The 104,106-nt window shown below is 72.8% G+C and carries 93 protein-coding genes, 1 tRNA gene and 1 pseudogene; 63 read left to right on the top strand and 32 right to left on the bottom strand.

Features of this window, described 5'->3' with window-relative positions; all coding sequences use genetic code 11:
- Positions 1-95: 95 nt before the first annotated feature.
- On the bottom strand, positions 96-752 hold the full coding sequence (gene snpA, locus ABT106_RS03270; RefSeq protein WP_351271495.1) for a snapalysin: 657 nt from the start codon (positions 750-752) through the stop codon (positions 96-98).
- 214 nt (positions 753-966) lie between these two features.
- On the opposite strand from snpA, the gene ABT106_RS03265 reads away from it, so the two are divergent.
- The 3 genes from ABT106_RS03265 (at position 967) to ABT106_RS03255 (ending at position 4,263) form a co-directional block, all read left to right on the top strand.
- Positions 967-1,902 carry a LysR family transcriptional regulator gene (locus ABT106_RS03265; protein ID WP_351271492.1) on the top strand — a complete coding sequence of 312 codons (936 nt, stop codon included), beginning with the start codon at positions 967-969 and terminating at the stop codon, positions 1,900-1,902.
- A 470-nt stretch (positions 1,903-2,372) separates the two neighbouring features.
- Positions 2,373-3,314, top strand: coding sequence for a DUF4097 family beta strand repeat-containing protein (locus tag ABT106_RS03260; protein ID WP_351271489.1), 942 nt, complete (start codon positions 2,373-2,375; stop codon positions 3,312-3,314).
- A gap of 1 nt (position 3,315) precedes the next feature.
- Positions 3,316-4,263, top strand: coding sequence for a PadR family transcriptional regulator (locus tag ABT106_RS03255; RefSeq protein ID WP_351271487.1), 948 nt, complete (start codon positions 3,316-3,318; stop codon positions 4,261-4,263).
- 58 nt (positions 4,264-4,321) lie between these two features.
- Here ABT106_RS03255 and ABT106_RS03250 read toward each other — a convergent pair whose 3' ends face one another.
- The 4 genes from ABT106_RS03250 to ABT106_RS03235 form a co-directional block, all read right to left on the bottom strand.
- Positions 4,322-4,840: a Clp protease N-terminal domain-containing protein gene (locus ABT106_RS03250; RefSeq protein ID WP_351271484.1), complete on the bottom strand. Its 519-nt coding sequence runs from the start codon at positions 4,838-4,840 to the stop codon at positions 4,322-4,324.
- On the bottom strand, positions 4,840-5,049 hold the full coding sequence (locus tag ABT106_RS03245) for a helix-turn-helix domain-containing protein (protein WP_267843016.1): 210 nt from the start codon (positions 5,047-5,049) through the stop codon (positions 4,840-4,842). The genes ABT106_RS03250 and ABT106_RS03245 overlap by 1 nt, the downstream gene beginning before the upstream one ends.
- Positions 5,050-5,165: 116 nt before the next feature.
- Positions 5,166-6,128, bottom strand: a complete 963-nt coding sequence (locus tag ABT106_RS03240) for a zinc-binding dehydrogenase (RefSeq protein ID WP_351271481.1) — start codon at positions 6,126-6,128, stop codon at positions 5,166-5,168.
- Between the two features lie 164 nt (positions 6,129-6,292).
- Positions 6,293-7,495, bottom strand: a complete 1,203-nt coding sequence (locus tag ABT106_RS03235) for an NAD(P)-dependent malic enzyme (RefSeq protein WP_351271479.1) — start codon at positions 7,493-7,495, stop codon at positions 6,293-6,295.
- Between the two features lie 523 nt (positions 7,496-8,018).
- On the opposite strand from ABT106_RS03235, the gene ABT106_RS03230 reads away from it, so the two are divergent.
- The 3 genes from ABT106_RS03230 to ABT106_RS03220 are packed head-to-tail and all read left to right on the top strand — an operon-like array spanning position 8,019 to position 10,723.
- Positions 8,019-8,978: an ABC transporter substrate-binding protein gene (locus ABT106_RS03230; RefSeq protein WP_351271476.1), complete on the top strand. Its 960-nt coding sequence runs from the start codon at positions 8,019-8,021 to the stop codon at positions 8,976-8,978.
- Between the two features lie 39 nt (positions 8,979-9,017).
- Positions 9,018-9,959: an amino acid ABC transporter permease gene (locus tag ABT106_RS03225; protein WP_502979183.1), complete on the top strand. Its 942-nt coding sequence runs from the start codon at positions 9,018-9,020 to the stop codon at positions 9,957-9,959.
- Positions 9,959-10,723 carry an amino acid ABC transporter ATP-binding protein gene (locus ABT106_RS03220; protein ID WP_269289373.1) on the top strand — a complete coding sequence of 255 codons (765 nt, stop codon included), beginning with the start codon at positions 9,959-9,961 and terminating at the stop codon, positions 10,721-10,723. Before ABT106_RS03225 ends, ABT106_RS03220 begins: the two co-directional genes overlap by 1 nt.
- Positions 10,724-10,812: 89 nt before the next feature.
- Here ABT106_RS03220 and ABT106_RS03215 read toward each other — a convergent pair whose 3' ends face one another.
- A complete protein-coding gene (locus ABT106_RS03215; RefSeq protein WP_351271473.1) occupies positions 10,813-11,580 on the bottom strand; it encodes a methyltransferase domain-containing protein in 768 nt (255 codons plus the stop codon).
- A gap of 81 nt (positions 11,581-11,661) precedes the next feature.
- On the opposite strand from ABT106_RS03215, the gene ABT106_RS03210 reads away from it, so the two are divergent.
- Positions 11,662-12,291 (top strand): CGNR zinc finger domain-containing protein, encoded by a 630-nt coding sequence (locus ABT106_RS03210; RefSeq protein ID WP_351271471.1) that lies wholly within the window; start codon positions 11,662-11,664, stop codon positions 12,289-12,291.
- Here the strand turns inward: ABT106_RS03210 and sodX are convergent.
- A complete protein-coding gene (sodX, locus tag ABT106_RS03205; protein WP_351271468.1) occupies positions 12,195-12,620 on the bottom strand; it encodes a nickel-type superoxide dismutase maturation protease in 426 nt (141 codons plus the stop codon). The genes ABT106_RS03210 and sodX overlap by 97 nt on opposite strands.
- Before the next feature lie 171 nt (positions 12,621-12,791).
- On the opposite strand from sodX, the gene sodN reads away from it, so the two are divergent.
- Positions 12,792-13,187, top strand: coding sequence for a superoxide dismutase, Ni (gene sodN / locus ABT106_RS03200; RefSeq protein WP_351271465.1), 396 nt, complete (start codon positions 12,792-12,794; stop codon positions 13,185-13,187).
- Positions 13,188-13,304: 117 nt separating this feature from the next.
- On the opposite strand, the gene ABT106_RS03195 is transcribed toward sodN, so the two are convergent.
- The gene (locus ABT106_RS03195) at positions 13,305-13,493 is read right to left on the bottom strand and encodes a DUF6104 family protein (RefSeq protein WP_267717887.1); all 189 of its coding nucleotides are present in this window, start codon (positions 13,491-13,493) and stop codon (positions 13,305-13,307) included.
- 129 nt (positions 13,494-13,622) lie between these two features.
- On the opposite strand from ABT106_RS03195, the gene ABT106_RS03190 reads away from it, so the two are divergent.
- From ABT106_RS03190 to fxsT, 7 genes are all read left to right on the top strand, one after another.
- The gene (locus ABT106_RS03190; protein ID WP_351271462.1) at positions 13,623-15,707 is read left to right on the top strand and encodes a VMAP-C domain-containing protein; all 2,085 of its coding nucleotides are present in this window, start codon (positions 13,623-13,625) and stop codon (positions 15,705-15,707) included.
- A 22-nt stretch (positions 15,708-15,729) separates the two neighbouring features.
- Entirely contained in the window at positions 15,730-16,848 is a 1,119-nt protein-coding gene (locus ABT106_RS03185; RefSeq protein ID WP_351271460.1) for an AAA family ATPase, read from the top strand.
- 6 nt (positions 16,849-16,854) lie between these two features.
- On the top strand, positions 16,855-20,454 hold the full coding sequence (locus tag ABT106_RS03180) for an SAV_2336 N-terminal domain-related protein (RefSeq protein ID WP_351271457.1): 3,600 nt from the start codon (positions 16,855-16,857) through the stop codon (positions 20,452-20,454).
- Positions 20,455-20,715: 261 nt separating this feature from the next.
- Positions 20,716-20,910, top strand: coding sequence for an FxSxx-COOH cyclophane-containing RiPP peptide (gene fxsA / locus ABT106_RS03175; RefSeq protein ID WP_351271454.1), 195 nt, complete (start codon positions 20,716-20,718; stop codon positions 20,908-20,910).
- Between the two features lie 159 nt (positions 20,911-21,069).
- The gene (locus ABT106_RS03170) at positions 21,070-22,380 is read left to right on the top strand and encodes an FxsB family cyclophane-forming radical SAM/SPASM peptide maturase (protein WP_351271451.1); all 1,311 of its coding nucleotides are present in this window, start codon (positions 21,070-21,072) and stop codon (positions 22,378-22,380) included.
- Positions 22,377-23,687 carry an HEXXH motif domain-containing protein gene (locus tag ABT106_RS03165; RefSeq protein ID WP_351271448.1) on the top strand — a complete coding sequence of 437 codons (1,311 nt, stop codon included), beginning with the start codon at positions 22,377-22,379 and terminating at the stop codon, positions 23,685-23,687. The genes ABT106_RS03170 and ABT106_RS03165 overlap by 4 nt, the downstream gene beginning before the upstream one ends.
- Positions 23,688-23,751: 64 nt before the next feature.
- The gene (gene fxsT, locus ABT106_RS03160) at positions 23,752-26,853 is read left to right on the top strand and encodes an FxSxx-COOH system tetratricopeptide repeat protein (RefSeq protein ID WP_351271445.1); all 3,102 of its coding nucleotides are present in this window, start codon (positions 23,752-23,754) and stop codon (positions 26,851-26,853) included.
- 150 nt (positions 26,854-27,003) lie between these two features.
- On the opposite strand, the gene ABT106_RS03155 is transcribed toward fxsT, so the two are convergent.
- The 4 genes from ABT106_RS03155 to ABT106_RS03140 all read right to left on the bottom strand — a co-directional run bounded on the left by ABT106_RS03155 (position 27,004) and on the right by ABT106_RS03140 (position 33,808).
- A complete protein-coding gene (locus tag ABT106_RS03155; RefSeq protein ID WP_351271442.1) occupies positions 27,004-30,894 on the bottom strand; it encodes a multifunctional oxoglutarate decarboxylase/oxoglutarate dehydrogenase thiamine pyrophosphate-binding subunit/dihydrolipoyllysine-residue succinyltransferase subunit in 3,891 nt (1,296 codons plus the stop codon).
- 259 nt (positions 30,895-31,153) lie between these two features.
- The gene (locus ABT106_RS03150) at positions 31,154-32,275 is read right to left on the bottom strand and encodes a HAMP domain-containing sensor histidine kinase (protein WP_502979182.1); all 1,122 of its coding nucleotides are present in this window, start codon (positions 32,273-32,275) and stop codon (positions 31,154-31,156) included.
- Positions 32,272-33,012: a response regulator transcription factor gene (locus ABT106_RS03145; protein WP_351271439.1), complete on the bottom strand. Its 741-nt coding sequence runs from the start codon at positions 33,010-33,012 to the stop codon at positions 32,272-32,274. The genes ABT106_RS03150 and ABT106_RS03145 overlap by 4 nt, the downstream gene beginning before the upstream one ends.
- Positions 33,013-33,232: 220 nt before the next feature.
- Complete coding sequence (locus ABT106_RS03140) at positions 33,233-33,808, bottom strand: hypothetical protein (RefSeq protein ID WP_351271436.1); 576 nt, start codon at positions 33,806-33,808, stop codon at positions 33,233-33,235.
- Between the two features lie 37 nt (positions 33,809-33,845).
- Between ABT106_RS03140 and ABT106_RS03135 the strand changes: the two genes are divergently transcribed.
- Together ABT106_RS03135 and ABT106_RS03130 are read left to right on the top strand one after the other, a co-directional pair.
- On the top strand, positions 33,846-35,249 hold the full coding sequence (locus ABT106_RS03135) for a glycosyltransferase family protein (RefSeq protein WP_351271433.1): 1,404 nt from the start codon (positions 33,846-33,848) through the stop codon (positions 35,247-35,249).
- 105 nt (positions 35,250-35,354) lie between these two features.
- On the top strand, positions 35,355-36,110 hold the full coding sequence (locus tag ABT106_RS03130) for a DUF4097 family beta strand repeat-containing protein (RefSeq protein ID WP_351271430.1): 756 nt from the start codon (positions 35,355-35,357) through the stop codon (positions 36,108-36,110).
- An 18-nt stretch (positions 36,111-36,128) separates the two neighbouring features.
- Here ABT106_RS03130 and ABT106_RS03125 read toward each other — a convergent pair whose 3' ends face one another.
- Positions 36,129-36,935 carry an SGNH/GDSL hydrolase family protein gene (locus ABT106_RS03125; protein ID WP_351271427.1) on the bottom strand — a complete coding sequence of 269 codons (807 nt, stop codon included), beginning with the start codon at positions 36,933-36,935 and terminating at the stop codon, positions 36,129-36,131.
- The gene (locus tag ABT106_RS03120) at positions 36,922-37,491 is read right to left on the bottom strand and encodes a PadR family transcriptional regulator (RefSeq protein WP_351271425.1); all 570 of its coding nucleotides are present in this window, start codon (positions 37,489-37,491) and stop codon (positions 36,922-36,924) included. The genes ABT106_RS03125 and ABT106_RS03120 overlap by 14 nt, the downstream gene beginning before the upstream one ends.
- An 86-nt stretch (positions 37,492-37,577) precedes the next feature.
- Between ABT106_RS03120 and ABT106_RS03115 the strand changes: the two genes are divergently transcribed.
- The 3 genes from ABT106_RS03115 to ABT106_RS03105 all read left to right on the top strand — a co-directional run bounded on the left by ABT106_RS03115 (position 37,578) and on the right by ABT106_RS03105 (position 41,132).
- Positions 37,578-38,006 (top strand): nuclear transport factor 2 family protein, encoded by a 429-nt coding sequence (locus ABT106_RS03115; RefSeq protein WP_351271422.1) that lies wholly within the window; start codon positions 37,578-37,580, stop codon positions 38,004-38,006.
- Between the two features lie 146 nt (positions 38,007-38,152).
- Positions 38,153-40,558: an endopeptidase La gene (gene lon, locus ABT106_RS03110; RefSeq protein WP_351271419.1), complete on the top strand. Its 2,406-nt coding sequence runs from the start codon at positions 38,153-38,155 to the stop codon at positions 40,556-40,558.
- A gap of 133 nt (positions 40,559-40,691) precedes the next feature.
- Positions 40,692-41,132, top strand: coding sequence for a MarR family winged helix-turn-helix transcriptional regulator (locus tag ABT106_RS03105; RefSeq protein WP_351271416.1), 441 nt, complete (start codon positions 40,692-40,694; stop codon positions 41,130-41,132).
- Positions 41,133-41,210: 78 nt separating this feature from the next.
- Here the strand turns inward: ABT106_RS03105 and ABT106_RS03100 are convergent, their stop codons facing one another.
- Positions 41,211-41,984, bottom strand: a complete 774-nt coding sequence (locus ABT106_RS03100) for a hypothetical protein (protein WP_351271413.1) — start codon at positions 41,982-41,984, stop codon at positions 41,211-41,213.
- A gap of 471 nt (positions 41,985-42,455) precedes the next feature.
- Between ABT106_RS03100 and ABT106_RS03095 the strand changes: the two genes are divergently transcribed.
- Genes ABT106_RS03095 through ABT106_RS03075 form a run of 5 tightly spaced genes read left to right on the top strand, consistent with a single transcriptional unit; the run spans position 42,456 to position 48,416 of the window.
- Complete coding sequence (locus ABT106_RS03095; RefSeq protein ID WP_351271410.1) at positions 42,456-45,521, top strand: sensor histidine kinase; 3,066 nt, start codon at positions 42,456-42,458, stop codon at positions 45,519-45,521.
- Complete coding sequence (locus tag ABT106_RS03090) at positions 45,518-45,991, top strand: roadblock/LC7 domain-containing protein (RefSeq protein WP_351271407.1); 474 nt, start codon at positions 45,518-45,520, stop codon at positions 45,989-45,991. The genes ABT106_RS03095 and ABT106_RS03090 overlap by 4 nt, the downstream gene beginning before the upstream one ends.
- Positions 45,992-46,047: 56 nt before the next feature.
- On the top strand, positions 46,048-46,452 hold the full coding sequence (locus ABT106_RS03085; protein ID WP_351271510.1) for a DUF742 domain-containing protein: 405 nt from the start codon (positions 46,048-46,050) through the stop codon (positions 46,450-46,452).
- Positions 46,433-47,053 (top strand): GTP-binding protein, encoded by a 621-nt coding sequence (locus tag ABT106_RS03080; RefSeq protein WP_351271404.1) that lies wholly within the window; start codon positions 46,433-46,435, stop codon positions 47,051-47,053. The genes ABT106_RS03085 and ABT106_RS03080 overlap by 20 nt, the downstream gene beginning before the upstream one ends.
- A gap of 28 nt (positions 47,054-47,081) precedes the next feature.
- Positions 47,082-48,416 (top strand): styrene monooxygenase/indole monooxygenase family protein, encoded by a 1,335-nt coding sequence (locus ABT106_RS03075; protein ID WP_351271401.1) that lies wholly within the window; start codon positions 47,082-47,084, stop codon positions 48,414-48,416.
- 170 nt (positions 48,417-48,586) lie between these two features.
- On the opposite strand, the pseudogene ABT106_RS32105 reads toward ABT106_RS03075, so the two are convergent.
- Positions 48,587-49,189 (bottom strand): annotated as a pseudogene (locus ABT106_RS32105) (C40 family peptidase); the annotation flags it as partial.
- 687 nt (positions 49,190-49,876) lie between these two features.
- Here ABT106_RS32105 and ABT106_RS03065 point away from each other — a divergent pair.
- Both ABT106_RS03065 and ABT106_RS03060 read left to right on the top strand, forming a co-directional pair.
- The gene (locus tag ABT106_RS03065) at positions 49,877-51,241 is read left to right on the top strand and encodes an FtsW/RodA/SpoVE family cell cycle protein (protein ID WP_351271398.1); all 1,365 of its coding nucleotides are present in this window, start codon (positions 49,877-49,879) and stop codon (positions 51,239-51,241) included.
- Positions 51,238-52,728: a penicillin-binding transpeptidase domain-containing protein gene (locus ABT106_RS03060; RefSeq protein WP_351271396.1), complete on the top strand. Its 1,491-nt coding sequence runs from the start codon at positions 51,238-51,240 to the stop codon at positions 52,726-52,728. The genes ABT106_RS03065 and ABT106_RS03060 overlap by 4 nt, the downstream gene beginning before the upstream one ends.
- A 91-nt stretch (positions 52,729-52,819) precedes the next feature.
- On the opposite strand, the gene ABT106_RS03055 is transcribed toward ABT106_RS03060, so the two are convergent.
- A complete protein-coding gene (locus tag ABT106_RS03055) occupies positions 52,820-53,926 on the bottom strand; it encodes a ferritin-like domain-containing protein (protein ID WP_351271393.1) in 1,107 nt (368 codons plus the stop codon).
- A gap of 169 nt (positions 53,927-54,095) precedes the next feature.
- Between ABT106_RS03055 and ABT106_RS03050 the strand changes: the two genes are divergently transcribed.
- Genes ABT106_RS03050 through ABT106_RS03040 form a run of 3 tightly spaced genes read left to right on the top strand, consistent with a single transcriptional unit; the run spans position 54,096 to position 56,045 of the window.
- Positions 54,096-55,025: an AurF N-oxygenase family protein gene (locus tag ABT106_RS03050; protein ID WP_351271390.1), complete on the top strand. Its 930-nt coding sequence runs from the start codon at positions 54,096-54,098 to the stop codon at positions 55,023-55,025.
- 29 nt (positions 55,026-55,054) lie between these two features.
- Complete coding sequence (locus tag ABT106_RS03045; protein WP_351271388.1) at positions 55,055-55,768, top strand: TetR/AcrR family transcriptional regulator; 714 nt, start codon at positions 55,055-55,057, stop codon at positions 55,766-55,768.
- Positions 55,769-55,778: 10 nt separating this feature from the next.
- On the top strand, positions 55,779-56,045 hold the full coding sequence (locus ABT106_RS03040; RefSeq protein ID WP_351271386.1) for a DUF8847 domain-containing protein: 267 nt from the start codon (positions 55,779-55,781) through the stop codon (positions 56,043-56,045).
- Positions 56,046-56,208: 163 nt separating this feature from the next.
- Here ABT106_RS03040 and ABT106_RS03035 read toward each other — a convergent pair whose 3' ends face one another.
- The 3 genes from ABT106_RS03035 to ABT106_RS03025 form a co-directional block, all read right to left on the bottom strand.
- Entirely contained in the window at positions 56,209-57,441 is a 1,233-nt protein-coding gene (locus ABT106_RS03035) for an ATP-binding protein (protein WP_351271383.1), read from the bottom strand.
- Positions 57,438-58,250 (bottom strand): hypothetical protein, encoded by an 813-nt coding sequence (locus tag ABT106_RS03030; protein WP_351271380.1) that lies wholly within the window; start codon positions 58,248-58,250, stop codon positions 57,438-57,440. Before ABT106_RS03030 ends, ABT106_RS03035 begins: the two co-directional genes overlap by 4 nt.
- A 165-nt stretch (positions 58,251-58,415) precedes the next feature.
- Positions 58,416-59,096: a hypothetical protein gene (locus ABT106_RS03025; protein WP_351271377.1), complete on the bottom strand. Its 681-nt coding sequence runs from the start codon at positions 59,094-59,096 to the stop codon at positions 58,416-58,418.
- 186 nt (positions 59,097-59,282) lie between these two features.
- Here ABT106_RS03025 and ABT106_RS03020 point away from each other — a divergent pair, with 186 nt between their 5' ends.
- Positions 59,283-60,242 carry a nuclease-related domain-containing protein gene (locus ABT106_RS03020; RefSeq protein ID WP_351271374.1) on the top strand — a complete coding sequence of 320 codons (960 nt, stop codon included), beginning with the start codon at positions 59,283-59,285 and terminating at the stop codon, positions 60,240-60,242.
- A 111-nt stretch (positions 60,243-60,353) separates the two neighbouring features.
- On the opposite strand, the gene ku is transcribed toward ABT106_RS03020, so the two are convergent.
- A complete protein-coding gene (gene ku, locus ABT106_RS03015) occupies positions 60,354-61,520 on the bottom strand; it encodes a non-homologous end joining protein Ku (protein ID WP_351271371.1) in 1,167 nt (388 codons plus the stop codon).
- A 31-nt stretch (positions 61,521-61,551) separates the two neighbouring features.
- Here ku and ligD point away from each other — a divergent pair, with 31 nt between their 5' ends.
- Positions 61,552-62,466 carry a non-homologous end-joining DNA ligase gene (gene ligD / locus ABT106_RS03010; protein WP_351271368.1) on the top strand — a complete coding sequence of 305 codons (915 nt, stop codon included), beginning with the start codon at positions 61,552-61,554 and terminating at the stop codon, positions 62,464-62,466.
- Complete coding sequence (locus ABT106_RS03005) at positions 62,466-63,356, top strand: ATP-dependent DNA ligase (RefSeq protein ID WP_351271507.1); 891 nt, start codon at positions 62,466-62,468, stop codon at positions 63,354-63,356. The genes ligD and ABT106_RS03005 overlap by 1 nt, the downstream gene beginning before the upstream one ends.
- A 55-nt stretch (positions 63,357-63,411) precedes the next feature.
- Here ABT106_RS03005 and ABT106_RS03000 read toward each other — a convergent pair whose 3' ends face one another.
- A complete protein-coding gene (locus ABT106_RS03000) occupies positions 63,412-63,807 on the bottom strand; it encodes a DUF6479 family protein (RefSeq protein WP_351271365.1) in 396 nt (131 codons plus the stop codon).
- 124 nt (positions 63,808-63,931) lie between these two features.
- Between ABT106_RS03000 and ABT106_RS02995 the strand changes: the two genes are divergently transcribed.
- Positions 63,932-64,258 carry a plasmid stabilization protein gene (locus ABT106_RS02995; RefSeq protein WP_351271362.1) on the top strand — a complete coding sequence of 109 codons (327 nt, stop codon included), beginning with the start codon at positions 63,932-63,934 and terminating at the stop codon, positions 64,256-64,258.
- A 35-nt stretch (positions 64,259-64,293) separates the two neighbouring features.
- On the opposite strand, the gene ABT106_RS02990 is transcribed toward ABT106_RS02995, so the two are convergent.
- From ABT106_RS02990 to ABT106_RS02965, 6 genes are all read right to left on the bottom strand, one after another.
- The gene (locus ABT106_RS02990) at positions 64,294-65,277 is read right to left on the bottom strand and encodes an XdhC family protein (protein ID WP_351271360.1); all 984 of its coding nucleotides are present in this window, start codon (positions 65,275-65,277) and stop codon (positions 64,294-64,296) included.
- A 191-nt stretch (positions 65,278-65,468) separates the two neighbouring features.
- The gene (locus tag ABT106_RS02985; RefSeq protein ID WP_351271357.1) at positions 65,469-66,338 is read right to left on the bottom strand and encodes a macro domain-containing protein; all 870 of its coding nucleotides are present in this window, start codon (positions 66,336-66,338) and stop codon (positions 65,469-65,471) included.
- Positions 66,339-66,355: 17 nt separating this feature from the next.
- Positions 66,356-67,252 carry a toll/interleukin-1 receptor domain-containing protein gene (locus ABT106_RS02980; RefSeq protein ID WP_351271354.1) on the bottom strand — a complete coding sequence of 299 codons (897 nt, stop codon included), beginning with the start codon at positions 67,250-67,252 and terminating at the stop codon, positions 66,356-66,358.
- A gap of 128 nt (positions 67,253-67,380) precedes the next feature.
- Entirely contained in the window at positions 67,381-67,833 is a 453-nt protein-coding gene (locus ABT106_RS02975; RefSeq protein ID WP_351271351.1) for a cytidine/deoxycytidylate deaminase family protein, read from the bottom strand.
- On the bottom strand, positions 67,830-68,513 hold the full coding sequence (locus tag ABT106_RS02970; protein ID WP_351271348.1) for a RibD family protein: 684 nt from the start codon (positions 68,511-68,513) through the stop codon (positions 67,830-67,832). Before ABT106_RS02970 ends, ABT106_RS02975 begins: the two co-directional genes overlap by 4 nt.
- A 169-nt stretch (positions 68,514-68,682) precedes the next feature.
- Positions 68,683-68,754: transfer RNA gene (locus ABT106_RS02965), tRNA-Arg, on the bottom strand.
- A 106-nt stretch (positions 68,755-68,860) separates the two neighbouring features.
- Here ABT106_RS02965 and ABT106_RS02960 point away from each other — a divergent pair.
- From ABT106_RS02960 to ABT106_RS02840, 25 genes are all read left to right on the top strand, one after another.
- Positions 68,861-69,334, top strand: a complete 474-nt coding sequence (locus tag ABT106_RS02960; RefSeq protein ID WP_502979180.1) for a response regulator — start codon at positions 68,861-68,863, stop codon at positions 69,332-69,334.
- Positions 69,335-69,427: 93 nt separating this feature from the next.
- Complete coding sequence (gene nrtL / locus ABT106_RS02955) at positions 69,428-70,372, top strand: ArgS-related anticodon-binding protein NrtL (RefSeq protein WP_351271346.1); 945 nt, start codon at positions 69,428-69,430, stop codon at positions 70,370-70,372.
- Positions 70,373-70,391: 19 nt separating this feature from the next.
- Positions 70,392-71,783 carry a diaminopimelate decarboxylase gene (gene lysA / locus ABT106_RS02950; protein WP_351271343.1) on the top strand — a complete coding sequence of 464 codons (1,392 nt, stop codon included), beginning with the start codon at positions 70,392-70,394 and terminating at the stop codon, positions 71,781-71,783.
- Positions 71,784-71,907: 124 nt separating this feature from the next.
- Positions 71,908-73,212, top strand: a complete 1,305-nt coding sequence (locus ABT106_RS02945) for a homoserine dehydrogenase (protein WP_351271340.1) — start codon at positions 71,908-71,910, stop codon at positions 73,210-73,212.
- A 6-nt stretch (positions 73,213-73,218) separates the two neighbouring features.
- The gene (gene thrC / locus ABT106_RS02940; protein WP_351271337.1) at positions 73,219-74,289 is read left to right on the top strand and encodes a threonine synthase; all 1,071 of its coding nucleotides are present in this window, start codon (positions 73,219-73,221) and stop codon (positions 74,287-74,289) included.
- A gap of 286 nt (positions 74,290-74,575) precedes the next feature.
- Entirely contained in the window at positions 74,576-75,502 is a 927-nt protein-coding gene (gene thrB / locus ABT106_RS02935) for a homoserine kinase (RefSeq protein ID WP_351271334.1), read from the top strand.
- Positions 75,503-75,935: 433 nt separating this feature from the next.
- On the top strand, positions 75,936-78,056 hold the full coding sequence (gene rho / locus ABT106_RS02930; protein WP_351271331.1) for a transcription termination factor Rho: 2,121 nt from the start codon (positions 75,936-75,938) through the stop codon (positions 78,054-78,056).
- A 338-nt stretch (positions 78,057-78,394) separates the two neighbouring features.
- On the top strand, positions 78,395-79,492 hold the full coding sequence (locus ABT106_RS02925) for an LCP family protein (protein ID WP_351271328.1): 1,098 nt from the start codon (positions 78,395-78,397) through the stop codon (positions 79,490-79,492).
- Positions 79,493-79,718: 226 nt separating this feature from the next.
- Positions 79,719-79,940 (top strand): 50S ribosomal protein L31, encoded by a 222-nt coding sequence (gene rpmE, locus ABT106_RS02920; protein ID WP_351271325.1) that lies wholly within the window; start codon positions 79,719-79,721, stop codon positions 79,938-79,940.
- Between the two features lie 132 nt (positions 79,941-80,072).
- Positions 80,073-81,152: a peptide chain release factor 1 gene (gene prfA / locus ABT106_RS02915; RefSeq protein WP_351271322.1), complete on the top strand. Its 1,080-nt coding sequence runs from the start codon at positions 80,073-80,075 to the stop codon at positions 81,150-81,152.
- A gap of 74 nt (positions 81,153-81,226) precedes the next feature.
- Complete coding sequence (gene prmC / locus ABT106_RS02910) at positions 81,227-82,072, top strand: peptide chain release factor N(5)-glutamine methyltransferase (RefSeq protein WP_351271319.1); 846 nt, start codon at positions 81,227-81,229, stop codon at positions 82,070-82,072.
- A gap of 61 nt (positions 82,073-82,133) precedes the next feature.
- Positions 82,134-82,781: an L-threonylcarbamoyladenylate synthase gene (locus ABT106_RS02905; protein WP_351271317.1), complete on the top strand. Its 648-nt coding sequence runs from the start codon at positions 82,134-82,136 to the stop codon at positions 82,779-82,781.
- On the top strand, positions 82,778-83,461 hold the full coding sequence (locus ABT106_RS02900; protein WP_502979179.1) for an arsenate reductase/protein-tyrosine-phosphatase family protein: 684 nt from the start codon (positions 82,778-82,780) through the stop codon (positions 83,459-83,461). Before ABT106_RS02905 ends, ABT106_RS02900 begins: the two co-directional genes overlap by 4 nt.
- A gap of 135 nt (positions 83,462-83,596) precedes the next feature.
- Positions 83,597-84,829: a serine hydroxymethyltransferase gene (gene glyA, locus ABT106_RS02895; protein ID WP_351271311.1), complete on the top strand. Its 1,233-nt coding sequence runs from the start codon at positions 83,597-83,599 to the stop codon at positions 84,827-84,829.
- A 104-nt stretch (positions 84,830-84,933) separates the two neighbouring features.
- Positions 84,934-86,280, top strand: a complete 1,347-nt coding sequence (locus ABT106_RS02890) for an MraY family glycosyltransferase (protein WP_351271501.1) — start codon at positions 84,934-84,936, stop codon at positions 86,278-86,280.
- A gap of 275 nt (positions 86,281-86,555) precedes the next feature.
- Entirely contained in the window at positions 86,556-86,993 is a 438-nt protein-coding gene (locus ABT106_RS02885; protein WP_351271308.1) for a Cg1360 family ATP-synthase-associated protein, read from the top strand.
- 241 nt (positions 86,994-87,234) lie between these two features.
- The gene (atpB, locus tag ABT106_RS02880; protein ID WP_351271498.1) at positions 87,235-88,041 is read left to right on the top strand and encodes a F0F1 ATP synthase subunit A; all 807 of its coding nucleotides are present in this window, start codon (positions 87,235-87,237) and stop codon (positions 88,039-88,041) included.
- Between the two features lie 77 nt (positions 88,042-88,118).
- Positions 88,119-88,343: an ATP synthase F0 subunit C gene (gene atpE, locus ABT106_RS02875; RefSeq protein ID WP_030545783.1), complete on the top strand. Its 225-nt coding sequence runs from the start codon at positions 88,119-88,121 to the stop codon at positions 88,341-88,343.
- 42 nt (positions 88,344-88,385) lie between these two features.
- The gene (locus ABT106_RS02870) at positions 88,386-88,937 is read left to right on the top strand and encodes a F0F1 ATP synthase subunit B (protein WP_351271304.1); all 552 of its coding nucleotides are present in this window, start codon (positions 88,386-88,388) and stop codon (positions 88,935-88,937) included.
- Positions 88,934-89,749 carry a F0F1 ATP synthase subunit delta gene (locus ABT106_RS02865; protein ID WP_351271301.1) on the top strand — a complete coding sequence of 272 codons (816 nt, stop codon included), beginning with the start codon at positions 88,934-88,936 and terminating at the stop codon, positions 89,747-89,749. Before ABT106_RS02870 ends, ABT106_RS02865 begins: the two co-directional genes overlap by 4 nt.
- Before the next feature lie 129 nt (positions 89,750-89,878).
- The gene (atpA, locus tag ABT106_RS02860) at positions 89,879-91,474 is read left to right on the top strand and encodes a F0F1 ATP synthase subunit alpha (RefSeq protein WP_351271298.1); all 1,596 of its coding nucleotides are present in this window, start codon (positions 89,879-89,881) and stop codon (positions 91,472-91,474) included.
- Between the two features lie 20 nt (positions 91,475-91,494).
- Entirely contained in the window at positions 91,495-92,412 is a 918-nt protein-coding gene (locus ABT106_RS02855; RefSeq protein ID WP_351271295.1) for a F0F1 ATP synthase subunit gamma, read from the top strand.
- Positions 92,412-93,854 (top strand): F0F1 ATP synthase subunit beta, encoded by a 1,443-nt coding sequence (gene atpD, locus ABT106_RS02850; protein ID WP_267717818.1) that lies wholly within the window; start codon positions 92,412-92,414, stop codon positions 93,852-93,854. Before ABT106_RS02855 ends, atpD begins: the two co-directional genes overlap by 1 nt.
- A gap of 140 nt (positions 93,855-93,994) precedes the next feature.
- Positions 93,995-94,366, top strand: a complete 372-nt coding sequence (locus ABT106_RS02845; RefSeq protein WP_351271292.1) for a F0F1 ATP synthase subunit epsilon — start codon at positions 93,995-93,997, stop codon at positions 94,364-94,366.
- A 164-nt stretch (positions 94,367-94,530) separates the two neighbouring features.
- On the top strand, positions 94,531-94,977 hold the full coding sequence (locus ABT106_RS02840; RefSeq protein WP_267717815.1) for a DUF2550 domain-containing protein: 447 nt from the start codon (positions 94,531-94,533) through the stop codon (positions 94,975-94,977).
- Between the two features lie 154 nt (positions 94,978-95,131).
- Here ABT106_RS02840 and ABT106_RS02835 read toward each other — a convergent pair whose 3' ends face one another.
- The 3 genes from ABT106_RS02835 to ABT106_RS02825 all read right to left on the bottom strand — a co-directional run bounded on the left by ABT106_RS02835 (position 95,132) and on the right by ABT106_RS02825 (position 98,984).
- Positions 95,132-97,036 carry a glycosyl hydrolase family 18 protein gene (locus ABT106_RS02835; RefSeq protein ID WP_502979178.1) on the bottom strand — a complete coding sequence of 635 codons (1,905 nt, stop codon included), beginning with the start codon at positions 97,034-97,036 and terminating at the stop codon, positions 95,132-95,134.
- Positions 97,037-97,149: 113 nt separating this feature from the next.
- Positions 97,150-97,803: a response regulator gene (locus ABT106_RS02830; RefSeq protein ID WP_351271285.1), complete on the bottom strand. Its 654-nt coding sequence runs from the start codon at positions 97,801-97,803 to the stop codon at positions 97,150-97,152.
- Positions 97,800-98,984, bottom strand: coding sequence for a sensor histidine kinase (locus ABT106_RS02825; protein ID WP_351271282.1), 1,185 nt, complete (start codon positions 98,982-98,984; stop codon positions 97,800-97,802). The genes ABT106_RS02830 and ABT106_RS02825 overlap by 4 nt, the downstream gene beginning before the upstream one ends.
- 170 nt (positions 98,985-99,154) lie before the next feature.
- On the opposite strand from ABT106_RS02825, the gene ABT106_RS02820 reads away from it, so the two are divergent.
- The gene (locus ABT106_RS02820) at positions 99,155-99,727 is read left to right on the top strand and encodes a hypothetical protein (protein WP_351271279.1); all 573 of its coding nucleotides are present in this window, start codon (positions 99,155-99,157) and stop codon (positions 99,725-99,727) included.
- Between the two features lie 49 nt (positions 99,728-99,776).
- Here the strand turns inward: ABT106_RS02820 and ABT106_RS02815 are convergent, their stop codons facing one another.
- Entirely contained in the window at positions 99,777-100,349 is a 573-nt protein-coding gene (locus tag ABT106_RS02815; protein ID WP_351271276.1) for a cob(I)yrinic acid a,c-diamide adenosyltransferase, read from the bottom strand.
- 247 nt (positions 100,350-100,596) lie between these two features.
- On the opposite strand from ABT106_RS02815, the gene ABT106_RS02810 reads away from it, so the two are divergent.
- From ABT106_RS02810 to ABT106_RS02800, 3 genes are all read left to right on the top strand, one after another.
- On the top strand, positions 100,597-101,445 hold the full coding sequence (locus ABT106_RS02810) for a 3-hydroxyacyl-CoA dehydrogenase family protein (RefSeq protein WP_351271273.1): 849 nt from the start codon (positions 100,597-100,599) through the stop codon (positions 101,443-101,445).
- A 173-nt stretch (positions 101,446-101,618) separates the two neighbouring features.
- A complete protein-coding gene (locus ABT106_RS02805) occupies positions 101,619-101,942 on the top strand; it encodes an STAS domain-containing protein (protein ID WP_267717808.1) in 324 nt (107 codons plus the stop codon).
- Between the two features lie 207 nt (positions 101,943-102,149).
- Positions 102,150-104,066, top strand: a complete 1,917-nt coding sequence (locus ABT106_RS02800; RefSeq protein WP_351271269.1) for an ATP-binding protein — start codon at positions 102,150-102,152, stop codon at positions 104,064-104,066.
- Positions 104,067-104,106: the final 40 nt, after the last annotated feature.

Genomic DNA, 104,106 nt, shown 5'->3' with positions numbered 1-104,106 from the left:
ATCGTTGACGAGGCCAACTGGCTGTTGGAGATGGGCGCCCCGTTCCGGGCCGGCCGGGAGACCGGCCGGCCGGGCCTACGGGGACCGGCCGCGTCCTAGCCCTTCGCGTCCAGACCCGAGGCGACCAGGCCGTTCGCCCACAGCTGGTTCACGCGGGCGCGCTCGGTGGCGTTCGGGGTGGCGTTCTGACACGACGTGCCCGGGCCGCCGCCCGACATCAGTTCGCTGCACGGGCCCGAGTAGCGGTCCGGCAGGCCGAGCACGTGCCCGGTCTCGTGCGAGGTCACGCGGGTGGAGTTGTACTGCTGGTTCTGCCGGTAGTCCAGGAAGATGTAGCCCCGGCCGTGGCCGTCCGTGCTCGCGTACGAGCCGCGGGAGTCGTTGCCCTCGCGGTAGGAGAAGTTTCCGCCGGAGGACACCTCCTGGAGCTTCACGTTCGTCACCGAGCTGTTCCAGATCCGGGTGGAACTGGCTATCTGCGTACGGAAGCTGGGCGCGCTGCGGGTGTTGTAGGTGACGGTCACGGCGAGGGCGCCCGGGTTCGCGGCGCGCTGTTCGGTGACCGAGCGCTGCACGGCCTCGAAGAACGCCTTGGTGGCGGCCTGGTTCTCCTGGGAACGCTCGTACGCGGCGAAGGTGGCGGAACTGCCGACGGGGGCGGGTGCGGCGGCCGCGGGGACGACGCCGCCGAGGGCGACGGCGAGGCCGAGGCCGATGCCGGCGGACAGCATGGCCTTACGGGAGTGGCGCATGTGGGGGAGCTCCTACTCGTCCGGTGGTGCGGTGGGGGGTGGGTCGTTCGGTACCGGAGTCTGGAGGAGCGGAAGGGGCCGGGGGATGATGTCACTCCCCGATAGCCCGGCCCTATCGGGGAGTTTTCGGTTGCCCAACAGGAGTGAGAATGGCGGGATTCGGGGGGCTATCGGCGGCTGGTGCGGTCCACCCGGCCCGGCCTACTCTCGGGGCATGGAGCTTGAGGTCAGGCACCTGCGCGCCCTGTGCGCCATCGCCGACGCCGGAAGCCTGCACAAGGCGGCCCGGCAGCTCGGCGTGAGCCAGCCCTCCCTGACGACCCAGCTGCGCCGGATCGAACGCGCCCTGGACGGCGAGCTGTTCCTGCGCGAGCGGACCGGATGCCGGCCCACGCCGTTCGGGCGCACCGTCCTGGGCCGGGCGCGTCCGCTGCTGGCCGAGATGGCCGCCCTGGTCGCGGAGGCGCACGCACTGGCACACGGGCCGAGGCTGCGGATCGGCTCCACGGCCAGCCGGGCGCTGCCGGGGTGGCTGCGGAGGCTGCACCGCAGGCTCCCGGACACGGAGACCTCGCTGGTGGTGGACGTCTCGGCCAACGCCCTGCTGCGGATGGTGGGTTCGGGGCAGCTCGACGTGGCGTTCGTGCACGAGGTCGAGGGCAGCCCGCTGCGGGTGCCGCCCGGGCTGGAGGTGCACGTGCTGATGGAGCGGGAGCCGCAGTTCGTGTCGATGTCCCGCGACCACCCGGCCGCGCGGCAGTCGGTGGTGTCCTTACGGGACCTGGCCGCCGACCGCTGGACGGTCGATCCCTCGGTCGACGGGGAGTGGGACGGACTGCGCCGCGTCTTCGCCGGGGCGGGGCTCGATCCGCCGGTGCTGCACGCCGACTACCACACGGCCACCTCGCTGATCGTGTCCGGCGAGGCGGTGGCCCCGTGCCAGCCGACCTCCGGGCCGCGCGACGACATGGCGATCCGGCCGCTGTGCGGGGACCCCCTCGCCGTACGGCTGCTGCTGGCCACCCCGCCGGGGGCGCACGCGGAGGTGTACGCGGACCTCCGGGCCGCCTACCGCGAGGCGGCCATGAACACGCCGCCGTACCGGGCGTGGCTGCGGCACCACGCCAGCCCGCTGCTGGAGGTGGCGTAACGATTCACCGCGGGGGACCGGGGCTCGGCGCCGGGCGCGTACCGGACGGCCTCCCGGCGCCGGTCGGGCGGTTCCCCCGGGGGTGAGCCCCGCCACCGGCCTGCCGCAGGCGGCCGGCGAGCACCTCCGCCGCGCTGTCCTCGCCGTCCGCCGGCCACGGCTTTCCCCGGGTACGAAGGCGGTCCGACCGCCCCGCCCGCCCGAGCGGGCGGCAGGCGTACGCGCGGCAGGCGCGCGGCGCTGCGGGCGGCGCTGCGGGCGGCGAGGACCCGGCGCGGGAGAGCGGGCGGCCGCCCGCGGTGCTCCGGGAGGGCCGGCAGGCCCACAGGACAAGGCAAACCACCCCCTGTCGACGATTCGGGCAACGCGCTTGACTTCCCCCGACCGCGATATATCGTGTTACGAAGAAGACGCGATATGTTGCGTGCGTCGAGACCTGTGTCCGTGAACGCACGAGGAGGATCAGCACCATGGCAGAGCAGGCGTCACCTTCGACGTGGCACATCGCCGAACCGCGGAAACTCACCTTCGAGCAGCCGGTCACCGAGCTCCGCGTCCGCCTCGTGGGCGGCACGGTCAACGTCGTCGCCGCCGAGGAGGGCCCCGCCCGCCTGGAGGCGTCCGCGATCGACGGCCCCCCGCTGTACGTGGTCCAGGAGGACGGCGTCCTCACCGTCTCCTACGAGGATCTGCCCTGGAACGGCTCCCAGGGCTTCAAGGCGTGGTTCGAGGCCAAGCCGTGGAAGGCGTGGTCCGGCTCCGCCTCCGAGGGCCGCAAGGCATGGGAGCGCAGCGCCGCCGTCACCCTCACCGTCCCCGCCGCCACGCGGGTCCACGTCGGCGTCGTCGGCGCCACCGCCTTCGTCTCCGGCATCTCCGGCGGCACCGACGTCAACGGGGTCTCCGGCGACGCCACCCTCGTCGGGCTCTCCGGCCGGGTCAAGACGCACACCGTCTCCGGCAGCGTCGAGGCCCAGTCCGTCACCGGCGACCTCGGCTTCCACTCGGTCTCCGGCGCCCTGACGGTGGTCGACGGCGCGGGCGTGTCCGTACGGGCCGACTCGGTCAGCGGGGACATGCTCATCGACCTGGACCTCGACCCGGCCGCCGCCCGCCCGGTGGACATCGCCCTGAACTCCGTGTCCGGCCAGGTCGCCATCCGCCTCCCGCACCCCGCCGACGCCCGCGTGGAGGCCAATACCGCCACCGGCGGCGTCTCCAACGCCTTCGAGGATCTGAGGGTCTCCGGCCAGCTGGGCGCCAAGCGGATCACCGGCACCCTCGGTTCCGGCACCGGCACCCTGCGGGCCACCACCCTCTCGGGCGGGATCGCGCTGCTGCGCCGCCCGCAGGCCGACGCCGACGCCCCCCTCGCCGACGCCCCCCTCACGCTCGACAAGAAGGTGCTCTGACATGCCGCCCGTCTTCGCCCACGGCCGCCTCCGCCTCTACCTGCTCAAGCTGCTGGACGAGGCCCCGCGCCACGGCTACGAGGTGATCCGGCTGCTGGAGGAGCGCTTCGAGGGCCTGTACGCGCCCTCCGCCGGCACCGTGTACCCGCGGCTGGCGAAGCTGGAGGCCGAGGGCCTGGTCACGCACGCCACCGAGGGCGGGCGCAAGGTCTACTCCATCACCGAGGCGGGCCGCGCGGAACTGGCCGACCGCAGTGGCGAGCTGGCCGACCTGGAGCTGGAGATCCGCGACTCGGTCACCGAACTGGCCGCCGAGATCCGCGACGACGTCCGCGGAGCCGCGGGCGACCTGCGGCGCGAGATGCGGGCCGCGGCCTCCGCGTCGGCGACCCAGGTCCAGGACGAGTCCTGGCAGGCGGCCAAGGAGGAACTGCGCAAGGCCCGGCAGGACTGGAAGGAGCAGGCCCGCCGGGCGAAGGACGAGAGCCGACGGGCCCGCGAGGAGGCCCAGCAGGCCCGCCGCCAGGCGAAGGAGGCCCAGGACCGGGCCCGCGAGGAGGTCCAGCGCATCGCCGGCCAGCTGCAGGACCAGCTCGCCAAGTCGGGCGGGGTGCTGGGCAGCCTGGCCGGAGCCTGGCTCGGCGGCACCGGCACCGGCACCGGCGGTTTCGGGACCGGGACCGGGCAGGGCGGCCCGTCCGGCCCGTCGGCCGGGTCCGCGGCCTCCGCCGCGGACCCGTCGCCCGGCTCCTCCGGCACCGACTGGGCCGGGGACCTGGAACCGACCGCCGATCCGGCGCGCGACCTGGACCGGCTGCTTGACCGCTTCCGTGACGAGGTCCGGGACGCGGCCCGCGACCACGGCGTGACCCCGGCCCGGCTGGCCGAGGCCCGCGCCCACCTGGCGGCGGCGGCCTCCCGGCTCACCGGGGCGCTCAGCACGCCGTAGGCGCCGGGCCCGCCTGCCGGGCCCGCCTGCCGGGCCCGCACGGCGGCGGCCCGCACGGCTAGGCCGCCAGGCCCGATTCGGCCGTGCCGTAGGTGACTCCGTGGTCCGCCAGGACCTCGGAGACCGTGCCCGGGCGGGAGAGCAGGGCCAGCAGCAGGTGCAGGGTGCCGATGTGCTTGTCGCGGCGGCCCAGGGCGATGCGCAGGGACTGTTCCAGCACCTTCTTCGCACCTTCGGTGAGACGGGCGGAGCCGCCCAGGACGCGCCGGCGGGGTGCCGGGGCGGCCAGGGCACCTTCGCCGTGCGCCTCCTCGGCCCGGGCCACGATCTCGGTGACGTCGATGCCGAGCCCGGCGAGGGCTTCCTCGTCGGCCCGCGACATGCCGCCCCGGCGGCGGGCCGACGCGAGGTCCGCCGCCACGGAGGCGCGGTCCACGCCCAGCGGGTCCAGGGCGCCGAGGGCCAGGAGCGAGAGGAGCAGGTGCTCCTCGGTCATCGTGGCGGCCCCGGTCCGCCGGGCCTCGTCCATCGCCCCCGTCACGGCGGAGCGGGCGTCCCGGGTGAAGCGTTCGAACATCAGAGCCTCCCGTGTTTCTTGTGCGCGGCCTGCCGGCTGACGCCGAGCTCGGCCGCGATCTCCTGCCAGGACCAGCCCTGCGCGCGGGCGCTGCGTACCTGTACGGCCTCCAGCTGCTCCAGCAGCCTGCGGAGGGCGGCCACGGCACGCAGGCCCACGCGGGGGTCACGGTCACCGGCCCGTTCGGCGAGATCAGTGGCTTCCGTCATGGATGTCAATTTAGGTTGACGCGGGAGGTGTTGTCAACCTCAATTGACGACGGTGCGGTCGGCTCGCCGACGGCCCGGCCGGCGGTCTGTCGGTGGTCCGCCGACGGACCGGGCACTCAGGGAGTGAGCACGACCTTCCCGAAGAGGTCGCCCGACTGGAGCTTCTCGAAGCCCTCCCGGGCCCGGTCCAGCGGAAGCACCTCGTCGATGACCGGCCGCAGGCCCGTCGTCGCGCAGAACGACAGCAGGTCCTCCAGCTCGTCCTTGGTGCCCATGGTCGAGCCGACCACCTTCAGCTCCAGGAAGAAGATCCGGGTCAGCTCGGCGTGCGCCGGGCGGTCGCCGCTCGTGGCGCCGGAGATGACCAGCGTGCCGCCCGGGCGCAGGGACCTCACCGAGTGCGACCAGGTGGCCGCGCCCACCGTCTCGATCACCGCGTCGACCCGCTGCGGCAGCCGGGCGCCCGGCTCGTACGCCTCCAGGGCGCCCAGCCGCACGGCCCGCTCGCGCTTGGCCTCGTCCCGGCTGGTGGCGAAGACGCGCAGGCCGGCGGCCTTGCCGAGGGCGATGGCGGCGGTCGCGACCCCGCCGCCGGCACCCTGCACGAGGACGGAGTCGCCGGGCCGGACCCCGGCATTGGTGAACAGCATCCGGTACGCCGTCAGCCAGGCGGTCGGCAGGCAGGCGGCCTCCTCGAACGACAGCCCGGCGGGTTTGCGCAGGACGTTCCAGGCGGGGACGCTCACCTGCTCGGCGAAGGTGCCCTGGTAGCGCTCGGTCAGGATCGAGCGCGGCTCGTCGGGGCCGACCCCGTGGCCGCTCTGGCCGATCACGGAGTGCAGGACGACCTCGTTGCCGTCCTCGTCCGTTCCGGCGGCGTCGCAGCCGAGGATCATCGGCAGTTTGTCCTCGCCGAGGCCGACTCCGCGCAGCGACCACAGGTCGTGGTGGTTGAGGGAGGCGGCCCGGACGGTGACGGTCACCCAGCCGGGTCGGGCCGCGGGGGCCGGGCGGTCGCCCAGCACGAGGCCGTTCAGCGGCTGGTCTCGGTCGATTCTGGCGGCGTAGGCAGCGAACATGCCGCGACGCTACCGCTCGGTAGGTACGGGTTCCACCCCCTCCGGCTCCCCGGAAGTGAGGTCTTCGCCGCACTGCCGGGCCTCTCGCCCGCGCCGCCCGGACACGGAGAGGCCCGGACGGATCGCTCCGGCCGGGCCTCTCCGCGTACCGCTGGGTGGGACGGTCAGGCCAGGCGGGCCACTCCGTCGGCCTTCGCCGCCGCGGCGACCGCGGCCGAGACGGCCTCGGCGACGCGCTCGTCGAACGGCGAGGGGATCACGTAGTCCGCCGCGAGCTCGTCGCCCACGACGCCGGCGATGGCGTCGGCGGCGGCGATCTTCATGCCCTCGGTGATCCGGGTGGCCCGGACCTTGAGGGCGCCCGCGAAGATGCCCGGGAAGGCCAGCACGTTGTTGATCTGGTTCGGGAAGTCCGAACGCCCGGTCGCCACGACGGCCGCGTACTTGTGCGCGACGTCGGGGTGCACCTCCGGGTTGGGGTTGGCCATGGCGAAGACGAAGCAGTCCTTCGCCATCGTCGCGACCGCGGACTCGGGAACCGTGCCGCCGGAGACGCCGATGAAGACGTCCGCGCCCGCCAGGGCGTTCTCCAGGGAGCCGGTCTGCCCGGTCTTGTTCGTCAGGCCCGCGATCTCCGCCTTGACGTCCGTCAGGTCGGAGCGGTCCGCGGACACGACGCCCTTGCGGTCGGTGACGCAGACGTCACCGATGCCCGCGTCCACGAGGATCTTGGCGATGGCGATGCCCGCCGCGCCCGCGCCCGAGATCACCGCACGCAGGTCGCCGAGGGTGCGACCCGTGAGTTTCGCGGCGTTGCGCAGCGCGGCCAGCGAGACGATGGCCGTGCCGTGCTGGTCGTCGTGGAAGATCGGGATGTCCAGGGCTTCCTGGAGCCTGCGCTCGATCTCGAAGCAGCGGGGGGCGGAGATGTCCTCCAGGTTCACCCCGCCGAAGGACGGGGCGAGACGGATGACCGTCTCGATGATCTCGTCCGTGTCCTTGGTGGCGAGCGCGATCGGAACCGCGTCCACACCACCGAACTGCTTGAAGAGAATGGCCTTGCCCTCCATGACGGGGAGGGAGGCTTCGGGGCCGATGTCACCGAGGCCGAGCACGGCCGTGCCGTCGGTGACGACGGCGACCACGTTCGACTTCCAGGTGTACTCGTTCACCAGGTCCGGCTGCTCGGCGATGGCGCTGCACACCTTCGCCACGCCGGGGGTGTACGCGAGGGACAGGTCGTCCTTGTCGTGGACGGGCACCGTGGCCACGATGGCCATCTTGCCGCCCCGGTGCAGTGCGAACACCGCGTCGGGGTTGTTGTCCGTCGCACTGTCACTGCGAGGGTTGACGATCTCCGCTGCCACTTTGTGTGACCCCTTAAGTCCTTTGAATCGTTGAGGGTGGCCACTCCTGGTTAAGGGGTGGGCGGGCACCGCGTCCGTGCTCCGCATCGACGGTTGGCCCGTCTCCGCGGAGGGGAGGTTCGTACGCGCGGGCGCGCCGCACGCGCGCCCTGAGCCCCGGATGAGGGGTGTAAGGATCTGTTCTACCGGAAGAACACTCGCCCAGACGAGTCGATTCCAGCTCGACCATAAGCCTCTTGTCCTAGTTTTGGCGAAAAGTCCAAGAGGCTGAGCCCGGCAGGTGAGACGGGCCGCAAATAGTCCGTCAAACAGGGGATGCGGCGGCGCATCGTGCGGTGCCGAGGGGTCCTGCCCGCAGTCCTGTTCGGTGCCGGGGGGCGCCCGTTATGCGATTTTGACCTGATGGGCAGCCTGAATGCGCCAGTCCGAATGGCAAGATGCCGTAATCACACAAGGTCGCGACACTCGATGGTGCGTGCCCGACCTTTTTCGGATGCTTTCCACCTGCCGGAGGAACCAGCTCATGACCGCTAGCACCACTCGTCGTACGACCGCCGCCCGGTCCCGGATCGCGGCGGTCGGCGCCATCGCGGTTGCCGGCGCCCTGATCCTCACCGGCTGCGGTGACCAGACCGACAAGGGTTCCACCACGACCCCGTCGGGTGAGGCGAACAGCGCCCCGCTGTTCTCCAAGCTGCCGAAGAAGATCCAGGACGCGGGTGTGATCAAGGTCGGCACGGACGCCACCTACGCGCCGATGGAGTTCACCGAGGGCGGCAAGATCGTCGGTGTCGACCCCGACATCGCCGCGGCCCTCGGCAAGCAGCTCGGCGTGAAGTTCGAGTTCACCTCCGGCACCTTCGACACCCTCCTCGGCGGCCTGCCCACCGGTCGCACCGACGTGGTCATGTCCTCCCTGACCGACACCAAGGCGCGCCAGGAGGGTCTGGACGACAAGGGTGCCAAGACCGGCACCGGCGTCGACTTCGTCGACTACTTCTCCGCCTCGACCGGCATCCTGGTCAAGAAGGGCAACCCGGAGGGCATCAAGACCCTCGACGACCTCTGTGGCAAGAAGGTCGCCGTCCAGCGCGGCACGACGTACGAGCAGTCCGCCAAGGACCAGTCCGAGAAGTGCAAGACGGCCGGCAAGGGCGAGATCTCCATCGAGTCCTTCCCGACCGACGCCGAGGCCCAGACCCGCGTGAAGGCCGGCGGCGCCGTCGCCGACCTGAACGACTCCCCGGTCGCCGCGTACATCGCGCAGACCGCGGGCGGCGGCAACGACTTCGAGGCCATCGCCAACCCGGGTGACGCGGGCCTCTTCGGCATCGCCGTGGACAAGAAGAACACCGAGCTGCGCGACGCGCTCAAGGCCGCGCTCGACGCGACCATCAAGGACGGCACGTACAAGGCCGCCCTGGACAAGTGGAACGCGGGCTCCGGCGCCGTGACCGAGGCCAAGACCAACGCAGGTCAGTGATTCCCGCGCGACACCGCAGCACTCTGAAGGGCAGTCACTGTGACTGACAAGCTCGACAAGGTCCCCGGGCCGGCGGCAACCCCGCCGGCCGGGGGCCTCCCCCCCGAGGCCATCCGCGCCATCCCGGTCCGCCACTACGGCCGCTGGGTCAGCGGGATCGTCGTCATCGGCCTGGTCGTGGCCCTCGCGTTCGCCTTCTCGCAGGGCAACGTCCGCTGGCAGACCATCCCGGACAAGCTGTTCGACAGCAGCATCATCAGCGGCATGCTGAGCACGGTCTGGATCAGCGTCTGCTCGATGCTCCTGGGCCTGGTCCTCGGTGTGCTCTTCGCCGTGATGCGGCTTTCGAAGAACCCGGTGACCAGCACCATCGCCTGGTTCTACATCTGGTTCTTCCGCGGGACCCCGGTCTACGTCCAGCTCCTCATCTGGTTCAACCTCGCCCTGATCTTCCCGCTCCTGAACCTCGGGTTCTACAAGGACGAGATGACCCAGGTCATGACGCCGTTCCTGGCGGCGCTGCTGGGTCTGGGCCTCAACGAGGGCGCCTACATGGCGGAGATCGTCCGCGCCGGCATCCAGTCCGTCGACGAGGGCCAGAGCGAGGCGTCCCACGCGCTGGGCATGACCCAGACGAAGACGATGCGCCGGATCGTGCTCCCGCAGGCGATGCGCGTGATCGTCCCGCCGACGGGCAACGAGTTCATCAACATGCTCAAGACGTCGTCGCTGGTGGTCGCCGTCCAGTACGCCGACCTGCTGCGTGCGGCGCAGGACATCGCCGCCACGTCCTTCGCGGTGATGGAGATGTTCATCGTCGCGTCGATCTGGTACCTCGCCCTGACCAGTGTCTTCAGCGTCGGCCAGTACTACCTGGAGCGCCGCTACGCACGCGGCTCGCTGCGATCCCTGCCGCCCACCCCGCTGCAGAAGATCAAGGCGAATCTCTCCCGCTTCTCGACCCGCAAGGCGGTGGCCTGATGACGACCCCCATGGTGAAGGCCGAGGGCGTCCACAAGTCCTACGGCGCCGCCCACATCCTCAAGGGCATCGACCTGGAGGTCGCGCCGCGTGAGGTGTTCTGCCTGGTCGGCCCGTCCGGCTCCGGCAAGTCCACCTTCCTGCGGTGCATCAACCACCTGGAGCAGATCAACGCCGGACGGCTCTCCGTCGACGGCCGGCTCGTCGGCTACCGCCAGAAGGGCGACAAGCTGTACGAGCTGAAGGACAGCGAGGTGGCGGCGCAGCGCAAGGACATCGGCATGGTGTTCCAGCGCTTCAACCTCTTCCCGCACATGACGGCCATCGAGAACGTCATGGAAGCCCCCGTCATGGTCAAGCGCGAGAGCAAGGCCGTCGCCCGGGCGCGCGCCGTCAAGCTGCTCGACCGGGTCGGCCTCGGCGACAAGGGCGGGAACTACCCCGCGCAGCTCTCCGGCGGCCAGCAGCAGCGCGTGGCGATCGCCCGCGCGCTCGCCATGGAGCCGAAGCTGATGCTCTTCGACGAGCCGACGTCGGCGCTCGACCCGGAGCTGGTGGGTGACGTCCTCGACGTCATGCGCGGTCTGGCCGAGGACGGCATGACCATGATCGTGGTCACGCACGAGATGGGCTTCGCCCGCGAGGTCGGCGACAACCTCGTCTTCATGGACGGCGGCGTGGTCGTCGAGTCGGGCCACCCGCGCGACGTCCTGGGCAACCCCCAGCACGACCGCACGAAGGCGTTCCTGTCCAAGGTGCTGTAGGCCGCACCGGCGGACGGCCGAGGGGCGGTACGGGACTCCCGTACCGCCCCCGCGTCATGCCGCGCCCCGTGCGACCGGGCCGCGGGCCGTCACCTCAGGCCCAGGACCAGCGCGTCCGAGGGGGAGCGCCAGACGGTGCGGGCCTCGGCGAAGCCGGCCTCCACCAGGGTGCGGGCGTGCCAGGAGTCGGTCGGGGTGTCGCCGTCGGCGTGCTCCCCGTAGATCGCGAACCGTTCCTTCACCGGCCCGGCCAGTTCCGGGTCGGCGGCCGCCAGGGCCCACCACTCGCGCCAGTCGGGCACCCCGGACGCGGCCCGGACCCGGTCCATCCCGGCGTGCCGGTGGGCGTGCTCGGCGGCGTCGATGCGGGGGGTGGCCGGATCGGGCATGTGGTCGGCGTTCATGAACACCCCGCCCGGGCGGACCAGGGGCGCGAGCTGTCCGTACAGGACGGTGAGGTCCCGGCTGGGCAGCCAGTGCAGGGCCGTCGCCGTCAGCACCGCGTCGTACGCGTCGTGCGGCAGGGCCGCGCGCCAGTCGGGGTCCTTGAGGTCGGCGGTGACGAAGGAGACCCGCGCGTCCCCCGCGAAGTGGCCGCGGGCGATCGCCAGCAGCGCCGGATCGAGGTCGACACCCGTACTGGTGGCTTCCGGGAACCGCTTGAGGAGCCGGTCCGTGATACTTCCCGTACCGCACGCGAGGTCCAGCACCCGGGGAGCCGGCCCCACGACCGCCTCGACCATGTCCAGCATCACCCGGAACCGCTCCTCGCGGTCGGGCATGTACCACTCCTGCTGCCGGTCCCAGCTGTCCTGCCATGCCTGCCAGTCGGTACCGCTCTTCGTCGTTCCGGCCATCACTAACCCCTCCAAACGTAATACCCTCGTATCCATCTCAGCCGTTACCGAGACGATAATCCGCAGCCGTAAGGACTACAAGTGGAACTGGCCCATTACTCGGACTACGCCGTGCGCCTGGTCAACACCGAGGAGCCGGCCCGCAACAAGGACGCGCTCACCTCGGTGGACGCCGTCCGCGCCCTCTTCGGCCCGAGCGTGCAGATGGCGCGCCGCGTCACCGACACCGACGTCACCCGCTTCCGCAACGTCCGCGGCCGGCTGCGCTCCGTCTTCGAGGCCGCCGACGGCGGTGACCACGTGCTCGCCGTCGACCTGCTGAACTCGCTGCTCATGGAGTTCCCGGTCAGCCCGCAGGTCTCGGGCCACGAGACCCTCGGCGACGACGGCGCCCCCGACTGGCACATCCACCTCGCCGAGCACCCCTCGAACGCCTCCGCGGGATACGCCGCCATGGCCTCCATGGGCCTGGCCTTCCACCTCACCGAGCACGGCCCCGACCGCCTCGGCCTGTGCCAGGCGCCGCCCTGCCGCAACGCCTACCTCGACACCTCCACCAACCGCTCCCGGCGCTACTGCTCCGACCGGTGCGCCACCCGCGCCAACGTCGCCGCCTACCGCGCCCGCAAGCGGCTGGAGGCCGAGGTGTCCGCCCACAGCGGCCGCACCGCCGACAGCGCCCAGGACAGCCGCGCCCTCAGCGAGCGCTGACCCTCCTCGCGCGGCCGCACGCGCAGCAGCGCCGTCGCGAGCACCAGCTCGCCGGGGACCGGCCCGAAGACGGTGCTGTCGCCGGGCGCCTCGTTGAACGGGTTGTCGCCGAGCACCCACCAGGCCCCGCCCGGCCGGCGCTCCACCGCCCGCTTGATCACGAGCAGGTCCTGCTGGAACGGGTGGCGCAGCACCACCACACCGCCCGGGCGGACGGCCGCCCCGTAGCGGACCACGACCTGGTCGCCGTGGGCCAGGGTGGGGGCCATCGACGGCCCCGACACGTCCACCACACCGAACCGCTTCAGCGGGCTGCGGCTCTCCACCATGAGCGACCTCCTCGTCACCTCCGCATGCTGCCGTACCGGCCCGTACATTCGCTCACCGGTCCGGCCGGGACCCTGGACTTTTGTCCTAAGCCCATGGGGGCAGCCGCGAAATACCGATCTCCAGCGAGTAACCTCGCCCTTGAGAAGACGATCACGAGGAGGACACACCCCATGCTTTCCCGCCTCTTCGCCCCCAAGGCGAAGGCCTCCGCCCACTGCGACCTGCCGTGCGGCGTGTACGACCCTGCCCAGGCCCGCATCGAGGCCGAGTCCGTCAAGGCCGTGCAGGAGAAGTACCAGGCCAACGACGACGCCGACTTCCGCGCGCGCGCCATCACCATCAAGGAGCAGCGCGCCGAGCTCGCGAAGCACCACGTCTCGGTGCTGTGGAGCGACTACTTCAAGCCGCCGCACTTCGAGAAGTACCCGCAGCTGCACGTCCTGGTCAACGACACCCTGAAGGCCCTCTCGGCCGCCAAGGCGTCGAACGACCCGGCCACCGGCCAGAAGGCGCTCGACCTCATCGCCGAGATCGACCGCATCTTCTGGGAGACCAAGGCCGCCTGACCGGCGCCCGGTCCCCCCGCCCGCGCGGCCCCACCGGCCGCCCGCGACGACGAGAACGGCCCGGCCGCACGCGGCCGGGCCGTTCCCGTACGTCCGGTGAGGGGCGGGTCCGTCCGCTCACTCGTCGGGGTCGTCCTCGTCGTCGTCCAGCCGGGCCAGCCACGTGGCCAGGCGTTCCACCGGGACCTCGAAGTCCGGGTTCAGGTCGACGAAGGTCCGCAGCTGCTCGGCGAGCCACTCGAAGGTGACCTCCTCCTCGCCGCGCCGCTTCTGAAGCTCCTCGATGCCGCGATCGGTGAAGTACAAGTCTGGCTCCGTGCCGTGATGGGGTGTTTCCCGCCAGGATAATCCGCGATCCGGCGACACCTCCCGCCGTATCGCCCCCCGGCGCTAGCCTGGACGTCTCACCAGACGTCTCACCAGCTGGGGGCGCGGATGACCGACGGGCGCACGGCAGGCTCCGCGCGCGCCTTCGAGCTCCTCGAACCCCTCGTCCAGGCGGCGACCGTACGCGTCCACGCGCCCCCGGGCGGGTATGAACCCCACGGCGGCCCATCCGGACCCACCTGGGGGAGCGGGTTCTTCATCGCCCCCGGCTGGGTCCTGACGTGCGCGCACGTGGTCGGCGAGGGGGGTGCTGCGGTGCGTCTGACGGGACGCGAGGTCGGCATCACCTTCTCCTCCGGCGGCTCCGCCCGCCACGGAGCGGCGACCGGGACCGTCGCCGGCCGCGTGGAGTGCGTCCTGCCCGAGCGGCTCGACGAGCGCAGGCCCGGCCGCCGCGCCCTGTGGGACCTGCCCGACCTGGCGCTGATCCGGATCCTCGCGCCCGTCTCGCACGCCTGCGTCTGGCTGACCGACCGCTCCCGCCCCCGCTTCGACGAGGTCGCGTACTTCGGCTGCACCGAAGACCTCGGCACCCCCGAGATCACCGGCCGCACCACCCGGCTGCGCGGCACCGCCGGCAACGGCGCCGCCATCCGGCTCGGCGGCGACGACGAGATCGACCCCGGCATGTCCGGCGGCCCCGTCGTGGACCTCGGCCGCGGCGAGGTCGTCGGCGTCGTCAAGGCCAGACGCCACACGGGCGGCGGCGGGCTGGCCGTGTCCGTGGTCCAGCTGCGCACCCTGCCGATGCCCCCGCGGGGCCAGATCGGGCTCTACCGGCGGGTCATGCAGGCCCACGACCTCCACCACTACGACCAGCACGTCAGCGACCTCGACACCCGCCGGACCTGGACCGACGTGCACGGCGAGCTGCCCGCCCCCGAGGACGGCGGCCCGCAGGGACGCGGCCGGCTCACCCCCGGCGAGCGCACCACCCTGTGCGGGCTCCTCGCGGAACTGCCCCCGCCCGGCTCCTCCGAGGTCGTACGGGCCCTGGCCGAGGCGGCGCGCGGCGAGGAGCCGGACCCGCAGCCCCCCGCCCCGCTGAGCTGGCGCGACGGGCTGGGGCTGCTCCACGACCCGCCGGGCGGCGCCGGGGAGGCCGCCGCGATGCTCCGGTACGCCACGGACGTCAGCGTGGCCGACTACCGCGAACCGCCCGCGCCCGGCGCGGACGAGGAGCTGTGGGACTGGGTACGGGCCACGGCCGAGCGGCTGTGGCGGCCGCTGCGCCGGGAGCTGGGCGAGCGCCACGAACGCGGGCTGGCCGAACGGGAGCAGCGCCGGCGGGCCCGCGCCGAACGGGGGTCCCACGGCCCGGCCCGGCAGGCCGGCGGGGTGCACTCCGGGGCGTCGGTGCTGCTGGAGGTCTGGGCGCACGGCTGGGAGGACGTCTACGACTGGCGGGTCTCCGTGCTCGCCGGCCCGGCGCACCCCGGCCGGCTGACCCCGGTGGAGTCCGGCGTACGGGCCACCCTGGCGGGCTTGCCGGAAGCACTGCGGGCCCCCCTCGCCGAGGCTTTCCGGCGGTGCGACACCCACGAGGCGGCGGCCCTGCTCGAAGTGGCCGTCGAACCGGCGCTGTTCGGCCTGGCGGTGGACGAATGGACGCTGGTGGGCGGGACCCCGCTGGGGGTGCAGCGCCCGGTGGTGCTGCGCCACCCCGGCGGCCCCCCGCCCGCGCCCGGGCGCGCCGCCGACCGGTGGGCGCGGGTGCAGCCGGGCCCGCTGCTGGACGAGCGCATCGACTGCGCGCGGGGCCGCCCCCGCGCGGCCGATCCGGACCGGCTCGCGGCGCAGCCCGACCACACGGTGGCCGTGCACTGCCGGGCGGCCGCGGAGGAACCCACCCTGGGCTCGCTGCACGCCGTACGGGAGGCCGGGTACGGGGTGGTGGCCGGCCGCCGGCCCCCCGCCGACCCGGGGGTCCCCTGCGCGCCGTTCCACCGCGCGCTGCGGGAGGAACTGGCCGAGGCGGGCGGGGCGCGGGCCCTGCCGCTGCGGTTGCAGGCGCTGCGGGGGCGCGCGTACGGGGCGGACCCGGACGCGTACTGGGCGGCGGGGGCCGTCCTCGTCTGGGACGACCCGGCCCGCGCCCTGCCCGAGGACGAGCCGCTCCAGGGGGACCTGTGACCGGCAGGAGGGAGCAGCTGCCATGAACGACGAGTGGCTCATCTACCGCGGAGTCGGGGAGCCCCACGACGGGATCGACGCCCTGCCCGACCCGCCGCCCTGGCGGGACTTCGACGGCGGGCCGACGGCCGCGTCCGGCGGACCGGCGGCGGCCGACGGGAACGTGGCCCGGCGGCTCGGCGCGCACCGGCAGGCCGCCGAACTGCACCGGCCCGAGCCGGAGGAGCTGGAGGCGATCAACGCCGCGCTGTACCTGCGGCGGCCGCTGCTCGTCACCGGCTTCCCCGGCACGGGGAAGTCCACCCTCGCGCACGCCGTGGCCCACGAGTTGAAGCTCGGCCGGGTGCTGCGCTGGCCGGTGGTCTCGCGGACCGTGCTCCAGGACGGGCTGTACCGGTACGACGCCATCGCCCGGCTCCAGGACGTGCAGCTGGCGGCGGGCGGCCGGTTCGGCGGTGGCCCGGGCGGCGGCGCGGACGCTTCGGGCGGGGCGGGTGGTACGGGTGGTGCGGGCGTCGGTGGAGCGGGCGGCGCGGCGGGTGGAGGGGGCGGCGGTGGCGCGGGCGGCGGGGTGCCCGGCATCGGGAAGTACATCCGGCTCGGGCCCCTCGGGACGGCGCTGCTGCCCACCGAACGGCCGCGGGTGCTGCTGATCGACGAACTCGACAAGAGCGACATCGACCTCCCCAACGACCTGCTGAACGTGCTGGAGGAAGGGGAGTTCACGCTCCCCGAGCTGGAGCGGGTGGCCGACACCGAGCCCGAGGTGCGGGTGCTCACCGACGACGGGACCAAGGCGGTGGTCCGCGACGGACGGGTCCGCTGCCGGGCCTTCCCCTTCATCATCCTGACCAGCAACGGGGAACGGGACTTCCCGGCCGCCCTGTTGCGCCGCTGCATCCAGCTCAAGCTGGGGCAGCCGGGGGAGAAGCGGCTCGCCACGATGGTCCGCGCGCACCTCGGCGAGGAGGCGGCCCGGCTCGGAGCCGACCTGATCCGGGAGTTCCTCACCCGCTCCCAGTCGGAGCTGGTCGCCGCCGACCAGCTGCTGAACGCGATCTACCTCACGCATCACGCCGCCCCGCCGACGCGCGAGGACCTGGCGGACCTGCTGATCCAGCGTCTCGACCGTCCGAGGTGACGGGCCGTGCTCCCCGCCGAACCGGCTGCCGAACCGCCCTCCGAGCCCACCGCCGGGCCGCCTTCCGTCGCCGAGCCCGGCATCCGGGTGCTGGCCGGGCTGTTGCGCGCCGCCGGGCTCGATCCGTCCGCCGAGGAGCTGGCCGACGCGCTCTGGCTCGCCGGGCGCACCCGGATGCGCGCCGCCGGGGCGCCGGCCGCCGGGGAGGGGCCGGCCGGGGTGCGGGCGGGCGGTGCGGGTGAGGGCGCCGGTGCGCGGGGCGGCCCGGGTGGTCCGGCGCCGGGCGCGGGGGAGCCCGTACCGGGGGAGCCCGTACCGGGGGTGGCGGAGGCCGGGGAACGGGTCGGGCTGTACGTGCCGGGGGCCCGGAGGGGCGCCGGAGCGGAACCGGACGGGGAGGTCCCGGCCGGGGAGGCGGTGCCCGTACGGGTGCCGGGGGCGGCCGCGCTGCCGCGGATCCTGGACGTGCAGCGGGCCCTGCGCGCCCTCCAGCGGCACCGGCCGGCCGCGCCGCCCGGCCGGATGGTCCTCGACGAGGAGGCCACCGCCGAGGCCGGGGCCCGCGCCCTCGGGCTGGTCGTCCCGGTGCTCCGGCCGGAGAGCCGGCGCGAGGCGACCGTACGGCTGGTGATGGACGCGTCGCCGTCGATGGCGGTCTGGCAGGACATGTTCGAGGAGCTGCGGACGGTGTGCGAGCGGCTCGGCGCCTTCCGGGACGTGCAGGTGCACCACCTGCACCGGCTTCCGGACGGCACGCCGGCCCTCGGGCGCGACCCCGTGCCCGGCGGCGGCATGCGCTCCGGCGACCAGCTGCGCGACCCGACCGGCCGGGCCCTGACCATGGTGGTCTCCGACTGCACGGGGCCGCTGTGGCGGGAGGGTACGGCGCAGCGGCTGCTGCACCGGTGGGCCGAGTGCACCCCGTGCGTGGTCGTGCAGCCGCTGCCGCAGCGGCTGTGGGGGCGCAGCTGGCTGCCGACCGAGCGGGGCACGCTGGCCCGGTCCGGCGGAGCGGGCCGCAAGCTGACGTTCCGGCCGGACCGGCCCCCGCTGCCGGGGCGGCCCACGGGGGGCCTGACCGTGCCGGTGCTGCCCCCGAGCGCGACCGCGCTCGGGGCGTGGGCCCGGCTCGTCGCGGGGCTGGGCACCGGGCCGGTACCGGCGGAGGTCGGCCGGGTGCTGGCGGACCACCGGGCCGCGGCCGCGCCGCCACCGAGGGCGGTACGGCCGCCGCGCGAGCTGGTGGGGCGGTTCCGTTCCTCGGCGGCGCCGGGGGCCGTGCAACTGGCGGTGTACCTGTCGGCGGCGCCGCTGACGCTGCCCGTCATGCGGCTGGTGCAGCGCACGATGCTCCCGGACTCGGAGCCGTCCGACCTGGCGGAGGTGCTGCTGAGCGGCCTGCTGCGGCGCAGCGGGCCACCGCCGGGGCAGTGGTACGAGTTCGTGCCGGGGGTGCAGGACGTGCTGCTGGGGCCGCTGGGGCGGGACGAGGCCGCGCTGGTGCTCAAGCACTGCTCGGAGTACGTGCTCGCGCACTTCGGGCGGGGCGTACGGAACTTCCCCGCGCTCGCCGTCTCCCAGCTGACGGGGGCGCCGCCGCTGCCCGGTCCCGGACCGCGGGAGAGCGCCGACCGGGTGCCCGCGGGGCGGCTCCCGCAGGCGTTCGCACAGGTCTCGGCGAAGGTCGTACGGCGGTACCTGCCGGGGCCGCCGGGCGCGGCCGGCCCGGGCAGCCCGGCGGCCGACGGGGCCGCGGCGCCGCCCGCGGGACGGGCCCGGGCGGTACGGGCCGCGCGGGACCGGCTCGCGGACGGGGGCGGCGAAGCGCGGGCCCTGTACGAGGCGGTGGCCGTGCTGCGGCGGGCCGTGGCGGTCCCGGCGGGGCCCGGAGACCCGCCGGAGGAGGCGGAGACCGAGCTCGCGGGGGCGCTGCTGCGGCTGTGGGCGGACCAGCGCGACCCCGAACTCCTCGCCGAGGCGGAGCGGGCCGTGACCGGCCTGGCGACGGCCCCGGCGCGGGCGGCGCTGGGCCGGGTGCTGTACGAGCGGGCCCTGGCGGGCGTACGGCCCGACGCGGAGCTGCTGGCCGCGGCGGAACGGGAGTTCGCGTCGGCGGGAGCCGTACCGGGCGCGGACCGGCGGCTGCGGCGGGACTGCGCGGTGCGGCGGGCGGAGGCCCTGATCCGCCTGAGCGAGGTGCGCGACGACCCGGCGCCCCTCCGGGAGGCCCGCGCCGCCCTGGAACCCCTGACGGGCCCGCCACCACCCCTGGCACCGGACCTGTCCCCCGGCCCGGCGCCGGGCGGGGTGCCGGGGGTGGCGCCGGGGGTGGCCTCGGGCGTGGCGTCGGGCGGGGCGTCGGGCCCGGCTCCGGACCTTGACCCCGGCTCGCGCGGGGGCGGGGGCAGGGGGTCCGCTGCGGACTCCGTGGGCCGGGGCCCCGGCGGTGGGGGCTACGGTCCGGCCGCCGCTCCTCCGGGCGGGAGCTCCGAGGCCCGGCCCGACCCGGCTCCGTCCTGCGGCGACGACCCGGCGGGGGTGGACCGGCACCCCGCGCTGCACCTGGCCCTGGGGCGCGTCCTGCTGGCGCTGCTGCCCCGCACCCCGGACCCCGCCGAGCGGAGCGTGCTGGCCGAGGAGGCCGCCGCCCGGCTGGCTTGGGCGCTGGACGCCCCGCCGCTGGACGCCCCGCCGCGCGGCGCCGGGCCGGGGCTCCGGCGGACCGCCGGGGTGCGGGTGGAGCTGGCCGGGGCGCTGCGGTACCTGCCCGGGCGGCTGGAGCAGGCCGCCGCCCAGCTCGGCGCCGCCCTCGCGGAGGCCGGCGGGGACGCGGAGCTGAGGGTGGCGGCCCTGGTGTGCCTGGCCCGCGTCCACCGGGCCAGGTACGCCCGGGACTCCCGTCCGGTGGCGCTGGAGGACGCGGCGGAGGCGTACGGCCGCGCCCGGCGGCTGATCCCCCGGGACGCCGAGGCGTACGCGGAGCTGCTGCCCGAGTGGGGCGACGTCCTCCTGGACCGGGCGCGGGCGGCCGACGGGCGGCCGTTCACCGGTACCGCCGTACGCGTGCTGCGCGAGAGCCGGGCGGCGGTCGCGCAGTCCGACCCGGGGGCGGCGTACCGGCTGGTGCGGCTGGCCACCGGGCTGCGGCTGCGGCACGCGTACGAGGGCGACCCGGTGGACCTGCGGGAGGCCGAGTACCTGCTCGAACTGGCCGTACGGCACAGCCGCGGCCCGCTGGAGGAGGCCCGTGCCTGGCGGGACCACGGCGACGTACAGCAGGAGATCCACGGGCACACCCGCGCGGCCGAACGCCTCGACCGGGCCGCCGACTCCTACCGGCGGGCCTGGCGGGCCGCCCTGGAGGCCGACCGCGAGGAGCGCGGGGACACCGCCGTGCGGCTGGCGGCCCGCGTGCAGGAGTTGCGGGGGGCGGTGCTGGAGCGCCTGGCGCGGCCCCGCGCGGCCCTGGACGCGTACCGGGCCTCCCTGGAGCTGTGGCAGCGCCTCGGGGACACCGGTGCCGGTGCCGGTTCCGCCCCGGATGACGCCGGCCGCCGGACGGAAGCGGTCCGCGCCCGGGTACGCGCTCTGGAGACGGGCCCGTAAGCCCCCGGCCCGCTGCGCCGCCCTACCCGGCACCGCCCCGCCCCGCCCGCCCCCGGAACGTGCCCCGGTCGGCGCCGCCCCTCGCGCAGCGGGCCCGCCCCCCCCGGGACCGCGCCGCGCCGCGTGGGCGGGGCGGGTTCCGGGGGCGGTGGTGGCGTCCGGGCCGCCGTGCGCCCCGGCGGCGCCCGTTTCCATGCGCCGGGGGAGGGGAAAGGGCAGTGGACCGCCGTACGTCCGAGGCAACAGGGGGAAACCCGGCCCATGGTGACTCAACGTCAGGAACCACCCGCGGCCCGTGCGTGTCCCGGGCGGCGGCTCCCGGACCTCTCGGGGCTCGATCTGGCCGCGCTGCGGGGCATCGACCATCCGGTGCTCGCCGCGGTCATCGAGGGCATGGTGGAGCGGGTCACCCACCCGGCCGAGGTCCTCAACGCCTTCGACTCCGGCGTGGTGTGACTCCCGGCGCCGTGCACGCCCCCGTCCCGGCCGCGGCCCCCGCCCGGCCGCCCCGCCCCGTCACCCCCCGCACCCGTCGGCGCAGTTGACCACTTTCCGCCGTTAGCCGGGACCCTCCGAAGGGCAGGGATGGACCGTGCGCAGCGGGAGGTACAGGCGATGAGGCAAACGATCACGAGCGACGCGCTGCCGCCCCCACGCCGGAACCAGGCCCTCCACGCCCTCACCGCCCTCCACGCGCGCCACACCCGTCACGCACCCTGGCCCTACGCCCGCCTCGACGTCCCCGCGCTGCGCGCCGCCGGCCACCGCCCGTACCCGATCCGTCAGTTCGTGCTCAAGACCCGCAGCCGCTGCAACCTCGCCTGCACCTACTGCTACGTCTACGAGATGGCCGACCAGGGCTGGCGCGGCCAGCCCGCCGTCATGGCCCCGGCCACCGCGGCCCGCGCCGCCGAGCGGATCGCCGAGCACGCCGCCGCCCACGGCCTGGCCCACGTGGACCTCGTCCTGCACGGCGGCGAGCCGCTGCTCACCTCGCCCGCCCGGCTGGCCGAGCCCGTCGACGCCGTACGGGCGGCCGTGGCCCGCAGCTCCCCGTGCACCCGGGTCACCGCCACCGTGCAGACCAACGGCACGCTCCTCACCCGCGGCCGGCTCGCCGCCCTGGCCGCCGCGGGCATCCGGGTCGGCGTCAGCCTCGACGGGGGGCTGCCCGCCCACAACGCCCGGCGCGTGGACCGCGCGGGTCGCCCCGGCTTCGCCGCCGCGACCCGCGGGCTGCGGCTGCTGTCCCGGCACCCCGACAGCTACGCGGGGGTGCTCTGCGTCGTCGACCTCGCCCAGGACCCCGTGGAGACGTACGAGTCACTGCTCGGCTACGCCCCGCCCGCCCTCGGGCTGCTGCTCCCGCTCGCCCACCACAGCTCCCCGCCGCCGGGCCGGAGCCCCGGCCGCACCCCGTACGCCGACTGGCTGCTCGCCGTCTTCGAGCGCTGGTGGCACGACGGGGAGCGGCGGACCCGGATCCGGATCTTCGAGGAGGTCATCGCCCTCCTCCTCGGTCTGCCCGCGGCCACCGAGACCCTCGGACTCGCACCCGCCACCACCGCCGTCATCGAGACCGACGGCTCCATCGAACAGGCCGACTCGCTGAAATCCGCCTACGAGGGCGCCGCCGCCACCGGGATGACCCTCGACGCGCACAGCTTCGACCAGCTCCTCGACCACCCCGGGCTCGCCGCCCGCCAGCTCGGGCGGGAGGCGCTCGCCCCCGGATGCCGGTCCTGCGAGCTGGTGGAGGTGTGCGGCGGCGGGCACTACCCGCACCGCTACCTGGCGGGCGAGGGCTTCCGGCAGCCGTCCGTGTACTGCGCCGACCTCAAGGTCCTGATCCGGCACGTCGCCGCCGCCCTCGGCGCCGCGACCGCCCGGTCCGCGGCCGGCCCCCGCCCGGCGGCCGCGTCGTGAACGACCCCCTCGACCCCCTCGCCCCTCTCGACCCCCTCACCCCCCGCACCCCGTTCGCCCCGTTCGCCCCGTTCGAGGTCCCCTCCCGGACCCTGCGCGCCCTCGCGTCGACCGAGCCCTCCACGGAGGGCACCCGCCTGATCCGCGACATCCGCCGCTCCAAGCGCCTCGTCCTGCTGCGCGGCGTCCTCGACGCCGCCCCCGGCGGGCGGGCCGGGGAGGCCGCCGACCACTGGGCCCTGCTGGAGGAGGCCGAGCGCAAGGACCCGGGCGCCGCGCGGGACGTCGTGCACTACCCGGCCACCGGGGTGTGGGCCGAGGAGACCCTGCGCCGCCTGCACGACCCGTACGGGCCCGCCGCCGACCTCGGCCACCTCGGCGCCCTGGCCGCCGCCGCGGCCCTGCGCGCCGGGGTCGCCTTCGCCACCACCCTGCGGCCCGTGCACGGCCGCCTCGTGCTGCCCACGCTCGGCCTGCTGCGCCCGTCCCGCCCCGGCCCGATCACCCTCACGGAGGGCTCCTGGGACCCCGCGGACCCCGGCACGCTGCCCCTGCACACCCTGCCCGGCGGCGGCACCGCCCTCGATGACCTCGACCCCTACCGGGCGCCGGGCCCCGAGCACCCGGCGCCCGTGCGCGCCGCCCGGCGGCTCACCCCCAAGGGCCACAAGCGGTGGGACACCCAGTGGTCCGGCGCCCTCACCCTGCTCCACCGGTACGACACCCTCCGCGCGGGGGAGACCGTCCAGCTGCTGCGCTCCGTCGTCCCGCTGGCCGGCGGCTCCCGCTCCAGCGGCGCCACCCACCCCGCGGCCGCGGGATCCGTACTGGCGCGGGCGCAGGCCCCGCCCGCGCTGGCCGCCACCCTCGTCCACGAGGTGCAGCACGGGAAGCTCACCGCCCTGGCCGACGTGCTGACCCTGCACACCGCCGACCGCACGCCCCGGCACTGGGCCCCCTGGCGGGCCGACCCCCGGCCGCTGGAGGGGCTCCTGCACGGGGCCTACGCCCACCTGGCCCTGGCCGGGTACTGGCAGCGGGCCGCCCTCTACGGCGCCCGCGGGGCGTGGGCCCAGCACGCCCGCATCCGGGCGCAGGTCGCCGCCGTCCTGCCCGTCCTGCGGGCCCACCCGCAACTGACGTCCGCCGGGCGGGAGTTCACCGAGGCGATGGAGGACGCCGAGCGGGCCATGGACGACCTGCCGCCGCCCGGGGACCAGCACGCCACCGCCCGCCGGGCCGTCGACCGCGAGCGCCGCGCCTGGTGCGAGGAACACCCCGAACTCGCGCCGTTCGCACGAGGCTGACGAATCGTCCGCTGCGGTACCGTTTCAACCCCGTCCACTGCCCGGATTCCAGGGAGACGGCCGTATGACCACCGGTAGTCGGCAGGATCGCGACGCGGCAGCGCAGCAGCAGCAACACCCGCACCAGAATCCCCACCCGGGCCAGCACCCGGGCCAGCACCAAAGTCAGCTCCCGGGCCAGCATCCGACCGCGCTCCCGGGCCAGCCGCAGCGCTTCGTCATCAGCTTCGCGGGCTTCAACCGCCCCTGGGCGGTGTGGATCGCCCACCGCCTGGAGGAGCACGGCCACCGCGTCGCCCTCCAGCGCTGGGACCCCCAGAACAGCCCCGGCCTCGCCCCCGCGCTCGACGACCTCGCCCGCTCCGGCAGCCGGGTCCTCCTGGTCCTGAGCGAGCGCTACTTCTCCGCAGGCACCCACGCCGACGAGGAGTGGAACACCGCCCTGCGCGCAGTCACCGACCGCCACCCCGACCGGTTCGCCGCCGTCTGCCTCACCGACGCCCCGCTGCCCAGCGCCGTCGCCGTCCTGGAGAAGACCGACCTGTGGGGCCTCGACGCGTACGAGGCCGAGTACCGCGTGCTGCGCCGCCTGGAGCTGCCCACCGACCGCATCGGCACCGAGACCGGCCGCCGCGGCCCCCGCTTCCCCAACGACCCGCCCGAGATCTGGGGCCGGATCCCGCGCCGCAACCCCCGCTTCACCGGCCGCAACGACGTCATCGGCACCCTGCGCGCGGCCCTCACCGAGGCCCCGCCCGGCGCCTCCACCGTCACCCTCCTGGGACTGTCCGGGGTCGGCAAGACGCAGGTCGCCACCGAGTACGCCTACCGCTTCGCCTCCGAGTACGACGTCGTCTGGTGGGTCCCCGCCGAGGACCGGCCCACCCTGCGCGAGCGCCTCGCCGACCTGGCCCCGGCCCTCGGGCTGCCGCGCGGCGCCGGCAGCTACGGCGAGCAGATCCGGGCCGTCCTCGAAGCCCTGCGCCGCGGCACCCCGTACCACCGCTGGCTGCTCGTCTTCGACGGCTGCGACAACCCCGACGACCTCACCGACCTGCTGCCCTCCGGCGCGGGCGACGTCATCATCACCTCCCGCAACCGGGAATGGGCGACCCGGCACACCAGCCTCGTCGAAGTCCCGCTCTACGCCCGGCCCGAGTCCGTCACCTTCATCCGCCGCCGGGCCCTGCGGCTCACCGCCCAGGAGGCCGACCAGCTCGCCGAGGCCCTGGAGGACTACCCCCTCGCCCTCGACCAGACCGCCGGCTGGCTCGCCGACTCCCCGCTGACCGTGGGCGACTACCTGGACCTGCTCCAGCGCCGGCTGGACTCCCGCGAGGCCGTCCTCGTCTCCGACGACTACCCGGTGCCCTTCCCGACCGCCCTGGCGATACTCCTCAACAACGTCCGGGAGAACTTCCCCGACGCCCTCGCCCTGCTCCGGCTGTTCGTGTTCTTCGCCCCCGGCCCGGTACCGCTGCGGCTGCTGCGCGAGTTCCCCGTCGAGGACGCCCCCGAACAGCTCGCCGGGCTCATCAACGACCAGATCCGCTGGAACGCCGCCCTCAACAAGCTCGTCCAGTTCTCCGTCGTCCGCCTGGAATACTCCGACCTGCCCGTGGAGGACGGCGGCGGCGGCCTGGAGACCGTCCAGCTGCACCGCATGGTCCACGGCATCGTCCGCGCCAACCTCTCCGAGGACGAGGCCGGACCCCTCGCCCGCGCCGTCCGCCAGGTCCTCGCCGCAGCCGACCCCGGCCGCCCCTCCGACTCCCGGCTCTGGCCCCGCTACGCCGAACTCGTCCCCCACCTGTCCACCTCCGGCGTGCTCGCCAGCGGCAACCCGCGCATCCAGAACTTCCTGCTGCACTGCCTGCGCTACCTGCTCCTCGCCGGGGAGTACCGCACCTGCCTGCGGCTGTCCGAGGAGACCGACCGGGCCTGGCGCGCCCAGCTCGGCGAGGACCACCCCAAGGTCCGCGAGCTGAGCTACCAGTACGGCGGAGCCCTGCGCAACCTCGGCCTGTTCCGCCGCGCCGAGACCCTCACCAAGGCCGTCTCCGACCGGCTCACCGAGGAGCGCGGCGAACGCGACCTGGAGACCCTGCGCGCCGTCAGCGCGTACGGCGGCGTCCTGCTGTGCATCGCCAAGTTCGAACCGGCCCGCCAGATCTTCGAGCACTGCCTCGCCACCTACCGCGACCTGCTCGGCGAGGACGACTCCACCACCCTCGGCGCCCAGAACAACCTGGCCGCCACCTACCGGCTGCTGGGCCGCTACCAGGACGCGTACGACCTCGACCTGGACACCCTGCGCCGCCGCGAACGCATCCTGCGGCCCCAGCACATCTCCACCCTGTCCTCCGGGATCGCCTGCGCGATGGGCCTGCGCCTGATGGGCCGCTACCGGGAGGCGCAGACCCGGCAGGAACAGGGGGTCAAGCTCAACACCCAGGTCCTCGGCCTCGGCCACCCGCAGACCCTGCGCGCCGAACACAACCTCGGCATGTGCCTGCGCCGCTCCGGCGACATCACCGGCGCCGGGCTGCGGCTGCGGACCGTGTGGGAACGGGCGACGCGCGTCTTCGGCGTCGACTACCCGTGGACCCTGATGGTGGCCTCCGACTACGCCACCTACCTCCGCGAGTACGGGGACATCGGCGAAGCCCGCCGGATCTCCGAGGACGTCGTGCGCGGCTACCAGACGCAGCTCGGCCTCGCCCACCCGTACAGCATCGGCACCGTCGGCAACCTCGGGCTCGTCCTGCGCGCACAGGGCGAGCGCGCCGAGGCCCTGAACCTCGCCGAGCAGGCCCTCGCCGGGATGCGGGGGGCGCTCGGCGACCGCCACCCCTGGACCCTGGGCTGCGCCCTCAACGCCACCGGGCACCGCAACATCACCGGCCGCCTGGAGGACGCGCTCGACCTCAGCCGGGAGACCCTGCGGACCGCCGAGCGGGTCCTGGGCCCCGACCACCCCATGACGCTGAGCGCGCAGATCGGCCTGGCGGCGGACCTGCGGTCGGTACGGGAGGACGTCGAGGCCGGAAAGCACGAGGAGGCGGGCATCCGGGCGCTGACCCGCGTGCTGGGGCCGCAGCACGTCCACACGGTCTCCGCGAAGCAGCAGACCCGCCCCTACTGGGACTTCGAACCCCAGCCGTAGCCCCGGGGCTCCGTCCCGGACCCCGCGCCTCAAACGCCGGCGAGGCTGGATGTGCCCCGGCTGAGCCGGATGTGGCCGGGCGAGGCTGAAAGCGGAAGGCCCGGTCCCCTGAGGGGGCCGGGCCTTCCGTATCGCTGAGCCGCGCAGTGGCTAGGCCTCGAAGACCTCGTTCAGCAGCAGCTGCTGCTCCGCCTGGTGCCGCTTGGCCGAGCCCACCGCCGGGGACGAGCCGTGCGGGCGGGAGATGCGCCGCAGGCGCTCGCCCGCCGGGACGTCCGCGCCGACCGCCAGGTCGAGGTGGTCGATCAGGTTCAGCGCGATGAACGGCCACGCACCCTGGTTCGCCGGCTCCTCCTGCGCCCAGATGTACTTCGCCGCGTTCGGGAACTTGGCGATCTCCGCCTGGAGCTCCGCACCCGCCAGCGGGTACAGCCGCTCGATGCGGACGATCGCCGTGTCCGTGATGCCGCGCTTCTCCCGCTCGGCCTCCAGGTCGTAGTAGACCTTGCCGGCGCAGAAGACGACCTTGCGCACCGCGTTCGGGTCGACGGTGGCGTCACCGATGACCGGACGGAACGAACCGGTCGTGAACTCCTCCGCCTTCGACGCCGCCGCCTTCAGACGCAGCATCGACTTCGGGGTGAAGACGATGAGCGGCTTGTGGTGCGGGTTGTGGACCTGCCAGCGCAGCAGGTGGAAGTAGTTCGACGGCAGGGTCGGCATCGCGACCGTCATGTTGTCCTGCGCGCACATCTGGAGGAAGCGCTCGGGACGCGCGGACGAGTGGTCCGGGCCCTGGCCCTCGTAGCCGTGCGGCAGCAGCAGCGTGACGCCGGACGTCTGGCCCCACTTCTGCTCGGCCGAGGAGATGAACTCGTCGACGACGGTCTGCGCGCCGTTGACGAAGTCACCGAACTGGGCCTCCCAGAGGACCAGCGCCTCGGGGCGGGCCAGCGAGTAGCCGTACTCGAAGCCCATGGCCGCGTACTCGGAGAGCAGCGAGTCGTAGACGTTGTAGCGCGCCTGGTCGTCCGCCAGGTACTGCAGCGGGGTGTAGTCCTCGCCGGTCTCCCGGTCGATCAGGACCGCGTGGCGCTGGCCGAACGTGCCGCGGCGGGAGTCCTGGCCGGACAGCCGGACCGGAGTGCCCTCCATCAGCAGCGAACCGAAGGCCAGGGTCTCGCCCATGCCCCAGTCGATGGTCCCCTCGTCGATCATCGACGCGCGGCGCTGCAGCTGCGGCAGCAGACGCGGGTGCACGGTGACGTGCTCCGGGATGTTGACCTGCGACTCGGCGATCCGCTTGACCGCCTCCTGCGAGATCGCGGTGTTCACGACCACCGGGAACTGCGGCTGCACCACCGGGGCCGGCGCGCTGAGCGCGGGCTGCGTGGCGGCCTCGCGGACCTCCGCGAAGACCTTCTCCAGCTGGCCCTGGAAGTCCTGGAGCGCCTGCTCGGCCTCTTCCAGGGTGATGTCGCCGCGACCGATGAGGGACTCGGTGTACAGCTTGCGCACCGAGCGCTTCTTGTCGATCAGGTCGTACATCAGCGGCTGCGTGAACGCCGGGTTGTCGGACTCGTTGTGCCCGCGGCGGCGGTAGCAGATGAGGTCGATGACCACGTCCTTGTTGAACGCCTGACGGAACTCGAAGGCGAGCCGCGCGATGCGGACCACGGCCTCCGGGTCGTCGCCGTTCACGTGGAAGATCGGCGCCTCGATCATGCGGGCCACGTCGGTCGCGTACATCGAGGAACGCGAGGACTCCGGGGCGGCGGTGAAGCCGACCTGGTTGTTGATGACCACGTGCACGGTGCCGCCGGTGCGGTAGCCGCGCAGCTGCGACATGTTCAGCGTCTCGGCGACCACACCCTGGCCCGCGAAGGCCGCGTCGCCGTGCAGGGCGACGGGCAGGACCGTGAAGTCCGTGCCGCCCTTGTTGATGATGTCCTGCTTGGCGCGGACCACGCCCTCCAGGACCGGGTCCACCGCCTCCAGGTGCGAGGGGTTCGCGACGAGCGAGACCTTGATCTGCTCGCCGTCCAGGCCCGTGAACGTGCCGTTCGCGCCCAGGTGGTACTTGACGTCGCCGGAGCCGTGCATGGACTTCGGGTCGAGGTTGCCCTCGAACTCGCGGAAGATCTGCGCGTACGACTTGCCGACGATGTTCGCCAGCACGTTCAGGCGGCCGCGGTGGGCCATGCCGATCGCGACCTCTTCGAGGCGGGCCTCGGCGGCCGAGTCGATGACGGCGTCGAGCAGCGGGATGACGGACTCGCCGCCCTCCAGGGAGAACCGCTTCTGGCCGACGTACTTCGTCTGCAGGAAGGTCTCGAAGGCCTCGGCGGCGTTCAGCCGGCGCAGGATGCGCAGCTGCTCCTCACGCTCCGGCTTGGTGTGCGGACGCTCGATGCGGTCCTGGATCCAGCGGCGCTGCTTCGGGTCCTGGATGTGCATGAACTCGACGCCGGTGGTGCGGCAGTACGAGTCGCGCAGCACGCCGAGGATGTCGCGGAGCTTCATCATCGACTTGCCGGAGAAGCCGCCGACCGCGAACTCGCGCTCCAGGTCCCACAGGGTGAGGCCGTGCTCGGTGATGTCGAGGTCGGGGTGCTTGCGCTGCTTGTACTCCAACGGGTCGGTGTCGGCCATGACGTGGCCGCGGACCCGGTAGGAGTGGATCAGCTCGAAGACGCGGGCGGCCTTCGTGACGTCGTCGTCGTGCGAGGCGTCGATGTCCCGGTTCCAGCGGACCGGCTCGTACGGGATGCGCAGCGCCTCGAAGACGTCGTCGTAGAAGCCGTTCTCGCCGAGCAGCAGGTTCGCGACGATCCGCAGGAACTCGCCGGAGGCCGCGCCCTGGATGACCCGGTGGTCGTAGGTCGAGGTCAGGGTCATGACCTTGGAGATGCCCAGCTTGTTCAGGGTGTCCTGCGAGGTGCCCTGGAACTCGGCGGGGTAGTCCATGGAGCCGACGCCCATGATGACCGACTGTCCGGGCATCAGGCGGGGCACGGAGTGCACGGTGCCCAGGCCGCCGGGGTTGGTCAGCGAGACGGTGACGCCGGTGAAGTCGTCCATCGTCAGCTTGCCGACGCGGGCGCGGCGCACGATGTCCTCGTACGCCATCCAGAACTCGAAGAAGTTGAGCGTCTCGGCCTTCTTGATGCCGGCGACGACGAGCTGGCGGTCGCCGTTCGGCTTCACCAGGTCGATCGCCAGGCCGAAGTTGATGTGCTCCGGCTTGACCAGGGTCGGCTTGCCGTCCTTCTCCGTGAAGGAGTAGTTCATCGTCGGCATGGCCTTGATGGCCTGCACCATCGCGTAGCCGATGAGGTGGGTGAAGGAGATCTTCCCGCCCCGGGCGCGCTTCAGGTGGTTGTTGATGACGATGCGGTTGTCGAAGAGCAGCTTCACCGGGACGGCGCGGACGGACGTGGCCGTCGGCACCTCCAGGGAGGCGTTCATGTTCTTGACGACGGCGGCGGACGGGCCGCGGAGCGTCACCAGCTCGGGGCCCGCGGGGGCCTCGGCGGTGGGCGCGGCCGCCTTGGGGGCTGCGGCGGAAGGGGCGGCCGGAGCCGGAGCCGGGGAGGAGGGCGCGGCCGGTGCGGCGGCCGGGGCCTGGGAGGTGACAGTCACAGCAGGGGCACCAGAGGGGGTGGCAGGAGCAGGGGCAGGAGCTGGCACGGCCGTGGGCGCGGGGGCTGAGGTCGGCGCGGCGGCGGCGGGCGCCGCCCCCGTGGCGGCGTCGGCGGCCCGCGGGGCCGCGGCGACGGCGGGGGCGGCCTGTGCGGAGGCGCCGTCCGTCGTCGGGGAACTCTTCGGCTCTTCGGCCTTCACGGGCGCGACGGCGCCCCCGGGCTTGTAGTCCGCGAAGAAGTCCCACCAGGCCCGGTCGACCGAGTTCGGGTCCTGGAGGTACTGCTGATAGATCTCGTCGACGAGCCACTCATTGGCACCGAAGCTCGTGGCAGGGGTCTTCCCGCCCTCTGCTGCTTCGGTCGTGGTGCTCGAGTTACTGGGGGACTGTGGCGACACGGCGGCAACCGCCCTCTTCCGCTTCACAAGGTATGGACAGCGGGAATAAAGGCTACGCCTCCTGGGGGGCGACATGCAGACCGGGCGGGACATCCGTCGCGTAGGTCACATCGAACGGCGGGTTTCGCCGCCCTGAATGGCGGGAAACAAGCGTGGTTCGGGTAGGGGGCACCCAGGTTGCGGCCCCCATGGCTTCGCACCCCTGACGGACCCCGGCTGGATGTGGCCGAGATCATGTCCTTCCCACTCGAACCCTACGTCAACACGGCGCCTGCGAGCTGCCCGGAAGCGTGACGAGGATGCGGCATCCCCGTGACGATTCGGCCACTCCGATGCGCCCGCCGTGCAGTTCCACGGCCCATCGGGCGATGGCCAGGCCCAGCCCGGTCCCGCCGTCGCCGCCCCGGGCACTGCCCCGGTTGAACCGCTCGAAGACCCGGTGGCGCTCCGCCTCCGGGATGCCCGGGCCCTCGTCCCGCACCTCCAGCGCCAGGCTCCCGGGCGCGTCACCGGCGCGGGCGCGGACCGTGACCCGGCCGTGGGCGGGGCTGTGCTTGACCGCGTTGTCGATCAGGTTCGCCACCACCTGGTGCAGCCGCTCGGCGTCCGCGTACGCCGCCAGCTCGGACGGGAAGACGTCCAGGTGCAGGTGCACGTCGTTGCGGGTGTGCCCGCCGGAGCCGGAGGACAGGCCCGGCCGGCCGGCCGCCGCCAGCCCGGACTCCTTCAGCACCCCCGACAGGTACGGCCACACCTCGAAGCGGCGGGCCCGCAGCGGCACCACCCCGTTGTCCACCCGGGACAGGTCCAGCAGGGTCTCCACCAGCCGGCCCAGGCGCTCGGTCTGCTTCAGGGCCGTCCGCATGGTCTCCGGGTCGGCCGCCGAGACCCCGTCCACCACGTTCTCCAGCACCGCCCGCAGCGCCGCGATGGGCGTGCGCAGCTCGTGCGAGACGTTGGCTACGAGCTCCTTGCGGTGCCGGTCCACGGCCTCCAGGTCGTCGGCCATCAGGTTGATCGTGGAGGCCAGGTCGCCCAGTTCGTCGCGGCGGCCCGCCCCGCGGACCCGGCGCGTGTAATCGCCGCGGGAGATGGCCCGGGCCACCGTCGTCATGTCGTCGAGCGGCGCCGTCAGGCTGTGCGCCACGAACTGGGTGATCAGCATCGAGGCGATCACCGAGAAGACCGTGATGAACCGCAGTTCCGTGTCGGTGCGCAGCGCCACCATCAGCAGGCCCGTGGTGATGAACACCGAGACCACCACGAGGGTGCCCAGCTTCGTCTTGATGGAGAAGGGCGAGAAGGGCCGCAGCCCCCCGGCGGGACGCGGGCGCGGCCGCTGCCTCGCACGCTGCCGCGGCCTCCCGGGCGGGGCGCTCACGCCTGCGCCGGGGTCTCCAGGGCGTACCCGACGCCGTGGACCGTACGGATGCGCTCCGCGCCGATCTTGCGGCGCAGGGCCTTGATGTGGCTGTCGACCGTACGGGTCCCGGACGCGTCGGCCCAGTCCCACACCTCCGCCAGCAGCTGCTCCCGCGAGAGCACCGCGCGCGGGGTGCCGGCCAGGCACACCAGCAGGTCGAACTCGGTCGGCGTCAGGTGCACGTCCTCGGCCTGCACCCGGACCCGGCGCTGCGCGTGGTCGATCTCCAGGTCGCCCAGCCGCAGCGTGGCCCCGCGCGGGGCGTGCGCGGCGAGGGTGGCGCGTTCCACGCGGCGCAGCAGGACGTGGACGCGGGCGGCGAGCTCGCGCATCGAGAACGGCTTGGTCATGTAGTCGTCCGCGCCGACCCCGAGACCGACCAGCAGGTCCGTCTCGTCGTCCCGGGCGGTGAGCATCAGGACCGGGACCGGCCGCTGGGCCTGGACCCGCCGGCAGACCTCCAGCCCGTCGAAGCCGGGCAGCATGATGTCCAAGACCAGCAGCTCGGGCAGCCAGCTCTCGGCCGCGGCGACGGCCGCCGGGCCGTCCGCGGCCGTCTGCACCTGGAAGCCCTCGGCCCGGAGCCGGGCCGCGATGGCCTCGGCGATGGTGCGGTCGTCCTCGACGACGAGCACGCGCCGCTGGGCGCCGGGTGTCGCCGATGCGCCGTTGTGCGTGGTGTGCGTCTGTTCCATGTCCCGGTCCCGCCCCGTGAAGATCTGCGTGGTGGGGTGCAGCGTAGAGGAGCCACCGGCCTGCGGCTATGCGGGGTTCGGACAGGGCATTTGTGCGGAAAGAGCTGGTCGGAGGGGGAATGTGCCGGGTGCGTCCGCCCTCGCGGGACCGGCCCGTGGACGGCTGCGTTCCGGTTGTTCCGGTGGTGGCGGGCGGCGCCCGGGCGGGCCGGACCTTCCGTCAGTTCGCGCTGAACGGGGGCAGCGCTTCCAGCACCCTGGCGAGGGCCGGGGGCTCGGCCCCCTGCTCGGCGGCCACCTCGTGACCCCCGTGCGCGACCGTGAAGGCGAACCCGTCGTAGACCGTGGTCGCGTTCTTCGAGAACCTCGGCAGCCGGGCGAAGTCCGCCTCGCGGAGCGCGGCGGTCAGGGCGGCGAGCCGGTCCGGAGCCAGCCGTCCGGAGCCTTCCGGGTTCGCCCGGGCGTCCACCCGGGTCCAGGATCCGTCGCCCTTGACGACCAGGGTGTGGGCCTGGCCGGCGAAACCGCCGGACCGCGTGGCCCGTACCAGGGTCTCCGAGGCGGTGACGGTACGGCTGGGGGCCGGCGCGGTGCCGGAGCTCGCGGCCGGGCCGGGCGTGGCACCGCCCGGGGAGGGGGCCGCGGAACCGGTCGGCGGACCGGTCGCGGCGGTCGGCGAACCGGGCCCGCCGGAGGGGGAGCCGGGCGCGGCCGGTCCGGAGGGACCGCACGCGCCCAGGACCATCGCGCCCAGCAGCGCGGCGGCCGCCGCCGGCACCGTTCGTCGTGCTCGCATGCCCCACCTCCGCGGGAACTCGGGCCGAACCCCGAGTATGGAGTCCCCGCACCCGATCCGACAGCTCCCGGAGGCCGCCATCCGCCGCATCGCGCCCTGGCGCGTCGTGCCCGCGCTGACCGCCCTGCTCCTCGGCCTCTGGGGCCTGGAGCGCGGCGGCGGCCTGTGGCGCGACGAGTCCGTCACCTGGCAGGTGGCCCACCGGCCGCTGGGCGGGCTCTGGGAGCTGCTGGGCCAGGTGGACGCCGTCCACGGGCTGTACTACCTGCTGATGCACGGGGTCTTCCTCGCCTGGGACGGCGGCCTGTGGGCCCTGCGGCTGCCGTCCGTCGCCGCCACCGCCCTCGCGGCCGCCGGGGTGGCCGCGCTCGCCCGGCGGCTCGCGGGGGAGCGGGCGGCGCTGATCGCCGGAGTGGTGTACGCGGCGCTCCCGCCGGTGCAGATGTACGCGCAGGAGGGGCGCTCGTACGCCCTGGTCGCGGCCGCGGTGGTGTGGGCGACGTACCTGATGCTGGGCCGGCGCTGGACGGCCTACGCGGCGGTGCTGCTGACCGGCTGCTGGCTGCACGAGTTCGCGCTCCTGGCGCTGCCCGCCCACGCCGTCACCGCCTGGCGCTCGCGCGGCTGGCGGCTGGCCGCCGGCGCCGTCGTGGTCCTGCTGCTGCCGCTGGCGCTGGTCAGCGCACGGCAGGCGGAGCAGCAGCTCGGCTGGCTCGGGCGGCCCACCTGGCAGGACTGGACGGCGTACGGGGTGCTCGCGGTCGCGGTGCTGCTGCTGGCCCGCGGCGCCGCGGAGCGGGACCTCGTACGGGTGGCCGTGCCGCTGGCGCTGCTGCCGCCGGGGGTGCTGATGGCGGTGTCCCTGGTGCACCCCTGGTACGTCGACCGGTACGTGCTCTACTCCCTGGCCGGGCTCGCCCTGCTGGCCGGCGCCCGGCTGGCGCCGGTCCGGTGGGGGGCCGTGCGGGGCCGGTGGCCCTGGGCGGCGGCCGCCGCGCTCCTGGTGCCGTGCGCGCTCTGGTCGGCGTGGCTGCGGACCCCCGAGAGCCGCAAGGACGACGCCCGTGCGGTGGCCGCGGCCGTCCGCGAGGCGGCCCGGCCGGGCGACGCGGTGGTGTTCCTCCCGTCGCGGCGCCGGGAATGGCTGCTCTCCTCGCCGGGGACGTACGCGGGACTGCGCGACGTGGCCCTGGACCGCACCCCGGCGGCCTCGCGCAGCCTCCAGGGCACCGAACTGCCCTCGGTGGAGATCCGCGAGGCGCTCATCGCGTCGCCCCGGGTGATCGTGCTGCTGGACCCGGCCGGGGAGCCGGTGGACCCGTACCCGCGGGAGGCGGTGAAGCGGCAGACCCTGGCCGCCTGGTTCGACCTGTGCTCGGTCACCCCGGTCCGGGGCGCCCGCGTCGCGGTGTACGCGGCTCCGGGCACCTGCGAGCCCTGACGGCGCGGCGCGGCGGGGCGGGGGGCGCGGCGGGGGGTTAGCCCCACCCCGAGTGCGGGTACCGGCACCATCGGCCCGGGGCGCACCGGCGCCGACGATGGGGGCATGCCCCTTCACACCCCGTCAGTTCGCCTCGTCCCCATCGCGGTCGCCGTCCTCGGCGCGGCGCTCCTGCTCGCCGGATGCACCTTCGGAGAGGCGGTCCGTACGTCGGTCGCCGCCGACGCCACGGTCACCGAGGCCGTGACGGCGGTCCGGCTGACCGGGGTCCGGTCCGGTTCGGTCGAGGTCACGACCGGGACGGGGCCCGGGGTCGCCGTGCGGCGCACCCTCCACTACCGCGGGGCGGCCGCCCCGGAGGTCGGCCAGCGGGTGACCGGCGGCGTCCTGACCTTCACCTCCGGCTGCTCGCGCGACTGCTCCGTCGACTACCGCCTGGAGGTACCGGCCTCGGCCGCGGTCACGATCGAGGGCAGCAGCGGCCGCGTCACGGTGACGGGTGTGGCCGCCGCCGACGTCGAGTCCGTCTCGGGGGACGTGCGCGCCGACGCGATCACCGGCCCGCTGAAGGTCCGTACGTCCTCGGGCGACATCACCGCCGGCGGGCTGGCCGGGCCGAGCGCCGAGGTCCGCTCGGTCACCGGCGACGCCCGCCTGGACTTCGCCCGGGCCCCGGGCTCGGTCAGCGCCGAGAGCACCTCGGGCAACGTCGCCCTCACGGTCCCCGCCGGTCCCTACCGGGTCGCGGTGTCGACCACCTCGGGCGACCGCGACGTCACCGTTCCCGACGACCCCTCGGCCACCGCCGGCCTCGCGGCGAGGACCACCTCGGGCGACGTCCGCGTCCGCCACACCCCCTGACCATCCGGCCCGGGGGTGTCACACCTCCCGGCCGGCCCCCGGCGTGGCCACGGGCAGGAGCAGCGGGCGCTTCGCCGACCGGCCGTCGCCGCTGGAGCGGCCGCGCAGGCGGCGCACGGCCCAGGGGCCCAGGAACCCGGCCGCCCAGCGCAGTTCGGCCGCCACGGCCGCCGGGGCGCCGGGGAGCGCCCGGTCCGGCAGCGGGTGCGTCCAGGCGTCGCTGCTGCCGGGCACGCCCAGCGCGTGGGCGGCGGCCGCGGCGATCCGCTCGTGGCCCAGCGGACCGGCGTGCAGCCGGTCGGCCGTCCACAGCCGCGGGTCGGTGCTGACGGCGTACCCGCCGGTCTCGACGACCGTCACCCCGTGCCGGGCCGCCGCGGCGCGGACGCGGGCGTTGAGGTCGGCCACGCGGGGCGCGAGCGGGCGGGCCATGGGCGCGATCCGGCCGATGTCGGGGAAGGCGAGGGTGGCCACGCGGGCCCCGGAGGCCGTGAGCGCGGCGAACACCGCCTCCAGGTCCGCGGTCACCGCGGCCGGGTCGAACCGGGGCCGGAGCAGGTCGTTGAACCCGGCGACGACGGTGGCCAGACCGGGCCGCAGGGCCAGGGCGGGTGCCAGCTGCTCGGCGCGGACCTGCTTGGCGAGGCGCCCGCGCACCGCGAGGTTCGCGTACCGCAGCCCGGGTTCGGCGGCGGCGAGGTGCTCCGCGAGCCGGTCGGCCCAGCCGCGCAGGCCGGCGGTCTCGTCGCCGTCTCCGACCCCTTCGGTCTGGCTGTCGCCGAGGGCCACGTAGCGCCCGAATCCGGGGTACTCAGTGCTCGGCACCGGGCACCTGCCGCTCCCGCAGGACCGCCGCGGTGCTCCGGCACCAGTCCCGGTGCTCCTCCTCGAAGGCCAGGCCGCGCCGACAGGTCAGGTACGGGCCGATCGGCCGGCCGCGGCGCAGGAACTCCTCCTCGTCCGCGTCGCCGCGCAGCCGGACCAGCAGCTTGGAGAGCAGCTCGATCTTGGCCTCGGCGGCCGCCGCGCGCGCGTCCAGCTGCTCGATCACCGGCCCCGTCCCGAGACGGTCGACGGCCTGGACCTTGACCAGCAGGTCGTCGCGGATGAAGGAGGGCTTCGAGGGGACCGCCGCGAACCGCTCCAGCTCGGCGAGGCCCGTGCCGGTGACGCGGAACAGCCGCTTGTTGGGCCGGGACTCCTGGACCACCTGCCGGCCGACGACCATGCCCTCGGCCTCCAGCCTGGCCAGCTCGGCGTACAGCTGCTGGGGCTGGGCGTGCCAGAAGTTCGCGACGCCGAGGCCGAACTCCTTGGCCAGTTCGTACCCGCTGAAGTCGCCACCCAGCAGAGCCGCCAGTACGGCGTGTCTCAAAGCCACCGCGGCGCCCCCTTCCGCTCTCTCGTCCGGACCCGCATCCTACTCATGAACAAGACTAGTCATGTTTTTGAGTATCTGGAGGGTCCATGGAAACCGCCGCACGCTTCCGCGCCGCCGTCGAGACGCGCGACCTCGCCGCGCTGACGGAGCTGTTCACCGAGGACGTCCGCCTGTACAGCCCGGTGAAGTTCACCCCCTTCGAAGGGCGGTCCGCGGTCCTCGGGCTCCTCGGCGTGCTGCTGCGCACCTTCGAGGACTTCCGCTACGTCGGCCGCCTCGACGGCGCGGCCGAGACGACCTCCGACGGCAAGGAGGCGCCGTCGCAGATCCTGATCTTCCGGGCCACGGTCGAGGGCAAGGAGATCCACGGCATGGACCTGTTCCAGTTCGACGCCGCGGGCCTGATCAAGGAGCTGACGGTGATGGTGCGCCCCCTGTCGGCCGTCCAGACCCTCGGCGCGGCGGTCCTGAAGGGACTCCAGGCCGACGGCCCGGTCCCCGGCCCCGCGAGCTGACCGCCCTCGTTCCCCCGGCCGGCCCGGCACCGGCCGTCACCTCGGGTGACATCCCGTTCGCCCGAGGCGAACGGGATGGGGGGAACATTGCGGGGCTCACGTGCATTGAGTCGGCATAGCTCAACTTCACTGCCGGAGGGAAGATCATGGCTTCGACGTCCGAAACGCTCACCCTGCCCGTACTGCCGCTCGACGACGAGGTCGTACTGCCAGCGATGGTCGTTCCGCTGGACCTGTCCGACGCCGAGGTGCGGGGAGCCGTGGAAGCGGCCCAGGCCGCGGCGGGCGGGGGGAAGCCCCGGGTGCTGCTCGTGCCGCGGATCGACGGGACGTACGCGGGGACCGGGGTGCTCGGGACCGTCGAGCAGGTGGGACGGCTCTCCGACGGCGACCCCGGGGCGCTCATCCGCGGCCGCGAGCGGGTCCGCATCGGGGCCGGGACCACCGGGCCGGGGGCGGCGCTCTGGGTCGAGGGCGAGACCGTCGGCGAGGACGTGCCCGAGCCGCTGCCCGGGCACGTCGCCGAGCTCGTCAAGGAGTACAAGGCCCTCGCCACGAGCTGGCTCAGGAAGCGCGGGGCCTGGCAGGTCGTGGACCGGGTCCAGCAGATCGAGGGCGTCTCCGCCCTCGCGGACAATTCCGGCTACTCGCCCTTCCTGACCCTGGCCCAGAAGGTGGAACTGCTGGAGACGGCCGACCCCGTCGCCCGCCTCCGCCTCGCCGTCAGGACGCTCGGCGACCACCTCGCCGAGCAGGACGTCGCCGAGTCCATCGCCAAGGACGTCCAGGACGGGGTCGACAAGCAGCAGCGCGAGTTCCTGCTCCGGCGCCAGCTGGAAGCCGTGCGCAAGGAACTGCGCGAGCTGAACGGCGAGGAGGACGGGGCCGAGTCCGACGACTACCGTGCCCGCGTCGAGGCCGCCGACCTCCCCGGGAAGGTCCGCGAGGCCGCGCTCAAGGAGGTCGAGAAGCTGGAGCGGGCCAGCGACCAGAGCCCCGAGGGCTCCTGGATCCGCACCTGGCTGGACACCGTCCTCGAACTGCCCTGGAACGAGCGGACCGAGGACCGGTACGACATCCGCGGCGCCCGCGCCGTCCTCGACGCCGAGCACGCCGGGCTGAGCGACGTGAAGGACCGCATCACCGAGTACCTGGCCGTCCGCAAGCGGCGCGGCGAGCGCGGCATGGGCGTCGTCGGCGGCCGGCGCGGCGGCGCCGTGCTCGCCCTCGTCGGCCCGCCCGGCGTCGGCAAGACCTCCCTCGGGGAGTCCGTCGCGCACGCCATGGGCCGCACGTTCGTCCGGGTAGCGCTCGGCGGCGTACGGGACGAGGCGGAGGTGCGCGGGCACCGCCGGACCTACGTCGGCGCCCTGCCGGGCCGGATCGTACGGGCCATCAAGGAGGCCGGCTCGATGAACCCGGTGATCCTCCTCGACGAGATCGACAAGGTCGGCTCCGACTTCCGCGGCGACCCCGCGGCCGCCCTGCTGGAGGTCCTGGACCCCGCCCAGAACCACACGTTCCGCGACCACTACCTGGAGGTCGAGCTCGACCTCAGCGACGTGGTCTTCCTCGCCACCGCCAACGCCCTGGAGTCCATCCCGGAGGCCCTGGCCGACCGGATGGAACTCGTACGGCTCGACGGGTACACCGAGGACGAGAAGGTCGTCATCGCCCGCGACCACCTCCTCCCGCGCCAGCTGGAGCGGGCCGGGCTCGCCGCCGACGAGGTGGTCCTGGAGGAGGACGCGCTGCGCAGGCTCGCCGGGGAGTACACCCGCGAGGCGGGCGTGCGCACCCTGGAGCGGTCCCTCGCCCGGCTGCTGCGCAAGGTGGCCTCCCAGCACGAGCTGGGGGAGCGCGAACTGCCCTTCAGCATCGGCGCCGGCGATCTGCGCGGGCTGATCGGGCGCCCGCACCACGTACCGGAGTCCGCCCAGGACCCGTCCGAGCGGCGCACCGCCGTCCCCGGCGTGGCCACCGGCCTGGCGGTCACCGGCGCCGGCGGGGACGTGCTGTTCGTGGAAGCCTCGCTCGCCGACCCCGAGACGGGGGCCGCCGGGCTCACGCTCACCGGCCAGCTCGGCGACGTCATGAAGGAGTCGGCGCAGATCGCGCTCAGCTTCCTGCGCTCGCACGGCGCGGAACTGGAACTCCCGGTGGCCGACCTGAAGGACCGGGGCGTGCACATCCACTTCCCGGCGGGCGCGGTGCCCAAGGACGGGCCGAGCGCGGGCATCACCATGACGGCGGCGCTCGCCTCGCTGCTCTCCGGACGCCAGGTGCGCACCGACGTGGCGATGACCGGCGAGGTCTCGCTGACCGGGCGGGTGCTGCCGATCGGCGGGGTCAAGCAGAAGCTGCTGGCCGCGCACCGGGCCGGGCTGACCACGGTGATCATCCCGAAGCGGAACGAGGCGGACCTGGACGACGTTCCGGCGGAGGTGCTGGAAGGGCTGGAGGTGCACCCGGTGACGGACGTACGGCAGGTCCTGGAGATCGCCCTGGCCGGGGCGGCCGCCCCGGCGGTACCCGTCACGGCGGTCGCCTGACCGGTTGCCTGACCGGCGCCGCCTGACCGGCGCCGCCCGGACGGCCCGGGGTCCCGCTGCGGCGGGGCCCCGGGCCGCCGGTGCGTCCGCTGCGAAATACTGGGCGCCCACCCCACCAGCGAAGGAGCGGTACGTGCACGGGAGAGAAGACCAGGAGTTCCTTGCCCTGGAGCGGGAGCTGTCCGTCTTCCTCCGGCGGGCCCGGGCCTCCTCCGGGGAGATGGCCCGCGAGCTCCACCCGGAACTGGAACCCGCCGCGTACGGGCTCCTCACCCGTCTGGAGGCCGCCGGCCGCCAGCGGGCCACCGAACTCGCCGCGTACTTCGGCGTCGGCAAGGCCACCATGAGCCGGCAGCTGCGGGCCCTGGAGGTGCTGGGTCTGGTGGCCCGCGAACCCGATCCCGCCGACGGGCGGGCCTTCCTGGTCGGCCTCACGGACGAGGGCCGCGAGCGCTTCCTGCGGGTGCGCGACGCCCGGCGCGAGCAGTACATGCGCAAGCTCGCCGACTGGGACCGCGGCGAGGTGGCGGAACTGGCCCGCCTGCTGAACCAGTTGAACACGGGAGCCGAATAGCACCCCGGGCCCTCCCGCCGGGGCCCTCCCGCCGGTGGTCCTCCCGCCGGGGGCCGCGCGGTACCTTCCGCCCCGCGCCTACAGCTCCGCGTACGCCGCCGAGGCGTCGTCGTGGCGCTTGTGGCGGGTCCGCGGACGCGCCGGGTCGGACTCGATGGTGCGGACCCGGGCGATCAGGCCCTGCGCGCCCTCCTTCCGCAGGACCGCCAGGCACTGCGCCCAGTCGCCCTCCCCGAACGTGTCCGTCCACCGGCTCGCCCCGTCCGTCAGCGCGGCCACCGCCCGGACCTCGCCGCGCGGGGTGCGCCCCGTCACCGCGCGGGCCGCCACCGCCGGGTCCGCCGCCGCCGTGAAGAAGCCGCCCTCGGCGTTCCGCAGCGCGTCCGTCGCGGTCACCGAGCGCAGCACCTCCCGCGGGACCCGGTCCAGCCGGTCGTCGAGCACCGCCGTCACCTCGCCGCCGGGCGCCTGGAGGAGCAGGACGGAGTCCGAGAGCACCAGGTGCTCCACGTACGCCGCGTCCCACCGGACGACGACCACCGTCGCCTGGGGCGTCCGTACGTGAGAAAGGTCACAGGCGTCGCCGTGCGCCCCGGCCGTGGCGCGGACGGCCTCCGCCAGGATCCGGTCCAGGGGCAGGTCCGGCCGCGATCCGGACAGTTCGGTCAACCGGCCGCCGAGCCGCGCCGCGAACCACGGCACCCCGTGCACGCACCCGTCCCCGTCCCGCGGCGGGGTGACTCCGTCCAGGGCCACCAGAACGCCCCCGCCCGCGGCGGGCATCGCGGCCGACAGCCAGTCCTCATTGGGGCGTTCCGGGTCGCCGGGGGCCGAGGCGAGGTCGATGCGCATGAGGACATACTGCCCCTCTGCGACCAGGGGCGCACGGCCAGGTCCGTACCCGTTCCGGGGCGGGCGGACGGGCCGCCGGGGCGCCGCCGCGGGGGCCGGCCGGCCTCGCTGAGCGGCGGCGGCGGACCTGTGGGCGGGCATACTGCCAAAGCCTCCGTCGATCTTTCAACCGCCTGTCCACGGACGCGCTCTGACACCGGGTGCCCGAGTTGGTCGCCAACTCATCCGTGATGTTCACTCGTTCGAGTGGCCGGGTGGGCGATGGGCGGCTCTCTCCCCGACACACTGCAAAGGTCTGTGGCGGTACGAGGAGGCAGGGGGCGTTTACTTGTTGACCGGCCGTTACCTCGGCCACACGAGTAGACGAGCAAGAGCACACGTACAGGATTGCGAGCACCGGTGCAGAAGAAGCGGTCTCGGAAGAACGGCACCGCCATAGACGGCCCGGCACCCGCAGGACGCCGCGTCCGCGTGCGCCGCAGGCTGGTCGTGGGCGTAGCCGTCGCCGGCCTCACCGTCCTCGTGGCCGGCGCGCCAGCCGTCGTCTCCGCCACGAGAGAACTCAACGACTCCCAGAACCTGGTCGTCCTCGCGGAGCAGACCCGGCAGAGCCTCACCCTCGCGCACCTCCTCGGCGACGAACGCGACGCGGTCGTCGAGTACGCCGCCAAGGGCCGCCCCGGCGCCGCCAAGGCGCCCGTGGACGAACGCACCGCCCGCACCGACCGGCAGCTCACCGAGGTCCAGGCCGACGCCGACGAGCAGACCGCCCGCGCCCTCGGCCGGCTCCGGACCGTCCGCACCGAGGCCGTCGACGGCAAGGGCAGCGCGCTGGCCGCGCACCAGGCGTACGCCGGCCTCATCGCCGAACTCCTCGCCCCCGGCGACCGGCTCACCGAACTCACCCCGCCGCGCGCCGTCGGCGCCCTCGCCACCACCCGGCCGATGGCCCCCCTCGGCCAGGCCGTGGAGCAGGCCTCCGCCACCCGTGGACTGCTGCTGGCCGCGCTGGCCGTCCCGAAGGGGGAGCAGTCCCCCAACTCCGCCGTCGTGGACGAGCTCACCACCGCCGCGCAGCGGTCCCGGGTACGGGAACAGGCCGCCCTGGAGGACTTCGCCCGGGCCGCCCGGCCCGACGTGCGCCAGACGCTGGCCGCCACCGTCACCGGCCCCGAGGTCAAGGCGGCCGACGACTACCTCAAGCGCCTCACCGACCGGCCCACCCTGACTCCGGCCGACCGCAAGACCGACGGCGCCGCCGTCGGCTCCGCGCTCACCTCCCGTCTCGACCGCATGAGGTCCGTGGAGTCGACGCTCGCGGGCCAGCGGGCCACCGCGCTCGCCTCCCTGCGCGACGACGACGTGACCCGGCTGGAGACCGTGGTCGGCCTGCTGGGCGTGCTGTTCCTCTTCAGCATCGGCTTCTCCACCGCCGTCGCGCGCTCGCTCACCCGGCCGCTGTCGGTCCTGCGCCGCGGCGCGGAGCGGCTGGCGACGCCGGAGGGCTCGGTGGAGCCGGTCCGGTTCACGGGCCGCAACGACGAGTTCGCCGAGGTCGTCCGCCACCTCAACGCCGTACGGGACCAGACGGTCTCCCTGCACACGCGGATCGCCGGTCTCGACGCCGACCGCCGCCGCCTGATCGGCCGCAACGAGGCGCTGGCCGGCGGCCGCGAGGTGCTGGAGGAAGAGCTGACGAAGCTCCGGGCGGGCCTGGAGGAACACCGCCGCGTCATGTCGACGACCTCGGTCTCCCTGTCGCTGAGGACCCTGGGACTGGTGGAACGCCAGCTCGCGGTCATCGAGGAGCTGGAGTCCAAGGAGCAGGACCCGGACCGGCTGGCGACCCTGTTCAAGCTCGACCACCTGGCGACCGTGATGCGCCGCCACAACGAGAACCTGCTGGTCCTCGCCGGGCAGGAGCACGGCCACGGCCAGGCGGCACCGGTGCCGCTGGTCGACGTGATGCGGGCCGCCGTCAGCGAGATCGAGCGCTACGAGCGCGTCGACCTCGCGGCACTGCCCTCCTTCACCCAGGTCGCCGGGCACGCGGCCGACGACATCTCGCACGTGGTCGCCGAACTGCTGGAGAACGCCACCACGTTCTCGCCGCCGGACGCCAAGGTGAAGGTGTCCGGCCGGCTGCTGGACTCCGGTGACGCGGTGATCTCCGTCGTCGACGAGGGCATCGGGATCACCGCGGACCGGCTGGAAGCGCTGAACCTCCGGCTGTCCACCCCCGAGGCGTACGACGAGGAGCCCGAGGCGGAACACGGCCTGGGCCTCGGCCTGTACGTGGCCGGGCGGCTGGCCGCACGGCACGGGGTCACCGCCGAACTGCGGGCCCCCCGGCACGGCGGCACCGAGGCCCTGGTGGTCGTACCGGCCGCCCTGCTGCCCACGACCCCGTCCACCTCGGCGATCCACGCGCTGGGCATCCCGGGAGCATCCGCGCTGCACCTGCCGGGTGTGATCGCGGAGGCGAACGAGAACACGCTGCCGACCCGCCGGCGCGGCGAGGCCCCGGCGCAGGAGCCCCGGGCGGCCGCCCCGGCGGAGCCCGAGGCGTCGGGCCTGCCGGGCTGGGCCGCCGACCAGGCCGAGCCCGTGACGTACGCCGACGAGGCCGAGCCGGGCGCGTACGCCGACGAGGCCGACCCCGGAGCGGAGCCCGGCGCAGCCGTCGACCCGGTCCCGGGCGCGCACGCGGCCCCGGACACCGATGATGCCGACGAGTCCGGCGCCGAGGCGGAGCACGGGCCGTTCCCGCCCGCCGCCCGGCCCGAGGCCACCGCGGCCGTGCTGCCGCTGTCCGCGATGCCCGCCGCCGCGGAGACGCCGGCCACGGACCCGGCGGAGGAGGCCGACGCGGCCTTCACCGGTCCGGCCCCGGGCCCGGACGCGGACGCCGTCCACCCCGAGCCCGCCGAGGAGATGCTCGCCCGGGTGGTCCCGGACGCCGACGGCCCGGCGGAGCAGCTGCCCCCGGCCGACCAGGTGTTCACCGTCCCCGCGGGTCCCGCCCCCGGGGAGCAGCTCCTCGCCCGGCTCGTCCCCGACGCGGAACCCACCGCGCCGGAGCCCGGCCCGGAGCCCGTACCGGACCTCGCACCGGAGTCCGCGTACGCCCCGGAGCGCGCCCCCGCTCCCGCGCCGGAGGCGGAGCCGCACGCCGCGGCCCCGGCCCCCGCTCCCGCGCCGGAGGCGGAGCCGCACGCCCACGCCGCCGCCGAAGGCAGCTGGCTGCCCCGCCAGGGCAGCCACCCGGCCGATCCCGCCGAGGCCGTCACGGACAAGGGCCTGCCGAAGCGGACCCCGCGCGCGGTGGCCGGCGCCCGTACCGAGGAGGCACGGCCCGAGCCGCCGCGCCGGGTCGACGCCGACGAGCTGCGCCGCCGCCTCGGCGGGTTCTACCAGGGGGCCCAGGACGGGCGCCGCGTCATCGCGGCCGAACTCGCGGGCGACCAGGACCACACGCAGGACCGGGGGCAGGGTCAGACCGATCAGGGGGACACCGCACAGGAGGCACGCACATGACCGCGCCCAGTACGTACGGACTGAGCACCCAGGCCCGCAACCTGCAGTGGCTGCTGACCGACCTGGTCGAGGAGGTCCCCGGCGTCAACTCCGTCGCCGTCGTCTCCTCGGACGGGCTCCTGCTGCTCTCCTCCGAGCCAGGAGCGGATTCCCCGCAGGGCCGGCCCAGGGGCCCGCGCGGAGCCTCGGCCGATCTGGCCACCATCGTCTCCGGCCTGGGCAGCCTCACCACCGGCGCCGCCGCCCTCATGGACGGCGGCTCCGTCAAACAGACCATGGTGGCGATGGAGCACGGCTCCGTCTTCGTCATGGCCATCAGTGACGGCTCCCTGCTCGGCGTGCACGCCACGCCCGACTGCGACATGAGCGTCGTCGCCTACCACATGGCCCTGTTCGTCGGCCGCGCCGGCCACGTCCTGACCCCCGAAGTCCGCAGCGAGCTGCGCCAGTCGATGGAGAAAACCCCGTGAGGAGTCCGGCCTCCGACCGGCTGCCGATATCCGGCCCGCCGACGTCCGGCCCGCCGATATCCGGCGGCCCGACAGCCGGCCGGCCGATACCCGGCCTGCCGGTACGCGGCGCCGACCGCCGTACCGCCCGCGTCCGCCCGTACTCCCTCACGGGCGGCCGCACCCGCTTCGCGCACGTCCTGCTCGTCGAGACCTTCGTAGCGGCCCTGGACACCAAGGCGTCGGAGCCGCGGAAGCCCGACCGGATGCCCGAGATGCCCGCCATCGTCGAGGTGTGCCGCCGCATGCGCACGATCGCCGAGATCGCGGCGCTGCTGAAGCTGCCCCTCGGCGTGGTCCGCGTGCTCGTCAGCGACCTCGCCGACCAGGGACGGATCCGCGTGTACGGCAGTGGCCACGGCACCGGCCGGCCCGAACGCGCGCTGCTGGAAAGGGTGCTCAGTGGGCTCCGCCGTCTCTGACCGGCCGGCGTCGGCCGACGAGTCCGTACAGGCTTGGCAGTACGACCGCTCCCGCGCCCCCGTGGCCGTCAAGGTGCTCGTCGCCGGCGGCTTCGGCGTCGGCAAGACCACCTTCGTCTCCTCCGTCTCGGAGATCGCCCCGCTGCGCACCGAGGCGGTGATGACCGAGGCCAGCGTCCCGACCGACGACCTGTCCGCGACGCCGGAGAAGAACACCACCACCGTCGCGATGGACTTCGGCCGCGTCACCCTGGACGACGACCTCGTGCTGTACGTGTACGGGACCCCCGGCCAGGAGCGGTTCTGGTTCATGTGGGACGACCTGGTGCGCGGCGCCGTCGGCGGGATCGTGCTGGCCGACACCCGGCGGCTGCGCGACTGCTTCCCCGCGCTCGACTACTTCGAGAGCTGCGGGCTGCCGTACGCCGTGGCCGTCAACCACTTCGAGGGCACCCGCTCGTACGAGCCGGACGACGTGCGCGAGGCACTCACCGTCCCGTCCCACGTTCCCGTGGTGATCATGGACGCCCGGAGTCGCCGGACGGTCGTCGAATCCCTGCTGACGCTGGTGGCGCACGCGCTCGACAGCACTCCCGAATAGCACCGACCAGACGCGAATCGAGAACGACATGCGCAAGATACTCGTGGTCGGAGCCGGTCAGTCCGGCCTCCAGCTCGCCCTCGGACTCCTGTCGAAGGGCTACGACGTCACCCTCATGTCCAACCGGACGGCGGACGAGATCCGCACCGGGCGGGTCATGTCCACGCAATGCATGTTCGACACGGCGCTCCAGCACGAACGCGACCTCCAGATCAACTTCTGGGAGCAGCAGGCCCCCCGGATCGAGGGCGTGGGCGTCTCCGTCGGCGCCCCTGACGCCAGCCGGCCGGTCGACTGGCTCGGCCGCCTCAAGGGGTACGCGCAATCCGTCGACCAGCGCCTGAAGATGGCGGGCTGGCTCGACGCCTTCGTCCAGCGCGGCGGACAGCTGGTCGTCCACGGCGCTTCCGTCGCCGACCTGGACTACTTCTCCCGCGCGTACGACCTGGTGCTGGTCGCGGCCGGCAAGGGCGAGCTGGTCTCCATGTTCGGCCGCAACACCGCCCGCTCCCCGTACGACGCCCCGCAGCGCGCCCTCGCGGTCAGCTACGTGCACGGGCTCGGCCCGCGCCCGGAACACCCGGAGACGGAGGCCGTGCGCTGCAACCTGGTCCCGGGTGTCGGCGAGCTGTTCGTCATGCCGACCCTCACCCTGTCCGGCCGCGCGGACATCCTGTTCTGGGAGGGCGTGCCGGGCGGCCCGGTGGACGCCTTCAACGGCGTCAAGGACCCGGCGGCGCACCTGGCGCTCACGCTGGACCTGATGCGGACGTTCACGCCGTGGGAGCACGCCCGGACGACGGACGTGGAGCTCACGGACGCGCACGCCACCCTCGCCGGCCGCTACGCGCCGGTGGTCCGCAACCCGATCGGCCGGCTGCCGGGCGGGGGCCTGGTCCTCGGAGTCGCCGACGTGGTCGTGGCCAACGACCCGATCACCGGGCAGGGCTCCAACTCCGCTTCGAAGTGCGCGGCCTCGTACCTGTCGTCGATCCTGATGCACGGGGACAAGCCGTTCGACGAGGCGTGGATGAAGGCGACCTTCGACAAGTTCTGGTTCACCACCGGCAAGCCGGTCACCCAGTGGACGAACGCGATGCTGGGCGTGCCGCCGGAGCACGTGCTGAACCTGATCGGCGCGGCCGGGCAGCTCCAGCCGGTGGCGGACCGATTCGCCAACGGCTTCGACAACCCGGCCGACTTCGACGGGTACTTCTACGACCCCGAGGACGCGGCGGACTACCTGGCCGAGGTCTCGGCGTCGGTGGCGGGCCCGGCAACCGGCTCGGAGCCGGCAGGCTCGGCACCGGGCCCGGACGGCTCGGGCGCCCCGGCCCCCTCGGGAGCCTCCGCCGCCGAGTAGCCGGTGTCGTCGCCCGCCGCCGCGTCCGCCCCGGGCAGCGGCGGCGGGTCGAACCGGTCGAGCGGCGCCCCGCCCGGGTCCGGCCGCACCGCCCCCAGCAGCGGGTTCGCCGCGATCGGCGACACCTTGACCCGCGCTCCGGGGCGCGGGGCCTGGATGACCTTGCCGTCGCCGATGTAGAGCCCCACGTGCGTCGCCTTGGGGAAGTACACGACGAGGTCCCCGGGCCGCAGCCGGTCCAGCGGCACCCTGGGCAGCCGGGCCCACTGCTCCTGGCTGGTACGGGGGATCGCGCGGCCGGCGTGCGCCCACGCCTGCGAGGTGAGCCCGGAGCAGTCGAAGGACGCGGGCCCCTCGGCGCCCCAGACGTACGGCTTCCCGATCTGGGCCGCCGCGTAGGTGAGCGCCGCGCCGCCGGCGGCGGTGGGCGTACCGGTACGGGCCGGGAGGCGGCCGGATTCCACCAGTGCGCGCTGGGCACCGGCGGTGTTCGCCGCCTCGCGCGCGCCGAGCTGCGCGAGCTGCTCGGCGGTGAGCGAGGCGAGGAGCCGCTCGACCTCCTTGAGCTGCGCCGCGACCTGCTCCTTCTGGCTCTTCTGCCGTGCGGCCAGCGCCCGCTGGTCGTCCAGGGCCTTGCGGGCCGAGGCCGCGAGCGAGCCGGCCCGTTGCTCGCCGCGGGCCAGCCGGTCCAGTACGCCCGCCCTGCGGGTCCCCTCGCGGGCGGCGATCCGGTGCTGGTCGAGGGCGGCCCGGGGGTCGCGGGCGAGGAGCATGCGGGCGTACGGGGCGAAACCGCGGGCCGTCTGGTACTGCTCGCGGGCCAGCCGCCCGGCGAGCGCCTTCTCCGCGTCGAGCGCGCCGCGGGCCTTGCCGAGTTCCGCGCTGAGCCGGTGCTCCTCGTCGAGCCGCGCGCCGAGCGCGGTCTCGGTGGCGTTGTACGCCTCGGTGGCCTCCTCGGCCTTCTGGTACAGCCCTTGGAGCCGGGTGAGCAGGACGCCGACGGGCTCGGCCGAGGGCAGGGGCTCGGCGGTGGCGGCGGGGGTCGGGCAGGCTGCGAGGAGCAGCGCGGCGATGCAGGCGGCGCGGAGCGGCCGATGTGACATGGGATCACCTCCGGGGCGCCCGATGCTGCCACGCCCGGTATGACAAATACCCCAACGGAGTCGGCGGGCCCGACCGGGGTCACCCGGGTGGCGGGTGGCGGGGCGAAGCCGCCCGCGTGGCGTCCACCGGCGCGGCGTCCGCCTCCGCTCCCGCTCGTGCCGCCCCCGCTCGTGCCGCCCCCACGCGCGCCGCGTCCGCTCTCGCGGTCGTGCGACCAGTCGTTCCGCGGAGGGCCGGGGGCTTCGGTTCCACGGGGTCCGAGGGGTTCCGCCCCTGATTCCGACCACTTGTGACGACTCTTCGGCACCCTATGACATAAACGGACATACCATCCGTCCGCTTGCTACGTTTCCCCCATGACCGCTCTGACGGCGAAGGTGGCGGAGCCCGCGCCGCCGCCTCCCGACGCCCGCGCCCCCCGGCGCCGCGGTGTCGAGCTGACCCTCCTCGCCGGCGCCGTCCTGATCGCCGCCCTCGGTCATCTCCACGTCGGCCTCGCGACCACCGGCCAGGTCCCCCCCTCCGCCGCCCGCTACGCGGGCGGCCTGGCCGCCGCCGCACTGTTCGCGCACCTCGCCGTCCGCCGGTGGGCCCCGTACGCCGACCCCCTCGTGCTCCCGATCGCCTTCCTGCTCAACGGCCTCGGCCTCGTCCTCATCCAGCGCCTGGACGCGACCACCCCCGCCCACCTCACCGCCGACGACCAACTCCTGTGGTCCGCGCTCGGGGTGGCGCTGTTCGTCCTCGTCGTCGCCCGGCTCCGCGACCACCGCGTGCTCCAGCGCTACGCGTACCTCTCGGTGACGGCCGCGCTCGTCCTGATGCTCGTCCCCGTGTTCTTCCCGGCGGTCAACGGGGCGCACATCTGGATCCGGTTCGCCGGACTCTCCTTCCAGCCGGGGGAGTTCGCCAAGATCCTGCTCGCCGTCTTCTTCGCCGCCTACCTCGCCGCGAACCGCACCGCGCTCGCCCTCACCGGCCGCACGCTGTTCTGGAAGCTCCGTCTCCTGCCCGGCCGGGTGCTCGGCCCGATCCTCGCGATCTGGCTGCTCAGCGTCGGCGTGCTCGTCCTGGAACGCGACCTCGGCACCTCGCTGCTCTTCTTCGGGCTGTTCGTGATCATGCTTTTCACCGCCACCGGGCGGATCGGCTGGATCGCGATCGGCCTGGTCCTGGCCGGGTTCGGCGCCTACGCCGTCGGCACCTTCGAGCCGCACGTGAACAGCCGCGTGGACGACTGGCTGAATCCTTTCGCCTCCATCGAGCGCGGCGAGGGCCCCGGCCAGCTCGCCCAGTCCCTCTTCGCCTTCGGCGCCGGCGGACTCCTCGGCGCCGGGCTCGGCCACGGCCAGTCCTTCCTCATCGGCTTCGCCGCCAAGTCGGACTTCATCCTCGCCACCGCCGGCGAGGAGCTCGGCCTCGTCGGCCTCACCGCGATCCTCCTGCTCTACGGGCTCCTCGTCGCCCGCGGCTTCCGCGCCGGGCTCGCGCTGCGCGACCCCTTCGGGCGGCTGCTCGCCACCGGGCTCGCCTCGATCGTCGCCCTCCAGGTGTTCGTCATCGCCGGCGGCGTCACCGGGCTGATCCCGCTCACCGGCATGGCCATGCCCTTCCTGGCCCAGGGCGGCTCCTCCGTCGTCACCAACTGGATCATCGTCGCCCTGCTGGTCCGGCTGAGCGACAGCGCCCGCAGACCCGAACCGCAGGAGGCCGCCGCGTGATCCGCTACATCCGCTGGTGCGCGTACTTCTGCGCCCTGCTGCTGGCCGCCCTGCTCGTCAACATCGCCCGGGTCCAGGTCTGGGAGTCCGCCGCCTACGGCGCGAACCCCGCCAACAAGCGCCCCGTCATCGAGCGGTACTCCGAACCGCGCGGCGACGTCCTGGTCGACGGCCGGCCGGTCACCGGCTCCCGGGACAGCGGACAGCTGCTGCGCTTCGAGCGCACGTACCTCAACGGCCCGCTCTACGCGCCCGTCACCGGCTACTCCTCCCAGACGTACGGGACCAGCTTCGTCGAGCGCGCCGAGGACGCGGTCCTGTCGGGCACCGATCCGGGGCTCTCCGTCTTCCCGCTCTGGTACGACCTCACCCGCGGCCGCCCGGGCGGCGGGAACGCCGCCACCACCATCCGCGCCGCGATGCAGGAGGCCGCGTACGCCGGTCTCGCGGGCAAGCGCGGCGCGGTCGCGGCGGTGGAGCCGGCCACCGGGAAGATCCTGGCGCTGGTCAGCAGCCCCTCGTACGACCCGGCCGCGCTGTCGGGGACGGGCGGCCGGGTCAAGGCGGCCTGGGAGCGGCTGAACGGCGACCCGGCCAAGCCGATGCTGAACCGGGCGCTGCGCGAGACGTACCCGCCGGGCTCCACCTTCAAGATCGTGACGGCGGCGGCCGCGCTGGACTCGGGCGCGGTCACCGACGTGGACGCGCCGACCGAGACCCCCGACCCCTACCCGCTGCCCGGTACCAGCACCCTGCTGCCCAACGCGGGGACGGGCTGCCAGGACGCCTCCATGGCGGACGCGGTGCAGTGGTCGTGCAACACGGTGATGGCGAAGATCGGGGTGCGCGTCGGGCTGCGGGGGATGGTGGAGGCGGCACGCCGGTTCGGGTTCAACGACGAGGGGCTGCGCGTGCCGTCGTGGGTGTCCCGGTCGAACTTCGACACCGACATGAGCCAGGACCAGCTGGCCCTGTCCTCGATCGGGCAGTTCAACACCAAGGCGACCCCGCTGCAGATGGCGATGGTGGCGGCGGCGGTCGCCAACGGCGGCGAGCTCAAAGCCCCCTACCTGGTGGACCGCACCACGCAGGACGACGGCTCCCAGGTCCGGCGCGGCGACCAGCGCTCCCTGGGCCGGGCCATGACCCCGGCCACCGCACTGCGGATGCAGGAGCTGATGGTGAAGGTCGTGGAGAGCGGCACGGGCCGCAACGCGGCCATCCCCGGGGTGGTGGTCGGCGGGAAGACCGGCACGGCGCAGCACGGCGTCGGCAACGCCGGCACCCCGTACGCCTGGTTCATCTCCTGGGCGAAGGCGGAGGGCGGCGGGGCCCTGCCGGCGGTCGCGGTCGCGGTCGTCGTCGAGGACGCGTCGGCGGTGCGCGGTGACATCAGCGGCAACGGGGCGGCCGCCCCGATCGCCCGGTCGGTGATGCAGGCGGCCTTCTCGGCCCCGCCCCCGCCCCGGCCCCCGTCCGCTCCGTGAACCGGGGGCCGGGCACCCGCCACCCGGGGCCGGGCGCCCCGAGCCGCGGCCCCCGAGCCCCGGGTCCGGCCCCCCAGCCCCGGGCCAGGTGTCAGGTTTCGGTGCCCGAGACGATCGCGGCCCCGACCTCCGCCACGCGTTCGGCCTCCTCCGCCGCGAACCGCTCGCGGTCCAGCGCCTCCGCGATCTCCTCGTCCTGGCTCATCAGCAGGTCCAGGTTGGAGTCGCCCATCTCGAAGACGCCCATGTCCAGGTACGCCTTCTGCAGCCGCTCGCCCCACAGCCCGATGTCCTTGACGCACGGCACGATCCGGCTGAACAGCAGCTTCCGGAACAGGTGCAGGAACTCCGACTGCTCGCTGAACTCCTCCGCCTCCTTCCGGGAGATCCCGAAGTTCTCCAGCACCTCGACCCCGCGCAGCCGGTCCCGCATCAGGTAGCAGCCCTCGATCACGAACTCCTCGCGCTCGCGCCGCTCGGCGTCCGTCAGCTGGCGGTAGTAGTCCCGCAGCGCCATCCGCCCGAAGGCCACGTGCCGGGCCTCGTCCTGCATGACGTACGCCAGGATCTGCTTCGGCAGCGGCTTGTCGGTCGTGTCGCGGATCATGCCGAAGGCCGCCAGGGCCAGGCCCTCGATCAGCACCTGCATCCCGAGGTACGGCATGTCCCACCGGGAATCGCGCAGGGTGTCGCCGAGCAGCCCCTGAAGGCTGTCGTTGACCGGGTACAGCATCCCGACCTTCTCGTGCAGGAACCGCCCGAAGATCTCCGCGTGGCGGGCCTCGTCCATGGTCTGGGTGGCGGAGTAGAACTTCGCGTCCAGGTCGGGCACCGATTCCACGATCCGTGCCGCGCACACCATCGCGCCCTGTTCGCCGTGCAGGAACTGGCTGAAGTTCCAGGCCGCGTAGTGCCGGCGCAGCTCGCCCTTGTCCTTCTCGGTGAGCTTGGCCCAGTGCCTGGTCCCGTACAGGGTCAGCACGTCGTCCGGGGTGCCCAGCGGGTCGTACGGGTCGACCTCGATGTTCCAGTCGATGCGCTTGGCACCGTCCCACTGCTTGTCCTTGCCCTTCTGGTAGAGCGCGAGGAGCCGTTCGCGGCCGCCGTCGTACTCCCAGCTGAAACGGGCCGAGCCGGAGGCGGGAATCTGCCAGACTCCCGCGCCCGGATCGTTGGTGTAGAGCTCGTGTGTCGACACTGGCACCACCTCGCGTCACGTACTTCCGTACAGGAGCGGACAGTTGGCAGCGTCACACGTTGGTAGACGCGGGGTCAACAAGTCGTGCGCAAGGGATTGACGGCCTTGCTGACAAGCAGTCTCATAAGGAGTGACCGCCGGTAACCCAATGAACGAGGTGCCCGAAGCCATGACGACGGTGACCGATCGAGCCGCCCTGAGGGACGCTCTCGGCCTGCTCAAGGACCGCGAGCAGATCGCCGAGCGGCTCCTCGAATCCTCCGCCAAGCACTCCTTCGACCCCGACAAGGAACTGGACTGGGACGCCCCGCCCATCGAGGGCAAGTACTACTGGCCCCCGGAACTCCTCTCCCTCTACGACACCCCGCTCTGGAAGAAGATGGGCGAGGAGCAGCGCATCGAACTCTCCCGCCACGAGGCGGCGGCGCTCGGCTCGCTCGGCATCTGGTTCGAGATCATCCTCATGCAGCTCCTCGTCCGGCACATCTACGACAAGTCGCTGACCAGCAACCACGTCCGCTACGCCCTCACCGAGATAGCCGACGAGTGCCGCCACTCGATGATGTTCGCCCGCATGATCCAGAAGGGCGGAGCCCCCGAGTACCCGGTCTCCCGCACCAACCACAACCTCGCGCGCATCCTCAAGACGGTCTCCACCACCCCCGGTTCCTTCGCCTGCACCCTCCTCGGCGAGGAGATCCTCGACTGGATGCAGCGCCTGACCTTCCCGGACGAGCGCATCCAGCCGCTGGTCCGCGGCGTGACCCGGATCCACGTCATCGAGGAGGCCCGGCACGTCCGCTACGCCCGCGAGGAGCTGCGCCGCCAGATGCTCACCGCCCCGCGCTGGGAGCAGGAGCTGACCCGGATCAGCTGCGGCGAGGCCGCCCGCGTCTTCTCGCTGGCCTTCGTGAACCCGGCCGTGTACGAGAACATCGGACTGGAGCGCAACGAAGCGGTCGCCCAGGTCAAGGCCAGCGGCCACCGGCGGGAGGTCATGCAGGCCGGCTCCAAGCGGCTCACCGACTTCCTCGACGACATCGGCATCCTGCGCGGCGTCGGCCGCAAGCTGTGGAAGAGCTCCGGACTCCTGGCCTGAGGTCACGTCCGCCGGGCTACCCTGCGGACATGACCGTACGCGCCTACCGCAGACTGGGCGTCGAGGAGCGGCGAGCCCAACTCCTCGACGCCGCCCTCTCGCTGTTCGCGCACCGGGCGCCGGAGGACGTCTCGCTGGACGACGTCGCGGAGGCCGCCGGCGTGTCCCGCCCGCTCGTGTACCGCTACTTCCCCGGCGGCAAGCAGCAGTTGTACGAAGCCGCCCTGCGCTCGGCGGCGGAGATCCTCCAACTGTGCTTCGCCGAGCCCCAGGACGGCCCCCTGACCCGGCGGCTCTCCCGGGCCCTGGACCGCTACCTGGCCTTCGTCGACGAGCACCACGCCGGCTTCTCCGCCCTCCTGCAGGGCGGCAGCGTCGTGGAAACCTCCCGTACGACGGCCACGGTGGACGGCATCCGCCGGGCCGCAGCCGAGCAGATCCTCTACCACCTGGGCACCCCGGCGCCGGGCCCCCGGCTGCGGATGATGGTCCGTACGTGGATCACCGCGGTCGAGGCCGCCTCGCTCATCTGGATCGACGAGGGCAAACAGCCGGACGTCGACTCGCTCCGGGACTGGCTGGTGGACCAGTTCATCGCCCTGCTGACCGCCACCGCCGCCACCGACCCCGAGACGGCCGCCGCGGCCCGCGCCGCCCTCGCCCTGGAGTCGGCCGACGGGCCGGTCGGAGTCCTGGCCCGCCGCGTGATGCCCGTGGTCTCCGAGGCCGCCCACCTGCTGTGACACTGGTGGGGTGAGAAGCCAAGCGACCCCCTTCGAGGGCGGCCCGATGGACGGCAGGGTCCTGCCGGTGATCCTCGGCCTGACCGGGCACCCCCCGAAGTGGTACGAGATCCCGGTCCCCGCGCCCGGCGCCCCGCCCACGGTGCTGCTCTACGAGCGGGTCCCGTCGGGGTACTCGAAACGGCTCGGGCTCCAGAAGGGGTGGAAGTACGCGTTCCGCCCCGACGGCACCAAACCCCGCCCCCGCTGGCCCTGGACCAGAACCCCCCGCCCCTGAGGCCCGCTCCTCCACCGGGAGCGGGAGCGGCCGGGGGCACGGCCGCGGGCGGGGGCACCGCCGGGCAGGGGCACCGCCGGGCAGGGGTGCTTCGCGGCAGCCCCCGGGACCGCCCGGCCCCGGACCCGCCCAGCCCCCGCGCCCGCCCCCCCGCCCGGCCCCGTCAGGGTCCCGGCAGGGTCAGGACCGCCACCGCGCCGCCGCCCTCCGCCGCGCGGAACACCAGCCGGGCCCCGATCGCCTCCGCCTGGCCCGCCGCGATCGTCAGGCCCAGGCCGTGCCCCTTCCCCCCGCTGCGGAACCGCTGCGGACCGTGCGCCGCCAGGTAGTCCGGGAACCCGTCCCCGTGGTCCCGTACGGTCACCACCGGCCCGTCCACCGTCACCACCACCGGCGGCCGCCCGTGTTTGTGCGCGTTCGCCACCAGGTTCCCCAGGACCCGTTCCAGCCGCCGCCGGTCGGTCTCCACGTGCGCGTCCCGGACCACGACCACCTCCGTGTCCGTCCCCGACGCCCGCACCACCCGCCGTACCAGCCGCTCCAGCTGGTGCAGGTCCGTGTCCACCGCCTCGCTGCCCGAGTCCAGCCGGGAGATCTCCAGCAGGTCCTCGGTCAGCTGGCGCATCGTGCGCACCCGCTCCCGCACCAGCTCCGTCGGCCGCCCCTCCGGCAGCAGTTCCGACGCCGCCTGCAAGCCGGTCAGCGGCGTCCGCAGCTCGTGCGCCACGTCCGCCGTGAACCGCTGCTCGCATTCCAGCTTCGACTGGAGGCTCCCCGCCATCGTGTCCAGCGCCCCGGCCACCGTCGCCACCTCGTCCTGGTGCCGCGAGGGGTCCTTGGTCCGCGGATCGCCCACCCGCGCGTCGAGGTCGCCCTGCGTGATCCGCCGGGCCACCGTCGCCGTCTGGTGCAGCCGCCGTGTCACCCGGGTCACCGCGAAGGCGCCCACCAGCAGCGTTCCGCCGATCGCCAGCACCGAGGAGCCGATGATCGCGTTGTCGAGCCCGCTGATCGTCCGCGCGCTCTGCCCGTAGTCGACGGCGGTGGCCAGCACCCGGCCGTCCGCCGGCGCGGCCGCCCACATCGTCGGGCGGCCCCGGTCGTCGCCCACGACCGTCCCGCGGTGCCCGCCGAGGGCCAGCGCCCGCAGCTCCGGCGGAAGCGCGTCCGGATCGAGCCCGGACTCGGGCGGCAGGGGTTCGCCCGCCTCGTAGGCGTGGGAGACGTCCTGCAGCTTGACCAGCGCCTTCTCCCGGGCCGTCGCCACCGTCTGCCGGGTCACCTCCACATGCACGAGCGCACCGAGTACGGCCGCCAGCGAGCAGCACATCACGACGATGAAGCACGCGGACTTCCAGGTCAGCGTGGCCGTCCACGCGGGCAGCCGCAGGTTCACGGCGCGCTGGGCCCGGGCGCGGTGGCGGGCCCGGGCGGCGGGGTGGAGGCCGCGGTCCGCGGAGCCGACGGCACCCGTACGATCTGCTCGCGCGTGGGCAGCATGGTGCGCTGCTTCTCGTCGTAGGACCAGGCGGTGATCAGCTCGTACCCGTTGTTCCCGCTGGGCACCCGCAGGATCACGTCCCGCGCGGCCAGCTCCACGCCGATGACCGTGTCCGTGGTCGCCATGATCCGGTTGAGCCGGCCGTCGGGGTCCGCCGTGTACACCCGTACCGACATCATCCGGTCCGGCAGCTCGATGCCGACGATCAGCTCGTCCCGGCCGTTGCCGGTCAGGTCGCGGTAGTACGGCGTCAGGACCGGGCACGCCGCGCCCTCGCCGGTGCCGTCCCCGGTGCCTTCCCCGGTTCCGCACGCCTCGATCGCCGCCGCCGTCCCGGCGGGCATCCCGTCCGCGCCGACGTCGGCGTTCGCGTGCGCGCGCACCTCCGCCCGGACGATGGCCACCGGATCCACCTCGCGCACGTTCTGGTTCCGGACGGGCGCGATCCCCTGGACGTACTCCGGGGGCGCACCACCCGGGTCGGCGGGCGGTACGGCCGCCCCCCGGCGCTCGGGCCACAGGTGGACGGGGCCGCTCGCCGTGGGCGTGGAACCCGCCGCGGCCAGCCCGCCACCGTCGCCGCAGCCCGCCAGGACGGGCAGCAGGCAGCACGCCAGCAGCGCGGGGCCCGCGACCGGGCGCCGGAGCGCCCGGCAAGGGCGGAAGGGCCGGCGAGGCGTGCGGAACGGGAGGTACGACTTCACAGGGCCCCGCGTCCTCCAGTCCTTGGCGATCCGGCCTCCGGGAACCGGCACCGGGATCCGGCACCGGCATCAGGACCGGCATCCGTAGCGTCAACCTTATGCGGAGGTACGTCCTTTTTGCCCACCGCCCCCGTGTGGACGGCCGAGAGCCCGGTGACCTGCGCGTCAGCCCTCGGTGCGCCCGCGCCGCAGCATGGCGAAGCCGAGTCCGGCGGCGCCGACGGCCGCGATCCCGCCGCCCGCCGCGAGCAGCAGCACGCCCTCGCCCGGCTCGTCGGCCAGCGTGTTCAGACGCAGCGCGTCGACCGGCCCGGTGGCGACGACGCGGCTGCCGCCGGCCTCGCCCGTACGCGTCGCGGAGGCGGATCCCGGAGCGGATCCGGAAGCGGCTCCCGGGGCCGGGACGGAGACCGGGACGACCTGACCGCTCCGGGTGCCGGTCTTGTGCCCGTCGCCCGCGACGGCGTGCCCGGCCCCCCGCGCGGGAGCCTCGCCCACCCAGGAGGTCAGCCGGCCGTCCGCGTCCAGCGAAGCGCGCAGGTCGCCGGCGCCGCCGGTGCCGGCGATCCCGTCGCGGCTGGTCAAGGTGGCGGCCGTGGCGCCGTCCTCGGTCAGGATGTCGGCCTCGTACGCGCCCTTGCCGACGCGGTACACCTTCGCCGTGGAGACGCCGTCCGCCAGCGAGAGGCTCTTGAGCAGCGTCCGCTGGGGGCCCGCGGAGTGCGCGGACGCGGCGGCCGGCACACCCTCGGCGAGCGCCGCGGCCGCGGGGAGGGCCAGCAGGCTTCCGGCGCAGACGGTCACGGCGGCGGCGCGAACGAGAGTGCGGCGGCTGACGGTGCTCACGGGGAAGTCCTTCGACGCTGTTCAGGGCCTGGCGTGTCCAGACGGGACAAACGTAGGCGGCGGCCGTTGCGGCAGGGCCCCGTTCGTGTAACAGCGGCGTCGCAGGGTTCCGGCGGAGTCGTTACACCGCCGGGGGATTGCCCCCGGGCGACCCGGCTGCTCCCATGGACGGCGGGGGTGAGGGAGATGAGGGGACTCAGGGTCGTACCGAGCGGACGGCCCGGTCACGGGCGGCTGTACGTGAACCTGCCCGACGGGCGGGCGGTGGCCTGGTACGACCGGCAGGCCAACCGGATCAGCGTCCTCGCGGACGAGCAGCGCGACGCCGTCGTGCGGGTGTTGCGGCCGTTCCTGACCGGCGCCGTCTCCATCGGCCCGCCCCCGGTGCCCACGGCGGCGCAACTGCGGAGCCTCGAACTCCCGCCGGACGCGGACCTGGCACCCAACCGACCCGGCGAGAACCTGATGGGCGAGCTGGACCACGGAACGGCGGGCACCCGGGCGCGCCACCGGCTCCGCCGGGACCTGGCCGCCCGACAACGGTCGGGCGACGCCTTCGACGCCCTGGAAGCGCGCGGCTGGCGGATCCTGCACTGCGTCCCGCTGCCCGGCCTCGGCCTCATCGACCACCTGCTCATCGGCCCGGCGGGGATCTTCTGCGTCCGTACGGTCCCGGCCCGGGGCCGGCGCGCCGCGGTCGGCGACCTCCTGATCGCCGTCGGCCGGGCGGACCCCCGCCCGGACCCCCGCTGGGCCCGCCTCGCCGCGGTCCGCGCCGAGCTGACCTTGTCGTCCCGCGCTGCCGCGGACGTTTCGGCGCTGACCTTGTCGTCCCGCGCTGCCGCGGACGGTTCCGCGCCGCCCCTGATGTCCCGCGCCGCCGGCGCCCGGTCCGGGCCGGTCCCGGCGGTCCGCGTCACCGGAGCCCTGGCCGTGGACGACGCCTCCCGTGTCGAGGTGGCGCCCACCGTCCGCGACCTCCGCGTCCTCCAGCCCCGGACGGTCGCCCCGGACCTCGGCAGCCTGCCCGCCGCCCTCGAACCCCCGGCCGTGGAGGCCCTGTTCGCCCTCGCCCGCGACGCCCGGACCTGGCTGCAGGCCCCCTCGGGCGTGCCCGGGAAGCCCCGCCCTGCCCGCGACGCCTGAGGGTCGCGCCGCAGTGGAGACCCGGACGCCGGACGGTCGGCGCCGCGGCCCGGGGGCGCCGCGGCCCGGGGCGCCCAGGTACCCCCGGGCGCCGGTCTCCGGGACCGCGCGTCAGGCGGAGGTGCGCTTCCGGGCTGTCGGGGCGGCCTTCTTCGCGGTGGCGGTCTTCTTCGCGGCCGCTGCGGACTTCGCCGAAGTGGACTTGACCGCGCTCGACTTGACCGCCGCAGACTTGGCCGCCGTCGGCTTCGCGGCGGACTTCCCCGCCTTGGCCGCCGTCGTCGCGGTGGTCTTCTTCGTCGCCGCCGACGCCGGCTTCTTCGCGGACGCCGCCGTCGACTTCTTCCCGCCGACCGCCTTCGGCGAGGCGGCCGCCGCCTTGCGCCGGATCGGCGTCACCTCGGCACCGGCACCGGCGCCGGCACTCGTACCCGCGCCCGTGCCCGTGCCCGATCCCGCGCCCGCCACTCCCTCCGGCTCCGCACCGGACCCCGGTTCGCCGCGGGAGGCCCTGGCCGCCCGTACGCTCTTCTCCAGCGCGGCCATCAGATCGATCACCTGCCCGCCGGCCGGCTCCGCCGTCACCTCCGACGGCTCGAACGCCCCGCCCGCCTTCGCCGTGACCATCGCCTCCACGGCCTCCCGGTAGTCGTCGCGCAGCGAGGCCATCTCCACCTCGCCGAGCGTCGCCATCAGCGCGTCCGCCAGGTCGAGTTCGGCGTCCCGCACCGACACCGAACCCTCCGGGGCGACGCCCTCGGGCGCCCGGATCTCGTCCGGCCACAGCAGCCCGTGCATCGCGATCACGTCGTCGACCACCCGCAGCATGCCCAGCCGCTCCCGGCCCCGCAGCGCGTACTTGGCGATCGCGACCTTCCGGCTCCGTTTCAGCGCCTCCCGCAGCAGCGTGTACGGCTTCGCCGCCGTCGCCCCGTTCGCCGCGAGATAGTACGCCGCGTCCATCTGCAGCGGATCGATCTCCTCCGCGGGCACGAACGACATGATCTCGATCGTCTTCGCGGTGGCCAGCGGCAACTGGGCGAGGTCGTCGTCGGTGATCGGGATGATCGACCCGTCGGCCTCCTCGTACCCCTTGCCGATCTCGGCGCCCGACACCTCCTCGCCGTCCAGTTCGCACACCTTGCGGTAGCGGACCCGCCCGCCGTCGGCGAGGTGGATCTGGCGGAAGGAGATCGAGTGGCTCTCGGTGGCGTTCACGAGCTTGATCGGAATGCTGACCAGGCCGAAGGAGATCGCCCCGTTCCAAATGGATCGCACGGTTCCTCCTGTTTCGTGGCAATCTCATCGTATGACGCCGATCACTTTGGTGGAGGGCCGTCGCATCGCGCTCAGCAATCTCGACAAGGTCATCTACCCGGAGACCGGCTTCACGAAGGGCGAGGTGCTCCACTACTACGCCACGGTCGCGGGCTCCCTCCTCGCCCACATCCACAACCGGCCCGTGTCCTTCCTGCGCTATCCCGACGGTCCGGACGGCCAGCGCTTCTTCACCAAGAACCCGCCGCCCGGTACGCCCGCCTGGGTGAAGACCACCCCCGTGCCCCGCTCGGAGGACTCGGCCGCCGAACAGGTCGTCGTCGCCGACATGGCCACCCTCATGTGGTCCGCCAACCTCGTCGTGGAGTTCCACACTCCGCAGTGGACGGCCGGCAGCCCCGCCGTCGCCGACCGGATGGTCCTCGACCTCGACCCCGGCCCGCCCGCCGGCGTCGTCGAGTGCTGCGCCGCCGCCCTGTGGCTGCGCGAGCGCCTCGCCGCCGACGGACTGCACGCCTACGCCAAGACCTCCGGCTCCAAGGGCCTGCACCTGGCCGTTCCCCTGGAGCCGACCCCCTCCGAGCAGGTGTCGGCGTACGCGAAACAGCTCGCGCAGGAGGCCGAGCGCGAGCTCCCCGACCTGGTCGTGCACCGCATGGCGAAGGCCCTGCGCCCCGGCAAGGTGTTCGTGGACCACAGCCAGAACGCCGCCGCCAAGACCACCGCCGCGCCGTACACCCTGCGCGCCCGGCCCCGGCCCACCGTCTCCGCTCCCGTCTCCTGGGACGAGGTCGCCGACTGCCGGACCGCCTCCGACCTGGTCTTCCTCGCCGACGACATCGCGCCGCGGCTGGCCCTCGACGGAGACCTCTTCGGCCCCCTGATCAACCTCAACCGGGCCGGGCGGCTCCCCGGCCGCCCCCGGCCGGCCGGGCCCCGGCCGTGATCCGCGTCGCGCTGGCGGCCGCCGTACGGACCCTGCCCCGCGGGGCGGGCCTCGCGTACGAGCCGAAGTTCGACGGGCACCGCCTCGTCGTGCTGCGCTCGGCGGCGGACGTCGTCCTCCAGGCGCGCTCCGGCCGGATCGTCACCGCCGCCTTCCCCGACCTGGCCGCCGCCGCCCTGCCCCTGCCCGCCGGGACGGTGCTCGACGGCGAGGTGGTCGTCTGGCACGCCGGCCGCACCGACTTCGCGCTCGTCCAGCGCCGGGCCGCGGCCACCGCCGCGCGCGCCGCGGTCCTGGCGCGGAGCCTGCCGGCCTCGTACGCGGCCTTCGACGTCCTGGAGCTGGCCGGGCTGGACGTGCGCGGACTCCCGTACGAACGCCGCCGGGCGCTCCTGGTCGACCTGCTGCTGCCCCTGGGCCCGCCGCTGCAGCCGGTCCCGATGACGACCGACCCCGAACTGGCGGCCACCTGGTACGAAACCCTGCCCGCCAGCGGCATCGAGGGCCTGGTCGTCAAACGGCTGGACCAGCCCTACCCGGCCGGGCGGCGCGGCTGGACCAAGCTCCGGCACACGCACGTGCGGGACGCGGCGGTGGTCGGCTACACGGGCACCCCGCGCCGCCCGCTCGCCCTGGTTCTCGCACTGCCCGGCGCGGACGAGACCCCGGTGGTGTCGAGCCCGCTGACCGCGGCCCTGCGCGCCGAGGTGGCGCGGGCGGTGGCGGGGCGGGCGCAGGCGCCCCCGGCCGGGGCGCCGGCCACGGTCACCGCCATCGGTCTCGGCGAGGTCCCGTTCCGGCCGCTGGACCCTCCGCTCGCCGCGGAGGTGCGGCACACGTCGGCCCGCCACCCGCCTCCGGAGGTCCTCCGCCTCCGGACGGACCTCTGACCCGCGCGGGGGCGGGTCAGAGGTCCGTCCGGAGGGAAGTGTCCGGGAGGACGGCCTACTCGTGGGCGCCGCGCCCCGAGTTGGGAGGAGAGCCCGGCTGCGGATGCGGTCCCGGACCCTCCACGTGCTCGTATCCGGACTCCCGCTCGGCGCGGGCCTCGGCCTGGTGGCTGTGGGTGGTCGAGCCGAAGTTCCCGTAGCCCTGCATCTCGTGCGGGCGCAGGCCGCTCTCCGGGAACTCCACGTGCTCCCGCTCCTCGCGGACCTCGTACACCGCCCCTCCCTCCGGGAGGTGGGGCTGGCTCTCCGCCGACGGCGGGGCCGGTTCCTGTGCCCGCACCTTCTTGCCCAGCCAGAAGGCGCCGAGCAGAAAGCCCACCACCGCGATCCCCACGACCGCGAACCACGCGATGTCGGTCAGGGTCGAGTCCACGCTCAGGGTCGAGTCCATACGGATATTTTCTCGCACTTTGATCCGTTATGCGCTGTTCTGGAGTGGATGGCTTGCTGCATCCGGGGTAAGCGCGAAGGCACCCGGTGCACAGCGGCACAGCGATGACCAGAGGAGGGCGGCCATGCCCCGCGGATCTTCCCCCAAGCGTGAACGCCAGTACGAGCACATCAAGGAGAGCGCCGAGCGGCGCGGCGAGCCCGAGAAGAAAGCCGAGGAGATCGCCGCCCGCACGGTCAACAAGGAACGCGCCCGCGCCGGTGAGTCCGAGACCGCGAGCAAGGAGTCCCTCGACGACATGTCCTCGTCGCGGCGCGGCGGCCTGCACTCCCACTCCGGGGCGCGGGGCCCCACGTACGACCAGCTCTACGCGCAGGCCAAGCGCCGCAACATCCACGGCCGCTCGGGCATGAACAAGGCACAGCTGGCGCGCGCCCTCGGCGACACCTGAGCCGCGCGCCACCTCGTGCCGGCCGGAGCGGGGAGTCAGCCGCGCAGCGGGCCGTCCGAGTCCCGCAGGGCCCGGGCCTCGCGCCCGCCGAGCACGCCCAGGATCTCGGCGCAGATCGCGAGCGCCGTCTCCGCGGGCGTACGCGCCCCCAGGTCCAGCCCGATCGGACCGTGCACCAGCGCCAGCCGCGCCTCACCCACCCCGGCGGCGACCAGCCCCTCGCGGCGCCGTGCGGTCGTCCGCCGGGAACCGAGCGCCCCCACGTACGGGACGCCGAGCGCCAGTGCGTCCCGCAGGGCCGGGACATCGAAGTCCGGGTCGTGACTGAGCATCACCAGGCAGGCGGCGTCCCGGTGATCGGACAGCAGCTTCCCGGCCGTCGCCCCGTCCTCCACGGTCACCGCGCCCCAGCCCAGCAGCGCGGCCTGCCGCCCGATGACGTCGGCCAGCTCCCCGCCCCCGCCGATGACCAGGTACGGGGCCGACGGGTACGCCTCCACGAGCACCAGCCCGGACTGCCCGTACAGCGCGTCCCGCCCGGGCCGCCGGGTGGCGAGCAGCTCCCCGGCCCGCCGCTCCGCATCGTCACGGGGGGCGTCGACGGCCCGTACGACCTCGCTGACCGCCTGGTCGGCGGCCTCGTTCAGCCGGGTCACCAGCGCCACCCCGGCCCCCTGCCCGAGCAGTTCCCACCACTCGGCGGGTACCGCGGACAGCGGCTGGAGCAGGATCTCGGCGGACCCGCCGCAGGTCAGCCGGGCCCCGACCGCCTCCGCTCCGGCCACCGACACCTCGCACACCCGGGCGGTACGCCCGTCGGGCAGGGCGGCCGCTTCAGCGGCCAGCTCGGCGTCGAACACCCCGTTGTACAGCGCCCCGACGCACTCGCCGCGACCGTCTATCAGCACGGCGCCGGCCGGGTCCCGCGGCCCGAAACCCTGCTCCGTGACGGGCCTGGCCAGGAACCCGGCCCGCCCCTCGGCCGCCCACCGCTGCGCCGTCTCCACCAGCTCACGCATCCGCGCCGCCCCATCCCTCTGCGAGCTCACTCCCCGCAAAGCGCCAGGTCAACGGCACGATGCGGCCTCACTGCCCACCCTATGCACGCCCCCGGCCCGACCCCACCCCCCAAACCCACAGACCCCACCCCACCTCCCTCGTACAGACCACCGGAACCACCCGGCGATCAGAGCCCGTGTCCGCGAGGCTTTCAGAGCGAGTTGATGAACGCCGACATCTCGTTCATGTCGATCTCTTCCATGTCTTTCGGGGGGATGACCAGCGTGATCGATTCGGCCAGCGGCTCCTGTCGCGACTTGGAGACGCAGGAAAGGATGATCATCTTGGCCAGGCTTTCGCGGTCGAGGCTGTTGACCCGTGCGAGATCCGATCCGAGCACGGGCATGGAGATCGCCTCGCGGTGGCCGTTCGACGCGACGGCGGACCACAGCTCGTTCAGGCTGTTCCACAGCTGGTCCACGCTGGATTTCGCGATGAGGTCGTTGGTCATCGTGGAGTAGGCGACGCAGTAGTACTTCCGCCCGTCTCTGCCGAGTACGGCCACCGTGCCTACTGGGTAGCGCTCTCTCTTCCCTCTGGGCTTGTCCGTGGGGTCCTCGACCTTTCGGACGGGGACGTTGCTCAGCGCGACGGCCAAGTCGCGGGAGAGGAGCGGTTCGTCATCGGCGTACACGTTCCTCATGAACTGAGCCTGCACGCTGCGAGGGGAGATGATGTCGCCTCCCTCGACCGATGTGTCGAACACATCGGTGAAGCCGACCACGAGTCCGCCCTCTTCGTCGAACAAGTCGCCTTCCTTCACCGTGACGGTGAAGGAAGGGTGGGTGAAAGAGCGGCTGACCGATGTGCGGGGAGCGGAAAACACCACACCCCAGGCCAGGGAGAGCAGTGCGACTCCCGCCAGTGTGCTGCCGCCCTGAAGCTCGGGGGTGGGGCGAACGGTCAGGAAGAGCTGGATCGTTCCGGCGAGAGCGGCGAAGGCAACCGAGGAGTTCTGGAAGAGGAGAACCCATCCCCGCCTGGTCCCGTAAGCGGCCATCAACCGGCGAATCGACCTCACGGTTGCCTCCGTCCGGGCTAGAAGGGCGGGAAGGAGAGCTTTTCGCTTTCCGTGTTGATGTCGATGAACAGCTGTGACTTCACGGCGAGGCTCTCCAGTTCTTCACGGATCTCCAGGGCTCTGATGAATCCATGTTCGGAGCATTGGACGCTGATTCCATGGGTAAACGCCCTGCACTTGACGACGGCTTCGGGTCCGAGCATGCGCTGGACCTGGCGCGCCAGATATTCCGATTTCGCGGGGGAGGGCCGCGTCTCCTCGCGATTGATCGTGACCTCGCGGGGCTCGTTGATCACGTACTGATGGCGTGACTCGTCGGCATGGGCGATCAATGACGCCAGGTTGTTGACCCGGGAAGACTGCTCCCTCACCAGGCCCACGAGTTCGTTCAGGATGTCCGAGGTCTCCCTTTCTGGCAGGTCGTTCTTGGGGGATTCCTTTCGCAGTTCGTTGAGTGAGATCTCCAGGTCGCCCCAGAAACGTCCGAAGGTGGTGCGGAGTCGTTCTGAATCGACCGTCACGGAACACCTGGCATTGATGCTCTTCACCATGGCCCACACGTCTTCACTGTTCGTGCTGTCGGTCGCCTGGAACTGGGCCAGAGGACTGGAGAGGTCCCTGATGGGCATGTCGACGAGGAACGGGGCGAGCATTCCTTCCCCCAGTTCGCGCGAGATGGCTCCCGACTCGAAATTGATCCAGGGTGCCGCTTGGTTTTCGCGTGTGACGCAGACGATCCCGAAAGAGCAGTCCTTCAGCTCGGTGGCGATCGTGATCAGTCCCCGTTCTCCTTTCGAGATGTCCTGGGACGAAACGAACGGAGTGATCGACGGGTTCATGTACGGCAGCCAGCCCCGGAGTACTTCCGCACACTTCCTGGAGGCCACCCCGGACCAGCTGATGAAGATCTTCACGTGTTCATCCCCCTGATGACCGGCACGGAAGACCATGATGTCGCGTGGCGCGGCAGCGTGTCCCGTGGTTCGGCATGAAGCGGCGCACACGCGGCCGTTGGCGCACGTGCGGATGCCGACCGCGCCGGTTACGGCAGGAGGTGAGCGTTCACCGCGCGCGCCCGGTCGGTCAGGCCGGGGAGCTCCACGACCTCGACGCCGGCGCCGCGAAGGGTCTCCACCCCCACGCAGTCCGCCACCAGCAGGCTCGGCTCACGCCATGCGATGGCCACGCGCCGGATCGGGGAGCGAAGGATGAGCTGGGTGCAGGTCAGAGGGCGGGACTTGCGTTCCGAGCAGGGTTCAAGGGTGCTGTAGAGGGTTGCCCCCGCCAGGCTGGGGTCGTCCAACGGGAGCTTGGCCAGGGCCGATTCCTCGGCGTGGACGTGCGCGTCGGTCTCCCGGGAGTAGCCGCGCGCGAGTTCCGTGCCGTCCGGGCCGACGACGATGGCGCCGACGGAGAAGGCGCCCTCCGCGGGCGGGCACTGCCGGGAGAGCTCGATCGCCCGCTCCATCCAGGTCACGTCTTCTGCGTGCGTCACGCGGAACCCTCCTGCTTGGGCAGATAACGGAGAAGGACGACGTCGCCGAGCGTGCGCGCCTCGGCCAGGCGCATCCGGCGGGTGGAGCCGCCCGGGTAGGCGGCCGGGTTGAGGAAGCGGGGGGCGTCCGCGTCACCGACGACCAGGGGTGCGATGGCGAGGTGGATCTCGTCCGCCAAACCCTGGGAGAGGAACGCGGTGTGGATCCGTCCGCCGCCCTCCACCATCAGCCGCTCTACACCGCGGTCGCCGAGGTCGTCCAGGATCGCCCCGAAGTCGATGGCCGGGCCCGTGGAGACCACGTCCGCCAGACCCGACAGTTCCTCGCGGAGCTTCTTCTCGCCCGCGTCCGTGGTGTACGCGAGCTTCTCGCCGCCGTGGTGCCAGAACTTCAGGCCGGCGCCCAGTTCCCCGCTCGCGGTGACGGTCACCTTGAGCGGATAGGCGGGCTTGCCCGCCGCCAGCCGCGCCGCGCGCCGCTCCTCGCTGTTCACCAGCAGCCGCGGGTTGTCGGACCGCATCGTGGCGGCGCCGATCAGGATGGCGTCCGACTCGGCACGCACCTGGTCGACCCGGTCGAAGTCCTCGGAGTTGCTCAGGAGGAGACGGGAGGTGCCGGTGTCGTCGATGCAGCCGTCCACCGAGGCGGCCACGCTGAGCAGAACGTACGGGCGGGGCATCGGGAGTCTCCTCCGAGTGCTGGTCGGTGCGGAGGGCGAGCCGGCTCGGGCCTCACCCGGGAACAGTGTGGGACAACGACAAAGGCCCGGACTCAGTTGGACTGAGTTCGGGCCTTCATGCTTGGCACTTCAGCTGGTCGGCGATGCGATCGCGATGTTCCGGCTGGAGTGCCCCCGGCAGGATTCGAACCTGCGCACACGGCTCCGGAGGCCGTTGCTCTATCCCCTGAGCTACGGGGGCGCGTCCGCCGACTTGCGGCGACGGGTTGAACACTACCAGCTCGCCCGGGGTGATCAGGAACGGATTCGGCGGGGGGAGCGGGGTGCGTCGCCCGGAGGGGGCGGAAGTGGCGAAAGCCCGGACGCGGGAGCCTCGGCGGACCTACTCTCGAGTTGTGCCAGGCGTCTCGGGCCGGGTGCTTGTTGTCGACGACAACAAGGTCATCCGGCAGCTGATCAAGGTCAATCTCGAGCTGGAGGGCTTCGAGGTCGTGACCGCGAACGATGGTGTCGAGTGCCTGGACGTCGTGCACCGGGTGTGTCCCGACGCCATCACCCTTGATGTGGTCATGCCGCGGCTCGACGGGTTCGGTGCCGCCGCCCAGTTGCGGGCCGATCCGCGGACCCGGCACCTGCCCGTCGCCATCGTCAGCGCCTGTACGCAGTACGAGGTCGAGGCCGGCATCGCCGCCGGGGTGGACGCCTTCGTCGCCAAGCCCTTCGAGCCCGCCGAGCTGGTGCGCGTCGTGCGGCGGCTGGTCGAGCGCAAGGACCGGCGCGACGGCAGGAAAGGGGCCCCCGCCGGAAGGGGCCGGGGGTAGTTCCCCGTGACGGCCGGCCCGCCCGCGGGCGGCACCTGTTCACATGGCGAAACCCTTGGCGTGACGTGGGGGTGTCTCGCCTAGGCTGGTCCCGTGAACCCCGCCGACCTCCCCCGTACCGTCGCGCACGCCGTGCGCTGCGCCGTCGAGGACGGGGAACTGGGCGGCATCCCGCCCGAGCGGGTGGTCGTCGAGCGGACACGGCCCGGGGGAGTGGGGGAGTACGCCTCGCCCGTCGCCTTCCAGATCGCCAAGGGCGCCCGCATGCGGCCCGCCGACGTCGCGGCCGTGCTGGCCCGCCGGCTGGGCGGCGTCCCCGGGATCGAGCGCGTCGAGGTCACCGGCCCCGGGTTCGTGAACTTCGTGCTGCCGGCCCTGTCCGCCCCCCGGATCATCGCCTCCGTGACCGCGCCGCGCCCCGGCCCGATTGCCCCCGTCGGCGGGACGCCCGGGCTGCGCGAGCGTGCCGTGCGCGAGGCCGTCGTACGCATCCAGCGCACCCAGGGCCGCCGGGACGACACCCCGGCCGCGCCCCCCGCCGCCGCGCCCCTCGCCGGGCGGGACGGCGACGTCCTCGCCCGGTACGGGGCCGGCGCCGTGCTCTGGGCCGTGCTCGCCGTACCGGCCCGCGAGACGCCCGAGTTCTCCGACCGGCTGCTCGTCCAGGGCGAGGACAGCGAGTTCTTCCGGGTGCGGTACGCCCACGCCCGCAGCCGCGCCCTCCTGCGCAACGCCCGCGACCTGGGCTTCGGGCCCGCCGCCGGGGAGGTGGACGACGCCCCCGCGCTGCTGCGGGTCCTCGCCGACCACCCGCTGGTCCTCGAAGCCGCCGCGCACCACCGGGCGCCCGAGCGCCTCGCCCGGCACCTCGTCGAGCTGGCCGACGCGCTCCTCGACTTCCAGTACCGCGTCCTGCCCCAGGGGGACGAGAAACCCTCGGCCGCCCACCGCGCCCGGCTGGCCCTCGCCGAAGCCGCCGGGACGGTGCTGGCCGGCGGCCTGGCCCTGCTCGGCATCGACGCACCCGAACGCCTGTGACCCGCGAAGAGAGATACCGATGAGCCGTTCCGCGCACCCCGCCGGGCCCCGCCACGCCGACGTCATGCCCGAGGGGCACTACTCCCCGCCCGCCGCGGACCTGAACGTCCTCGACGAGAAGGTCTGGGCCCGGACCGTCCACCGCAACGCGGACGGCGTCGCCGTCGTCGGCGGGATCGAAGTGACCAGGCTCGCCGAGGAGTTCGGTACCCCCGCCTACTTCCTCGACGAGGAGGACTTCCGCGCCCGCTGCCGCGCCTGGGCCCTCGCGTTCGGCAAGGACGCCGACGTCTTCTACGCGGGCAAGGCGTTCCTCTCCAAGGCCGTAGTGAAGTGGCTGTGTGAAGAGGGCCTCAACCTCGACGTCTGCTCGGGCGGCGAGCTGGCCACCGCGCTCGCCGCCGGCATGCCCGCCGCGCGCATCGCCCTCCACGGCAACAACAAGTCCGTCGCCGAGATCACCCGCGCCATCGAGGCCGGCGTGGGCCGCATCGTCCTCGACTCCTTCCAGGAGATCGCCCGCGTCGCGCACATCGCCCGTGAGCTGGGCGTACGCCAGCCCGTGCAGATCCGGGTCACGGTCGGCGTCGAGGCGCACACCCACGAGTTCATCGCGACCGCGCACGAGGACCAGAAGTTCGGCATCGCCGTGGGCGACGGGTCCGCCGCCGAGGCCGTCCGGCGCACGCTGGGCCACGACAGCCTGGAGCTGCTCGGCCTCCACTCCCACATCGGCTCGCAGATCTTCGACATGGCCGGCTTCGAGGTCTCCGCCAAGCGCGTCGTGCGGCTGCTGGCCGCCGTACGCGACGAGCACGGCGTCGAGCTCCCCGAGATCGACCTCGGCGGCGGCCTCGGCATCGCGTACACCTCCTCCGACGACCCGGCCGAGCCGCACGACATCGCCAAGGCCCTCCACGAGATCGTGGCGCGCGAGTGCGAGAGCTCCGGCCTGCGCGCCCCGCGGATCTCCGTCGAGCCCGGCCGGGCCATCGTCGGCCCGACCGCGTTCACCCTCTACGAGGTCGGCACGATCAAGCCGCTGGAGGGACTGCGGACGTACGTCTCCGTCGACGGCGGCATGTCCGACAACATCCGGACGGCCCTGTACGACGCCGAGTACTCCATCGCGCTCGTCTCCCGCACCTCCGACGCCGAGCCGATGCTCGTCCGCGTCGTCGGCAAGCACTGCGAGAGCGGGGACATCGTCGTCAAGGACGCGTTCCTGCCCGCCGACCTGGCCCCAGGCGACCTGCTCGCCGTGCCCGCGACCGGCGCCTACTGCCGCTCGATGGCCAGCAACTACAACCACGCGCTGCGCCCGCCGGTCGTCGCCGTGCGCGACGGCGAGGCCCGGGTCATCGTCCGGCGCGAGACGGAGGAAGATCTCCTGCGACTCGACCTCGGATGATGAAATAGACGTCTCACTCAATGGACCGAGGATGGAAAGTGCTGTCCATTGAGTGAGACTGGTTCACGACCGGCGTGCGATCCGCGCGCGGTTTCATGCTGGAAGATCGAAAGGCGTAGGTCGAATGATGCGTACGCGTCCGCTGAAGGTGGCGCTGCTGGGCTGTGGAGTGGTCGGCTCAGAGGTGGCGCGCATCATGACGACGCACGCCGACGACCTCACGCAGAGGATCGGCGCGCCCGTCGAGCTCGTCGGCGTGGCCGTACGCCGCCCCTCGAAGGTGCGCGAGGGCATCGACCCCGCGCTGATCACCACGGACGCGACCGCCCTGCTCAAACGCGGTGACATCGACGTGGTCATCGAGGTCATCGGCGGGATCGAGCCGGCCCGCACCCTCATCACCACCGCCTTCGAGAACGGCGCGTCGGTCGTCTCCGCGAACAAGGCGCTGCTGGCCCAGGACGGCGCCGCGCTGCACGCCGCCGCCGAGCGGTACGGCCGGGACCTCTACTACGAGGCCGCCGTCGCCGGCGCGATCCCGCTGGTCCGCCCGATGCGCGAGTCCCTGGCCGGCGACAAGATCAACCGTGTGATGGGCATCGTCAACGGCACGACGAACTTCATCCTCGACAAGATGGACTCCACCGGCGCCGGCTACCAGGAGGCCCTCGACGAGGCCACCGCCCTCGGGTACGCCGAAGCCGACCCGACCGCCGACGTGGAGGGCTACGACGCCGCCGCCAAGGCCGCGATCCTCGCCGGCATCGCCTTCCACACCCGGGTCCGCCTCGACGACGTCTACCGCGAGGGCATGACCGAGGTCAGCGCCTCCGACTTCGCCTCCGCCAAGCGGATGGGCTGCACCATCAAGCTGCTGGCGATCCTGGAGCGCGCCGCCGACGGCGCGTCCGTCACCGCCCGCGTCCACCCCGCGATGATCCCGCTGACGCACCCGCTGGCCTCCGTCCGCGAGGCGTACAACGCGGTGTTCGTCGAGGCCGAGGCCGCCGGGCGGCTCATGTTCTACGGGCCCGGCGCCGGCGGCTCGCCGACCGCGTCCGCGGTGCTGGGCGACCTCGTCGCCGTCTGCCGCAACAAGCTCGCCGAGGCGACGGGGCCGGGTGAGTCCGCGTACACCCAGCTGCCGGTCAGCACCATGGGCGACGTCGTCACCCGCTACCACATCAGCCTCGACGTGGCGGACAAGCCGGGCGTCCTCGCCCAGGTCGCGACCACCTTCGCCGAGCACGGCGTGTCGATCGACACGGTACGACAGCAAGGACGTCCGGACGGGGTCGGCAATGAGGCCTCCCTCGTCGTCGTCACCCACCGTGCGCCCGACGCCGCCCTCTCCGGGACCGTCGAGGCGCTGCGGAAGCTGGACACCGTCCGCGGTGTCGCCAGCATCATGCGCGTTGAAGGGGAGTAAGGACCCATGAGCAGCAATCCCACCCACCAGTGGCGCGGCATCATCGAGGAGTACCGGGACCGCCTGCCGGTGACGGACAAGACTCCCGTGGTCACCCTCCGCGAAGGCGGCACGCCGCTGGTCCCCGCGCAGGTGCTCTCCGAGCGCACCGGCTGCGAGGTGCACCTCAAGGTCGAAGGGGCGAACCCCACCGGGTCCTTCAAGGACCGCGGCATGACCATGGCGATCACCCGGGCCAAGGAGGAGGGCGCCAAGGCGGTCATCTGCGCCTCCACCGGCAACACCTCGGCCTCCGCCGCCGCCTACGCGGTGCGCGCCGGGATGGTCTGCGCGGTGCTCGTGCCCCGCGGCAAGATCGCGCTCGGCAAGATGGGCCAGGCCCTGGTCCACGGCGCCAAGATCCTCCAGGTGGACGGCAACTTCGACGACTGCCTCGACCTGGCCCGCGCGCTGTCCGACAACTACCCGGTGGCGCTGGTCAATTCGGTCAACCCGGTGCGCATCGAGGGGCAGAAGACGGCCGCGTTCGAGATCGTCGACGCGCTCGGCGACGCCCCCGACATCCACGTGCTGCCCGTCGGAAACGCCGGCAACATCACCGCGTACTGGAAGGGCTTCAAGGAGTACAAGGCCGACGGCCTCGCCTCCCGTACGCCCCGCGTGTGGGGATTCCAGGCTTCCGGGTCCGCGCCCATCGTGCGCGGCGAGGTCGTCAAGGAGCCGCACACCATCGCCACCGCGATCCGCATCGGCAACCCGGCCTCCTGGGACTACGCGCTCGCCGCACGCGACGAGTCGGGCGGGTTCATCGACGAGGTCACGGACCGTCAGATCCTGGCCGCCTACCGGCTGTTGGCCTCCCAGGAGGGCGTCTTCGTCGAGCCCGCCTCGGCCGCTTCGGTGGCCGGCCTGATCAAGGCCGCCGAGCTGGGCCTGGTCGACCCCGGCCAGACGATCGTGTGCACCGTCACCGGCAACGGCCTGAAGGACCCCGACTGGGCCGTCGCGGGCGCCCCGCAGCCCGTCACCATTCCGGTGGACGCCGAGGCCGCGGCCGTCCGGCTCGGCCTGGTCTGAGACCCGGCCCGAGGGCCGGGTTCCGGGGGTCCCCGTGACCCCCGGAACCCGGCAACTCACCCCGTACGACGACAAAAGCGCCGGCCGGGTCCGCGACACGCATCGTGCGCCTCCTGTGCGCCCTATGTCGCGGGGGAACCTTCCTTCGATACGCTGTCCCCACATCCGCCACCGCGCACATGACGTGCGGTGCTGCCCCGGGGGCCTTCGGGTGTCGTACGTTCTGCAGTACATTCGCAGCGAGCCAGCGTAGATCTCGCACAGTCACAAGGAGTGTCATCGGACGATGGCCGGTCCAGCGTTCCGCGCCGCCGCCGTACGGGTGCGCGTTCCCGCCAGCAGTGCCAATCTCGGCCCCGGCTTCGACGCCCTGGGCCTGGCCCTGGGGCTCTATGACGACGTCGTCGTCCGGGTGGCCGATTCCGGCCTGAACATCGACATCGCGGGCGAGGGCGCCGACACCCTCCCGCGGGACGAGCGCCACCTGCTCGTACGCTCCATGCGCACCGCCTTCGACCTGCTGGGCGGGCAGCCGCGCGGCCTCGAGGTCGTCTGCGCCAACCGCATCCCGCACGGGCGCGGCCTCGGTTCCTCCTCCGCCGCGATCTGCGCCGGCATCGTCGCCGCCCGCGCCGTGACCATAGGCGGCGAGGCCAAGCTCGACGACGCGGCGCTGCTGGAGCTCGCGACCGAGATCGAGGGCCACCCCGACAACGTCGCCGCCTGTCTGCTCGGCGGCTTCACCCTGGCATGGATGGACGGGGGCAGTGCCAAGGCGATCCGTATGGACCCCGCCGATTCCATCGTTCCGGTGGTCTTCGTCCCCTCCAAGCCGGTCCTGACCGAGACCGCGCGCGGCCTGCTGCCGCGCACGGTCCCGCACGTGGACGCGGCCGCCAACGCGGGTCGCGCGGCGCTGCTGGTGGAGGCCCTGACCAGGCGTCCCGAGCTGCTGCTGCCGGCCACCGAGGACCGCCTCCACCAGGACTACCGGTCCCCGGCGATGCCCGAGAGCGTGGCACTGGTGGCACGACTGCGGGCGGACGGCATCCCCGCGGTGATCTCCGGCGCGGGCCCCACGGTCCTCGCGCTGGTCGACAACGGTGCGGCCGACAAGGTCGCGCAGCTCGCGGGCGAGGGGTGGGCCGCCAACCGGCTCGCCCTCGACGCCGCGGGCGCCAGCGTGCTTCCCCTGGGCACCCAGGGGGGCTAAGGGGTGTCCGCCAAGGCGGCCGGTCAGGGGCGGGCGGCCGGGCAGGCCGCCCGCGCCGAAGGGCGCTGTTGCCGGTGATGGAGAGGGGGAATGTCTGTTGGATCCGGTAGTGTTAGTCTCAAGTGAGCATCCGAAGCCGCCATGGCTCGGTGCTCAGTGTCCCCATTCGGGACCACCTTTTCTCCGGGAGCCTCCCCGACTGCTTTGATCACTTCCAGCAGTTTCGAGCACGCTCCGGAATCGGCGTGACATTCCCACGCTTCCAGCTCGGGGGCTTCTCGCCGGAACACCCACGCACTTGCACGTTTCTCTCCGCCGTATCTCTATCGGCGGACCACCGCCCCGGCACGGTCCACACCTAGGACTGCTGTCGGACAGCACAACCGGTCGCCGAGCCAGACAGGCCGACGTCCGCTCCAGGGAAGGACCCTTCGTGAGCGACACCACCGATCTGATGGGCGCTGCCGACACCTCTGTCGACGCCAGTGCCCCCGCCGCGGGCGCCGCTACCAAGCGCCGCCGCACCGGCACCGGCCTGGACGGCATGGTTCTGGCCGAGCTGCAGCAGGTCGCGTCGGGCCTCGGTATCAGGGGCACCGCGCGGATGCGCAAGAGCCAGCTGATCGAGGTCATCAAGGAGGCGCAGGCGGGAGGCAGTGCCCCCAAGGCCGCGTCCTCCGCGGCGGCGGGCGCCGCCGACACCGCCGAGGCCAAGCCGAAGCGCCGTGCCACCAGCAAGGCCCGTACGGGTGAGGCGGCCGCCGAGGCGCCCGCCGAGAAGCCCGCCGCGGCGCAGGCCCAGATCGAGATCCCGGGCCAGCCCGCCAGCGAGGACGCCCCGGCCGGCGAGCGACGCCGCCGCCGGGCCACGGCCCCCTCCGGCAGCCCGGAGACCGCGACCGCCTCCGCCGTACAGGTCGAGCAGAAGACCGAGGCCCCCGTGGCCGAGGCCGCCACCACGGCCGCTCCGCAGACCGACGCCAAGGCGGAGGCGGCCACCGCCGTCTCCGCGCAGGACGGCGAGGGCCGCGGCCGGCGCGAGCGCCGGGACCGCGGCAACGACCGCGGCGACCGTGCCGAGCGCCAGCGCGACCGCCGCGACCGCGGTGCCAAGGCCGACGACCAGGGCCAGGGTGCCCAGGGTCAGGGCGGCCAGGGCCAGGGTGCTCAGGGCGGTCGTCAGGACCGTGCCGAGCGCGCCGACCGCCAGCAGCAGGGCGGCCGCGGCCAGGGCCAGGGGCAGGGCCAGAACCAGGGTCAGGGCCAGCAGCGCCAGGACCGTCAGGACAACGGCCCGCAGGACGACTTCGACGGTGAGGACGGCCGGCGCGGCCGGCGCGGCCGCTACCGCGACCGCCGTGGCCGTCGCGGCCGTGACGAGTTCGCCCCCAGCGAGCCGCAGGTCGCCGACGACGACGTCCTGATCCCCGTCGCGGGCATCCTCGACATCCTCGACAACTACGCGTTCATCCGGACCTCGGGCTACCTGCCCGGTCCCAATGACGTGTACGTCTCCCTCGCGCAGGTCCGCAAGGCCGGGCTCCGCAAGGGCGACCACACCACCGGTGCCGTGCGCCAGCCCAAGGACGGCGAGCGCCGCGAGAAGTTCAACGCCCTCGTGCGGCTGGACTCGGTGAACGGCATGGCGCCCGAATCCGGCCGGGGCCGCCCTGAGTTCCAGAAGCTGACCCCGCTGTACCCCCAGGACCGGCTCCGTCTGGAGACCGACCCGGGCGTGCTGACGACCCGCATCATCGACCTCGTGTCGCCGATCGGAAAGGGCCAGCGCGGCCTGATCGTGGCCCCGCCGAAGACCGGCAAGACCATGATCATGCAGGCGATCGCCAACGCGATCACCGTGAACAACCCCGAGTGCCACCTGATGGTCGTCCTGGTCGACGAGCGTCCGGAAGAGGTCACCGACATGCAGCGGTCGGTCAAGGGCGAGGTCATCTCCTCGACCTTCGACCGCCCGGCCGAGGACCACACCACCGTCGCCGAGCTGGCCATCGAGCGCGCCAAGCGCCTCGTCGAGCTGGGTCACGACGTGGTCGTCCTGCTGGACTCCATCACCCGTCTGGGCCGCGCGTACAACCTCGCGGCGCCCGCCTCCGGCCGCATCCTGTCCGGTGGTGTCGACTCGACCGCGCTGTACCCGCCGAAGCGCTTCTTCGGTGCCGCGCGCAACATCGAGGACGGCGGCTCGCTGACCATCCTGGCCACCGCGCTGGTCGACACCGGCTCGCGCATGGACGAGGTGATCTTCGAGGAGTTCAAGGGCACCGGCAACATGGAGCTCAAGCTCGACCGCAAGCTCGCCGACAAGCGCATCTTCCCGGCTGTCGACGTCGACCCGTCGGGCACCCGCAAGGAGGAGATCCTCCTCAACGCGGAGGAGCTCGCCATCGTCTGGAAGCTGCGCCGGGTGCTGCACGCGCTCGACTCGCAGCAGGCGATCGAGCTGCTGCTCGACAAGATGAAGCAGACGAAGTCGAACGCCGAGTTCCTGATGCAGATCGCGAAGACGACCCCGTCGGGCAAGAACGACGACTGATTCCCCCGGCTCAGGCCGCAGGAGTCCGTCCGCGTCAGCACAGCCGCCCCCGCCGCACCCGCGGCGGGGGCGGCTGTGCGTCGTCCTGCCGGCATTGCGACCTTCGCCACATTGTGCATCCGGTCGAACCTTTGGCTTCCGGGCCGCGTTCCCGGGTAAAAGCCCAGGTGGACGCGGCGGGGCGCGCCGTACGAGTCCCGGGGTGCCCCTCCGGGCACGGGTCGGGACGGCCCCGCGGCCGTGGAACCCTGGGCGGCGTTCGCCCGTCTGTGTCAACAGGACCGCAGTCCGGAAGCGGGCCGCAGGGGACCGGTGACCGGATGGGGACTGAGGAGAGCATGAGCCAGGACAGCACGGGACGCGGACGCCGCGGCGCGGGCCGCCGCCGCAAACCCCCCAAGCGCCGCAGGGCCCTGGCCATCGCGGCGTGGACCGCCGCGGCCGTGGTGCTGCTGGGGGGCGCGGGCCTCGGCTACTTCTACTTCAAGTTCAACGGCAACCTGAAGACCGTCGACATCGACGCGGCCCTGGGCAAGGACCGCCCGCAGAACGTCGACAACGGCTCGATGGACATCCTCGTGCTCGGCTCGGACTCCCGCGACGGAGCCAATGGCGAGTACGGCAAGGACGACGGGGGATCCGCCCGCTCCGACACCGCGATGATCGTCCACCTGTACGAGGGCCACGAGAAGGCCAGCGTCATATCGATACCCCGCGACACCATGGCACCGCGCCCCGCCTGCGCCACGGCCAACGGCAAGACCGACCCCGGCGGTCAGCGCAGGCAGTTCAACGAGGCGTTCACCATCGGCGGGGCCTCCTGCGCGGTCAAGACGGTCGAGACGATGTCCGGCATCCGCATGGACCACTACCTCGAGGTCGACTTCACCGGCTTCAAGAAGATCATCGACGACCTCGGCGGCGTCGAGGTGACCACCACCAAGCCCATCAAGGACGGCGCGAGCCACCTCGACCTCCCGGCCGGCACGAACAAGCTCGACGGCGAGCAGGCCCTCGGTCTCGTCCGTACCCGCAAGAGCGTCGGCGACGGCGGCGACCTGGGCCGAATACAGCTCCAGCAGGCTTTCATCAAGGCCCTGATCAAGCAGGTCAAGGGCATCGGGCTGTTCGACAACCCCAAGAAGCTGCTCGACCTCGCCGACTCCGGGACCAAGGCGATCACCACGGACAAGGGGCTCGGCGACGTGAAGTCGCTCATGGCCTTCGCGCAGGGCCTCCAGGGCATCGACGCCCAGGACATGCAGATGATCACCCTGCCGGTCACCCCGGACCCGCGCGACGACGACCGCGTCGTCCCGCTCGCCAAGGAGTCCAAGCTGGTCTGGGACGCCCTGCTGGCCGACCGGCCGATCCCCGCCGAGGCCACCCAGAACTCGATGGGCGACAAGGGCTCCGCCGGCCAGATCGTGCGCTAGAGCCCCCGTTCGCACGGGTCGCCGCCGGTGCGGGCCGCCCCCGCCGCCGGCGCCGGCGTGGGTCCGCGCGCCGCGCGGAATAGATGCCGGACCCTCCCCGTTGAACCAGGCGTCCTCAGAATTTTGACAGGCAGCCCGGTCCTGGCAGACTGGTCTGTCGGCCCCGGTTCACGCAGCGCGCAATTCGGCTCCTGCGACCCGGCGCCCTCCCGATCTAGGAGACACCTTGAAGAGCGAGATCCACCCCCAGTACGTCGAGACCCAGGTCAGCTGCACCTGTGGCGCCGCGTTCACCACCCGTAGCACCCTCACCGAAGGCTCCATCCGAGCCGAGGTCTGCTCCGAGTGCCACCCGTTCTACACGGGCAAGCAGAAGATCCTCGACACCGGTGGCCGCGTGGCCCGCTTCGAGGCCCGCTTCGGCAACAAGGGTGCGGCCAAGAAGTAGCGCGACCCAGGCGCCGGTCTCCGGCCGCCCCCTGTCCACGCGGGGGCGGCCGGACCGGCGCCTTTGTCGTCGTTCCAGGCCCGTCAGAGTCACCCCGCAGTCCCTTCGCACTTTCACCCCAGGAGTCCCCCGATGTTCGAGGCGGTCGAGGAACTGATCGGCGAGCACGCCGATCTTGAGAAGAAGCTCGCCGACCCTTCGGTGCACTCGGATCAGGCCAACGCGCGCAAGCTGAACAAGCGCTACGCGGAACTGACCCCGATCGTCGCGACCTTCCGGGCGTGGAAGCAGTCGGCCGAGGACATCGAGACGGCCAAGGAGTTCGCGGCTGTCGACCCCGACTTCGCGGCCGAGGCCAAGGAACTGGCCGTGCAGCGCGAGGAGCTCACCGAGAAGCTCCGCCTGCTGCTGGTCCCGCGCGACCCCAGCGACGACAAGGACGTGCTCCTCGAGGTCAAGGCGGGCGCGGGCGGCGACGAGTCGGCCCTGTTCGCCGGCGACCTGCTGCGCATGTACCTGCGCTACGCCGAGCGCGTCGGCTGGAAGACCGAGATCATCGACGCCACCGAGTCCGAGCTCGGCGGCTACAAGGACGTCCAGGTCTCCGTCCGCACCAAGGGCGGCAACGGCGCCACCGAGCCCGGCCAGGGCGTGTGGGCCCGCCTGAAGTACGAGGGCGGCGTGCACCGCGTCCAGCGCGTTCCGGCCACCGAGTCCCAGGGACGCATCCACACCTCCGCCGCCGGCGTCCTCGTCACCCCGGAGGCCGAGGAGGTCGAGGTCGAGGTCAACATGAGCGACCTGCGCATCGACGTGTACCGCTCCTCCGGCCCCGGCGGCCAGTCCGTCAACACCACCGACTCGGCCGTGCGCATCACGCACCTGCCCACCGGTGTGGTCGCCTCCTGCCAGAACGAGAAGAGCCAGCTCCAGAACAAGGAGCAGGCCATGCGCATCCTGCGCTCGCGGCTCCTGGCCGCCGCCCAGGAGGCCGCCGAGCAGGAGGCTTCCGACGTGCGCCGCAGCCAGGTCCGCAGCGTGGACCGCTCCGAGAAGATCCGTACGTACAACTATCCGGAAAACCGGATCTCGGACCACCGGACCGGTTTCAAGGCGTACAACTTGGACCAGGTGCTCGACGGCGACCTCGACTCGGTCATCCAGGCCTGTGTCGACACCGACTCGGCCGCGAAGCTCGCGGCCGCGCACTGAGCCCGCCCGCGGACCGGACCCCGCACCACCACGCCCGCACCACCCCCCGTACGACAGCAGCCCGGAGGACCAGCGTGAACTTGCTGCTTGCCGAGGTGGCCCAGGCCACCCAGCGGCTGGCCGCCGCCGGCGTGCCCTCACCGCGCTTCGACGCGGAGGAGCTCGCGGCCTTCGTGCACGGCGTCAAGCGGGGGGAACTGCACCACGTCAAGGACGCGGACTTCGACGCCCGCTACTGGGAGGCCGTCGCCCGCCGCGAGGCGCGCGAGCCGCTCCAGCACATCACCGGCCGCGCCTTCTTCCGGTACCTGGAGCTCCAGGTCGGGCCCGGGGTCTTCGTGCCCCGGCCCGAGACCGAGTCGGTCGTCGACTGGGCCATACAGGCCGTCCGGGCGATGGACGTCGTCGAACCACTGATCGTCGACCTGTGCACGGGCTCCGGCGCCATCGCGCTGGCCATGGCGCAGGAGGTGCCGCGCTCGCGCGTGCACGCCGTCGAGCTGTCCGAGGACGCGCTGCGCTGGACCCGCAAGAACGCCGAGGACTCCCGGGTCACCGTCCACCAGGGGGACGCGCTGAGCGCCCTGCCCGAGCTGGACGGCCAGGTCGACCTGGTCATCTCCAATCCGCCGTACATCCCGCTGACCGAGTGGGAGTACGTCGCCCCCGAGGCCCGCGACCACGACCCCGAGATGGCGCTGTTCTCGGGCGAGGACGGCCTCGACACCATCCGCGGCATCGAGCGCACCGCGCACCGCCTGCTGCGGCCCGGCGGCATCGTCGTCATCGAGCACGCCGACACCCAGGGCGGCCAGGTGCCGTGGATCTTCGCCGAGGAGCGGGGCTGGGCCGACGCGGCCGACCACCCGGACCTGAACAACCGCCCGCGCTTCGCGACCGCCCGCAAGGCCATGCCGTGATCCGGGCCGCCTTCCCCAGTGACACCGCCACCACCCCCCTGCTGCACGAGGAGTCCCGCTGATGGCCCGGCGATACGACTGCAACGACGCGACGGACCGCAAGACGGGCCTGCGCGAAGCCGCATCCGCCGTGCGCCGCGGCGAGCTCGTCGTGCTGCCCACCGACACCCTGTACGGGATCGGCGCGGACGCCTTCAGCCCCGAGGCCGTCCACGAGCTGCTCGCCGCCAAGGGCCGCGGCCGCGGCATGCCCACCCCGGTGCTCATCGGCTCCCCGAACACGCTGCACGGCCTCGTCACGGACTTCTCCGAGCAGGCCTGGGAGCTCGTCGACGCCTTCTGGCCGGGCGCGCTGACGCTGGTCGCCAAGCACCAGCCGTCGCTGGCGTGGGACCTGGGGGACACCCAGGGCACCGTGGCCGTACGGATGCCGCTGCACCCCGTCGCGATCGAGCTGCTCACCGAGGTCGGCCCGATGGCCGTGTCCTCGGCGAACCTCACCGGTCACCCGGCGCCGGAGGACTGCGACGCCGCCCGCGAGATGCTCGGGGACTCGGTGTCCGTGTACCTCGACGGCGGCCCGACCCCCGGCATCCAGCCGTCCTCCATCGTCGACGTCACCGGCAAGGTCCCGGTGCTCCTGCGGGAAGGCGCCCTGACCGCCGACCAGCTGCGGGAGGTCGTACCCGACCTCGAGGTGGCCCCGTGAGCCCTGAGGGGCGTGGCATAGCGGGGGAACACCTCCGGGCGACCCCCCTCGGATGGAATCCGGGGGAGGTGACCGGAGGGGACACCTTCCGCATCCTCCACGTCAGCACCGGGAACGTGTGCCGCTCGCCCATCACCGAGCGGCTGACGCGGCACGCCCTCTCGCACCGCCTCGGGGGGATCGTCACCGGGGACCTGATCGTGGAGAGCGCCGGCACGTGGGGGCACGAGGGGGCCCCCATGGAGGCGAACGCGGCCGCGGTCCTCGCGGACTTCGGCGCCGACGCCTCCGGTTTCACCGGGCGGGAGCTGCTGGACGAGCACGTCATACGCGCCGACCTGGTGCTGACCGCCACCCGCGACCACCGGGCGCAGGTCATCTCGATGGGCCACTCGGCGGGGCTGCGCACCTTCACGCTGAAGGAGTTCACCCGGCTGGTCCGGGCGATAGATCCGGCCACCCTGCCACCGCTGGACGACGGGATGGTGGAACGGGCCCGGGCGCTCGTCCGCGCGGCCGCGGCGCTGCGCGGCTGGCTGCTGGCGCCCACGCCCGACGCGGACGAGGTGTACGACCCGTACGGGGCGCCGATCACCTTCTTCCGCTCGATCGGCGACGAGATCAACCAGGCGCTGGACCCGGTCGTCACGGCCCTGACGGGCGTGACGGCTTCGCGCTGACGGGCCTGACGGCTTCCGTCCGACGAGCCTGACCGCTTCGGAGTCCCGCGCGCCGGGGGCGGCTCGGGCGGCGGGAAACGGGTGGCGGGAATATCGTGGCCCTACCCGGTACACCCAGCGCGCGGGAGTCGTGCCATGACCGTCATCACCGAGCAGTCGGCGGAGCTCCTGCGCCGGCAGGACCCGCAGCTGGCCGACATCCTCGACGGGGAGCGCCTGCGCCAGGCCACCACCCTGCAGCTGAGCGCCGCCGAGAACTTCACCTCCGCCGCCGTGCTCGCCGCACTCGGCTCGCCGCTCGCCAACAAGTACGCCGAGGGCTATCCCGGCGCCCGCCACCACGGCGGCTGCGAGTACGCCGACCTGGCCGAGCGGGCCGCCGTGGAGCGGGCGACGGCGCTCTTCGGGGCCGAGCACGCCAACGTGCAGGCACACTCCGGCTCCTCCGCGGTCCTGGCCGCCTACGCCGCGCTGCTGCGGCCCGGGGACACGGTCCTGGCCATGGGGCTCCCGTACGGGGGGCACCTCACACACGGGTCGCCCGCCAACTTCTCCGGCCGCTGGTTCGACTTCGTCGGGTACGGGGTCGACCCGGCGACCGGCCTCATCGACTACGGGCAGGTGCAGCGGCTGGCGCGCGAACACCGGCCGAAAGCCATCGTCTGCGGGTCGATCTGCTACCCCCGTCACCCCGAGTACTCCGCCTTCCGGGAGATCGCCGACGAGGTCGGGGCCTTCCTGATCGCCGACGCCGCCCATCCGATCGGGCTGGTGGCCGGCGGGGCCGCGCCGAGCCCCGTCCCGTACGCCGACGTCGTGTGCGCGACCACCCACAAGGTGCTGCGCGGGCCGCGCGGCGGCATGCTCCTGTGCGGCGCCGAGTTCGCCGAGCGCGTCGACCGGGCGGTGTTCCCCTTCACGCAGGGCGGCGCCCAGATGCACACCATCGCCGCCAAGGCGGTCGCCTTCGGGGAGGCAGCGGGAACGGGCTTCACCACGTACGCCCACCGGGTCGTCGCCAACGCGCGGTCGCTGGCCGAGGCGCTGGGGGAGCACGGGCTGGCGATCACCACCGGCGGGACCGACACCCACCTGCTGTCCGCCGACCCGGCGCCGCTGGGCCTCGACGGCCCCGCCGCCCGCGCCCGGCTCGCGGCCGCCGGGATCGTGCTCGACACCTGCGCGCTGCCGTACGGGGAGCAGCGCGGGGTGCGGCTCGGGACGGCGGCGGTGACCACCCAGGGGATGGGTGAGGCGGAGATGGTCCGGATCGCGGCGCTGTGTGCCGCCGCACTGCGCGGGGAAGCCGCGCGAACGCGTTCCGAGGTCAACGAGCTGGCGTCAGCATTTCCCCCGTACGGGGCGTAATGCGGACAAGAGGGGTGTAGCGCAACCGGGATACCGCCCCCTCGCGTCCTCGGCACTGGTGACATCGCAGCTAATGTGTGGGGCTGAGATGGCCGGCGAAACATCTGGGGCAGCCCGTGCGTGAATATCTGCTGACGCTCTGCGTCACGGTCGCGGTGACCTACCTGCTGACCGGGCCCGTGCGGAAGTTCGCGATCGCGGCCGGGGCCATGCCGGAGATCCGTGCCCGCGACGTGCACCGGGAGCCCACACCGCGGCTGGGCGGCATCGCCATGTTCGGCGGACTGTGCGCGGGGCTGCTGGTCGCGGACCACCTGCGCAACCTCAACGGCGTCTTCGAGCTGTCGAACGAACCGCGGGCCCTGCTCTCCGGGGCGGCCCTGATCTGGCTGGTCGGCGTGCTCGACGACAAGTTCGAACTCGACGCCCTGATCAAGCTGGGCGCACAGATGATCTCCGCCGGCGTGATGGTGATCCAGGGTCTGACCATCCTGTGGATCCCGGTCCCGGGCATCGGCACGGTCTCCCTGACCCAGTGGCAGGGCAACCTGCTCACCGTGGCCCTCGTCGTGATCACCATCAACGCGGTGAACTTCGTGGACGGCCTCGACGGCCTCGCCGCCGGCATGGTGTGCATCGCGGCGGCGGCCTTCTTCCTCTACTCCTACCGCCTCTGGTTCGGCTACGGCATCGAGCAGGCCGCTCCCGCGACGCTCTTCGCCGCGATCCTGATGGGCATGTGCCTCGGCTTCCTGCCGCACAACATGCATCCGGCGCGCATCTTCATGGGCGACTCCGGATCGATGCTCATCGGCCTGGTGCTCGCCGCCTCCGCGATCTCCATCACCGGCCAGGTCGACCCCGACGCGATGGCCCTCTTCGCGGGCGGCGAGCGCAACGCCACCCGCGCGATGCTGCCGGTCTTCATCCCGCTGCTGCTGCCGCTGACGATCATCGCGATCCCGATGGCGGACCTGATCCTCGCCATCGTGCGGCGTACGTGGAAGGGCCAGTCCCCGTTCGCGGCCGACCGCGGACACCTGCACCACCGGCTGCTCGAACTCGGTCACTCCCACAGCCGCGCGGTCCTGATCATGTACTTCTGGTCGGGACTGATCGCCTTCGGCGCCGTCGCGTACTCGGTGCACTCCGGCTCGATGTGGATCGTGCTGGCCATCGCCGCGCTGAGCGCGCTCGGCCTGAGCCTGCTCCTGCTGCCGCGCTTCACGCCCCGGGCCCCGCGGTGGGCGGAGGGCCTGGTCCCGCCGCGCTACCGGCACGCGGGACGGCTGGCGGAGGCCGCGGCCGAAGCGGCCGCCTGGGACGCCACAGGCCGGGAGCCGGAACCCGTCAGGCCGATCGCGGCGGGCGTCTCCGGCGTCAACGGGGCGACCGCCGTGGGCCCCCGTTCGCGCTTCCCCGACCGGCGCAAGGCCGACTCCACTCGGTGAGGCTCAGGGGGCATGTCGGATATGAACCCCCTTTATCACGCAAGCCGCCCCGCTGTCCTGCACACACGCGCAGGGTCACTCTCATGTGTGACAGTGAGCACACCCTGCGGGTAAAGCTCTCATCAAATACTTTGTGATACCGTTCACTAAACCCGGCGACAGAGCCGAAGGACCGTAGTGCGACGGTCCATTGGCCCGAGGGCTTCTCTCGGACCGGGCTTACGCTCGTCCCGTACGAGTCCCTTGCCCCCCACCATCACGCGGAGCGAACCGCCATGCGGTCAGATGACGTCCGACTCCTCCTGCAAGCCGCCGTACCCACCGCTGCCGCCGGCGCTCTCGCCGCGGTGATCAGCGCGTTGGTCGTCGGTGGCAAGGGGGCGGTCGGGGCCGTTGTCGCGACGCTGGTAGTAATTCTGTTCATGGGCATCGGATTCGTCGTTCTGCAGCGCACGGCGAAATCGCTCCCGCACTTGTTCCAGGCCATGGGGCTCATGCTCTACGCGGCCCAGATCCTGCTGCTGTTCGTGTTTCTCGCCGCGTTCAAGAACACGACCCTGTTCCACCCCAAAGCCTTCGCGATCACGCTCGTCGCCACCACCCTCGTGTGGATCGGCGCACAGACGCGTGCTCACATGAAGGCCAAGATCCTTTACGTTGAACCGGACTCGACCAAGGGCGCCAAGCCCGAGAATCAGGGCCCGAAGTCGTGAAGGGTAGGGCCGGGATAAGTGGTCGTTCGAGATCCTGCTATCGTCCGGTGCCAACTGCGGCACTGCGGGCGCGGGCATCTGAGCTGACGCCTGTTCCATCGCGAGGCTCGATGCCTGACTGCCGCCCCACCATCCGAAACACCAGTCCAGTGCCGAACCGCGGCTGCTCGCCGCGCCGACACAACGAGGTTGCCGTACCTATGCGCCACGCTGAAGGAGCCCTGCGGTGAGTGCTGCTGACATGACGCTCGCCTTCGATATCAACTGTCATTTCGAAGACGGCACTGGCTGTGGCTTCCCGGCCCCGACCCTGTACTCGTTCCTGTTCAAGCCGATGTTCGGCGACGCGGACGGCCTGTACTTCAACAAGACGATGCTCCTGGCCCTGCTGGGCTCGGTCGTCATCGTCGCCTTCTTCTGGGCCGCGTTCCGGAAGCCGAAGGTCGTCCCGGGCAAGCTGCAGATGGTCGCCGAGGCGGGCTACGACTTCGTGCGCCGCGGCATCGTCTACGAGACGCTCGGCAAGAAGGAAGGCGAGAAGTACGTCCCCTTCATGGTCGCGACGTTCTTCTTCGTCTGGATCATGAACCTGTGGTCGATCGTGCCGCTCGCCCAGTTCCCGGTGACCGCGGTCATCGCGTACCCGGCGGGCCTGGCCCTGGTCGTCTACGTCATGTGGATGTCGGTGACCTTCAAGCGCCACGGTTTCGTGGGCGGCCTCAAGAACGTCACGGGTTACGACAAGTCCCTCGGCCCGATCCTGCCGATGGTCATGGTGATCGAGTTCTTCTCGAACGTCATCGTCCGCCCCTTCACCCACGCGGTCCGACTGTTCGCGAACATGTTCGCCGGTCACACCCTGCTGCTGCTGTTCACCATCGCCAGCTGGTACCTGCTGAACGGGATCGGCATCGCGTACGCCGGTGTCTCGTTCGTCATGGTCATCGTGATGACCGCGTTCGAGCTCTTCATCCAGGCTGTCCAGGCTTACGTCTTCGTGCTCCTGGCCTGCAGCTTCCTGCAGGGTGCGCTCGCCGAGCACCACTGAGCGAGTTCGCTCCGCAACCCCCCGAATCGTCCGGTGGCCAACCCCCACCGGTCCATGAAAGAGAAGGAAGAACTGGCATGTCCCAGACCCTTGCTGCCGTCGAAGGTTCCCTCAGCTCCGTCGGTTACGGTCTCGCGGCGATCGGCCCGGGCGTCGGCGTCGGCATCATCTTCGGTAACGGCACCCAGGCGCTTGCCCGTCAGCCTGAGGCTGCCGGTCTGATCCGCGCCAACCAGATCCTCGGCTTCGCCTTCTGTGAGGCGCTCGCCCTCATCGGCCTGGTCATGCCGTTCGTCTACTAAGACGAACCCCACGACTAGTCCGAATCGACGAAAGGCACTGATGTGAACCTCCTGGTTCTGGCGGCCGAGGAGCCTCAAAACCCCCTCATCCCGCCGATCCCCGAGCTCGTCATCGGTCTGATCGCCTTCGTCATCGTCTTCGGTTTCCTCGCGAAGAAGCTCCTCCCGAACATCAACAAGGTTCTGGACGAGCGCCGCGAGGCCATCGAGGGCGGTATCGAGAAGGCTGAGGCCGCTCAGACCGAGGCCCAGAGCGTGCTGGAGCAGTACAAGGCCCAGCTCGCCGAGGCCCGGCACGAGGCCGCGCGCCTGCGCCAGGATGCGCTGGAGCAGGGCACTGCGCTCAAGGAAGAACTGCGCGCAGAGGGCCAGCGGCAGCGTGAGGAGATCATCGCTGCCGGCCACACGCAGATCGAGGCCGACCGCAAGGCCGCCTCACACGCGCTGCGTCAGGACGTGGGCAAGCTCGCCACCGACCTGGCCGGCAAGCTCGTCGGCGAGTCCCTCGAGGACCACGCCCGGCAGAGCCGCACCATCGACCGTTTCCTCAGCGAGCTCGAGGAGAAGGCAGCGTCGAACGGGGCTGCCCGATGAACGGAGCGAGCCGCGAGGCACTGGCCTCCGCGCGCGAGCGTCTCGACGCGCTGACGGACAACACGTCCGTCGACGCGGCGAAGCTCGCCGGTGAGCTGGATGCCGTCACCACGCTGCTCGACCGTGAGGTCTCGCTGCGTCGGGTCATCACGGACCCGGCGCAGTCCGGCGAGGCCAAGGCCGAGCTGGCCGGGCGCCTGCTGAGCGGCCAGGTCGGCGGGGAGACCCTCGACCTGGTGTCCGGCATGGTCCGGTCCCGCTGGTCGCAGTCCCGCGACCTGGTGGACGCGCTGGAGGAGCTGGCGGCCACCGCCGAGCTCACCGCCGCCCAGCGGGCGGGCGCGCTCGACGACGTCGAGGACGAGGTCTTCCGCTTCGGCCGGATCGTCGCCTCGAGCACCGAGCTGCGCGCGGCGCTGACCGACCGTGCGGCCTCCGCCTCCGCCAAGAGCGAGCTGCTCCGCAGCCTGCTGGGCGGCAAGGCGAACGCCGGCACCGAGCGTCTCGTCACGCGACTTGTCACGCACCCGCGTGGACGTAGCCTGGAAGCGGGCCTCGAGTCCCTGTCCACGCTCGCCGCCGAGCGCCGCAACCGCATGGTCGCCACGGTGACCACCGCGGTTCCGCTCAGCGACGTGCAGAAGCAGCGTCTCGGCGCGGTCCTGGCCAAGCTGTACGGCCGCCAGATGCACCTGAACCTCGAAGTGGACCCCGAGGTCCTCGGCGGGATCGTGGTGCGGGTCGGCGACGAGGTCATCGACGGCACCATCGCGGACCGCCTCTCCGAGGCGACCCGCCGCATGGCCGGCTGACCATTCACCAATAGAACAACGCATTCCTAGCGGCCCGGTTGGGCCGTGCAGAACTTGCAGAAGATTCCTGGGGGTCGCCCCCAGACCCCTAAGAAGCTTCAGGCCCAACAAGGAGAGCAGGGAACCCAGATGGCGGAGCTCACGATCCGGCCGGAGGAGATCCGGGACGCACTGGAGAACTTTGTCCAGTCGTACCAGCCGGACGCGGCCTCGCGCGAGGAGGTCGGAACGGTCAGCGTTGCCGGCGACGGCATCGCGAAGGTGGAGGGTCTGCCCTCCGCCATGGCGAACGAACTGCTGAAGTTCGAGGACGGCACCCTCGGTCTCGCCCTCAACCTCGACGAGCGCGAGATCGGTGCGGTCGTCCTCGGCGAGTTCAGTGGTATCGAGGAGGGCCAGCCGGTGCAGCGCACCGGTGAGGTGCTCTCCGTAGGCGTCGGCGAGGGCTACCTCGGCCGCGTCGTCGACCCGCTCGGCAACCCGATCGACGGTCTCGGCGAGATCGCGACCGAAGGCCGTCGCGCCCTCGAACTGCAGGCCCCGGGCGTCATGATCCGCAAGTCGGTTCACGAGCCCATGCAGACCGGCTACAAGGCCATCGACGCCATGGTGCCCGTCGGCCGTGGCCAGCGTCAGCTGATCATCGGCGACCGTCAGACCGGCAAGACCGCTCTGGCCGTCGACACGATCATCAACCAGCGCGACAACTGGCGCTCCGGCGACGTGAACAAGCAGGTTCGCTGCATCTACGTCGCCATCGGCCAGAAGGGCTCGACCATCGCGTCGGTCCGCGGTGCCCTGGAAGACGCGGGCGCGCTGGAGTACACGACGATCGTCGCCGCCCCGGCGTCCGACCCGGCCGGCTTCAAGTACCTGGCGCCGTACACCGGTTCGGCCATCGGCCAGCACTGGATGTACGCCGGCAAGCACGTCCTGATCATCTTCGACGACCTGTCGAAGCAGGCCGACGCCTACCGCGCCGTGTCGCTGCTGCTGCGCCGTCCGCCGGGCCGCGAGGCCTACCCGGGCGACGTCTTCTACCTGCACTCCCGTCTGCTGGAGCGCTGCGCGAAGCTCTCCGACGACATGGGTGCCGGTTCGATGACCGGTCTGCCGATCGTCGAGACCAAGGCGAACGACGTGTCGGCGTTCATCCCGACCAACGTCATCTCCATCACCGACGGCCAGTGCTTCCTGGAGTCCGACCTGTTCAACGCGGGCCAGCGCCCGGCGCTGAACGTCGGCATCTCGGTCTCCCGCGTCGGTGGCTCCGCCCAGCACAAGGCGATGAAGCAGGTTTCCGGCCGTCTGCGCCTGGACCTCGCCCAGTACCGCGAGCTGGAGGCGTTCGCCGCCTTCGGTTCCGACCTGGACGCCGCTTCGAAGGCTTCGCTGGAGCGCGGCAAGCGTCTGGTCGAGCTGCTGAAGCAGGGCCAGTACCAGCCGATGCCCGTCGAGGAGCAGGTCGTCTCCGTCTGGGCCGGCACCACCGGCAAGATGGACGAGGTCCCGGTCAACGACATCCGTCGCTTCGAGTCGGAGCTGCTGGAGCACCTGCGCCGCGAGCGCAAGGACCTCCTCACCTCCATCGCCGACGGCGGCAAGATGTCGGACGACACCCTGACGTCGATCGCCGACGCCATCGCCGCCTTCAAGCAGCAGTTCGAGACCTCGGACGGCAAGCTTCTGGGCGAGGACGCGCCGGCCGTCAACGTCTCCAAGTGACGACGGAAGGGACCTGACTCATGGGAGCGCAGCTCCGGGTCTACAAGCGTCGCATCCGTGCCGTCACGGCGACCAAGAAGATCACCAAGGCGATGGAGATGATCGCCGCCTCGCGCATCGTCAAGGCGCAGCGCAAGGTGGCGGCATCGATGCCGTACGCGACCGAGCTCACCCGTGCGGTGACCGCGGTGGCGACCGGCTCGAACACCAAGCACGCCCTGACCACCGAGGTCGAGGCGCCGGTGCGTGCCGCGGTCCTGCTCATCACGAGCGACCGCGGTCTGGCCGGCGGCTACTCCTCCAATGCCATCAAGCAGGCGGAGCGGCTCACCGAGCGGCTGCGCGGCGAGGGCAAGGAGGTCGACACGTACATCGTCGGCCGTAAGGGTCTGGCCTACTTCGGCTTCCGCGAGCGCAAGGTCGCGGAGTCGTGGACCGGCTTCACCGACAGCCCGGCCTACTCCGACGCCAAGCGCGTCGCGGGTCCGCTGATCGAGGCCATCCAGACGGAGACGGCCGAGGGCGGCGTCGACGAGCTGCACATCATCTACACGGAATTCGTGTCGATGATGACGCAGAACGCGGTCGACGGCCGGATGCTGCCGCTCAGCCTCGACAAGGCTGTGGAGGAGAGCGGTACGAAGGGCGAGATCCTTCCGCTGTTCGACTTCGAGCCGTCGGCGGAGGACGTCCTCGACGCCCTTCTGCCGCGCTACGTCGAGAGCCGCATCTACAACGCACTGCTGCAGTCGGCCGCTTCCGAGCACGCCGCCCGCCGCCGCGCGATGAAGTCGGCGACCGACAACGCCGGAGACCTCATCAAGAGCCTCTCCCGGCTTGCCAACGCGGCCCGCCAGGCCGAAATCACCCAGGAAATCAGCGAGATCGTCGGTGGCGCGAGCGCCATGGCTGACGCGACCGCGGGGAGTGACAAGTAATGACGACCACTGTTGAGACGGCCGCCGCCACGGGCCGCGTCGCCCGGGTCATCGGCCCGGTCGTCGACGTGGAGTTCCCCGTCGACGCCATGCCCGAGATCTACAACGCGCTGAAGGTCCAGGTCGCCGACCCGGCCGAGGACGGCAAGCTGAAGACGCTGACCCTCGAAGTCGCCCAGCACCTGGGTGACGGCGTGGTCCGCACGATCTCCATGCAGCCCACCGACGGTCTGGTCCGCCAGGCCCCGGTGACCAACACGGGCGAGGGCATCACCGTCCCCGTCGGTGACTTCACCAAGGGCAAGGTGTTCAACACCCTCGGTGAGGTGCTGAACTACCCGGAGGAGAACGCCAACGTCACCGAGCGCTGGCCCATCCACCGCAAGGCGCCCCGCTTCGACGAGCTTGAGTCGAAGACCGAGATGTTCGAGACCGGCGTCAAGGTCATCGACCTTCTCACCCCGTACGTCAAGGGTGGAAAGATCGGTCTGTTCGGTGGTGCCGGTGTCGGCAAGACCGTTCTGATCCAGGAAATGATCTACCGCGTGGCCAACAACCACGACGGTGTGTCGGTCTTCGCGGGTGTCGGTGAGCGTACCCGTGAGGGCAACGACCTCATCGAGGAGATGGCCGAGTCCGGCGTCATCGACAAGACGGCCCTCGTCTTCGGCCAGATGGACGAGCCGCCGGGCACGCGTCTGCGCGTCGCCCTGGCCGGTCTGACCATGGCGGAGTACTTCCGCGATGTGCAGAAGCAGGACGTCCTGTTCTTCATCGACAACATCTTCCGGTACACCCAGGCGGGTTCCGAGGTGTCGACCCTGCTCGGCCGCATGCCCTCCGCGGTGGGTTACCAGCCGAACCTGGCCGACGAGATGGGTCTCCTCCAGGAGCGCATCACCTCGACCCGTGGTCACTCGATCACCTCGATGCAGGCGATCTACGTCCCCGCGGACGACCTGACCGACCCGGCGCCGGCGACCACCTTCGCCCACCTCGACGCGACGACGGTTCTCTCCCGTCCGATCTCCGAGAAGGGCATCTACCCGGCCGTGGACCCGCTGGACTCGACGTCCCGCATCCTCGACCCGCGGTACATCGCGGCGGACCACTACGCCACGGCGATGCGCGTCAAGGGGATCCTGCAGAAGTACAAGGACCTCCAGGACATCATCGCGATCCTCGGTATCGACGAGCTGGGCGAGGAGGACAAGCTCGTTGTCCACCGTGCCCGTCGCGTCGAGCGCTTCCTGTCGCAGAACACCCACGTCGCCAAGCAGTTCACCGGTGTCGACGGTTCGGACGTTCCGCTGGAGGAGTCGATCGTGGCGTTCAACGCGATCTGCGACGGCGACTACGACCACTTCCCCGAGCAGGCGTTCTTCCTGTGCGGTGGCATCGAGGACCTGAAGGCGAACGCCAAGGAGCTGGGCGTCTCCTGATCCGGCGCGCTCCGCGAAGAGCGCATCGGATCCCAAGGATCCACGGAGAGGGGCGGGTGTGTCCCGTCCCTCTCCCCACGCCCATTAGAATTCGACCCAACACCCGGCTTACCCGCCGGGTGGTGACCCGAGGAGCCACCTTGGCTGCTGAGCTGCACGTCGAGCTGGTCGCGGCGGACCGCAATGTCTGGTCCGGCGAGGCCACCCTTGTTGTCGCCCGCACCACGTCCGGCGACATCGGCGTCATGCCCGGTCACCAGCCGCTTCTCGGTGTGCTGGAATCGGGCCCTGTGACCATCCGCACCAGTGACGGCGCCACTGTCGTCGCCGCGGTGCACGGCGGTTTCATCTCGTTCGCGGACAACAAGCTGTCCCTGCTGGCCGAGATCGCCGAGCTCGCTGACGAGATCGACGTCCAGCGTGCGGAGCGGGCACTGGAGCGCGCGAAGTCGGAGGCCGACGCGGCCGCCGAGCGTCGCGCGGATGTCCGACTGCGCGCCGTAACGGGCTGAACGCCCGTCGGAGTTTGAAAGGCTGAGCCCCGGAGGGCGACTTCCGGGGCTCGGCAGACCTCAGCCGCGGTCCGTTCTGGAGCTTTCCAGACCGGGTCGCGGCTGAGGCGATGCAGGTCGTTTTTTCGCACGCGGTATTTCGATGAGCGAGGAGGTCGGTGAAGATGCTCCTCGCTCTGCTTGTGAGCGGCCTGGTCGTAGCCCTGGTGGTGATCGGGCTGTTTGTGTTCGGACTGCGCCGCAGACTCATCCAGCGGTCCGGCGGAACCTTCGACTGCAGCATGCGCTGGGGCGTGTCCGAGGAACCGGACGTCTCCGGCAAGGGCTGGGTGTACGGGGTCGCCCGCTACAGCGGCGACCGGATCGAGTGGTTCCGGGTGTTCAGCTACTCGCCGCGGCCGCGCCGGCTGCTGGAGCGCTCGTCCATCGAGGTGCTCGCCCGCCGCGCCCCCGAGGGCGAGGAGGAGCTGGCCCTGCTCTCCGACGCCGTCGTACTCGGCGCCCTCCACCGGGGGACGCGCCTGGAGCTGGCGATGAGCGACGACGCGCTGACCGGGTTCCTGGCCTGGCTGGAGGCGGCGCCGCCCGGGCAACGGGTGAATGTGGCCTGAATTCCGCTCCCGTTGTACGGGGGTCCCCCCGGACGGAGTCCGGGGGCGGGTGAACGTGGCCTGAGCGGGTCCGCGCACGACGTGGAGAAGCCGGGGAGAAGGGGGCGGACCCTTCTCCCCGGCTTCGTCTGTCACCGGTCGCGCTCAGTGCTGGTTACTGGAGACCGGTGTGGATCGCGTTGGCGAGCTCACCGTTGGTGGTGTCGCCGCTGAACTCCCAGAAGAAGGCTCCCCTCAGGCCCTGCTGCTTGGTCCAGCTCATCTTCGAGGCGACCGTGGCGGGGGTGTCGTAGCTCCACCAGTTGTTGCCGCACTTGGCGTAGGCCGTGCCGGCGATGGTGCCGGTGCTCGGGCAGGTGACCTTGAGGACCTTGTAGTCCTCGTTACCGGGCTCGTAGGTGCCCGGGGCCGGTCCGGTGGCGGTGCCGCCGGGCGTGGCCTGGGTGACGCCGGTCCAGCCGCGTCCGTAGAAGCCGATGCCGAGGTTGAGCTTCGAGCCCGGGATGCCCTTGCCCTTGAGCTTGGTGATCGCGGCCTCGGAGTTGAAGCCGTCCTGCGGGATGCCCGGGTAGGCGGTGAGGGGGGAGTGCGGGGCCGTCGGGCCCTGCGCCGCCCACGAGCCGAAGAAGTCGTACGTCATGACGTTGTAGAAGTCGACGTACTGGGCCGCGCCGCCGTAGTCGGCCGCGTCCAGCTTGCCGCCGTTGGAGCCGTCGGCGGAGATGGCGGCGGTGAGCAGGTTGTTCGCGCCGAACTTGGTGCGCATGGCCTGCATCATGGTCTTCAGGGAGGCGGCGCCGCTGGTGTCGCAGGTCAGGCCGCAGGCGTTCGGGTACTCCCAGTCGAGGTCGATGCCGTCGAAGACGTCGGCCCAGCGCGGGTCCTCCACCAGGTCGTAGCAGGACTGGGCGAAGGCGGCCGGGTTGGCGACGGCCTGGCCGAAGCCGCCGGACCAGGTCCAGCCGCCGAAGGACCACAGGATCTTGATGTGCGGGTACTGGGCCTTCAGCTTGCGCAGCTGGTTGAAGTTGCCGCGCAGCGGCTGGTCCCAGGTGTCGGCCTTGCCGTCGACGCTCTGGTCGGCGGTGTACGCCTTGTCGTAGTCCGCGTAGGCGTCACCGATGGTGCACTTGCCGCCCTGGACGTTGCCGAAGGCGTAGTTGATGTGGGTGATCTTCGCGGCGGAACCCGAGGTGACCAGGTTCTTCACGTGGTAGTTGCGCCCGTAGACGCCCCAGTTGGTGAAGTAGCCGAGCTTGACCTTGGTGCCGGCGCCCGGGTCGGTGCCACCGCCGCCGGGCGTGGTGACGGAGAGCGCGCCGGAGGAGGGGCCGGTCTGGTCGACGGTGTCGCGGGCGATCACCGTGTAGGCGTACGACGTGCCCTTGGTCAGGCCGGTGTCCGCGTAGCTGGTGCCGGTCACGGTGGCGACCTTGGTGCCGCCGCGGTAGACGTCGTAGTTCTTGACGCCCTTGTCGTCGGTGGCGGCCGTCCAGCTCAGGGTCAGCGAGGTCTCGGTGACGTTCGCGGCGGTGGGGGTGCCGGGAGCGGAGGGCGGGTTGTCGCCGGGCTGGGTGGTGCCGTCACAGGGGCCGCCGTTGATCTTGCAGCCGCTGGGGGCGCCCGTGCCGGAGCCGTTGAAGCCGAAGCTGATGCTGGCGCCGGGGGAGAGGGTGCCGTTCCAGCCGAGGTTCTTGCCCGTCCAGTGGGTGCCCGAGCTGGTGACGGTGGCGTCCCAGGCCGAGGTGACCGAGGTGCCGGCCGGGTAGTCCCACTCCACGGCCCAGCTGGTGAGGGTGGTGGTGCCGGTGTTCTTCACCGTCCACTTGCCCTCGAAGCCGGAGCCCCAGTCGGAGACCTTGGTGTACGTCGCGGTCGCGGCGGCGGCGGCCTGCGCCGGGCCGGCCAGCGCGACGAGCCCGCTGATCGGTACGGCGAGGGCGGCCACGACCGCAGCGACCCGGGTGAAGAACCGGGTGCGCCGGCTGCGGGGTGGGGATGCTGTGCTCAAGGGTGTTCCTCCGTAGGTCCGTCGGAGCCGTGGGGCCGGCTCCGACATGGGGGTGGGACCTGCGCCGCCCGTGAGCACGCTTTGTCATGCACGCTCACCACAGTGTTCCGGCGAGCGTAGAAAGGTCTGGACCAACCGTCAAGAGGTCCAGACCGGTGCTCCTAGATACCCAACTCCCCCGCGAGCACGGCGGCTTGGACCCTGCTGCGCAGATCCAGCTTCCCCAGCAGCCTGCTGACGTGCGTCTTCACCGTGGCCTCGGCCATCTCCAGCCGCACCGCGATCTCCGCGTTCGAGAGCCCCTCGCCCAGGCACCCCAGCACCTCCCGCTCCCGGCGCGTCAGCGAGGCCACCGCCGCCGCGGTCTCCGGCGGGGCCTGCGGCCGGCGCACCCGCGGGCACGCGAACTCGGCGATCAGCCGCCTGGTCACCGCCGGGGCGATCAGTCCCTCCCCGCGCGCGACCGTCCGTACCGCCTCGATCAGCTCGGCCGCGTCCGCGTTCTTCAGCAGGAAGCCGGCCGCCCCGGCCCGCAGCGCCCCGAAGACGTACTCGTCGAGGTCGAAGGTGGTCAGTACGAGGACGTCCGCCAGCCCCTCCGCGACCACCTGGCGCGTGGCCGACACCCCGTCGAGCCGGGGCATCTGGACGTCCATGAGGACCAGATCCGGCCGTAGTTCCCGGGCGAGGCGCACCGCCTCCTCCCCGTCGGCGGCCTCGCCCGCCACCTCGATGTCGCCCGCGCTGCGCAGGATCAGCACCAACCCGGCCCGTACCGCGCTCTGGTCCTCCGCCACCACCACCCGGATGGTCATGCCTCCACCGCCCTCTCCTCGGCGGGCAGGAACGCCCGCACCCGCCACACCGGGCCGGACCGGCCCGCCGTGAAGCGTCCGCCCAGCAGCTCCGCCCGTTCCCGCATGCCGATCAGCCCGGCCCCGGACCCGGGGGCGCGCGGGCCGGGCCGTTCCCCGTACGGGGAGTCCACGGCCACGCTCAGCTGCGCGCCCACGCGGGCCACCCGGACCGAGACCGTGCCCGGCGCCGCGTGCTTGAGCGCGTTCGTCAGCGACTCCTGCAGGATGCGGTAGGCCGCCAGCTCCACGGGAGCCGGCACGGCGCTCCCCTCCGGCCGGTCGTCGTGGAGGACGAAATCCAGCCCGCTTCCCGAACCGTTGGTGCGGGCCTGCCCGAGCAGGGCGTCCAGGGCCTCCAGCGAAGGGGTGGCGGCCGGCTCCTGCCCGGCCCCGGCGTCCCGCAGTAGTCCGATCAGACGGCGCATTTCGGCCAGTCCCTGGACGCTGTTCTCCCGGATCACACCGAGTGCCTCGCGGCTGGTGCCGGGCCGGTCGATGGAGAGCGCCGCGGTGGAGTGGATGGCGATGGCGGAGAGGTGGTTGGCCACCATGTCGTGCAGCTCCCGCGCCATCCGGGCACGCTCGGCCATCACCGCCTGGGTACGGTCCATCTCGGCCAGCAGCGCCGTCTGCTCGGCGCGCAGCCGGGCGGCCACGGCGGCCTCCCGCTGGTTGCGCAGGGTGGCCCCCGTCAGGGCCGGGGCGAAGCTGACGAGGCCGGTGACCACGCCGATCAGCAGGGCCTGTGGCGTACGCAGCCAGGCCACCGAGACGATGGTGACGGCCACGGTGATCAGGCCGGTGGAGACCGGGAGCCGCCGGGCCATGGCGGGCGATCCGTAGACCACGGCCGCGTACATCAGGTCGGTGAAGATCAGGACGGTGGCGAGGCTGCCCACCGTGAACTGGTCGGCGACGAGGCCGACGGTGCCGACGTTCAGCGCCACCCTGGGCGCGGAACGGCGCAGCAGCTCCATCGCTCCCAGGACCAGCAGCGGGACCAGGGCCGCCCAGCCGGGGAGGAAGTCCCGGCTGTCGGCCTGGTGCACGCCGAGCGACCAGAGCACGAGGCCCGCGACGACGCTGACCAGGGCGAGGAGCACGTCGTGGCGGTGGGGGCGGAGGCTTCTCGGGGTCACGCTCCCATCCAACACGGTGGGAGGGCCGCCGGCCTCGGCGCCGGGGCGGACGCCGGGTACATCGAAGGGTGCAGTGGTCTTTCGTCACCGCAGACGACGAACCGGGCCCGATCGGGCGGGACTCTGGGAGAGAACCCCCGAGAACCGAACCGAACGGAACGGAGAGACCCGTGATCGTCACCGTGATCATCGCCTGTGAAGTCGGCTTCTGGGTAGTGCTGGTGGCCGGGCTGTCCCTGCGCTACCTGGCGGGGCTGCCGCGGCTCGGGGCGGCCGTCCTGCTGTGCGAACCGGTGCTGGAACTCGTCCTGCTGGCCGTCACCGCCATCGACCTCAGGAACGGCGCCGTACCCGACTGGAAGCACGGCCTCGCGGCGCTGTACCTCGGCTACACCGTCGCCTACGGCCACTACACGGTGAAGTGGCTCGACGGACACGCCGCCCACCGGCTCGCGGGCGGCCCCGAGCCGGCCGGCGCCGGGTACGGGAAGGCGCGGGCCGTCCACGAGTGGAAGCTGTGGATCCGCACCGTCGTCGCCGTCGCCGTCGCGCTCGGCCTGCTCCAGGCCGCGATCTGGTACGTCGGCGACGCGGGCGATGTCAGCTCGCTGGAGGCGACGCAGTACGCCGCCCTGCGGGTGGCCGGGATCCACGCCCTGATCGCCGTCGCGTACACGGTCTGGCCGAAGAAGGCCCCGGCCGGGGCCGGCGAGCGCTACGGCCGGGTCGACGCCGAACGCTAGCGCCGCGGCCGGGAAGGCTTGCCGTGCCGGGCCCGGGTCTCCCGGCGGGTCAGCGTTCGCCGCCCGGCACCCACAGCACGTCCCCGATCTCCTTGTTGGCCACCCGGGCCAGGATGAACAGGAGGTCGGAGAGGCGGTTGAGGTAGGTGGCGGTCAGTGGGTTCATCACCTCGCCGTGCACCTCCAGCGCCGACCACGTCGAGCGCTCGGCCCGCCGGACGACCGTGCACGCCTGGTGCAGCAGGGCGGCGCCGGGGGTGCCGCCGGGCAGGATGAAGCTGCGCAGCTTCTCCACCTGCTCCAGGAAGAGGTCGCAGTCCGCCTCCAGCTTGTCGATGTAGAACTGCTCCACGCGCAGCGGCGGGTACTCCGGGTTCTCCACCACCGGGGTGCACAGGTCGGCGCCGACGTCGAAGAGGTCGTTCTGCACCCGGACCAGGACCTTCACGACCTCCTCGGGCAGCGCGCCCAGCGCGATCGCCGTCCCCAGGGCCGCGTTGGCCTCGTTGGCGTCGGCGTACGCGGAGATCCGCAGGTCGGTCTTGGCCGTACGGCTCATGTCGCCGAGGGCGGTCGTGCCCTTGTCGCCGGTACGGGTGTAGATGCGCGTGAGGTTCACCATGCCGCCAGCGTAGTGACGCCCCGCCGGAATCCGCACGCGGTGTCCCGCCGGCGGCCGGGCGCCGGTACCCCGAGCGGGGTGCGGAGCGAACTGGGGGGCTGCGCGGGGACGCTGGGCCGTACCGGTGTGATGTCCGTCAGCTGAGACGTGACGCGTGTTACTTCGCGGTCACACCGCACCGCCCAAACGCTAGTCTCCGCCGGAGAGGGCTACGTGACTGGGCCGTTTTGAGAACGAGGGGTGTGCAGTGGCTGGGAAGCTCGCCGTCATCGGTGCCGGACTGATGGGTTCCGGGATCGCTCAGGTCTCCGCTCAGGCGGGTTGGGACGTCGTACTGCGCGACGTCACCGAGGCCGCGCTGACCCGCGGTACCGACGGGATCAAGTCCTCGTACGACAAGTTCGTCTCCAAGGGCAAGCTGTCGGCCGAGGACGCGGAGGCCGCGCTCGCGCGCATCACCACCACCACCGACCTCGAAGCGGTCGCCGACGTGGACATCGTCGTCGAGGCCGCCTTCGAGAAGATCGAGATCAAGCACGAGATCTTCCGCGCGCTCGACAAGATCGTGCGCGAGGACACCATCCTCGCCTCCAACACCTCCGCCATCCCGATCACCAAGATCGCGGCGGTGACGGAGCGTCCGGAGCGCGTCGTCGGCGCCCACTTCTTCTCGCCCGTCCCGCTGATGCAGCTGTGCGAGCTCGTGCGCGGCTACAAGACGAGCGACGAAACCCTCGCCACCACACGGGCGTTCGCCGAGTCCGTCGGCAAGACCTGCATCGTCGTCAACCGCGACGTCGCCGGCTTCGTGACGACCCGTCTGATCTCCGCCCTGGTCGTCGAGGCCGCGAAACTGTACGAATCGGGCGTGGCGTCGGCCGAGGACATCGACATCGCCTGCAAGCTGGGCTTCGGCCACGCGATGGGCCCGCTGGCCACCGCCGACCTCACGGGCGTCGACATCCTGCTCCACGCCACGAGCAACATCTACACCGAGTCGCAGGACGAGAAGTTCGCGCCGCCGGAGCTGATGCGCCGGATGGTGGACGCCGGGGACATCGGCCGCAAGAGCGGTCAGGGCTTCTACAAGCACTGACCCGGCCGGGCCACTGAGCACCACCGTTCGAATGCCTTCACCCCACGGAGTGAATTAGGTATCGGTTCGCTCACGGTCGGCAACTTACCTGCCCGCGAGGCAGTCAGTTGCAGTGAGAGTTGCCGACCACGGACCAGTCGGACCATACGTACGCAGTACTGCCGGGAGTACACATGCACATCAGGGGCGACCACGCCGAACTCGCTGTCGGGGGCCGCCTCGACGTGCGGAGCGCGGCGGACGCCCGTACGGTCCTCCACTCCGCCCTCGACGACGGCCACGGCGACCTCGTGCTCGACCTCACCGGACTCGACTCCTGGGACGCCACCGGCCTCGGCGTGATCATGGGCGCCCACCGGAGGGCCGGCCGGACCGGACGCCGCCTCGTCCTGCGCGGGGTGCCGCCGCAGATGCAGCGGCTCCTCGTCGCCACCCGCCTCCACCGCATCCTCGCGATCGAGGGCGGCCTCGAAGCGGAGTCCCTGCCCCGGGTGTGATCCACCCGGCCGCCGTCGGGCCGCCGCCCGGCCGTCGATTTCCCGCGGAAACGTAACGGTCCGGTGGTGATGGCACCCCGGCGGTTCCGGCGCGACCGGCCACGGTCTAGGGTTCGGGCGGAAACCGGACCAGTGGCGACAGCGGCGTGTGCGACGGCCGGGCGGTACGACGGCGAGGCGCACGGCCCGCGATCGGGGGACTTGGTCATGGACCGTACACAGGGGCAGACGGCCGATCCGGCGGAGCAGCCGGGGAGCACCCCGGCCGCGCCCGCGCGGATCGTCACCCTCACCGCGGGGGACTTCTCCCTCACCGTCAATCCCGTCGACGGCAGCGAGATAGAACCGCACCGCCCCGGCGCCGACACCGGCCGCAGGCCCGCCAAGCGCGCAGCGGCGGCCCGCCGCGCCCGGGACGCGGGCGCACGGCCCCCCGCGCTGCCCGGCCAGCCCGTCCCCGGCCGGCTGCTCCCGGCCCGCGAGGAGGAGCGCGAGCGCCTCGTACGGCTGCTGGGCCGGGGCCGGTCCGTACGGCTGACCGGCCCCGCCGGATCCGGCCGCACCACCCTGCTCGACGCGGTCGCCACCGCGTGCGCGGACCTCGCGCCGGACGGCGTCGTACGGCTCAGCGGATACGGGCACCAGCAGCCCGCCGAACTGCTGCACGCGCTGTACGCGGCCGTGTACGAGGCCCCCGAGGACCGGCCCGACCGCATCGAGCTCCTCTCCCGGGTGCGGGACATAGGCGCCGTCGTCCTCCTCGACGACCTGGAGATGGGCGGCAGCGCCCTCGACGAACTGCTGCGCGCCACCCCCGAGTGCGCCTACCTGCTCGCCACCACCCCGGCCGCCCGGGCCCCCTCCGACGACTCGCACCTGGAAGAGGTCTTCCTCGCCGGCCTCGGCAAGACCGAATGCCTGGACCTGCTGGAGGCGCGCGTCGGCCGCCCGCTGACGGACGAGGAGACCGCCTGGGCGGCGGACCTGCGGTTCGCCTCCGAGGGTCTGCCGCTGCGCTTCGTCCAGGCCGCCGCGCTGCTGCGGCAGCGCGACGAGCTCAACCGCACCGACGAGGACGACGACGAGGAGGAGCCCGGCGTCTTCGAGGGACGCCCGCGCGACACCGTCGAGGTGCCCCTGCCCACGCTCGCCGAGGGCGCGGCCCCCGCCGAGCTGCTGGCCTCGCGGGTCAGCGAGTCCGCGCGCGCCGCCCTGCGGATCGCGTGCGCGCTGGGCGGGGAGCTGCCGCACCACGCGCACCTGCCGGCGCTGGTGGGGGACACCCACGCGGACACGGCCGTCGCGGAACTGCTGGCCTGCGGGCTGCTGACGCCCGTCGGGACGCGCTACCGGCTGGCCGCGGGGGTCGCGCGGCAGCTGGAGGACGTCGGGTACGGCGACACCGCCGCGGAGGAGGCCCGTACGGCCGCCCGGCACTACGCCTGGTGGACCGGGCACGCCTCGGTGACCCCCGAGCGCGTCGGGGACGAGGCGGAGGCGGTGCTCGCCGCACTGGCCGGCGCGGACGTCGTGGCGGCGGTGCTGCTGGCGCGCACGGCGGCCCCCGCGTTCGCGGCCTCGCTGCACTGGGAGGCGTGGGAGCGGGTGCTGCGCTCGGGCGCCGAGGCCGCGCGGAAGGCGGGGGAGGTCGCGGAACAGGCTTACTTCCATCACGAGCTGGGTGTGCTCGCACTGTGCGAGGGGCGCCTCGACCGGGCGCGGGCCGAGCTGGAGACCTCGATCGGGCTGCGGGGCGCGCTCGCGGACAAGCGGGGCACGGTCGCGGGACGACGGGCGCTGGCGCTGGTCGTGGACCGGGAGTCGGCGGAGGTGGCCGCCTCGCCGCCGCTGCGGCTGGAGGCACCGGCGGCCCTGCCGCCGGGCGCGGGTGCGGGCGCCGTGGCGGTCACGGCGGCCCTCCCGGCGGCGCTCCCGCCGGGCCCGGGAACGGGCGGCATGGCGGCTCCGGCGGCAGGCGCAGGCGCAGGTGTGGGTGCAGGTGTGGGTACGGGCGCGGGTACGGGTACGGGTACGGCCTCCGGTCCCGCGGCGGGTGCGGGCGGCGTGCCCGCTGAACGAACGGCGTGGCCGTCAGGAGGGAGACGACGATGGCGCCCAGGGTGATGGCCCACGTGCCGCCCGCCAGGGTCCGCTCCGCCGACTT

Origin of the sequence: Streptomyces sp. NPDC002044, from assembly GCF_040296725.1 — a bacterium.
Taxonomy (GTDB): domain Bacteria; phylum Actinomycetota; class Actinomycetes; order Streptomycetales; family Streptomycetaceae; genus Streptomyces; species Streptomyces antarcticus.
Note: the sequence above shows the minus strand (reverse complement) of the source record. Positions and strands in the feature narration are given on the sequence as shown.

Bases quoted from the DNA above. Each gene is read 5' to 3' on its own strand.
- snpA (WP_351271495.1), bottom strand. From the start codon at position 752: ATGCGCCACTCCCGTAAGGCCATGCTGTCCGCCGGCATCGGCCTCGGC.
- ABT106_RS03265 (WP_351271492.1), top strand. From the start codon at position 967: ATGGAGCTTGAGGTCAGGCACCTGCGCGCCCTGTGCGCCATCGCCGAC.
- ABT106_RS03260 (WP_351271489.1), top strand. From the start codon at position 2,373: ATGGCAGAGCAGGCGTCACCTTCGACGTGGCACATCGCCGAACCGCGG.
- ABT106_RS03255 (WP_351271487.1), top strand. From the start codon at position 3,316: ATGCCGCCCGTCTTCGCCCACGGCCGCCTCCGCCTCTACCTGCTCAAG.
- ABT106_RS03250 (WP_351271484.1), bottom strand. From the start codon at position 4,840: ATGTTCGAACGCTTCACCCGGGACGCCCGCTCCGCCGTGACGGGGGCG.
- ABT106_RS03245 (WP_267843016.1), bottom strand. From the start codon at position 5,049: ATGACGGAAGCCACTGATCTCGCCGAACGGGCCGGTGACCGTGACCCC.
- ABT106_RS03240 (WP_351271481.1), bottom strand. From the start codon at position 6,128: ATGTTCGCTGCCTACGCCGCCAGAATCGACCGAGACCAGCCGCTGAAC.
- ABT106_RS03230 (WP_351271476.1), top strand. From the start codon at position 8,019: ATGACCGCTAGCACCACTCGTCGTACGACCGCCGCCCGGTCCCGGATC.
- ABT106_RS03220 (WP_269289373.1), top strand. From the start codon at position 9,959: ATGACGACCCCCATGGTGAAGGCCGAGGGCGTCCACAAGTCCTACGGC.
- ABT106_RS03215 (WP_351271473.1), bottom strand. From the start codon at position 11,580: ATGGCCGGAACGACGAAGAGCGGTACCGACTGGCAGGCATGGCAGGAC.
- sodX (WP_351271468.1), bottom strand. From the start codon at position 12,620: ATGGTGGAGAGCCGCAGCCCGCTGAAGCGGTTCGGTGTGGTGGACGTG.
- sodN (WP_351271465.1), top strand. From the start codon at position 12,792: ATGCTTTCCCGCCTCTTCGCCCCCAAGGCGAAGGCCTCCGCCCACTGC.
- ABT106_RS03190 (WP_351271462.1), top strand. From the start codon at position 13,623: ATGACCGACGGGCGCACGGCAGGCTCCGCGCGCGCCTTCGAGCTCCTC.
- ABT106_RS03185 (WP_351271460.1), top strand. From the start codon at position 15,730: ATGAACGACGAGTGGCTCATCTACCGCGGAGTCGGGGAGCCCCACGAC.
- fxsA (WP_351271454.1), top strand. From the start codon at position 20,716: ATGGTGACTCAACGTCAGGAACCACCCGCGGCCCGTGCGTGTCCCGGG.
- ABT106_RS03170 (WP_351271451.1), top strand. From the start codon at position 21,070: ATGAGGCAAACGATCACGAGCGACGCGCTGCCGCCCCCACGCCGGAAC.
- fxsT (WP_351271445.1), top strand. From the start codon at position 23,752: ATGACCACCGGTAGTCGGCAGGATCGCGACGCGGCAGCGCAGCAGCAG.
- ABT106_RS03145 (WP_351271439.1), bottom strand. From the start codon at position 33,012: ATGGAACAGACGCACACCACGCACAACGGCGCATCGGCGACACCCGGC.
- ABT106_RS03140 (WP_351271436.1), bottom strand. From the start codon at position 33,808: ATGCGAGCACGACGAACGGTGCCGGCGGCGGCCGCCGCGCTGCTGGGC.
- ABT106_RS03135 (WP_351271433.1), top strand. From the start codon at position 33,846: ATGGAGTCCCCGCACCCGATCCGACAGCTCCCGGAGGCCGCCATCCGC.
- ABT106_RS03130 (WP_351271430.1), top strand. From the start codon at position 35,355: ATGCCCCTTCACACCCCGTCAGTTCGCCTCGTCCCCATCGCGGTCGCC.
- ABT106_RS03115 (WP_351271422.1), top strand. From the start codon at position 37,578: ATGGAAACCGCCGCACGCTTCCGCGCCGCCGTCGAGACGCGCGACCTC.
- lon (WP_351271419.1), top strand. From the start codon at position 38,153: ATGGCTTCGACGTCCGAAACGCTCACCCTGCCCGTACTGCCGCTCGAC.
- ABT106_RS03100 (WP_351271413.1), bottom strand. From the start codon at position 41,984: ATGCGCATCGACCTCGCCTCGGCCCCCGGCGACCCGGAACGCCCCAAT.
- ABT106_RS03090 (WP_351271407.1), top strand. From the start codon at position 45,518: ATGACCGCGCCCAGTACGTACGGACTGAGCACCCAGGCCCGCAACCTG.
- ABT106_RS03075 (WP_351271401.1), top strand. From the start codon at position 47,082: ATGCGCAAGATACTCGTGGTCGGAGCCGGTCAGTCCGGCCTCCAGCTC.
- ABT106_RS03065 (WP_351271398.1), top strand. From the start codon at position 49,877: ATGACCGCTCTGACGGCGAAGGTGGCGGAGCCCGCGCCGCCGCCTCCC.
- ABT106_RS03050 (WP_351271390.1), top strand. From the start codon at position 54,096: ATGACGACGGTGACCGATCGAGCCGCCCTGAGGGACGCTCTCGGCCTG.
- ABT106_RS03045 (WP_351271388.1), top strand. From the start codon at position 55,055: ATGACCGTACGCGCCTACCGCAGACTGGGCGTCGAGGAGCGGCGAGCC.
- ABT106_RS03020 (WP_351271374.1), top strand. From the start codon at position 59,283: ATGAGGGGACTCAGGGTCGTACCGAGCGGACGGCCCGGTCACGGGCGG.
- ligD (WP_351271368.1), top strand. From the start codon at position 61,552: ATGACGCCGATCACTTTGGTGGAGGGCCGTCGCATCGCGCTCAGCAAT.
- ABT106_RS03000 (WP_351271365.1), bottom strand. From the start codon at position 63,807: ATGGACTCGACCCTGAGCGTGGACTCGACCCTGACCGACATCGCGTGG.
- ABT106_RS02995 (WP_351271362.1), top strand. From the start codon at position 63,932: ATGCCCCGCGGATCTTCCCCCAAGCGTGAACGCCAGTACGAGCACATC.
- ABT106_RS02990 (WP_351271360.1), bottom strand. From the start codon at position 65,277: ATGCGTGAGCTGGTGGAGACGGCGCAGCGGTGGGCGGCCGAGGGGCGG.
- ABT106_RS02970 (WP_351271348.1), bottom strand. From the start codon at position 68,513: ATGCCCCGCCCGTACGTTCTGCTCAGCGTGGCCGCCTCGGTGGACGGC.
- lysA (WP_351271343.1), top strand. From the start codon at position 70,392: ATGAGCCGTTCCGCGCACCCCGCCGGGCCCCGCCACGCCGACGTCATG.
- ABT106_RS02945 (WP_351271340.1), top strand. From the start codon at position 71,908: ATGATGCGTACGCGTCCGCTGAAGGTGGCGCTGCTGGGCTGTGGAGTG.
- thrC (WP_351271337.1), top strand. From the start codon at position 73,219: ATGAGCAGCAATCCCACCCACCAGTGGCGCGGCATCATCGAGGAGTAC.
- thrB (WP_351271334.1), top strand. From the start codon at position 74,576: ATGGCCGGTCCAGCGTTCCGCGCCGCCGCCGTACGGGTGCGCGTTCCC.
- ABT106_RS02925 (WP_351271328.1), top strand. From the start codon at position 78,395: ATGAGCCAGGACAGCACGGGACGCGGACGCCGCGGCGCGGGCCGCCGC.
- prfA (WP_351271322.1), top strand. From the start codon at position 80,073: ATGTTCGAGGCGGTCGAGGAACTGATCGGCGAGCACGCCGATCTTGAG.
- ABT106_RS02905 (WP_351271317.1), top strand. From the start codon at position 82,134: ATGGCCCGGCGATACGACTGCAACGACGCGACGGACCGCAAGACGGGC.
- glyA (WP_351271311.1), top strand. From the start codon at position 83,597: ATGACCGTCATCACCGAGCAGTCGGCGGAGCTCCTGCGCCGGCAGGAC.
- ABT106_RS02885 (WP_351271308.1), top strand. From the start codon at position 86,556: ATGCGGTCAGATGACGTCCGACTCCTCCTGCAAGCCGCCGTACCCACC.
- atpB (WP_351271498.1), top strand. From the start codon at position 87,235: ATGACGCTCGCCTTCGATATCAACTGTCATTTCGAAGACGGCACTGGC.
- atpE (WP_030545783.1), top strand. From the start codon at position 88,119: ATGTCCCAGACCCTTGCTGCCGTCGAAGGTTCCCTCAGCTCCGTCGGT.
- ABT106_RS02865 (WP_351271301.1), top strand. From the start codon at position 88,934: ATGAACGGAGCGAGCCGCGAGGCACTGGCCTCCGCGCGCGAGCGTCTC.
- atpA (WP_351271298.1), top strand. From the start codon at position 89,879: ATGGCGGAGCTCACGATCCGGCCGGAGGAGATCCGGGACGCACTGGAG.
- ABT106_RS02855 (WP_351271295.1), top strand. From the start codon at position 91,495: ATGGGAGCGCAGCTCCGGGTCTACAAGCGTCGCATCCGTGCCGTCACG.
- atpD (WP_267717818.1), top strand. From the start codon at position 92,412: ATGACGACCACTGTTGAGACGGCCGCCGCCACGGGCCGCGTCGCCCGG.
- ABT106_RS02840 (WP_267717815.1), top strand. From the start codon at position 94,531: ATGCTCCTCGCTCTGCTTGTGAGCGGCCTGGTCGTAGCCCTGGTGGTG.
- ABT106_RS02835 (WP_502979178.1), bottom strand. From the start codon at position 97,036: ATGTCGGAGCCGGCCCCACGGCTCCGACGGACCTACGGAGGAACACCC.
- ABT106_RS02830 (WP_351271285.1), bottom strand. From the start codon at position 97,803: ATGACCATCCGGGTGGTGGTGGCGGAGGACCAGAGCGCGGTACGGGCC.
- ABT106_RS02815 (WP_351271276.1), bottom strand. From the start codon at position 100,349: ATGGTGAACCTCACGCGCATCTACACCCGTACCGGCGACAAGGGCACG.
- ABT106_RS02805 (WP_267717808.1), top strand. From the start codon at position 101,619: ATGCACATCAGGGGCGACCACGCCGAACTCGCTGTCGGGGGCCGCCTC.
- ABT106_RS02800 (WP_351271269.1), top strand. From the start codon at position 102,150: ATGGACCGTACACAGGGGCAGACGGCCGATCCGGCGGAGCAGCCGGGG.